Source organism: Curtobacterium sp. BNK-1, assembly GCF_048685235.1.
In the GTDB taxonomy this organism is placed as follows: Bacteria; Pseudomonadota; Gammaproteobacteria; order Enterobacterales; family Enterobacteriaceae; genus Pantoea; species Pantoea agglomerans.
Genome location: NZ_JBLQTJ010000001.1, coordinates 3950925 through 4051915, shown reverse-complemented (window position 1 = coordinate 4051915; position 100991 = coordinate 3950925). Strand labels below are relative to the sequence as shown.

Annotated in this window: 84 protein-coding genes, 10 tRNA genes, 3 rRNA genes, 1 other RNA gene and 1 riboswitch (1 of these 99 only partly in view); of the genes, 22 read left to right on the top strand and 76 right to left on the bottom strand. The window is 55.3% G+C overall.

What is annotated here, in order from left to right; all coding sequences use genetic code 11:
* Window positions 1–331 precede the first annotated feature (331 nt).
* The gene (purH, locus tag ACMGGP_RS19085; RefSeq protein ID WP_498798706.1) at window positions 332–1921 is read left to right on the top strand and encodes a bifunctional phosphoribosylaminoimidazolecarboxamide formyltransferase/IMP cyclohydrolase; all 1590 of its coding nucleotides are present in this window, start codon (window positions 332–334) and stop codon (window positions 1919–1921) included.
* Window positions 1922–1940: 19 nt separating this feature from the next.
* Window positions 1941–3221: a phosphoribosylamine--glycine ligase gene (purD, locus tag ACMGGP_RS19080; RefSeq protein WP_022624879.1), complete on the top strand. Its 1281-nt coding sequence runs from the start codon at window positions 1941–1943 to the stop codon at window positions 3219–3221.
* 32 nt (window positions 3222–3253) lie between these two features.
* Here the strand turns inward: purD and ACMGGP_RS19075 are convergent, their stop codons facing one another.
* The 6 genes from ACMGGP_RS19075 to nudC all read right to left on the bottom strand — a co-directional run bounded on the left by ACMGGP_RS19075 (window position 3254) and on the right by nudC (window position 7650).
* Window positions 3254–3916, bottom strand: a complete 663-nt coding sequence (locus ACMGGP_RS19075; protein ID WP_010261073.1) for a DUF1481 domain-containing protein — start codon at window positions 3914–3916, stop codon at window positions 3254–3256.
* A 69-nt stretch (window positions 3917–3985) separates the two neighbouring features.
* Complete coding sequence (gene hupA, locus ACMGGP_RS19070; RefSeq protein WP_003850136.1) at window positions 3986–4258, bottom strand: nucleoid-associated protein HU-alpha; 273 nt, start codon at window positions 4256–4258, stop codon at window positions 3986–3988.
* 188 nt (window positions 4259–4446) lie between these two features.
* Window positions 4447–5037 carry a YjaG family protein gene (locus ACMGGP_RS19065; protein WP_010261070.1) on the bottom strand — a complete coding sequence of 197 codons (591 nt, stop codon included), beginning with the start codon at window positions 5035–5037 and terminating at the stop codon, window positions 4447–4449.
* A gap of 63 nt (window positions 5038–5100) precedes the next feature.
* A complete protein-coding gene (nfi, locus tag ACMGGP_RS19060; protein ID WP_010261068.1) occupies window positions 5101–5769 on the bottom strand; it encodes a deoxyribonuclease V in 669 nt (222 codons plus the stop codon).
* Window positions 5770–5771: 2 nt separating this feature from the next.
* Window positions 5772–6839: a uroporphyrinogen decarboxylase gene (gene hemE, locus ACMGGP_RS19055; protein ID WP_010672222.1), complete on the bottom strand. Its 1068-nt coding sequence runs from the start codon at window positions 6837–6839 to the stop codon at window positions 5772–5774.
* 40 nt (window positions 6840–6879) lie between these two features.
* Complete coding sequence (nudC, locus tag ACMGGP_RS19050) at window positions 6880–7650, bottom strand: NAD(+) diphosphatase (protein ID WP_064691050.1); 771 nt, start codon at window positions 7648–7650, stop codon at window positions 6880–6882.
* An 89-nt stretch (window positions 7651–7739) separates the two neighbouring features.
* Between nudC and ACMGGP_RS19045 the strand changes: the two genes are divergently transcribed.
* From ACMGGP_RS19045 to thiE, 3 genes are all read left to right on the top strand, one after another.
* Window positions 7740–8246, top strand: a complete 507-nt coding sequence (locus ACMGGP_RS19045; RefSeq protein ID WP_010261059.1) for an Rsd/AlgQ family anti-sigma factor — start codon at window positions 7740–7742, stop codon at window positions 8244–8246.
* Window positions 8247–8398: 152 nt separating this feature from the next.
* Window positions 8399–8499, top strand: a riboswitch (TPP riboswitch).
* Window positions 8500–8586: 87 nt separating this feature from the next.
* Complete coding sequence (thiC, locus tag ACMGGP_RS19040) at window positions 8587–10509, top strand: phosphomethylpyrimidine synthase ThiC (protein ID WP_498798705.1); 1923 nt, start codon at window positions 8587–8589, stop codon at window positions 10507–10509.
* Between the two features lie 2 nt (window positions 10510–10511).
* The gene (gene thiE / locus ACMGGP_RS19035) at window positions 10512–11138 is read left to right on the top strand and encodes a thiamine phosphate synthase (RefSeq protein WP_045140883.1); all 627 of its coding nucleotides are present in this window, start codon (window positions 10512–10514) and stop codon (window positions 11136–11138) included.
* A 194-nt stretch (window positions 11139–11332) separates the two neighbouring features.
* On the opposite strand, the gene ACMGGP_RS19030 is transcribed toward thiE, so the two are convergent.
* On the bottom strand, window positions 11333–12787 hold the full coding sequence (locus ACMGGP_RS19030) for an aminotransferase-like domain-containing protein (protein WP_010672226.1): 1455 nt from the start codon (window positions 12785–12787) through the stop codon (window positions 11333–11335).
* Between the two features lie 174 nt (window positions 12788–12961).
* Here ACMGGP_RS19030 and ACMGGP_RS19025 point away from each other — a divergent pair, with 174 nt between their 5' ends.
* The gene (locus tag ACMGGP_RS19025) at window positions 12962–13144 is read left to right on the top strand and encodes a DUF1127 domain-containing protein (protein WP_010261051.1); all 183 of its coding nucleotides are present in this window, start codon (window positions 12962–12964) and stop codon (window positions 13142–13144) included.
* Between the two features lie 55 nt (window positions 13145–13199).
* Here the strand turns inward: ACMGGP_RS19025 and rpoC are convergent, their stop codons facing one another.
* The 13 genes from rpoC to ACMGGP_RS18960 form a co-directional block, all read right to left on the bottom strand.
* Complete coding sequence (gene rpoC, locus ACMGGP_RS19020) at window positions 13200–17339, bottom strand: DNA-directed RNA polymerase subunit beta' (protein ID WP_229518768.1); 4140 nt, start codon at window positions 17337–17339, stop codon at window positions 13200–13202.
* A gap of 213 nt (window positions 17340–17552) precedes the next feature.
* Window positions 17553–21581, bottom strand: coding sequence for a DNA-directed RNA polymerase subunit beta (rpoB, locus tag ACMGGP_RS19015; protein ID WP_010261046.1), 4029 nt, complete (start codon window positions 21579–21581; stop codon window positions 17553–17555).
* Between the two features lie 330 nt (window positions 21582–21911).
* Window positions 21912–22274, bottom strand: coding sequence for a 50S ribosomal protein L7/L12 (gene rplL / locus ACMGGP_RS19010; RefSeq protein WP_008927142.1), 363 nt, complete (start codon window positions 22272–22274; stop codon window positions 21912–21914).
* A gap of 65 nt (window positions 22275–22339) precedes the next feature.
* Window positions 22340–22837: a 50S ribosomal protein L10 gene (rplJ, locus tag ACMGGP_RS19005; RefSeq protein ID WP_003848098.1), complete on the bottom strand. Its 498-nt coding sequence runs from the start codon at window positions 22835–22837 to the stop codon at window positions 22340–22342.
* A gap of 365 nt (window positions 22838–23202) precedes the next feature.
* Entirely contained in the window at window positions 23203–23907 is a 705-nt protein-coding gene (rplA, locus tag ACMGGP_RS19000) for a 50S ribosomal protein L1 (protein ID WP_010261038.1), read from the bottom strand.
* A 3-nt stretch (window positions 23908–23910) separates the two neighbouring features.
* A complete protein-coding gene (gene rplK / locus ACMGGP_RS18995; RefSeq protein ID WP_006121495.1) occupies window positions 23911–24339 on the bottom strand; it encodes a 50S ribosomal protein L11 in 429 nt (142 codons plus the stop codon).
* Window positions 24340–24486: 147 nt separating this feature from the next.
* Complete coding sequence (gene nusG / locus ACMGGP_RS18990) at window positions 24487–25032, bottom strand: transcription termination/antitermination protein NusG (protein ID WP_003848088.1); 546 nt, start codon at window positions 25030–25032, stop codon at window positions 24487–24489.
* A gap of 1 nt (window position 25033) precedes the next feature.
* Window positions 25034–25417, bottom strand: coding sequence for a preprotein translocase subunit SecE (gene secE / locus ACMGGP_RS18985; RefSeq protein ID WP_008927141.1), 384 nt, complete (start codon window positions 25415–25417; stop codon window positions 25034–25036).
* Window positions 25418–25648: 231 nt separating this feature from the next.
* Window positions 25649–26833 (bottom strand): elongation factor Tu, encoded by a 1185-nt coding sequence (gene tuf / locus ACMGGP_RS18980; RefSeq protein ID WP_010261012.1) that lies wholly within the window; start codon window positions 26831–26833, stop codon window positions 25649–25651.
* A gap of 108 nt (window positions 26834–26941) precedes the next feature.
* Window positions 26942–27017, bottom strand: a tRNA-Thr gene (locus ACMGGP_RS18975).
* Between the two features lie 5 nt (window positions 27018–27022).
* Window positions 27023–27097: transfer RNA gene (locus ACMGGP_RS18970), tRNA-Gly, on the bottom strand.
* Between the two features lie 191 nt (window positions 27098–27288).
* Window positions 27289–27373: transfer RNA gene (locus ACMGGP_RS18965), tRNA-Tyr, on the bottom strand.
* Between the two features lie 7 nt (window positions 27374–27380).
* Window positions 27381–27456, bottom strand: a tRNA-Thr gene (locus ACMGGP_RS18960).
* A gap of 37 nt (window positions 27457–27493) precedes the next feature.
* On the opposite strand from ACMGGP_RS18960, the gene ACMGGP_RS18955 reads away from it, so the two are divergent.
* Window positions 27494–27985 carry a hypothetical protein gene (locus tag ACMGGP_RS18955; protein WP_498798704.1) on the top strand — a complete coding sequence of 164 codons (492 nt, stop codon included), beginning with the start codon at window positions 27494–27496 and terminating at the stop codon, window positions 27983–27985.
* A gap of 242 nt (window positions 27986–28227) precedes the next feature.
* Entirely contained in the window at window positions 28228–29181 is a 954-nt protein-coding gene (gene coaA / locus ACMGGP_RS18950) for a type I pantothenate kinase (RefSeq protein ID WP_069025620.1), read from the top strand.
* Between the two features lie 43 nt (window positions 29182–29224).
* On the opposite strand, the gene birA is transcribed toward coaA, so the two are convergent.
* The 11 genes from birA to pepQ all read right to left on the bottom strand — a co-directional run bounded on the left by birA (window position 29225) and on the right by pepQ (window position 41114).
* A complete protein-coding gene (birA, locus tag ACMGGP_RS18945; RefSeq protein ID WP_010261004.1) occupies window positions 29225–30184 on the bottom strand; it encodes a bifunctional biotin--[acetyl-CoA-carboxylase] ligase/biotin operon repressor BirA in 960 nt (319 codons plus the stop codon).
* Entirely contained in the window at window positions 30181–31218 is a 1038-nt protein-coding gene (murB, locus tag ACMGGP_RS18940) for a UDP-N-acetylmuramate dehydrogenase (protein WP_158132083.1), read from the bottom strand. Before murB ends, birA begins: the two co-directional genes overlap by 4 nt.
* A gap of 150 nt (window positions 31219–31368) precedes the next feature.
* A 5S ribosomal RNA gene (gene rrf / locus ACMGGP_RS18935) occupies window positions 31369–31484 on the bottom strand.
* 210 nt (window positions 31485–31694) lie between these two features.
* A 23S ribosomal RNA gene (locus tag ACMGGP_RS18930) occupies window positions 31695–34603 on the bottom strand.
* Window positions 34604–34812: 209 nt separating this feature from the next.
* Window positions 34813–34888, bottom strand: a tRNA-Ala gene (locus ACMGGP_RS18925).
* A 142-nt stretch (window positions 34889–35030) separates the two neighbouring features.
* Window positions 35031–35107, bottom strand: a tRNA-Ile gene (locus ACMGGP_RS18920).
* A gap of 73 nt (window positions 35108–35180) precedes the next feature.
* Window positions 35181–36722, bottom strand: a 16S ribosomal RNA gene (locus tag ACMGGP_RS18915).
* The 16S, 23S and 5S rRNA genes sit together here with 2 tRNA genes alongside, the layout of an rRNA operon.
* 408 nt (window positions 36723–37130) lie before the next feature.
* On the bottom strand, window positions 37131–37664 hold the full coding sequence (gene hemG, locus ACMGGP_RS18910) for a menaquinone-dependent protoporphyrinogen IX dehydrogenase (protein WP_163762586.1): 534 nt from the start codon (window positions 37662–37664) through the stop codon (window positions 37131–37133).
* A gap of 17 nt (window positions 37665–37681) precedes the next feature.
* Window positions 37682–39133 carry a Trk system potassium transporter TrkH gene (gene trkH / locus ACMGGP_RS18905; RefSeq protein WP_010257200.1) on the bottom strand — a complete coding sequence of 484 codons (1452 nt, stop codon included), beginning with the start codon at window positions 39131–39133 and terminating at the stop codon, window positions 37682–37684.
* Window positions 39134–39165: 32 nt separating this feature from the next.
* On the bottom strand, window positions 39166–39783 hold the full coding sequence (locus ACMGGP_RS18900) for an IMPACT family protein (RefSeq protein WP_010257205.1): 618 nt from the start codon (window positions 39781–39783) through the stop codon (window positions 39166–39168).
* Complete coding sequence (gene pepQ, locus ACMGGP_RS18895) at window positions 39783–41114, bottom strand: Xaa-Pro dipeptidase (protein ID WP_191921814.1); 1332 nt, start codon at window positions 41112–41114, stop codon at window positions 39783–39785. The genes ACMGGP_RS18900 and pepQ overlap by 1 nt, the downstream gene beginning before the upstream one ends.
* 186 nt (window positions 41115–41300) lie before the next feature.
* On the opposite strand from pepQ, the gene fadB reads away from it, so the two are divergent.
* Window positions 41301–43484 carry a fatty acid oxidation complex subunit alpha FadB gene (fadB, locus tag ACMGGP_RS18890; RefSeq protein WP_033767553.1) on the top strand — a complete coding sequence of 728 codons (2184 nt, stop codon included), beginning with the start codon at window positions 41301–41303 and terminating at the stop codon, window positions 43482–43484.
* A 10-nt stretch (window positions 43485–43494) separates the two neighbouring features.
* The gene (gene fadA / locus ACMGGP_RS18885) at window positions 43495–44658 is read left to right on the top strand and encodes an acetyl-CoA C-acyltransferase FadA (RefSeq protein WP_064690483.1); all 1164 of its coding nucleotides are present in this window, start codon (window positions 43495–43497) and stop codon (window positions 44656–44658) included.
* Window positions 44659–44738: 80 nt separating this feature from the next.
* Here fadA and fre read toward each other — a convergent pair whose 3' ends face one another.
* The 3 genes from fre to pepE form a co-directional block, all read right to left on the bottom strand.
* The gene (gene fre, locus ACMGGP_RS18880; protein ID WP_010257219.1) at window positions 44739–45440 is read right to left on the bottom strand and encodes an NAD(P)H-flavin reductase; all 702 of its coding nucleotides are present in this window, start codon (window positions 45438–45440) and stop codon (window positions 44739–44741) included.
* 41 nt (window positions 45441–45481) lie between these two features.
* Window positions 45482–46966, bottom strand: coding sequence for a 4-hydroxy-3-polyprenylbenzoate decarboxylase (gene ubiD, locus ACMGGP_RS18875; RefSeq protein WP_010257222.1), 1485 nt, complete (start codon window positions 46964–46966; stop codon window positions 45482–45484).
* 80 nt (window positions 46967–47046) lie between these two features.
* The gene (gene pepE, locus ACMGGP_RS18870; RefSeq protein WP_064690482.1) at window positions 47047–47772 is read right to left on the bottom strand and encodes a dipeptidase PepE; all 726 of its coding nucleotides are present in this window, start codon (window positions 47770–47772) and stop codon (window positions 47047–47049) included.
* A 206-nt stretch (window positions 47773–47978) separates the two neighbouring features.
* Here pepE and rfaH point away from each other — a divergent pair, with 206 nt between their 5' ends.
* Window positions 47979–48467 (top strand): transcription/translation regulatory transformer protein RfaH, encoded by a 489-nt coding sequence (gene rfaH, locus ACMGGP_RS18865; protein WP_010257230.1) that lies wholly within the window; start codon window positions 47979–47981, stop codon window positions 48465–48467.
* Here the strand turns inward: rfaH and tatD are convergent.
* From tatD to udp, 10 genes are all read right to left on the bottom strand, one after another.
* Window positions 48464–49246 (bottom strand): 3'-5' ssDNA/RNA exonuclease TatD, encoded by a 783-nt coding sequence (gene tatD / locus ACMGGP_RS18860; RefSeq protein ID WP_010257234.1) that lies wholly within the window; start codon window positions 49244–49246, stop codon window positions 48464–48466. The two genes, rfaH and tatD, sit on opposite strands and share 4 nt — an antisense overlap.
* Window positions 49247–49334: 88 nt before the next feature.
* Window positions 49335–50093, bottom strand: coding sequence for a Sec-independent protein translocase subunit TatC (gene tatC / locus ACMGGP_RS18855; protein WP_062759643.1), 759 nt, complete (start codon window positions 50091–50093; stop codon window positions 49335–49337).
* Window positions 50093–50758, bottom strand: a complete 666-nt coding sequence (tatB, locus tag ACMGGP_RS18850) for a Sec-independent protein translocase protein TatB (RefSeq protein ID WP_022624872.1) — start codon at window positions 50756–50758, stop codon at window positions 50093–50095. Before tatB ends, tatC begins: the two co-directional genes overlap by 1 nt.
* Before the next feature lie 3 nt (window positions 50759–50761).
* On the bottom strand, window positions 50762–51016 hold the full coding sequence (gene tatA, locus ACMGGP_RS18845; protein WP_010257244.1) for a Sec-independent protein translocase subunit TatA: 255 nt from the start codon (window positions 51014–51016) through the stop codon (window positions 50762–50764).
* 109 nt (window positions 51017–51125) lie between these two features.
* Complete coding sequence (gene ubiB, locus ACMGGP_RS18840) at window positions 51126–52763, bottom strand: ubiquinone biosynthesis regulatory protein kinase UbiB (RefSeq protein ID WP_010257248.1); 1638 nt, start codon at window positions 52761–52763, stop codon at window positions 51126–51128.
* On the bottom strand, window positions 52760–53365 hold the full coding sequence (gene ubiJ / locus ACMGGP_RS18835; RefSeq protein ID WP_425013914.1) for a ubiquinone biosynthesis protein UbiJ: 606 nt from the start codon (window positions 53363–53365) through the stop codon (window positions 52760–52762). Before ubiJ ends, ubiB begins: the two co-directional genes overlap by 4 nt.
* 11 nt (window positions 53366–53376) lie before the next feature.
* Complete coding sequence (gene ubiE, locus ACMGGP_RS18830) at window positions 53377–54135, bottom strand: bifunctional demethylmenaquinone methyltransferase/2-methoxy-6-polyprenyl-1,4-benzoquinol methylase UbiE (RefSeq protein ID WP_008926452.1); 759 nt, start codon at window positions 54133–54135, stop codon at window positions 53377–53379.
* Window positions 54136–54210: 75 nt separating this feature from the next.
* Entirely contained in the window at window positions 54211–55710 is a 1500-nt protein-coding gene (rmuC, locus tag ACMGGP_RS18825; RefSeq protein ID WP_010257260.1) for a DNA recombination protein RmuC, read from the bottom strand.
* 85 nt (window positions 55711–55795) lie between these two features.
* The gene (locus ACMGGP_RS18820) at window positions 55796–57064 is read right to left on the bottom strand and encodes a tetratricopeptide repeat protein (protein ID WP_157354025.1); all 1269 of its coding nucleotides are present in this window, start codon (window positions 57062–57064) and stop codon (window positions 55796–55798) included.
* Between the two features lie 92 nt (window positions 57065–57156).
* The gene (gene udp / locus ACMGGP_RS18815; protein ID WP_010257266.1) at window positions 57157–57918 is read right to left on the bottom strand and encodes a uridine phosphorylase; all 762 of its coding nucleotides are present in this window, start codon (window positions 57916–57918) and stop codon (window positions 57157–57159) included.
* 303 nt (window positions 57919–58221) lie between these two features.
* Between udp and ACMGGP_RS18810 the strand changes: the two genes are divergently transcribed.
* Window positions 58222–59055, top strand: coding sequence for a dienelactone hydrolase family protein (locus ACMGGP_RS18810; protein ID WP_010671680.1), 834 nt, complete (start codon window positions 58222–58224; stop codon window positions 59053–59055).
* A 56-nt stretch (window positions 59056–59111) separates the two neighbouring features.
* Here the strand turns inward: ACMGGP_RS18810 and metE are convergent, their stop codons facing one another.
* Window positions 59112–61382 carry a 5-methyltetrahydropteroyltriglutamate--homocysteine S-methyltransferase gene (gene metE, locus ACMGGP_RS18805; RefSeq protein ID WP_346437580.1) on the bottom strand — a complete coding sequence of 757 codons (2271 nt, stop codon included), beginning with the start codon at window positions 61380–61382 and terminating at the stop codon, window positions 59112–59114.
* A 144-nt stretch (window positions 61383–61526) separates the two neighbouring features.
* Here metE and metR point away from each other — a divergent pair, with 144 nt between their 5' ends.
* Together metR and ACMGGP_RS18795 are read left to right on the top strand one after the other, a co-directional pair.
* Window positions 61527–62453, top strand: coding sequence for an HTH-type transcriptional regulator MetR (metR, locus tag ACMGGP_RS18800; protein ID WP_003854400.1), 927 nt, complete (start codon window positions 61527–61529; stop codon window positions 62451–62453).
* A gap of 83 nt (window positions 62454–62536) precedes the next feature.
* Complete coding sequence (locus ACMGGP_RS18795) at window positions 62537–63016, top strand: YehS family protein (protein ID WP_010257278.1); 480 nt, start codon at window positions 62537–62539, stop codon at window positions 63014–63016.
* A 511-nt stretch (window positions 63017–63527) separates the two neighbouring features.
* Here the strand turns inward: ACMGGP_RS18795 and ACMGGP_RS18790 are convergent.
* On the bottom strand, window positions 63528–64391 hold the full coding sequence (locus ACMGGP_RS18790) for a carboxylate/amino acid/amine transporter (RefSeq protein ID WP_031292613.1): 864 nt from the start codon (window positions 64389–64391) through the stop codon (window positions 63528–63530).
* Between the two features lie 374 nt (window positions 64392–64765).
* Between ACMGGP_RS18790 and glpT the strand changes: the two genes are divergently transcribed.
* Window positions 64766–66106, top strand: coding sequence for a glycerol-3-phosphate transporter (gene glpT / locus ACMGGP_RS18785; protein WP_010257284.1), 1341 nt, complete (start codon window positions 64766–64768; stop codon window positions 66104–66106).
* A gap of 50 nt (window positions 66107–66156) precedes the next feature.
* On the opposite strand, the gene yigL is transcribed toward glpT, so the two are convergent.
* Window positions 66157–66957: a sugar/pyridoxal phosphate phosphatase YigL gene (gene yigL, locus ACMGGP_RS18780; protein ID WP_010257286.1), complete on the bottom strand. Its 801-nt coding sequence runs from the start codon at window positions 66955–66957 to the stop codon at window positions 66157–66159.
* A 52-nt stretch (window positions 66958–67009) separates the two neighbouring features.
* A complete protein-coding gene (pldB, locus tag ACMGGP_RS18775; protein ID WP_010257288.1) occupies window positions 67010–68002 on the bottom strand; it encodes a lysophospholipase L2 in 993 nt (330 codons plus the stop codon).
* A 112-nt stretch (window positions 68003–68114) separates the two neighbouring features.
* On the opposite strand from pldB, the gene rhtB reads away from it, so the two are divergent.
* The gene (gene rhtB / locus ACMGGP_RS18770; RefSeq protein WP_010257290.1) at window positions 68115–68738 is read left to right on the top strand and encodes a homoserine/homoserine lactone efflux protein; all 624 of its coding nucleotides are present in this window, start codon (window positions 68115–68117) and stop codon (window positions 68736–68738) included.
* Window positions 68739–68791: 53 nt separating this feature from the next.
* Here the strand turns inward: rhtB and ACMGGP_RS18765 are convergent, their stop codons facing one another.
* The 4 genes from ACMGGP_RS18765 to pldA form a co-directional block, all read right to left on the bottom strand.
* A complete protein-coding gene (locus ACMGGP_RS18765; RefSeq protein WP_498798703.1) occupies window positions 68792–69595 on the bottom strand; it encodes a DUF1460 domain-containing protein in 804 nt (267 codons plus the stop codon).
* A 229-nt stretch (window positions 69596–69824) separates the two neighbouring features.
* Window positions 69825–70448 carry a threonine export protein RhtC gene (rhtC, locus tag ACMGGP_RS18760; RefSeq protein WP_010257296.1) on the bottom strand — a complete coding sequence of 208 codons (624 nt, stop codon included), beginning with the start codon at window positions 70446–70448 and terminating at the stop codon, window positions 69825–69827.
* Between the two features lie 12 nt (window positions 70449–70460).
* A complete protein-coding gene (gene recQ, locus ACMGGP_RS18755) occupies window positions 70461–72290 on the bottom strand; it encodes an ATP-dependent DNA helicase RecQ (RefSeq protein ID WP_187505908.1) in 1830 nt (609 codons plus the stop codon).
* A 24-nt stretch (window positions 72291–72314) separates the two neighbouring features.
* Window positions 72315–73193 carry a phospholipase A gene (gene pldA, locus ACMGGP_RS18750; RefSeq protein ID WP_010257301.1) on the bottom strand — a complete coding sequence of 293 codons (879 nt, stop codon included), beginning with the start codon at window positions 73191–73193 and terminating at the stop codon, window positions 72315–72317.
* 194 nt (window positions 73194–73387) lie between these two features.
* Between pldA and ACMGGP_RS18745 the strand changes: the two genes are divergently transcribed.
* On the top strand, window positions 73388–73858 hold the full coding sequence (locus tag ACMGGP_RS18745; protein ID WP_010257304.1) for a thioesterase family protein: 471 nt from the start codon (window positions 73388–73390) through the stop codon (window positions 73856–73858).
* Window positions 73859–73881: 23 nt separating this feature from the next.
* Window positions 73882–74781: an EamA family transporter RarD gene (gene rarD, locus ACMGGP_RS18740; protein WP_033767569.1), complete on the top strand. Its 900-nt coding sequence runs from the start codon at window positions 73882–73884 to the stop codon at window positions 74779–74781.
* On the opposite strand, the gene ACMGGP_RS18735 is transcribed toward rarD, so the two are convergent.
* From ACMGGP_RS18735 to ACMGGP_RS18690, 10 genes are all read right to left on the bottom strand, one after another.
* The gene (locus ACMGGP_RS18735; protein ID WP_498798702.1) at window positions 74752–75804 is read right to left on the bottom strand and encodes an AbrB family transcriptional regulator; all 1053 of its coding nucleotides are present in this window, start codon (window positions 75802–75804) and stop codon (window positions 74752–74754) included. The genes rarD and ACMGGP_RS18735 overlap by 30 nt on opposite strands.
* Window positions 75805–75901: 97 nt before the next feature.
* Window positions 75902–76855, bottom strand: coding sequence for a magnesium/cobalt transporter CorA (gene corA / locus ACMGGP_RS18730; protein ID WP_003854370.1), 954 nt, complete (start codon window positions 76853–76855; stop codon window positions 75902–75904).
* A gap of 176 nt (window positions 76856–77031) precedes the next feature.
* Window positions 77032–77088 carry a YsgD/CorL family protein gene (ysgD, locus tag ACMGGP_RS18725; protein WP_353748370.1) on the bottom strand — a complete coding sequence of 19 codons (57 nt, stop codon included), beginning with the start codon at window positions 77086–77088 and terminating at the stop codon, window positions 77032–77034.
* Between the two features lie 67 nt (window positions 77089–77155).
* On the bottom strand, window positions 77156–79318 hold the full coding sequence (gene uvrD, locus ACMGGP_RS18720) for a DNA helicase II (protein ID WP_010257313.1): 2163 nt from the start codon (window positions 79316–79318) through the stop codon (window positions 77156–77158).
* 155 nt (window positions 79319–79473) lie between these two features.
* The gene (gene yigB, locus ACMGGP_RS18715; RefSeq protein WP_022624864.1) at window positions 79474–80190 is read right to left on the bottom strand and encodes a 5-amino-6-(5-phospho-D-ribitylamino)uracil phosphatase YigB; all 717 of its coding nucleotides are present in this window, start codon (window positions 80188–80190) and stop codon (window positions 79474–79476) included.
* Complete coding sequence (gene xerC / locus ACMGGP_RS18710) at window positions 80187–81092, bottom strand: tyrosine recombinase XerC (RefSeq protein ID WP_346461664.1); 906 nt, start codon at window positions 81090–81092, stop codon at window positions 80187–80189. Before xerC ends, yigB begins: the two co-directional genes overlap by 4 nt.
* Window positions 81089–81793 carry a DUF484 domain-containing protein gene (locus tag ACMGGP_RS18705; protein ID WP_010257324.1) on the bottom strand — a complete coding sequence of 235 codons (705 nt, stop codon included), beginning with the start codon at window positions 81791–81793 and terminating at the stop codon, window positions 81089–81091. Before ACMGGP_RS18705 ends, xerC begins: the two co-directional genes overlap by 4 nt.
* On the bottom strand, window positions 81790–82614 hold the full coding sequence (dapF, locus tag ACMGGP_RS18700) for a diaminopimelate epimerase (RefSeq protein WP_010257326.1): 825 nt from the start codon (window positions 82612–82614) through the stop codon (window positions 81790–81792). Before dapF ends, ACMGGP_RS18705 begins: the two co-directional genes overlap by 4 nt.
* 28 nt (window positions 82615–82642) lie before the next feature.
* A complete protein-coding gene (gene lptM / locus ACMGGP_RS18695) occupies window positions 82643–82843 on the bottom strand; it encodes an LPS translocon maturation chaperone LptM (protein WP_010257328.1) in 201 nt (66 codons plus the stop codon).
* Window positions 82844–82990: 147 nt separating this feature from the next.
* Complete coding sequence (locus ACMGGP_RS18690; RefSeq protein WP_010257330.1) at window positions 82991–85549, bottom strand: class I adenylate cyclase; 2559 nt, start codon at window positions 85547–85549, stop codon at window positions 82991–82993.
* A gap of 303 nt (window positions 85550–85852) precedes the next feature.
* Between ACMGGP_RS18690 and hemC the strand changes: the two genes are divergently transcribed.
* Genes hemC through hemY form a run of 4 tightly spaced genes read left to right on the top strand, consistent with a single transcriptional unit; the run spans window position 85853 to window position 89889 of the window.
* The gene (gene hemC / locus ACMGGP_RS18685; protein WP_498798701.1) at window positions 85853–86806 is read left to right on the top strand and encodes a hydroxymethylbilane synthase; all 954 of its coding nucleotides are present in this window, start codon (window positions 85853–85855) and stop codon (window positions 86804–86806) included.
* On the top strand, window positions 86803–87531 hold the full coding sequence (hemD, locus tag ACMGGP_RS18680) for a uroporphyrinogen-III synthase (protein ID WP_033767572.1): 729 nt from the start codon (window positions 86803–86805) through the stop codon (window positions 87529–87531). Before hemC ends, hemD begins: the two co-directional genes overlap by 4 nt.
* Window positions 87532–87556: 25 nt before the next feature.
* The gene (gene hemX, locus ACMGGP_RS18675) at window positions 87557–88690 is read left to right on the top strand and encodes a uroporphyrinogen-III C-methyltransferase (RefSeq protein ID WP_010257336.1); all 1134 of its coding nucleotides are present in this window, start codon (window positions 87557–87559) and stop codon (window positions 88688–88690) included.
* Window positions 88691–88692: 2 nt separating this feature from the next.
* On the top strand, window positions 88693–89889 hold the full coding sequence (hemY, locus tag ACMGGP_RS18670; protein ID WP_010257339.1) for a protoheme IX biogenesis protein HemY: 1197 nt from the start codon (window positions 88693–88695) through the stop codon (window positions 89887–89889).
* 1110 nt (window positions 89890–90999) lie between these two features.
* On the opposite strand, the gene ACMGGP_RS18665 is transcribed toward hemY, so the two are convergent.
* From ACMGGP_RS18665 to wecC, 14 genes are all read right to left on the bottom strand, one after another.
* A non-coding RNA gene (locus tag ACMGGP_RS18665) (RtT sRNA) lies at window positions 91000–91129 on the bottom strand.
* A gap of 31 nt (window positions 91130–91160) precedes the next feature.
* Window positions 91161–91237: transfer RNA gene (locus ACMGGP_RS18660), tRNA-Pro, on the bottom strand.
* A 20-nt stretch (window positions 91238–91257) separates the two neighbouring features.
* Window positions 91258–91344: transfer RNA gene (locus tag ACMGGP_RS18655), tRNA-Leu, on the bottom strand.
* Between the two features lie 16 nt (window positions 91345–91360).
* Window positions 91361–91436 (bottom strand) — tRNA-His (locus ACMGGP_RS18650).
* A gap of 98 nt (window positions 91437–91534) precedes the next feature.
* Window positions 91535–91611, bottom strand: a tRNA-Arg gene (locus ACMGGP_RS18645).
* A 158-nt stretch (window positions 91612–91769) separates the two neighbouring features.
* On the bottom strand, window positions 91770–92510 hold the full coding sequence (gene wecG, locus ACMGGP_RS18640; RefSeq protein WP_010671671.1) for a lipopolysaccharide N-acetylmannosaminouronosyltransferase: 741 nt from the start codon (window positions 92508–92510) through the stop codon (window positions 91770–91772).
* A 25-nt stretch (window positions 92511–92535) separates the two neighbouring features.
* Window positions 92536–93879: an ECA oligosaccharide polymerase gene (wzyE, locus tag ACMGGP_RS18635; protein ID WP_033767575.1), complete on the bottom strand. Its 1344-nt coding sequence runs from the start codon at window positions 93877–93879 to the stop codon at window positions 92536–92538.
* Window positions 93876–94943 (bottom strand): TDP-N-acetylfucosamine:lipid II N-acetylfucosaminyltransferase, encoded by a 1068-nt coding sequence (gene wecF, locus ACMGGP_RS18630; RefSeq protein ID WP_159227211.1) that lies wholly within the window; start codon window positions 94941–94943, stop codon window positions 93876–93878. Before wecF ends, wzyE begins: the two co-directional genes overlap by 4 nt.
* Window positions 94940–96190: a lipid III flippase WzxE gene (wzxE, locus tag ACMGGP_RS18625; protein ID WP_498798700.1), complete on the bottom strand. Its 1251-nt coding sequence runs from the start codon at window positions 96188–96190 to the stop codon at window positions 94940–94942. The genes wecF and wzxE overlap by 4 nt, the downstream gene beginning before the upstream one ends.
* Window positions 96190–97320 carry a dTDP-4-amino-4,6-dideoxygalactose transaminase gene (gene rffA / locus ACMGGP_RS18620; protein WP_010257349.1) on the bottom strand — a complete coding sequence of 377 codons (1131 nt, stop codon included), beginning with the start codon at window positions 97318–97320 and terminating at the stop codon, window positions 96190–96192. The genes wzxE and rffA overlap by 1 nt, the downstream gene beginning before the upstream one ends.
* A complete protein-coding gene (gene rffC / locus ACMGGP_RS18615; RefSeq protein ID WP_187512112.1) occupies window positions 97307–98014 on the bottom strand; it encodes a dTDP-4-amino-4,6-dideoxy-D-galactose acyltransferase in 708 nt (235 codons plus the stop codon). The genes rffA and rffC overlap by 14 nt, the downstream gene beginning before the upstream one ends.
* Entirely contained in the window at window positions 97992–98873 is an 882-nt protein-coding gene (rfbA, locus tag ACMGGP_RS18610) for a glucose-1-phosphate thymidylyltransferase RfbA (protein ID WP_132499519.1), read from the bottom strand. The genes rffC and rfbA overlap by 23 nt, the downstream gene beginning before the upstream one ends.
* A gap of 19 nt (window positions 98874–98892) precedes the next feature.
* The gene (rfbB, locus tag ACMGGP_RS18605; protein ID WP_498798699.1) at window positions 98893–99963 is read right to left on the bottom strand and encodes a dTDP-glucose 4,6-dehydratase; all 1071 of its coding nucleotides are present in this window, start codon (window positions 99961–99963) and stop codon (window positions 98893–98895) included.
* Window positions 99960–100991, bottom strand: the 3' portion of a protein-coding gene (wecC, locus tag ACMGGP_RS18600) for a UDP-N-acetyl-D-mannosamine dehydrogenase (RefSeq protein ID WP_010257361.1). Its footprint extends 228 nt past the window's final position; the window shows 1032 of its 1260 coding nt (coding positions 229–1260); its start codon lies off the right edge, out of view; its stop codon occupies window positions 99960–99962. Before wecC ends, rfbB begins: the two co-directional genes overlap by 4 nt.

The following is a 100991-nucleotide window of genomic DNA, read 5'->3' as shown; positions in this document are numbered from 1 at the left end:
GTGCCGTGTTGATGGATGCGCATTATAGGGAGTTGTCTGAGAGGCGCAACCCATAAATTGCATAAAAAAGAGCGTTCGCTGCATTCCACAGCAAAAGCGGCTGTTATACGCAGTTACACACAATGTTATCCACATTAGTCGGGCCAGATAAATTTAGGCGAGCATCACGCAAACGTTTTCGCTACAATGCCGGGCGAAGTTCCGGACACCCCTTTTCGGGGCGTTACCTGAGGTTTTTGATTTTTTCTTCCTGTATAGAGAAGAGAAAACCGCTGTAAAGCCTGATGTAACGCTCTTATATACGCGAAACAAAGCCAAGGGATAAACCACCATGCAACAAACTCGTCCTGTACGCCGCGCATTGCTCAGTGTCTCTGACAAAGCCGGTATCCTCGAATTTGCTCAGGCGCTCTCAAGTCGCGGTGTCGAACTGCTCTCCACAGGCGGAACAGCTCGCCTGCTGGCGGATGCGGGTCTGGCTGTCACAGAAGTCTCTGACTACACCGGTTTCCCGGAAATGATGGATGGACGCGTCAAAACCCTGCATCCGAAAGTGCATGGCGGCATTTTAGGTCGTCGCGGCCAGGATGATGCCATTATGGCGCAGCACGACATCAGCCCAATCGACATGGTGGTCGTTAACCTCTATCCCTTTGCACAGACCGTCGCCCGTGAAGGATGTTCACTGGAAGATGCAGTGGAAAATATCGACATCGGTGGCCCGACCATGGTGCGCTCTGCTGCCAAGAACCATAAAGATGTGGCAATCGTGGTCAGCAGCGGCGACTACGATGCGATCATTGCCGAAATGGATGCCCATGAAAATGGTCTGACGCTTGAGACCCGTTTCGATCTGGCGATCAAAGCGTTTGAACACACTGCCGCGTATGACAGCATGATCGCTAACTACTTTGGCAGCCTGGTGCCCGCCTATCACGGTGATCGTAATCAGCCCGCCGGCCGTTTCCCGCGTACCCTGAATCTGAACTTCATTAAGAAGCAGGATATGCGCTACGGTGAAAACAGCCATCAGGATGCTGCCTTCTATATAGAAGAGAATATCACTGAAGCTTCAGTGGCGACTGCCCGGCAGGTTCAGGGCAAAGCGCTCTCCTATAACAACATTGCTGACACGGATGCTGCACTGGAGTGCGTAAAAGAGTTCAGTGAACCCGCCTGCGTCATCGTCAAACATGCGAACCCTTGTGGCGTAGCGACCGGTGACTCTCTGCTGGCAGCCTATGAGCGTGCTTACCAGACCGATCCGACCTCCGCATTTGGCGGCATAATCGCCTTTAACCGCGAGCTGGATGAAGCAACTGCGCAGGCCATTATCAGCCGCCAGTTTGTTGAGGTGATTATCGCGCCAGCGGTTTCCGAGGCTGCGCTGAAAATTACCACCGCGAAGCAGAATGTCCGTGTCCTGATCTGCGGCCAATGGCAAAACCGTACTGCCGCACTGGATTTCAAACGTGTCAACGGGGGTCTGCTGGTACAGGATCGCGATCTCGGCATGGTCGATGCCAGCCAGCTGCGCGTCGTCAGTAAACGTCAGCCAACCGAACAGGAACTGCGTGATGCGCTGTTCTGCTGGAAAGTAGCGAAGTTCGTTAAGTCTAACGCCATTGTTTATGCACGCGACAACATGACCATCGGTATCGGTGCCGGACAGATGAGCCGTGTCTATTCCGCTAAGATTGCCGGCATTAAAGCAGCCGATGAAGGGCTGGAAGTAAAAGGATCAGCCATGGCGTCGGATGCCTTCTTCCCGTTCCGTGATGGTATTGATGCGGCAGCCGCGTCAGGCGTGAGCTGCGTCATCCAGCCTGGCGGCTCCATCCGCGATGAAGAGGTGATTGCGGCGGCTGATGAGCACGGCATTGCCATGATCTTCACCGACATGCGTCACTTCCGCCATTAATCGTTCTGGAGAGAAACAGATGAAAATTTTAGTAATCGGCAATGGCGGACGTGAACATGCTCTGGCCTGGAAAGCTGTCCAGTCGCCGCTGGCGGAAACCGTGTTTGTGGCACCGGGTAACGCGGGCACCGCATTAGAGCCTGCGCTGCAGAATGTCGCGATTAGTGCAACTGATGTCCCTGCCCTGCTTGAGTTTGCCCGGCGTGAAAAGATCGATCTGACGATTGTCGGCCCCGAAGCGCCGCTGGTGATTGGCATCGTGGATGCCTTCCGTGAGGCCGGGCTGGCTATCTTTGGTCCGACTCAGGCCGCTGCGCAGCTGGAAGGCTCTAAAGCTTTCACCAAGGATTTCCTGGCGCGTCATCAGATCCCGAGTGCGGAATACCAGAACTTCACCGAGGTTGAGCCCGCTCTCGCGTATCTGCGTGAGAAAGGCGCCCCTATCGTCATCAAAGCCGACGGCCTGGCCGCAGGTAAAGGCGTGATTGTGGCGATGACGCTGCAGGAAGCTGAGGATGCGGTTCAGGATATGCTGGCCGGAAACGCCTTTGGCGATGCCGGACACCGCATTGTGATTGAAGAGTTTCTGGATGGCGAAGAAGCCAGCTTCATCGTGATGGTGGACGGCGAGCATGTGCTGCCCATGGCCACCAGCCAGGATCACAAACGCGTGGGCGATGGCGATACCGGTCCGAACACCGGCGGAATGGGTGCCTACTCTCCGGCTCCGGTTGTCACCGATGAGATCCACCAGCGCGTTATGGATCAGGTTATCTGGCCGACCGTGCGCGGCATGGCGGCTGAAGGCAACGTCTATACCGGTTTTCTCTATGCCGGCCTGATGATAGATCACACCGGGCAGCCGAAAGTGATCGAATTCAACTGCCGCTTCGGCGATCCGGAGACTCAGCCGATCATGCTGCGTCTGCAGTCGGATCTGGTCGATCTTTGCCTGGCCGCCTGTGACGGTAAACTGGATCAGAAAACGTCACAATGGGATCCCCGCCCTGCGCTGGGTGTGGTGCTGGCGGCAGGCGGTTATCCGGGTGACTACACTCAGGGCGATCAGATTCACGGTCTGCCACTCGAAGAAGTGGCTGACGGCAAGGTATTCCACGCCGGAACACGGCTGGAAGAGGACCTGGTGCTGACAAACGGTGGCCGCGTGTTGTGCGTAACCGCGCTGGGCGACGATGTGGCCGCGGCACAAAAGCGGGCTTATGAGCTGACACAGCCAATCTCATGGCAGGGCAGCTTCTGTCGCCGCGATATCGGCTACCGCGCCATTAATCGCAAATAAGTTCAGGGGGCACCAGGTGCCCCCTTTTCAATTCACATATCTTCTTCTGTCGGCTGCTGTGAGCAGTCATCCTGCTGACTGACCCGCAATAGCTGTATTCCTTCCGGCGCTTCCAGCCATGACACCATCAGCGGTGCCGATGCGCGGCGTTGCTGCTGTGTCAGCATCTGCAGAGCGTCGGCGTCAAAAGCGGGTCTGACCTGCTGGCCTTCGCAACTCTCCAGCACATTGTTTCCCAGCCAGTGTCCCTGTCTGAGGAACACCTGACCACTTAATAGCGCATCGCTGAGGTTACGCATCCGCTCGGCATCAAACTTATAGAGCTCAACCGCATCCGGGCTGACCGCTTCACGCCGGCCTGAAAGCTGGCGCTGCATAAAGTTAAGACCGCCAGCCTGGTCAAAGCGCAGGGTCACATCATCAGGCTGGTTGCCCTTCACCTGACGCTGGATGCTGATCAACGACTCTTCCAGCCAGACATAATCCGTCACTTCACCCTCACCGCCACTGAACGGCGTATAGAAGGTGCGGATATGGACCGACTGGTGGTCGCTGTTTTTACGCCAGATACGAACAACACCACGATCGGCAAGATAGCCACTGGCAGAAAAGGGGGGAATATCCGGAGTAGAGCTGCAACCGAAAAGAAACAGGGAGAGAAACAGAACAGATAAACGCTGAAACAGCGGGGTCATGATGGCTGGCCTCTTAAACAAAAGGGGCGAAACGCCCCCTGTTTTAAAGCTTAACCGCAGTGCGACGTCTTACTTAACGGCGTCTTTCAGCGCTTTACCAGACACGAATGCCGGTACATTTGCTGCAGCGATTTTGATCTCTTTGCCAGTCTGCGGGTTACGACCGGTACGCTCAGCGCGGTGGTTCACTTTAAAAGTACCAAAACCAACCAGTTGTACAGCATCACCATCTTTCAGAGACTCAGTGATCGCAGCCAGAGTAGATTCCAGCGCTGCCTTTGCCTGGGTTTTAGACAGGTCAGCTTTTTCTGCGATCACATCAATCAGTTGAGTCTTGTTCATAAGTTATCCTTAAAGTGTATTTATCGCTTGCTAAGCAACGAGTGCGAGGGAAAAGCCATATTCTGGCACTCTTCTGCCTGCACGCACCGATAGCCACAATTTTCAGCCCCCCAAATGTAGACCAGACAGGGGGCCAATGTGAAGCCTCCAGGCGCGCTAATTCGGGCCTGAAGTCACGTTTTATCGCCTTACTGCTGGAAATTTATACCGATGTTGCTAATTCCCGCTTCACGCAGGTCAGATCGCAGACCTTTAATCAATTCAAGGTCGCGCTCTTCACACTCCGCCAGCAGGCGGAAAATCTCCCACTGAAGGTCCCACTCATCGATGATAGCCGGGTTTTCACGCAGCTCTTCGTCGGTCATTTCGCGTCCAGCCTGGGTCATTTCCAGCATGGCGATAGTGGTAATTGAGGTCTCGCTGACTTCAATTGCATGCTCAAGAGTTTCACCGCTCAGCTGCGCATGTACGACTTCGCTTAATGCCACACAGGCATCGATAGCCGGATAAACGCCGTAAACCTCAAACGCATCACCATCCGGAATGGCGGCTTCGAGCTTTTCCAGCTGGCTGTCGAAGTTAATCTTCGCATCTTTGACCGTCAGGTTTTCCCAGATCAGATCAAGAATACGGCGATAGAGTGCCGGATCGGCAAATTCAGTCTGCTCGCAGAACGCGCGATAGTTGGGATACATGCGCTCGCACAGGCAGGCCATAAAAGTAAGGTGCTGCCAGCTTTCCAGCTTCGCCAGACGCAGATGAACGGGATTTTGTAACATAAAGGTGGCTCTTATTCGTTTCGCTGGCCGCAGTGTAACTGCAAAACCGCAGCACAAACAGTGTTAAAGCGCGTTTTGCCAGCGCTGGAAAGCGGTTCGGTTCGAGGCAACCGCGTCGGCCCAGCGGGTCGGTTCCGGCAGCCGGTAACCACGCGTACAGTTTTCGACCCACTGCAGCGCGGTATCCAGGCTGACACGATGGCCGGTGGCGACAAACAGCGGATTACACCGCAGCTTGCTGCGCCATACCCAGCCTATCTGCTCGCCTTTGTCGATCAGTGGCTGACGACTGCCAGGCTGCGCATCCAGATCGGCAAAACGGCCACACAGGCGACTTTTCGCGACACCAATGGTGGGCACATCGACCAGCAGGCCAAAATGTGACGCGACGCCAAGTCGTCGTGGATGCGAAATACCGTGTCCATCCACAAACAGCAGGTCCGGCTTTTGCTCCAGCATCTGCCAGGCGGCCATCAGCGCTGGATATTCACGGAATGAGAGAAAGCCCGGAATATAAGGCATGGTGGTCTCAACGCGTGCGATGCGATGCTCCACCAGCTTTAAGGAGGGATACTCCAGTATCACCATCGCCGCCCGGGTGATAGTGCCTTCCTGCTCAAATCCAACGTCCGCCCCGCCGATAAAGCGGGGTGGCAGCACATCAAAATCATCTTCACGCACCACATCAGCGGCGCGTTGTAACTGCTCAGCGCGAAGTGCGGCAATATCCATGATTACTCCTGATGCCAGGGACGTGATAAACGGTGTACCGCCTCAACAAAGACGCCCGCATTTTCCGGTGGCACATCCAGATGAATACCATGACCCAGATTAAAGACATGCCCGGTGCCCGAGCCAAAGCGCTCCAGGATCCCAGCCACTTCCTGTTCGATGCGCTCAGGTGCCGCATAGAGCATAGAAGGATCCATGTTGCCCTGCAGGGCGACTTTGTCGCCCACGCGACGGCGTGCGTCATCAATATCGGTGGTCCAGTCGAGACCCAGCGCGTCACAACCGGTGGCGGCCATCGCTTCCAGCCACTGTCCGCCGCCTTTGGTGAAGAGCGTCACCGGCACGCGGCGGCCGTCGTTTTCACGCAGCAGACCATCGACAATTTTGTGCATGTAATGGAGTGAGAATTCGCGGTAATCACGACCGGTCAGCACGCCGCCCCAGGTATCAAATACCATAACGGACTGCGCACCGGCGCGGATCTGAGCATTGAGATAGAGGATGACGCTGTCGGCCAGCTTATCCAGCATCGCGTGGAGCGTAGCGGGATCGGCATACATCATCTTCTTAATTTTGGTAAACGCCTTGCTGCTCCCGCCTTCCACCATATAGGTGGCCAGCGTCCACGGACTGCCGGAGAAGCCAATCAGCGGCAGATCGCCGTTCAGGTTCTTACGGATGGTACGGACAGCATTCATCACATAGCCCAGCTCCATTTCGGGATCGGGCACCGGTAAACGCTCAACGTCAGCGCGACAGGTCACAGGGTTTGAGAAACGCGGGCCTTCGCCGGTTTCAAAGTAGAGACCCAGTCCCATCGCATCCGGAATGGTCAGGATGTCACTGAAGAGGATGGCGGCATCCAGCGGATAACGGCGCAGCGGCTGCAGGGTAACTTCACAGGCCAGCTCGGCGTTTTTACACAGCGACATAAAGTCACCCGCCTGGGCGCGTGTCGCTTTGTACTCCGGCAAATAGCGCCCGGCTTGTCGCATCATCCAGACCGGCGTGACATCAACCGGCTGACGTAACAGGGCACGCAAATAACGATCGTTCTTCAGTTCACTCATCTCAACACTCTCTCAATAACAGGCGTGTAGTGTAGCACTTTCACACTTCGGTGCGGCACAGAGCGACGGTATCTTCAATCAGGCGGCGTGCCACGGTGCCTGGCGGTGGCAGCAACGGCAGCTCATCAAAACGGAACCAGGCCGCATCCAGCAGCTCTTTACCGTCGTGCTGCAGATCGCCGCTGTCATACTCCGCCATAAAGGCTGTCATCAGCGATTGCGGGAAGGGCCACGGCTGGGAGGTAACGTAACGGACGTTTTTGACGCGGATATTGCTCTCTTCCATCACTTCGCGGGCAACGGCCTGCTCCAGCGTCTCGCCCACCTCCACAAAACCTGCCAGCACGGTGTAGACCTTGTTGCGATGGCGGGCATGATTCGCCAGCAGGATTTCATCACCGCGACGGATAGCCACAATGATGCAGGGTGCGATCTGCGGATAGTAACGCTCGCGGCAATGGCTGCAGAGACAGGCAAATTCATGTTTGCTTTGGTGCATTTCATGGCCGCAATAGCCGCACCAGCGATGAGAACGGTAGAATTCCGCCAGTTGCACACCGCGACCCACCAGCTGAAACAGCGCCACATCCTGATCGATCAGCTGTCGTACTGAGAACATATCGGCAGAACGCGGCTCACAAATCAGCCAGACTTTTTCGCCCTGCCACTCACCGATGGTCCGGGCTTTACTGCCGGTCAAACCAAATTTTTCGGCGTTTCCGTGGGGTAAATCACCTTGTGGTAACCAAAGTTTCTGTTCATGGCTGACAATCCACCATCCAGCGTCTACGCTTGAGATTTCGCATTGCATTTATTTCGTCATCCTTAGCGTCAACTCGCACGCTGAAGTCCTGATGTTAAGTGTGTAGATAAACAACTATAACTCACATGGAGTTAGATATGCTTAACCAGTTAGACGTCCTGGCTGAACGCGTAGGTGGCAGTAATGAACTGGTCGATTCGTGGCTTGAAGCCCGTCGTCAGCTACTGGTGACCTATTATCACCTGGTCGGACTTAAACCAAACAAAGAGGCGCTGACGCGTCTTGATGAGCAGGCTCTGGACAACTTCTGTCACGGTCTGGTCGATTATCTTTCTGCGGGTCACTTCAGTATCTATGAACGCGTGATCAGTGAAATGAGTGGCGACAGCCCGATGATTGCCGCCGCACAGATCTATCCACCGCTGGAAGCCAATACTGAGCGTCTGATGCAGCTGTATGACGGCCACCTGCAGCAGGCGATCGACGACGAAAACTGCATGACCTTCCAGCAGGCACTTTCCGAAGTGGGTGAAGTGCTGGAAGCACGCTTTACGCTGGAAGATAAGCTGATCCAGCTGGCATGGGATAACCAGCTTGTCCCCCCGCCGGTTGCCAATGACAGCCATATCGCGCGTCCGGCTTAATCATCATCTCCGGCAAAGGGGTTGAGATTATCCCGTAGCCCTTTTATGCTGAACAGGTTCTGAGGAGAGTGCTCCAAAGAACCTTTTTGATTTTTGCTTTGAAATATAAGGTTTTTACACCTGGCTCTGTTATCAGACACCCGCGTAAAAACCGCTTCTTGTCGGAGTGCCCAGTTGGGCTGAGACCGTTAATTCGGGATCCGCGGAACCTGATCAGGTTAGAACCTGCGAAGGGAACAAGAGTAAATATTCTCTGTATGCCAGCATGCTTATGCTGTCTATACGGTTACTCCTTCCGAACTCCGGACAAGCATCGTTCCCCCTTAACAGGAAGATTGCTATGTCTGACCAAAAAACAACCCGTCGTGAACAGCGTGCCCTGGCGCAGGAATTTATTGATTCCCTGCAAAGCGGCAGTGCATTTCCCCAGTCCCGCCGCATCTGGATTACCGGCAGCCGCGAGGATATTCGCGTTCCCATGCGTGAAATCGTGCTAAGCCCGACTCACATCGGCGGCAGCAAAGAACAGCCTCTCTATGAGCAGAACGAAGCGGTACCGGTCTATGACACGGCGGGTGCCTATGGCGATCCCGCGGCACAGATCGATGTTCATCGGGGCCTGGAAAAGCTGCGCGCCCGCTGGATTGCTGAACGCGACGACAGCGAACTTCTCGAACAGAACAGCTCAGGCTATACCCAGCAGCGGCTGGCTGACGAGGGGCTGGATCATCTGCGTTTCGATCAACTGCCGACACCGCGCCGTGCCCGCGCAGGCTGCTGCGTCACGCAATTGCACTATGCCCGCCAGGGGATCATCACCCCGGAGATGGAATTTATCGCACTGCGGGAAAACATGGGCCGTGAGCGAATCCGCAGTGAGGTATTGCTGCAACAGCATCCTGGCCACAGTTTTGGCGCGCATCTGCCAGCCAGTATCACGCCCGAGTTTGTGCGTCAGGAGGTCGCTGCCGGACGTGCCATCATCCCTGCCAATATCAATCACCCTGAATCGGAGCCGATGATCATTGGCCGCAACTTTCTGGTTAAGGTCAATGCCAACATCGGTAACTCGGCGGTGACCTCTTCTATTGAGGAAGAGGTGGAAAAACTGGTCTGGTCGACTCGCTGGGGTGCCGATACGGTGATGGATCTCTCTACCGGTCGTTATATTCATGAAACGCGCGAATGGATTTTGCGAAACAGCCCGGTGCCAATCGGTACAGTGCCGATTTATCAGGCGCTGGAAAAAGTGAATGGCGTGGCCGAGGCGCTGAACTGGGAAATATTCCGCGATACGCTGCTTGAGCAGGCGGAACAGGGTGTCGATTACTTCACTATCCACGCTGGCGTGCTGCTGCGTTATGTCCCGATGACGGCGAAACGTCTGACCGGAATTGTATCGCGGGGTGGATCTATCATGGCGAAATGGTGCCTGTCGCATCATCAGGAGAGCTTCCTGTATCAGCACTTCCGGGAGATTTGTGAAATCTGCGCCGCCTATGATGTCTCCCTGTCGCTGGGCGATGGCCTTCGTCCGGGTTCCATTCAGGATGCCAACGATGAGGCGCAGTTTGCCGAACTGCGTACCCTGGGCGAACTGACCCGTATTGCCTGGGAATATGACGTTCAGGTCATGATTGAAGGCCCGGGGCACGTCCCGATGCATATGATCCGCCGCAACATGACCGAACAGCTCGACCTGTGCGATGAAGCCCCCTTCTACACCCTTGGCCCGCTGACCACCGACATCGCGCCCGGCTATGACCATTTCACCTCCGGTATCGGTGCTGCCATGATTGGCTGGTTTGGTTGCGCAATGTTGTGTTACGTCACGCCCAAAGAGCATCTGGGTCTGCCGAACAAAGAGGATGTGAAGCAGGGGTTGATCACCTACAAAATCGCGGCGCATGCCGCCGATCTGGCGAAAGGCCATCCGGGTGCGCAGATCCGTGATAACGCCATGTCCAAAGCGCGCTTTGAGTTCCGCTGGGAAGATCAGTTTAATCTGGCGCTGGATCCCCATACGGCACGGGCAATGCATGATGAAACCCTGCCGCAAGAGTCGGGCAAAGTGGCCCATTTCTGCTCGATGTGTGGCCCTAAGTTCTGCTCGATGAAAATTTCCCAGGAGGTGCGCGAGTTCGCAGCACGTCAGGATACGCACGCCGAGCCCGTTGAAGTGGGCATGGCGCAAATGTCAGACCGTTTTCGTCGGCGCGGCGGTGAGCTTTATCATCCCGCCGATGCCATTAAGGAGGAGTAACGATGCCCGCATTTCCCGCTACCGCCCCGCGCCTGGGGCTTTATCCGGTGGTTGATAGCCCCGACTGGATTGAGCGCCTGCTGAAGATGGGCGTTCGTACACTGCAGCTGCGCATCAAAGATCAGCCCGATGAGGTCGCCGAGCCCGCCATCGCTCAGGCGATTGCAATGGGTAAACGCTATGACGCGCGCCTGTTTATCAATGACTACTGGCAGCTGGCGATAAAGCATCAGGCTTATGGCGTGCATCTGGGTCAGGAGGATCTCGATGTCGCCGATCTTGCCAGGATTCATCAGGCAGGATTGCGTCTGGGGCTCTCCACCCATGACGATGCTGAACTGGACCGCGCACTGGCAATCCAGCCCTCTTACATCGCGCTTGGACATATTTTCCCGACGCAGACCAAAGAGATGCCTTCTGCGCCGCAGGGCATTGAGCAGCTGAAGCGGCATCTGACGCGCCTGACGCATATCCCCACCGTGGCAATTGGCGGTATTTCGATTGCTCGGGCACCTGACGTGCTGGCAACCGGCGTAGGGAGTATTGCGGTGGTGAGTGCGATTACCCAGGCAGATGACTGGCGTGAAGCAACACGTACTTTGCTGGCGCTGGCAGAGCTTCACCAATAAGGATTTGTGGAAGCTGTCCCGCATAGCGGCTGCAAAACCAGTAACGCCAGCGTTTCTGCCGGGAAAGCGGTGCGCAAAAGCGTAAGTTGCCGCTGGCGTGCTCTGATCCAAAACCTTAACGTGGCCTCCGTCAGGTTAAGGTTATCTGACCAGGGCCGGTTCCCTCCTCTTGCCGGCCCTGCTTCTTCTTTTCGCTATGCGAGAGTTGAAGCTGAAATCTGCGTTTCATGCTGGCACGAGAGCATGGCGCGTTCGACGGCTGCACCCACCAGCGCCAGCGCCTTTTCAGTCTGCTCGTTGATCGGCAGCCCGTAGTTTAAGCGCAGACAGTTACGGTATTTACCCGAGGCCGAAAAGAGTGAGCCTACGGCTATCTGAATTTTTGACTCGCGCAATTCGCGGTTGAGCCGGACCGCATCAAACGCTTCGGGGAGCTCTATCCACATCAGAAAACCGCCCTGAGGACGGGAAACGCAGATGCCGCAGGGAAAGTAGTGGCGCACCCAGCAGCTAAAGGTTTCATAGTTACGATGATAGATTTGCCGCATCCGGCGCAGATGGGGCTGATAATGGCCCTGGCGGATAAACTCGGAGACCGCATGCTGAGGCTGTGTGGCGGTGGAACCTGTGACGATATATTTCATGTGCAGTACACGGTCGCGATAGCGGCCGGGTGCAACCCAGCCGACACGCAAACCTGGCGCCAGCGTTTTGGAAAAGGAGCTGCACAGCAGAACCCGGCCATCGAGATCCAGCGCTTTAATGGTCGCTGGGCGCGGATATTCCCAGGCTAACTCACCATAAACATCATCTTCAATGACCGCCGCGTCAAACCGCTGCGCCAGGGCAAGCAATGCCCGCTTACGCGGCTCAGGCATGATAAATCCCAGCGGATTATTACAGTTCGGTACAACAACGACTGCTTTAATCGGCCATTGATCAAACGCCAGTTCCAGCGCTTCCAGGCTGATGCCGGTTACCGCATCAGTCGGGATCTCAATGGCACGAATGCCAAAGCCGCGCAGGGTTTGCATGATCCCGTGAAACGAAGGCGACTCAACGGCAATGATATCGCCCGGCTCGCAGACCGCACGCACGGCTACCGATAAGGCTTCATGGCAGCCGGTGGTAATAACAATGTCATCGGCGGTGAGCTGGCAACCGCTATCTATCGCCAGTCGTGCAACCTGTTGCCGCAGTGCGAGAACACCATAGAGGTTGTCATAATTGAGCAGCGCGATGTCCTGCTTCTGAGCCTGTCGGCTGAAGGCTTTCCACAGCGGCTTAAGCGTCGGTTGGGTCAGATCGGGCATACCGCTTCCCAGCTGCAACACATCATCTTCCAGACGGCTGTTAATCAGCTCCAGCACCGCATCCCACTGCGTTACCTCAACCGGCCGCTGTGCGGGACGGGTCAGCGCAGGCATCGGGGGCGTCGCCTTACGCGAGGCCACAAAATAGCCAGAGCGCGACTGCGGCGTAATCATCTGCTTCTCTTCCAGCAGATGATAAGCCTGCTGCACGGTGCTGATACTGACGCCATGTTCGGCACTCAGACTGCGTACCGAGGGCAGGCGCTCACCACTGCGATATAAACCTTGTTCGATACGCTGAGCCAGCAGCGTGGCCAGATGTTCATATCGCGTCATTGTATTTCCTCTGACTCAGTAGCTGAGCATTAACCGGTACAGTTATGCCTCTTTTTTACCATTCAGATCGCCATTACCGCAATCTGTATGTTAAAGAAAGGTGATTTTTGCGTCTGTATCATACAGAGCGATCCGCTGAGAATAGTCCTCAGACAATTCACTGAGGGCACTATCATGGGATACGACGAGAATCGCGCAGCTAAACCGTTTACAGGCACGCCTTACCAGTTGGTTCGCTATCTTTGGCGCAGTTATAAACGCTGGCAGCTGAGGCGTGAGACGCGCGTCATCCTGTCGAAGCTGAGTGACAGTCAGCTGAAAGACATTGGCCTTGGCCGCAACGACTGGAATGTCTGAATCAGAGACAAAAAAAAACCCTGCCGAGGCAGGGTTTTTATCAGGCAAAGGACGATTAATCGTCTTTGTTGCCGCCGAGACCGGCGTTCAACAGTTCAGCCAGGCTGGCTGAGGCTTCATCCGCAGTAACCTGCGGTGCAACCGGAACTTCACCTGCCGCTTTGCGGCGCATACGATCCTGATGGTACGCATAACCGGTACCGGCCGGGATCAGACGACCCACGATTACGTTCTCTTTCAGGCCGCGCAGTTCATCGCGCTTACCTGCTACTGCTGCTTCGGTCAGGACACGCGTGGTTTCCTGGAACGATGCTGCAGAGATGAACGATTCGGTAGCCAGTGACGCTTTGGTAATACCCAGCAGGTCACGCATGAAGGTTGCGCCAACTTTTCCGTTCGCTTCCAGATCACGGTTAGAGATCTTGATGCGAGAGAATTCAGCCTGCTCACCTTCCAGGAAGTCTGCACTTCCTGCGCTCACGATGGTTGCTTTACGCAGCATCTGACGAACGATGACTTCGATGTGCTTATCGTTAATCTTAACGCCTTGCAGACGGTAAACTTCCTGCACTTCGTTAGTGATGTAACGGGTCACCGCATGCACGCCACGCAAGCGCAGGATGTCATGTGGAGACTCTGGGCCATCGGAAACCACGTCACCGCGCTCAACACGTTCACCTTCGAACACGTTCAGCTGACGCCATTTCGGAATCATCTCTTCGTACGGCTCACTGCCATCCAGCGGAGTGATGACCAGACGACGCTTACCTTTGGTCTCTTTACCGAAGGAGATGATGCCGCTGATCTCCGCCAGAATAGCTGGCTCTTTCGGACGACGCGCTTCGAACAGGTCAGCAACGCGTGGCAGACCACCGGTAATATCCTTGGTACCGCCAGATTCCTGCGGAACACGCGCCAGCGTGTCACCAGCACTGATCTTCACGCCATCTTCCAGCTGAACAATCGCTTTACCCGGCAGGAAGTACTGAGCCGGCATGTCGGTGCCCGGGATCAGAACGTCGTTGCCGTTGGCATCAACAATTTTCAGCGCAGGACGCAGATCTTTACCGCCCGCAGTACGTTCAGCACTGTCCAGAACCACCAGCGAAGAAAGACCGGTTAAGTCATCTGTCTGACGGGTAATGGTCTGGCCATCAACCATGTCCGTGAAGCGAATGAAACCGCCCACTTCGGTGATGACTGGCATGGTATGCGGATCCCAGTTTGCGACGGTTTCGCCCGCTGCAACCTGCTCACCATCACCTTTCGCCATGGTAGAACCATAAGGAACTTTATAGCTCTCTTTGGTACGACCAAATTCGTCGATCATTTTCAGTTCAACGTTACGCGAGGTGATCACCAGCTTGCCTGCCGAGTTCGTTACCGACTTAGCGTTGGTCAGCTTGATGGTACCTTTGTTCTTCACCTGAATGCTGGATTCAGCAGCCGCACGTGATGCCGCACCACCGATGTGGAACGTACGCATCGTCAGCTGTGTACCTGGCTCACCGATGGACTGTGCCGCGATAACACCGATCGCTTCACCTTTGTTGATGATGTGACCACGTGCCAGGTCGCGACCATAGCAATGCGCACACACACCAAAGTCGGTTTCACAACCTACTACTGAGCGGACTTTCAGGCTGTCGACTGAGTTCAGTTCCAGCACGTCACACCAGTGCTCATCGAGCAGCGTGTTGCGTGGAACCAGAATATCAGCAGTACCCGGCTTCAGAACGTCTTCAGCGGTCACACGACCCAGAACACGTTCACGCAGTGGCTCTTTAACGTCGCCACCTTCGATGACAGGTGTCATCATGATGCCTTCGTGTGTACCACAGTCATCTTCGGTAACAACCAGATCCTGTGCAACGTCAACCAGACGACGCGTCAGATAACCGGAGTTCGCCGTTTTCAGTGCGGTATCCGCCAGACCTTTACGAGCACCGTGGGTTGAGATGAAGTACTGGAGTACGTTCAACCCTTCACGGAAGTTCGCCGTGATTGGTGTTTCGATGATGGAGCCATCTGGCTTCGCCATCAGACCACGCATACCGGCCAGCTGACGAATCTGTGCAGCAGAACCACGCGCACCGGAGTCAGCCATCATAAAGATGCTGTTAAAGGAAACCTGTCGCTCTTCTACGCCGTCACGGTTAATAACGGTTTCGGTTGAGAGGTTTTCCATCATCGCCTTGGCAACACGTTCGTTGGCTGCTGCCCAGATATCGATGACTTTGTTGTAACGTTCGCCTGCGGTTACCAGACCAGACTGGAACTGCTCCTGGATCTCAGCCACTTCTGCTTCCGCTTCGGTGATGATTTCCACTTTCTTCTCTGGAATAACCATGTCGTCGATGCCGACAGACGCGCCTGAACGGGCTGCGTAAGCGAAACCGGTGTACATGGTCTGGTCAGCAAAGATAACGGTCGGCTTCAGGCCCAGAATGCGGTAACAGGTGTTCAGCATTTTGGAGATAGCTTTTTTGCCCAGCGCCTGGTTAACGATGGAGAAAGGCAGACCTTTTGGCACGATCATCCACAGGATGGCACGGCCAACAGTGGTGTCGATGATGCTGGTTTTAGCAACCCACTCATCCTGCTCATTTTTCTCGTGTTCGGTGATACGCACCTTAACGCGAGCATGCAGCGATGCAAGGCCAGCGCGATAAATACGCTCAGCTTCTTTCGGGCCAGTCAGCACCATGCCTTCGCCTTTGGCGTTAACACAGTCACGGGTCATGTAGTACAGACCCAGTACAACGTCCTGAGAAGGAACGATGATTGGCTCGCCGTTCGCAGGTGACAGGATGTTGTTGGTCGACATCATCAGCGCACGCGCTTCCAGCTGGGCTTCCAGCGTCAGCGGTACGTGAACAGCCATCTGGTCACCATCGAAGTCGGCGTTGTATGCCGCACAAACCAGCGGGTGCAGCTGGATCGCTTTACCTTCGATCAGAACCGGTTCAAAGGCCTGAATACCCAGACGGTGCAGCGTAGGCGCACGGTTCAGCAGAACCGGGTGCTCACGGATCACTTCGTCGAGGATATCCCAGACAACCGCTTCTTCGCGCTCAACCATTTTCTTCGCGGCTTTGATGGTGGTGGCCAGGCCACGCAGTTCCAGCTTGCCGTAAATGAACGGTTTGAACAGTTCGAGTGCCATTTTCTTCGGCAGACCGCACTGATGCAGGCGCAGGTATGGACCTACGGTGATAACCGAACGACCAGAATAGTCGACACGTTTACCCAGCAGGTTCTGACGGAAACGACCCTGCTTACCTTTGATCATGTCAGCCAGCGATTTCAGCGGACGCTTGTTGGAACCGGTGATCGCACGACCGCGACGACCGTTGTCCAGCAGTGCATCGACCGCTTCCTGCAACATACGCTTTTCGTTGCGCACGATGATATCTGGCGCAGCCAGATCCAGCAGGCGTTTCAGGCGGTTGTTACGGTTGATCACGCGACGATAAAGATCGTTCAGATCCGACGTTGCGAAACGGCCACCATCCAGCGGTACCAGCGGACGCAAATCCGGTGGCAGAACAGGCAGCACGGTCAGGATCATCCACTCTGGCTTGTTGCCAGACTGTACGAACGCTTCCAGCAGCTTGATGCGCTTGGTCAGTTTTTTACGTTTGGTTTCGGAGTTAGTTTCGTTCAGCTCTTCACGCAGCTGCTCGCACTCCTGCTCCAGATCCATGTTTTTCAACAGGGCCTGGATCGCTTCGGCGCCCATTTTGGCGTCGAACTCGTCACCGAACTCTTCCAGAGCGTCAAGGTACTGCTCTTCAGTCAGAATCTGACGCTTCTCGAGGTTGGTCATGCCACCTTCGATTACTACGTAAGATTCAAAATAGAGCACGCGCTCGATGTCACGCAGTGGCATATCCAGCAGTAAGCCGATACGCGATGGCAGTGACTTCAGGAACCAGATGTGCGCAGTCGGCGACGCCAGTTCGATGTGGCCCATACGCTCACGGCGTACTTTAGTCTGGGTCACTTCAACGCCGCACTTCTCACAAATCACACCACGGTGTTTCAGGCGCTTGTATTTGCCGCACAGGCACTCATAGTCTTTTACCGGCCCGAAGATACGGGCACAGAACAGACCATCGCGCTCTGGCTTAAAAGTACGGTAGTTAATGGTTTCTGGCTTTTTCACTTCACCAAAAGACCAGGAACGGATCATGTCTGGCGAAGCCAGCGCAATTTTGATCGCATCAAACTCTTCGGTCTTAGTTTGCGCTTTCAGAAACTTAAGTAAGTCTTTCACGGATTAGCTCCCGTCGGAGTGAGACTCAGAGGGCGTCCAACCGAAATTGAACGCCCCGTAACCAGTACAATTGCGAGCGCTTTAAACCCTGCGCTTTCAGGCGGCGGCGAACCGCAGCCTGAAAAGGGGTTACTCGTCTTCCAGCTCGATGTTGATACCCAGCGAGCGAATCTCTTTCAACAGTACATTGAAGGATTCCGGCATGCCCGGTTCCATCTGATGGTTACCGTCAACGATGTTTTTATACATCTTGGTACGGCCGTTGACGTCATCAGACTTAACGGTAAGCATTTCCTGCAGGGTATACGCGGCACCATATGCTTCTAGTGCCCATACTTCCATCTCACCAAAGCGCTGACCACCGAACTGTGCCTTACCACCCAGCGGCTGCTGAGTAACCAGGCTGTAGGAACCGGTTGAACGCGCATGCATCTTGTCATCAACCAGGTGGTTGAGTTTCAGCATGTACATGTAGCCAACGGTTACCTGACGTTCGAACTGCTCACCGGTACGGCCGTCAAACAGGGTAATCTGACCGGAAGAAGGCAAGCCGCCGAGCTGCAGCAGCTCTTTGATTTCGCTCTCTTTCGCGCCATCAAACACCGGAGTGGCGATTGGCATACCTTTCTTCAGGTTCTCAGCCAGACGCAATACTTCGTCGTCGGAGAAGGTGTTCAGGTCAACTTTCTGACGCAGATCGCTACCCAGGTCATAGGCGCGCTGGATGAATTCGCGCAGTTTCGCGACGTCTTCCTGCTTTTTGAGCATGGCGTTGATCTTCTCGCCGATGCCTTTCGCTGCCATACCCAGGTGGGTTTCCAGAATCTGACCGATGTTCATACGCGATGGTACGCCCAGCGGGTTCAGAACGATGTCAACCGGCGTGCCGTTTTCATCGTAAGGCATATCTTCGATCGGGTTGATCTTAGAGATAACACCTTTGTTACCGTGACGGCCTGCCATTTTGTCACCCGGCTGAATCTGACGCTTAACAGCCAGATAAACCTTAACGATTTTCAGCACGCCTGGTGCCAGATCATCGCCCTGGGTGATTTTACGACGCTTACCTTCAAGTTTTTTCTCAAACTCGTGCTTCAGCTCGTCGTACTGCTCTGCCAGCTGCTCCAGCTGGTTTTGCTTGGCTTCGTCAGTCAGACCCAGTTCCAGCCAGCGCTCGCGCGGCAGCTTGTCCAGTTTGTCTGCTTCAACGCCACCAGAAATCAATACGTTCTGGATACGGCTGAACAGGCCCGCTTCCAGAATCTGCAGTTCTTCAGACAGGTCTTTCTTGGCCTGCTTCAGCTGCATCTCTTCAATTTCCAGCGCACGTTTGTCTTTTTCCACGCCATCGCGGGTAAAGACCTGAACGTCGATCACGGTGCCTGACACGCCATTCGGTACGCGCAGTGACGAATCTTTCACGTCAGAGGCTTTTTCACCGAAGATAGCGCGCAGCAGTTTCTCTTCTGGCGTCAGCTGGGTTTCACCTTTCGGCGTAACCTTACCAACCAGAATGTCGCCACCGGTCACTTCAGCACCGATGTAGACGATGCCTGACTCATCCAGTTTAGAGAGTGCAGCTTCACCCACGTTCGGGATATCAGCGGTAATCTCTTCCGGCCCCAGTTTGGTGTCACGCGACACGCAAGCCAGTTCCTGAATGTGGATAGTCGTAAAGCGATCTTCCTGAACCACACGCTCGGAGACCAGGATGGAGTCTTCGAAGTTGTAACCGTTCCACGGCATGAACGCTACGCGCATGTTCTGGCCCAGCGCCAGTTCACCCAGATCGGTGGACGGGCCATCTGCCAGCACGTCGCCGCGCTCAACCGGCTCACCCAGAGAAACACATGGCATCTGGTTGATGCAGGTGTTCTGGTTAGAACGGGTATATTTGGTCAGGTTGTAGATGTCGATACCGGCTTCGCCAGCATGCATTTCGTCTTCGTTAACTTTGATAACGATACGTGATGCGTCGACGTACTGTACGGTACCGCCACGTTTGGCAACGGCAGTTACACCGGAGTCAACGGCAACAGCACGTTCCATACCCGTACCAACCAGCGGCTTATCAGCACGCAGAGTCGGAACGGCCTGACGTTGCATGTTCGCACCCATCAGGGCGCGGTTAGCATCATCGTGTTCCAGGAACGGGATCAGTGACGCACCGACAGAAACGATCTGTTGAGTCGAAACGTCCATGTAGTCAACCTGATCGCGGCTGAACAGACTTGATTCGCCTTTGCTACGGCAGGTGACCAGGTCATCAACAAACGCGCCGTTATCATCAAGAGGGGCGTTCGCCTGAGCGATAACGTAGTTACCCTCTTCGATAGCAGAGAGGTAGTGAATCTCGTCAGAAACCAGACCGTCGATAACACGGCGGTAAGGCGTCTCAAGGAAACCGTACTCGTTGGTCTGTGCATACACAGACAAGGAGTTGATCAGACCGATGTTCGGGCCTTCAGGGGTTTCGATTGGGCAGACACGACCGTAGTGCGTTGGGTGTACGTCACGCACTTCGAAGCCGGCACGCTCACGCGTCAAACCACCCGGGCCGAGAGCAGAGATACGACGTTTGTGCGTAATCTCTGACAGCGGGTTGTTCTGATCCATAAACTGAGAAAGCTGGCTGGAACCAAAGAACTCTTTCACCGCGGCCGAAATTGGCTTCGCGTTGATCATGTCCTGTGGCATCAGGGTATCAAGGTCGCCCAGTGACAGACGCTCTTTCACCGCACGCTCAACACGTACCAGACCGACACGGAACTGGTTCTCAGCCATTTCACCGACTGAACGAATACGACGGTTACCGAGGTGGTCGATATCGTCCACTTCGCCTTTACCGTTACGGATGTCGATCAGCTTCTTCATCACTTCGATGATGTCATCTTTGCTCAGGATGCCTGAACCTTCGATTTCATCACGCAGCAATGAACGGTTGAACTTCATACGACCCACAGCAGAAAGATCGTAACGATCTTCAGAGAAGAACAGGTTCTCAAACAGATTCTCTGCTGCTTCGCGTGTTGGCGGCTCACCAGGACGCATCATGCGGTAGATCTCAACCAGTGCGCTCAGACGATCGCTGGTTGGGTCGACACGCAGGGTCTCGGACATATATGGACCGTGGTCCAGATCGTTGGTGAACAGCGTTTCGATGCGCTTGTGACCGGACTGACTCAGTTTGGCCAGCAGATCCAGTGACAGTTCCATGTTCGCTGCAATGATCAGCTCACCGGTGCTCTCATCGATGTAGTCTTTAGCGACCACTTTGCCCGCGATATATTCAACCGGAACTTCGATGTGCTGAATGCCATCTTTTTCCAGCTGACGGATATGGCGCGCAGTAATACGGCGTGCTTTTTCGACGTAGACGGTGCCGTTCGCTTCGATATCGAAGGTCGCAGTTTCACCGCGCAGGCGCTCAGGCACCAGCTCCATCTGCAGCTTGTTGTCGCGAATTTCAAACACCACTTTCTCGAAGAAGATATCGAGGATCTGAGGTGTAGTGAACTGCAACGCACGCAGGATGATAGTGGCCGGCAGCTTACGACGACGGTCAATACGGACAAACAGGTTATCTTTCGGGTCAAACTCAAAGTCGAGCCATGAACCGCGGTAAGGGATGATACGTGCGTTGTAGAGCACTTTACCCGATGAGTGGGTTTTACCCTTATCGCTATCAAAGAACACGCCAGGACTACGGTGCAGCTGAGAAACGATAACGCGCTCGGTACCATTGATAACAAAGGTACCATTGTCGGTCATGAGCGGAATTTCGCCCATGTAGACTTCTTGTTCTTTAATGTCTTTTACGGTGCCTTCTGGCGCTTCGCGCTCATAGACCACCAGACGCAGTTTCACGCGCAGCGGTGCCGAATAGGTCACGCCACGGATCTGACACTCTTTCACGTCAAAGACAGGTTCACCCAGGCGATAGCTGACATACTGCAACTCAGAGTTGCCGCTGTAGCTCGCAATAGGGAATACAGAGCGGAATGCAGCTTCCAGTCCGTACTGACCTTCTGGATCTTGCTCGATAAACTTCTGGAACGAGTCGAGCTGGATGGAAAGGAGATAAGGTATGTCCAGTACTTGCGGACGTTTACCAAAATCCTTACGAATACGTTTTTTCTCGGTATAGGAGTAAACCATAGGGTTCCTCAGCTAGCTGACAAGTCGACCCACGCTGTCCGTCCTGACAGGACAGTTCATGCAACACGATTTTGTTTGATTCACTGGCTGCGCAGCAGCAGTGCAATACCTCTTTCTATCACGCTTAAATCATTTCATCGCTGTTGCGAGGGCAGGGAACCCGCACAGGTAGAGCGGTATATTAAGTCGTCGATAGAGAAAGATATTGAAGAGTAACAATGGACAAACAGTGTGAAACCCCATTGAGACCCTGTAGCGCAAAAAGGCTGGTGACCAAAAAGTCACCAGCCATCAGCCTGAAACTACTCAGACTGCAACCCGAAGGCTGTCTTACTTAACTTCAACTTCAGCGCCAGCTTCTTTCAGAGCAGCTTCAAGTGCAGCTGCGTCATCTTTGCTGATCGCTTCTTTGATTACGCCAGTTGCTTCAACCAGATCTTTGGCTTCTTTCAGGCCCAGACCAGTTGCAGTACGTACGGCTTTGATTACTGCAACCTTGTTCGGGCCAACAGCTTTCAGAACTACGTCGAATTCAGTTTTTTCTTCAACAGCTTCAGCCGGGCCCGCAGCAACAGCTACAGCAGCAGCAGCAGAAACGCCGAATTTTTCTTCCATAGCAGAAACCAGCTCAACTACTTCCATTACGGACATCGCTGCAACAGCTTCCAGAATTTGGTCTTTAGTAATAGACATGACAATTGTTCCTAAGAATCAGAAAAAGTTTATACGTAAGCAAGTACGAAGAAAAGAATATGACCTTAAGCCGCTTCTTTTGCATCGCGTACAGCAGCCAGAGTGCGGACCAGTTTGCCGGCAGCGGCTTCTTTCATGGTCGACATCAGACGTGCCAGTGCTTCTTCGTAGGTCGGCAGCGTTGCCAGACGGTCAATATTGGCCGCCGTGATCAGCTCACCTTCAAAGGCTGCAGCTTTGACCTCAAATTTTGCATTCGCTTTCGCGAAATCTTTGAACAGACGAGCAGCAGCGCCCGGGTGTTCCATAGAATATGCAATCAGGGTCGGACCAACAAACGTGTCTTTCAGGCACTCAAACTGAGTTCCTTCAACGACGCGGCGCAGCAGGGTGTTACGAACAACACGCATGTAAACGCCAGCTTCACGGCCTGCTTTACGCAGTTCGGTCATTTTATCAACGGTAACGCCACGGGAATCCGCAACAACCGCTGAAAGCGCACCTTTGGCTACTTCGCTGACTTCAGCAACAATCGCTTGTTTGTCTTGAAGATTTAATGCCATTAGCTTTTGCTCCTGGATTTGACCGGGAAAGGATTTCCCCGGAACTCACTTCACTTACTCACCCCAAGGGGAAATAAGCGCTCGAACACGGTGAGCAGAATCCAGCTAAGAAAAAATTCTTTTGGTTCTGTCACCGTCTACGCAGGGTATTAAGCGGAATATCCGGAGATAAGCAGCTCCTGCGGTCTTGGACGGAGGCCAGGATAAGGCCTGGCTCCAACCTAAATTCTGTGCGACGCAGCAGAGTCAGAGGGAAAGGCGATACACGCAACAATCAGTTCTGGCTCTCTGGTGTCCTGTTCCGTTAATAACAGAACAACGGGCGTAAGATTCTAGGTGAATTTTTCGCCCGTTTCAAGCAGCAATTAGTTTGCTGTTGCGTTCAGACCAGCCTGGTCAACGGCAACGCCGGCGCCCATGGTGGTTGAAAGGCTAACTTTCTTGATGTACACGCCTTTCGCCTGAGATGGTTTTGCTTTTTTCAGCGCAACCAGCAGAGACTCCAGGTTTTCTTTCAGTTTGTCAGCGTCAAAGTCCACTTTACCGATGGTAGTGTGGATGATGCCGTTTTTGTCGTTACGATAACGAACCTGACCCGCTTTAGCGTTCTTAACCGCTTCAGCAACGTTAGGCGTTACAGTACCGACTTTCGGGTTTGGCATCAGGCCACGTGGACCCAGAATCTGGCCCAGCTGGCCAACAACGCGCATTGCATCCGGAGAAGCAATAACAACGTCAAAATTCATTTCGCCTTTCTTGATCTGATCAGCCAGGTCTTCCATGCCTACCAGCTCAGCGCCTGCTGCTTTAGCAGCTTCAGCGTTGGCGCCCTGGGCGAAGACAGCAACACGTACTGAACGACCAGTACCGTGTGGCAGAACGGTCGCGCCGCGAACGTTCTGATCAGATTTACGTGCATCAATGCCGAGGTTGACAGCAACGTCAACGCTTTCAACGAACTTGGCAGTAGCCAGTTCTTTCAGCAGAGCAACAGCTTCAGCAATATCATACTGCTTGGTCGCGTCAACTTTGTCGCGAATTACGGTCATGCGCTTGGTCAGCTTAGCCATTTCTTAGTCCTCTACTACCAGGCCCATGGAACGAGCAGTACCTTCGATTGAGCGAGTCATCGCTTCAACGTCAGAACCAGTCATGTCCGCAGCTTTGGTTTCTGCGATTTCACGTACCTGAGCACGAGTCACTTTACCGACTTTATCTTTGTTCGGCTTACCAGAACCAGACTTGATGCCCGCTGCTTTTTTCAGCAGTACGGCAGCCGGAGGCGTTTTGGTAATGAAGGTAAAAGAACGGTCGCTGTATACGGTGATAACAACAGGAGTCGGCAGACCTTTTTCCAGAGATTCGGTCTTAGCGTTGAACGCTTTGCAGAATTCCATGATGTTAACACCCTGCTGACCCAGAGCTGGACCAACCGGTGGACTTGGGTTCGCCATACCAGCTGCAACCTGCAGCTTGACGTAGGCTTGGACTTTCTTAGCCATGATATTTCCTCAATTGGGTTATAGCGCCTGTAAAGGCTCCCCGTGATAACGATTTACACGCTGTTGCCAGCGCATAAAAACAAAAGGCGCGAAATTGTAGTTAAATTTCGCGCCTGCTGCAACAGCTAATTTGTGAGCGGAAAGAGGTTAACCTTTCTCCACCTGACCGAAGTCGAGCTCAACCGGCGTGGCACGTCCAAAGATGGAAACGGATACCGTCAGGCGGCTCTTCTCGTAATCCACATCTTCAACCACACCGTTAAAGTCAGCAAAAGGACCGTCATTAACGCGAACCATTTCACCTGGCTCAAACAGCGTTTTCGGACGAGGCTTGTCGCCGACCTGCTGCAGACGGTTCATGATCGCATCAACTTCTTTATCGCTGATAGGTGCCGGACGGTCAGATGTACCGCCGATGAAACCCATCACGCGTGGGACGCTGCGTACCAGGTGCCAGCTGGCGTCATTCATCACCATCTGAACCAGTACGTATCCCGGGAAAAACTTGCGCTCGCTCTTACGACGCTGGCCACCACGAATTTCAACGACTTCTTCAGTCGGAACCATGACGTCGCCAAACAGCTCTTCCATGTTGTGCAATTTGATATGCTCGCGCAGCGATTGTGCTACGCGGCCTTCAAAACCGGAAAACGCCTGTACGACGTACCAGCGTTTCTTTGGAGCTTCAGACATCTCAGAACCTCAGGCCAGTGATAAACGATACCAGACGGACCAGAATACCATCCAGCCCCCACAAAATCAGTGACATCACGGCAGTAACCGCGGCAACGATTAACGTGGTGTGCAGCGTTTCCTGGCGGGTTGGCCAGATAACCTTACGCATTTCTGTTCTTGCTTCACGAGCAAAAGCCACGGTCGCTTTGCCTTTGGTCGTTAAAAGCGCAATGCCGCCAGCCGCTGCAATCAGTACAACTACGGCTAAAGCACGCAGTGGCAGTGACACATCACGATAGAGGTAGTTACCTACAATCGCTGCAAGCAGCAGTAACACGACTACTACCCACTTTACCGCTTCCAGGCCACGCCCGCTCCCTTGAGCTTCGGTATTCGCACTCATAAACCAACCTGCCACAATAATTCAGAAACTATTCTGCCCCGCAGTGCGAGGCGTCCAAACCGAATGAGCTTTTGGGGCGTAACTCGGTATCCAACGCCGCATAACAGAGCCTGTCTCAGCAATGATTATGATTCAAAAAATCACTGATGAGCCAGGTTCTATGAAACAGCGTGCAAAAAGGGCATCAAATGATGCCCTTTCCGTGTGCATTGCGTCAAACGTTATCGGTAATTATGCGATAACTTTAGCAACAACACCCGCGCCAACGGTACGGCCACCTTCGCGGATTGCGAAGCGCAGACCTTCGTCCATTGCGATTGGGTGGATCAGGGTAACAACCATTTTGATGTTGTCGCCTGGCATGACCATCTCAACGCCTTCTGGCAGCTCTACTGAACCGGTTACGTCAGTTGTACGGAAGTAGAACTGTGGACGATAGCCTTTGAAGAACGGAGTATGGCGGCCACCTTCGTCTTTAGACAGAACGTAAACTTCTGACTCGAACTGGGTGTGCGGCTTGATTGAGCCTGGCTTAGCCAGAACCTGGCCACGCTGGATGTCTTCACGCTTGATACCGCGCAGCAGAACACCACAGTTTTCGCCTGCCTGACCCTGGTCCAGCAGCTTACGGAACATCTCAACACCAGTACAGGTTGATTTCGCAGTATCTTTGATACCCACGATTTCAACTTCGTCGCCGACTTTAACGATGCCGCGCTCAACACGACCGGTAACAACGGTACCACGGCCAGAGATTGAGAATACGTCTTCGATTGGCAGCAGGAACGGCATGTCAATCGCACGGACTGGATCCGGGATGTAGTTGTCCAGGTGTTCAGCCAGCTCAACGATTTTTGCTTCCCACTCAGGAACGCCTTCCAGCGCTTTCAGAGCAGAACCACGAACGATCGGAGTGTCATCGCCTGGGAAGTCGTACTGTGACAGCAGGTCACGTACTTCCATCTCTACCAGTTCCAGCAGCTCTTCATCATCAACCATGTCACACTTGTTCAGGAACACGATGATGTAAGGAACGCCAACCTGACGACCCAGCAGGATGTGCTCACGGGTCTGTGGCATTGGGCCATCAGTCGCAGCAACAACCAGGATCGCGCCGTCCATCTGCGCAGCACCGGTGATCATGTTTTTCACATAGTCGGCGTGGCCTGGGCAGTCAACGTGAGCGTAGTGACGTGCAGCAGTCTCATACTCAACGTGTGCGGTGTTGATGGTGATACCGCGGGCTTTTTCTTCAGGCGTGCTGTCGATCTGATCGAATGCACGAGCCTGGCCGCCGTTGGTTTTAGCCAGTACGGTAGTGATAGCTGCAGTCAGGGTGGTTTTACCGTGGTCAACGTGACCGATGGTGCCCACGTTTACGTGCAGTTTGTTACGTTGAAATTGCTCTTTAGCCATCGCTAGTCCCTCTAAGACACGGATATATCAATGATATCATCACATTAACCAGGCAATGCCTGACTGCAAGGAAGTTACAGAGAAAATCAGGAGGGAGATTAAAGGAAGTGGTGCTGATACCCAGAGTCGAACTGGGGACCTCACCCTTACCAAGGGTGCGCTCTACCAACTGAGCCATATCAGCACATCTGGAGCGGGCAGCGGGAATCGAACCCGCATCATCAGCTTGGAAGGCTGAGGTAATAGCCATTATACGATGCCCGCATCCTGGAACTCGGCTACCTGTTCTTTCTGTAGCTTGCAGATAACAGAGATGTTTCTCTGCTATCTACTGCCTGTCAGCGAAGCTGACCGACTTTGACTTCGCTAACGCTCAGTCTGAATTCAGGGTGATAAGTGACTCACCTGACAGATAAACAGGTTGTTTATCTGTGTACCCAACCGCGAGGTTGAGATGGTGGTGGGAGAAGGATTCGAACCTTCGAAGTCTGTGACGGCAGATTTACAGTCTGCTCCCTTTGGCCGCTCGGGAATCCCACCTACTTGATGGTGCCGGCTACCGGAATCGAACTGGTGACCTACTGATTACAAGTCAGTTGCTCTACCAACTGAGCTAAGCCGGCATCAAGTGGAGCGCATTCTAGGAAGGTCGGGCTCTGGATGCAACTAAAAAATCGCTTATTTTTTTCTATCGCTTACTATTTGTGCAAATCATCGCATTTTAGTGTTTTTTTGCAGAATATTTGTGCAATCTGGTCCTGTTTTCATAGGATCAGTCAGCCCGCGCTAATGCCTCACGCCTCTCCCTGGGTCGCTTTTCAGCAGGTAAATGATCTGCAGGCAGTATTTTTATTTCACACGCCTGTACCGAACGATGCTTTTTTGACCTCGCCTGCGCTTTTTTTTCATGTGCAGGCACTTTTCTGTAGAAAGCAGGCCTGTTTTGACATGCGTGTCCCTTATGTCGGTACGACGATGGCCAGGCGTGGAGCCTTTCAAAATGACTCTACGCCGTTTGTTCTTTTGCTGAAGTTCTTATGGGACATATTGAATTTGTACCGCATCAGCCTCTCTCTATGCCCTTATAGCGGCGTTTTGTCATTCAGACGTGTCAGATGTAAAAAGCAGATAAAAGCCGCACATGCGCTGTGATGACCTGCAATATCATAAACAACGATAAAGCAGTAAAAATTAAAGCCACCATGATGTTTTGTGGGTATGCCGACGAAAGCGAGATCACGTTTATCTTTTTACTTCTGTTAAAAGCCATACTGGTGATACCCTCCAGCCCATTGTTCTCACTGATAAACCAGCGATTCGTGATTCACTTCACCTGTGCTGTCCTGCTTATCGGATAACACGCGGTTGATAGCCATGAATTTGCGGTCAGATGCATGCTTATGGATAAAACGACCCCCCTGACAACGCCTTATTTAGAGTTCACTCGTGAGCAATGGGCTGCATTACGTGATTCCGTTCCTATGACGCTGTCAGAGGAAGAGATCGCGCAGCTGGAGGGCATCAACGAGGATCTCTCGCTGGAGGAAGTAGCGGAAATTTATCTGCCACTTTCGCGTCTGCTTAATTTTTATATAAGTTCTAACGTTCGCCGGCAGGCTGTACTGGAGCAATTTCTGGGCACCAATGGCCAGAAAATCCCCTATATCATCAGTATTGCGGGTAGCGTAGCGGTCGGTAAAAGCACGACTGCGCGTGTCTTGCAGGCTTTGCTCAGCCGCTGGCCTGAACATCGCAAAGTCGAATTGATCACTACTGATGGCTTCCTTCATCCTAATGCCGTGCTGAAAGAGCGTGGGTTAATGAAGAAAAAAGGATTCCCGCAATCCTACGATATGCACCGGTTGGTCAATTTCGTCTCCGATTTGAAGTCGGGAGCCAGTCAGGTGACTGCTCCGGTCTATTCACATCTGATTTATGATGTCATCCCTGATGGCGATAAAGTGATACAGCAGCCTGATATTCTGATTCTGGAAGGTCTGAATGTATTACAGAGTGGAATGGACTATCCCCACGATCCCCATCATGTCTTTGTTTCAGACTTCGTCGATTTTTCTATCTATGTTGATGCAGAGGAAGATCTCCTGCAAAGCTGGTATATCAATCGATTCCTGAAATTCCGCCAGGGCGCATTTACCAATCCGGACTCCTATTTCCATCATTACGCCCAGCTCTCAGAGGCAGAAGCAGTTGAAATTGCTGGCAATTTATGGAAAGAGATTAACTGGCTTAACCTGCAGGAAAATATCCTGCCGACGCGCGAGCGAGCCAGCCTGATCATGACCAAAAGTGGCGATCATGCGGTCGATAAGGTTCGCTTGCGTAAATAACTGCTGTCATAAAAAAGCCTGCGTTGCTGCAGGCTTTTTTTACTCAGACAGGACGCAGTGATATTTCTCCACCCACCCAGGCTTTTATTTCGCCATCCTGTTCCAGTAACAGGCCACCCTGGCTGTCTACGCCTCGCGCAATACCATGGACCTCACGTTCACCGATAAGCAGCTTAACCGGCCGGTTAATAAAGTTATCCAGCGCAGCCCAGCGTGCGACAAACGGGGTTAATCCCTCCTGCTCAAAGAGCGGCAGAGCTTCGCGCAGACTGTTGATCAGACGTGCCGCCAGCTCATTGCGGTTTACCGTTACCCCGGCCTCCTGCAGGTTAATCCAGCCCTGATTAATCTGTGATGCATCGGCTGTTCGCATCGCCAGGTTAATCCCCGCACCAATCACGATCTGCGCAGCATCGCCGGTTTTACCTGTCAGTTCGACCAGAATACCCGCCAGTTTACGATCGTTCAGGTAAATATCATTGGGCCATTTTACGCGGACATCATCGGCCCCTAATGAACGTAATGTCTCAGCCATGATAATGCCAATTACCAGGCTCAGACCCATCGCCGCTGCCGGCCCCTGCTCCAGACGCCAGTACATAGACATGTAGAGGTTTGCGCCAAAGGGCGAAAACCACTGACGGCCACGACGGCCACGACCCGCCTGCTGATATTCCGCAATGCAGGCAGCACCCGACTCCATTTCATGCATACGTTCCAGCAGATACTGATTTGTGGAATCAATCACCGGGATTACCGAGACGTTACCCTGCGTAACCTGTGAGAGTATCGCCTGCTCATCCAGCAGCTGTATCGGGGCAGAGAGACTGTAACCTTTGCCTGTCACGGTATAGACATCAAGACCCCAGCTTTTTAACGTCTGGATATGCTTATTTATGGCTGCGCGACTCATGCCCAGCGTTTCACCCAACTGCTCACCGGAATGGAACTCACCATCAGATAAGATATCAACCAGCTTTAGCGGAACATTATGGTCTTTCATGCGATCACCCCGACGGCATTACACTCACCCTGCGCCTGAATAAAGCGCACTTCGGGTTCAAGCCAGACATCGAATTTTTCACCAACCTGAGCGCGCACGGTTTTTGCCAGCGCAACGATATCGTCGGGAGTGGCATTTTCAGCGTTGATCAGCACCAGAGCCTGTTGCTGGTGAACTGCCGCGCCCCCGATGCGATAACCTTTCAGCTGGCACTGATCGATAAGCCATCCTGCTGCCAGTTTGATTTCACCATTTGGCATCAGATAGTGTGGCATAGCCGGAAAATGCGTCAGTAGTGAGCTGCACTGCACCTCGGTGACGACAGGATTTTTAAAAAAGCTGCCTACATTACCGGTGACTTTCGGATCGGGTAGTTTGCTCTGCCGCATCTGGCATACCGCGTGATAGACATCCCAGGCATTGGCCGTCACCGGATTGAGCGTTTTCAGATCGCCGTAGGTTAATACCGGTTGCCATTGCTTAGGCAATATTATCCCGACTGCGACGATGACATAGCCTGACTGGTAGTGATGTTTAAAAATGCTGTCACGATAGCCAAACTCACAGGCTTCACGATCGAGACGTTCTGTCTGACCACTGTGCAGATTAAGTACATCCACGTATTCGCAGACGTCTTTTAATTCCACGCCATAAGCACCTATGTTCTGAATCGGTGCCGAACCGGTCATACCAGGGATCAACGCCAGATTTTCCAGGCCTGTGATTCCTTTTTCCAGCGTGCTTTTAACCAGCTGATGCCAGTTCTCACCTGCCCCGACGTGTAATTTCCAGCACTCATATTCATCCTGAATTTTGATGCCTTTGATGCGGTTCAGCACCACTGTACCGGCAAAATCTTCCAGGAATAGGACATTGCTGCCTTCACCGAGCACAAGGAAAGGCGTTTGATCACTCTGGCTTGCCTGCCATGCTGCCAGAATGGCGGCTGGCGTCTCGGCGACGATGCGTTTCTGTGTATGTACTTCAAGCCCAAGCGTATTGTCGGCTTTTAAGGAGGGATGCTGGCTGGACATTTGACGGCCTTTACTGAGTTATCTGGCCGTAGTTTACCGTATCAGAGAGGGGTTCTCAGGCTGTTTTCGGGGGTTATGATGAGGTTTTTCACGATCTGCAGACGTAAAAAAGCCCCGCACTTCCGTGCGGGGCTTCTTCACTTATTTAATGCCTGGCAGTTCCCTACTCTCGCATGGGGAGACCCCACACTACCATCGGCGCTACGGCGTTTCACTTCTGAGTTCGGCATGGGGTCAGGTGGGACCACCGCGCTAAAGCCGCCAGGCAAATTCTTTGTGCTCTGTCCTGTGTCTTTTGTGCTGATGCTGCGTTGGCCGCCCTCGCGCTACTCCGTCACATACTTCAGTATGCTCCTTCGTATCGCCCGGTTGCCGCCTTGCCTCAGCGCAAAATCCTTCGGACTTCAGTCCGCAGGACACAACTGTATCCGGTAACAAGCTGAAAATCTGTCTCTCAAAAACGCCTCTGGCGTTGTAAGGTTAAGCCTCACGGGTCATTAGTACCGGTTAGCTCAACGCATCGCTGCGCTTACACACCCGGCCTATCAACGTCGTAGTCTTCAACGTCCCTTCAGGACTCTCAAGGAGTCAGGGAGAACTCATCTCGGGGCAAGTTTCGTGCTTAGATGCTTTCAGCACTTATCTTTTCCGCACTTAGCTACCGGGCAATGCCATTGGCATGACAACCCGAACACCAGTGGTGCGTTCACTCCGGTCCTCTCGTACTAGGAGCAACCCCCCTCAATTCTCCAGCGCCCACGGCAGATAGGGACCGAACTGTCTCACGACGTTCTAAACCCAGCTCGCGTACCACTTTAAACGGCGAACAGCCGTACCCTTGGGACCTACTTCAGCCCCAGGATGTGATGAGCCGACATCGAGGTGCCAAACACCGCCGTCGATATGAACTCTTGGGCGGTATCAGCCTGTTATCCCCGGAGTACCTTTTATCCGTTGAGCGATGGCCCTTCCATTCAGAACCACCGGATCACTATGACCTGCTTTCGCACCTGCTCGAGCCGTCACTCTCGCAGTCAAGCCAGCTTATGCCATTGCACTAACCTCACGATGTCCGACCGTGATTAGCTGACCTTCGTGCTCCTCCGTTACTCTTTAGGAGGAGACCGCCCCAGTCAAACTACCCACCAGACACTGTCCGCAGCCCGGATCACGGGCCTACGTTAGAACATCAAACATTAAAGGGTGGTATTTCAAGGTTGGCTCCACGCAGACTGGCGTCTGCGCTTCAAAGCCTCCCACCTATCCTACACATCAAGGCTCAATGTTCAGTGTCAAGCTGTAGTAAAGGTTCACGGGGTCTTTCCGTCTTGCCGCGGGTACACTGCATCTTCACAGCGAGTTCAATTTCACTGAGTCTCGGGTGGAGACAGCCTGGCCATCATTACGCCATTCGTGCAGGTCGGAACTTACCCGACAAGGAATTTCGCTACCTTAGGACCGTTATAGTTACGGCCGCCGTTTACCGGGGCTTCGATCAAGAGCTTCTCCTTACGGATAACCCCATCAATTAACCTTCCGGCACCGGGCAGGCGTCACACCGTATACGTCCACTTTCGTGTTTGCACAGTGCTGTGTTTTTAATAAACAGTTGCAGCCAGCTGGTATCTTCGACTGGCTTCGGCTCGGGGAGCAGGTCCCTCCACCTACGCGCCAGCGTGCCTTCTCCCGAAGTTACGGCACCATTTTGCCTAGTTCCTTCACCCGAGTTCTCTCAAGCGCCTTGGTATTCTCTACCTGACCACCTGTGTCGGTTTGGGGTACGATTCTGTGTTACCTGATGCTTAGAGGCTTTTCCTGGAAGCTGGGCATTTATCACTTCAGCACCGTAGTGCCTCGTCGTCACGCCTCAGCGTTAATAAGGGACCGGATTTACCTGGACCCTCCGCCTACACGCTTAAACCGGGACAACCGTCGCCCGGCCGATATAGCCTTCTCCGTCCCCCCTTCGCAGTAACACCGAGTACAGGAATATTAACCTGTTTCCCATCGACTACGCCTTTCGGCCTCGCCTTAGGGGTCGACTCACCCTGCTCCGATTAACGTTGAACAGGAACCCTTGGTCTTCCGGCGAGCGGGCTTTTCACCCGCTTTATCGTTACTTATGTCAGCATTCGCACTTCTGATACCTCCAGCATGCCTCACAGCACACCTTCGACGGCTTACAGAACGCTCCCCTACCCAACAACGCATAAGCGTCGCTGCCGCAGCTTCGGTGCATGGTTTAGCCCCGTTACATCTTCCGCGCAGGCCGACTCGACCAGTGAGCTATTACGCTTTCTTTAAATGATGGCTGCTTCTAAGCCAACATCCTGGCTGTCTGTGCCTTCCCACATCGTTTCCCACTTAACCATGACTTTGGGACCTTAGCTGGCGGTCTGGGTTGTTTCCCTCTTCACGACGGACGTTAGCACCCGCCGTGTGTCTCCCGTGATAACATTCTTCGGTATTCGCAGTTTGCATCGGGTTGGTAAGCCGGGATGGCCCCCTAGCCGAAACAGTGCTCTACCCCCGAAGATGAGTTCACGAGGCGCTACCTAAATAGCTTTCGGGGAGAACCAGCTATCTCCCGGTTTGATTGGCCTTTCACCCCCAGCCACAGGTCATCCGCTAATTTTTCAACATTAGTCGGTTCGGTCCTCCAGTTAGTGTTACCCAACCTTCAACCTGCCCATGGCTAGATCACCGGGTTTCGGGTCTATACCCTGCAACTTAACGCCCAGTTAAGACTCGGTTTCCCTGCGGCTCCCCTATACGGTTAACCTTGCTACAGAATATAAGTCGCTGACCCATTATACAAAAGGTACGCAGTCACCCCCATAAAGAAGGCTCCCACTGCTTGTACGTACACGGTTTCAGGTTCTGTTTCACTCCCCTCGCCGGGGTTCTTTTCGCCTTTCCCTCACGGTACTGGTTCACTATCGGTCAGTCAGGAGTATTTAGCCTTGGAGGATGGTCCCCCCATATTCAGACAGGATACCACGTGTCCCGCCTTACTCATCGAGCTCACAGCTTGTGTGCTTTTGTGTACGGGAGTATCACCCTGTACCCTGCGACTTTCCAGACGCTTCCACTAACACACAAACTGATTCAGGCTCTGGGCTGCTCCCCGTTCGCTCGCCGCTACTGGGGGAATCTCGGTTGATTTCTTTTCCTCGGGGTACTTAGATGTTTCAGTTCCCCCGGTTCGCCTTGCAGCACTATGTATTCATGCTGCAATGATGCACAGAGTGCACCGGGTTTCCCCATTCGGACATCGACGGCTGTAGCGGTTCATATCACCTTACCGTCGCTTTACGCAGATTAGCACGTCCTTCATCGCCTCTGACTGCCTGGGCATCCACCGTGTACGCTTAGTCGCTTAACCTCACAACCCACAGGCGTTTTACAACGCTGCGTGCTGCAAGCATTTGAGAGACTCGAACACATCGCCAAGTCATTCCTTATTACGGAGGAATGACGCGCTGCGTCGTTTCAATTTTCAGCTTGTTCCGGATTGTTAAAGAGCATAATACGTCGCAGCACACCGTCGCCGGTATGCTCTGAGGTATTTCAGAAAAAAACAGATAAACGGTATGGTGGAGCTAAGCGGGATCGAACCGCTGACCTCCTGCGTGCAAGGCAGGCGCTCTCCCAGCTGAGCTATAGCCCCATACAGTTACTGCAGAGACCACTACTACCACTCAACCGAGTACACTTCGTGAGAAATGTAATTCGTGCTCAGGCAAGGAATGTTTCCGCGAAGCATAGTGAACTATGCGAGCCGGAGACATAACGCAGCGTGAGTGCGAATTTGGTAGGCCTGAGTGGACTTGAACCACCGACCTCACCCTTATCAGGGGTGCGCTCTAACCACCTGAGCTACAAGCCTGTAGAGGTTTTTTCTGCTCGTTACTTTTTATCAGACAATCTGTGTGGACACTGCGCGGGAAGGTATCTTCAGGTAAGGAGGTGATCCAACCGCAGGTTCCCCTACGGTTACCTTGTTACGACTTCACCCCAGTCATGAATCACAAAGTGGTAAGCGCCCTCCCGAAGGTTAAGCTACCTACTTCTTTTGCAACCCACTCCCATGGTGTGACGGGCGGTGTGTACAAGGCCCGGGAACGTATTCACCGTGGCATTCTGATCCACGATTACTAGCGATTCCGACTTCACGGAGTCGAGTTGCAGACTCCGATCCGGACTACGACGCACTTTGTGAGGTCCGCTTGCTCTCGCGAGGTCGCTTCTCTTTGTATGCGCCATTGTAGCACGTGTGTAGCCCTACTCGTAAGGGCCATGATGACTTGACGTCATCCCCACCTTCCTCCGGTTTATCACCGGCAGTCTCCTTTGAGTTCCCGACCGAATCGCTGGCAACAAAGGATAAGGGTTGCGCTCGTTGCGGGACTTAACCCAACATTTCACAACACGAGCTGACGACAGCCATGCAGCACCTGTCTCAGCGTTCCCGAAGGCACCAAAGCATCTCTGCTAAGTTCGCTGGATGTCAAGAGTAGGTAAGGTTCTTCGCGTTGCATCGAATTAAACCACATGCTCCACCGCTTGTGCGGGCCCCCGTCAATTCATTTGAGTTTTAACCTTGCGGCCGTACTCCCCAGGCGGTCGACTTAACGCGTTAGCTCCGGAAGCCACTCCTCAAGGGAACAACCTCCAAGTCGACATCGTTTACGGCGTGGACTACCAGGGTATCTAATCCTGTTTGCTCCCCACGCTTTCGCACCTGAGCGTCAGTCTTTGTCCAGGGGGCCGCCTTCGCCACCGGTATTCCTCCAGATCTCTACGCATTTCACCGCTACACCTGGAATTCTACCCCCCTCTACAAGACTCAAGCCTGCCAGTTTCAAATGCAGTTCCCAGGTTAAGCCCGGGGATTTCACATCTGACTTAACAGACCGCCTGCGTGCGCTTTACGCCCAGTAATTCCGATTAACGCTTGCACCCTCCGTATTACCGCGGCTGCTGGCACGGAGTTAGCCGGTGCTTCTTCTGCGGGTAACGTCAATCGACAGGGTTATTAACCCCGTCGCCTTCCTCCCCGCTGAAAGTACTTTACAACCCGAAGGCCTTCTTCATACACGCGGCATGGCTGCATCAGGCTTGCGCCCATTGTGCAATATTCCCCACTGCTGCCTCCCGTAGGAGTCTGGACCGTGTCTCAGTTCCAGTGTGGCTGGTCATCCTCTCAGACCAGCTAGGGATCGTCGCCTAGGTGGGCCATTACCCCGCCTACTAGCTAATCCCATCTGGGTTCATCCGATAGTGAGAGGCCCGAAGGTCCCCCTCTTTGGTCTTGCGACGTTATGCGGTATTAGCCACCGTTTCCAGTGGTTATCCCCCTCTATCGGGCAGATCCCCAGACATTACTCACCCGTCCGCCACTCGTCACCCAAGGAGCAAGCTCCTCTGTGCTACCGTCCGACTTGCATGTGTTAGGCCTGCCGCCAGCGTTCAATCTGAGCCATGATCAAACTCTTCAATTTAAGTTTGATTTGCTTAAACAAGTTAAGCGGTGCTCATCTGTAAAACGTCATAATGAATTTCATTATGTGTTCACTCGTGAGGCTTGATATTTTTTACGTCCGGAGACGCTGATATCAATCCTGCGAGTGCCCACACAGATTGTCTGATAAATTGTTAAAGAGCAGTGCGAACAGTGCGTTAGCGTCCTGTCGCGAGGTGGCGTATATTACGCTTTCCTCCTGCAGAGTCAACCTCTTTCTCAGAAGTTTTTCTCCGGCGGCGCAGTCTCCTGTGCCTCCTGACCCGTTTTCCGTTTCCGGTTTGCCGTGTCAGTGGAGGCGCATTATAGGGAGTTCGCGCGGGCTGACAAGTGTTTATTACGAAAAGATTATCGTTCGCAGTAATTTTCATCAAATCGCGCTATTTCGCTACGATTTGCCTGGTAACTGTGCAAAATCATTGGCAAAAGTGCCTACCTGCTGCCAGTCCGTATACTCCACTTCTTTCGTCGAATCTGTCTCACCACCGGTCATGCGCATAATCAACTGGATCATGACGCGATCGAACCAGCGATAGCGCGGATAATAGAGCGCGCCTGCGAACACGGCACAGCAATCAGGCTGCCACGGCGAGTGTGCCAGGAACTTCTGCGTATAGGCATTGGTTTCAGGAGAGCGCTTCTCAGGTTTGCGCGCCGTCAGGTTCACCGAAAAGAAACCGCTGGTACGCTGCTGCAACTCATGAAGGTGTTGTTTAACGAACTTATCGACGACCGGCTGAAAATGGCCATAGCGGATAGATGCGCCAATTAACACACGATCATACTGTGCCCAGTCAGGCAGAGTGGCATCCTGAATGTTCAGTACATCACACTGCTGCTGCTGACGGATCACATCAGCAATAGAAGAGGCAATCTTCTTGGTTTGTCCGTCGCGAGTGGAATAGAGAATCAGCGCTTTCATGTCAGCATCCTTATTAATTATTCACGCCAGAAAGTAGGCGTGAACAGCACCAGCAAGGTGAATACCTCGAGACGCCCGAACAACATGGTGGAAATAAGAATCCATTTCGCCACGTCATTCATTGAAGTGAAGTTATCAGCTACGACCCCTAAGCCAGGGCCGAGGTTATTGAGCGTCGCGGCAACGGCAGCAAAAGCCGAGAAGTCATCAACACCGGTAGCGATGATCGCCAGCATGCTGATCAGGAACACCAGCGCATAAGCCGAGAAGAATCCCCATACAGCTTCAAGGATACGTTCCGGCAGCGCCCGGTTGCCCAGCTTAATGGTGTAGACCGCATTGGGGTGAACCAGACGCTTAAGCTCACGGTTACCCTGCTTGCATAACAGCAGTATGCGAATCACCTTCAGACCACCGCCGGTTGAACCGGCACAGCCGCCGATAAAGGCGGAGCACAACAGCAGTACCGGCAGGAACAATGGCCAGCGAGCGATGCTGTCGGTCGTGAATCCCGCCGTCGTCGCCATGGAAACCACCTGGAAAAAGGCCTGGTTCAGCGTCTGCCAGCCACTTTCATAGACATTATGGAACCAGAGCACCAGGGTACAGATCAACACCAGCGTCAGCTGAACGCCAATAAACATGCGGAACTCAGGGTCGCGCCAGTACACACGCAGATTGCGTCCGCTTAACATGGCAAAGTGCAGGCCGTAGTTACAGCCTGAGATCAGCAGAAACACCGCCACGATGGTATTGATGGTGCCACTGTTAAAATAGCCGATACTGGCATCATGGGTTGAGAAGCCGCCAATGGCGATAGTCGAGAAACTGTGGCCAATAGCATCAAACGCTGGCATTCCCGCCAGCCACAATGCCAGCGCACAGGCTATCGTCAGCAGGACGTAGATCAGCCAGAGTGTTTTAGCCGTCTCGGCGATACGCGGTCGCATTTTATTATCTTTCAGCGGCCCCGGCATTTCAGCGCGATAGAGCTGCATGCCCCCGACGCCCAGAATCGGCAGTATCGCCACGGCTAATACGATGATCCCCATACCGCCCAGCCACTGCAGCATCTGCCGATAGAAGAGAATCGCCTTAGGCAACGAGTCCAGCCCCACCAGCGTGGTGGCACCGGTGGTTGTCAGGCCAGAGAAAGATTCAAAGAACGCATCCGTCACCGAAAGATGCGGCTGTTCGGCAAAGATAAAGGGCATCGCCCCTACGCTGCCCAGCACCGTCCAGAACAGGACCACAATCAGAAACCCTTCCCGCGGTTTGAGTTCGGTTTTCTTTTTGCGATTCGGCCACCACAGCAGCGAGCCGATCACCAGCGCCATCATAAAGGTCTGGCTAAACGCCCGCCCTGCGCCATCGCGATAAATTAAGGCGACCAGGCCGGGCAAAATCATCGTCACTGAAAAGAGGATCACCAGCAGACCGACTATGCGGGTAATGGCGCGAAAGTGCATTCAGCCGTTCCTTTAAATAAAAGAGATGAACATCATGGTGTGAGCGGGATCAGCGATAACGCGCCCCGACTAAAGTCTGACAGATTTTTTTTGAACCCGTCGATCTGTCCGTAAGGTACAGCCAGCGTCAATGCAATACGATCCTGAAACTGGCTGTCGGTCACCTTACCTTCAAAACGCTGTACCAGCCGTTCAATATCACTGAGCTGTGCATAGTCACATTGCAAAGTGAACAGCTTCATCGGCACTTTGCGCTGCCGTGGCAGCTGCTTAAGCCCCTGCTGGACGCCACCACCATACGCTTTCACTAAGCCGCCGGTTCCCAGCATGATGCCACCGTAGTAACGCACCACCACAGCGGTAATCTCGCCAATATCCGCGCCCATCAGTTGCGCCAGCATCGGTTTCCCTGCCGTACCCGAAGGTTCACCATCATCAGAGAAACCGAGTTGCTGAGAATCATTCGGCGCGCCCGCTACCCAGGCCCAGCAGTGATGCCGGGCAGTGGGATGCTCGCTTTTAACCTGCTGGACAAACGCGCGCGCCGCCTCTGCACCCTCGGTGTGCGCCAGTAGCGTAATGAAGCGACTCTTTTTGATTGTCTCCTCACTGCTGCTTACTGGCACAGCGGGAATATCAAAGGCCTCCATCAGGCCAGATGCAGATCGCGGGTCATGTTCTCAACGCGATGCGCATGGATCACCACGTTATCCTCGATACGAATCCCGCCATAAGGCCGAAGCGCATCAATGGCCTGCCAGTTAAAGTGCTGACTGAAACGGCCTTCACGCAGCGGCTTGAGTAACGAATCAATAATATAGAAGCCCGGCTCAATGGTTAATACCATGCCCGGTTGCAGCACGCGGGTGCAGCGAAGATAAGGATATTGCGCTGGCGCGGCGAGATGGGTGCCCTGCTCATCCTGCATAAAACCGGCAACGTCATGGACCTGCAGACCCAGCGGATGCCCCAGGCCATGTGGCATAAACGGACCGGTCAGATCTTCAGCCACCAGCGCTTCTTCGCTGATTCCCTGAACCAGCTCAAACTTCAGCAACATCTTCGCAATACGCTGATGCATCTGAAGGTGGTAATCGGTGTAGCGTACGCCCGGTTTCAGCGTGGCTATCAGGGCCAGCTCTTCAGTGTTCATCGCCTCAACCATTCTGGCATAGAGCGAACTGCTCTGCGCCGCATAGCTGCGGGTCAAATCAGCGGCATAGCCAAGATACTCGGCACCCGCATCAATCAAAAAGCTATGGCGTTTCGCAGGTGGCTGATGATCCAGCCGGGTGTAGTGCAGCACCGCAGCGTGCTCATTCAGCGCAATGATATTGCCGTAAGGTACATCGGTGTCGCGATGACCGGTAGCGGTCAGATACGCCTGATTGATATCGAACTCGCTTAAGCCCGCCGAGAACGCCTCTTTCGCCGCGCGATGACCGGCAACCGCCAGCTTCTGCGCCTGGCGCAGACAGGCGAGTTCATAATCAGTTTTGATGCTGCGATGGAAGTGCAGGAAGTCGATGACCGCTTTAGGATTAATATTGCCAGAGGCAATACCGAGCTGAGATGCACGCGCGTTAACCGGGCCGATATAGGCGACGTTATCACGCTGTGCAGGCAGCAACTGCGCTATCTCATCCGCATTTTTCAGGCCGATAACGTCGATATCCCCGGTCCAGAAGCTATCCGGCAACGGTTCAACGTTATGCCAGTAATCCACCGGAGAGTAGAACCACAGTTTCGGTTTGTTCACCCCATCAATCCAGAGCCAGCAGTTGGGCACCTGCGTCACCGGCACCCAGGCCTTGAACTGCGGATTCACCTTAAACGGATAAGTGTGATCATCCAGAAACACCGTCAACAACTCACCGGAATGGATCAACATCGCATCCAGTTTATTGCGTGCCAGCACCTGCTGCGCCCGTTGTTGCAACGTGGCGATGTGCGCGTGATACAAGGTCTTCAGTGAATCCATTGACGTCTCTCCAGTGTCGCGAAATGGCCGCAGTTTAGCATACCCCTTGCGCAGATGCCGAAGTCGGCGCAGCTGTGATCTTGTTAGCAAATAAGCAAAGACCAGTTTGCAAAAAATTAACATCGCTCCCACACTCACGATCATCTGGTATGACCAGATCACCTTTCGCGGTTTCAGGAGACGCACATGCTCTACCAAGGCGCTAACCTTACTCTTCACTGGCTGGACGATGGCATCGCCGAGCTGGTTTTTGACGCTACGGGCTCGGTCAACAAGCTCGATACGCAAACTGTCGCCAGCCTGGGCGAGGCAATAGCTGTGCTGGAGCAGCAGCCAGAACTGCGCGGCCTGCTGCTGAGCTCCGCTAAACCTGCCTTTATTGTAGGGGCAGATATCACCGAGTTCCTTTCACTGTTTGATGCACCCACCGAAAAACTGAGCCAGTGGCTGAGTTACGCCAACAGCATCTTCAATCGTCTGGAAGATTTGCCGGTACCGACTCTGGCCGCCATTGACGGCTATGCACTGGGCGGCGGATGTGAATGCGTACTGGCAACCGATCTGCGTATCGCTACTGCGGACGCCCGTATTGGCCTGCCGGAAACCAAACTCGGCATCATGCCGGGATTTGGCGGCAGCGTGCGATTGCCGCGCCTGCTGGGCGCCGACAGTGCGCTGGAAATTATTGCGGCGGGAAAAGATGTCGATGGCAATGCCGCTCTTAAACTCGGTCTGGTCGATGCCGTGGTGTCTCGCGAGAAACTGCGTGAGGCGGGAATCACCATGCTTAAGGCCGCTGCCACTGATGGCAGCTGGCGCGCCCGCCGGGCCCCTAAGCTGGCTCCGCTGAAACTCAGCCCGATTGAAGCGGCCATGAGCTTCACTATCGCGAAAGCCATGGTGCTGCAAACCGCAGGCAAGCATTATCCCGCTCCGCTGATGGCGGTAAAAACCATTGAAGCTGCAGCCAGCCTTGGCCGCGATGACGCGCTGAAGCTTGAAACCGCAGCGTTTGTGCCGCTGGCACAGTCTGATGAAGCACGCGCGCTGGTCGGCATCTTCCTCAACGACCAGTATGTGAAAGGTCTGGCGAAAAAGCGCGGCAGCGAAAGCGGCGCACCCGCTCAGGCAGCGGTACTGGGCGCAGGCATCATGGGTGGCGGCATCAGCTACCAGTCTGCGTGGAAAGGCGTGCCGGTCAGAATGAAAGATATCAATCCACAGGCGTTAACGCTGGGGATGAACGAAGCCAGCAAGCTGCTCAATAAGCTGCTGGAACGCGGCAAAATCGACGGCAACAAACTCGCCAGTGTGATCGCCACTATCCAGCCCACGCTGGATTACGCCGGTTTTGAACAGGCTGATGTGGTGGTTGAAGCGGTGGTAGAGAACCCGCTGATCAAGGCAAAAGTGCTGGCGGAAACCGAACAGCATCTGCGTGAGGATGCGATTCTGGCCTCCAATACCTCGACCATTCCCATCAGCCAGCTGGCGCAGGCGCTTCAGCGTCCGGAAAACTTCTGCGGCATGCACTTCTTCAATCCGGTACCGCGTATGCCGCTGGTAGAGGTGGTTCGTGGCGAGAAAACCAGTGAAGCGACCCTGAGCAAAGTGGTGGCCTGGGCCAGCAAAATGGGCAAAACCCCGATCGTAGTGAATGACTGTCCGGGCTTCTTTGTTAACCGGGTGCTGTTCCCTTACTTCGCCGCTTTCAGCCTGCTGCTGCGCGACGGCGCCGATTTCCGTCAGATTGATAAAGTGATGGAAAAACAGTTTGGCTGGCCGATGGGCCCCTCATGGCTGCTGGATGTGGTCGGCATCGATACCGCGCACCACGCGCAAAGCGTCATGGCTGACGGTTTCCCGGATCGTATGAAGCATGACTATCGTGATGCGATCGATCTGCTGTTTGATGCCGGTCGTTTTGGCCAGAAAAATGGCAAAGGCTTCTGGCGCTGGGAAGAAGATAAAAAGGGCAAGCTGACAAAAGTGGCTGATACCGAAGTGGATACGCTGCTGGAGCAGGTCTGCCAGCCTAAGCGGGTCTTCAGCGACGAAGAGATCCTGAATCGCATGATGCTGCCAATGCTGAATGAAGTAGTGCGCTGCCTGGAAGAGAAGATTATTGCCTCGCCAGCGGAAGCGGATATGGCGCTGGTCTATGGTCTCGGCTTCCCGCCTTTCCGTGGCGGCGCTTTCCGCTATCTCGATACCCTGGGCAACAGCAATGTGGTGGATCAGGCCCGGCGTTATAGCGCGCTCGGTGGCTTATATGCCCTGCCTGCGCTGCTGGTGCAGAAAGCCCATCAGCATGAAAGCTGGTATCCCGCCGCCAAACCGATTGATGAAGCCGCGCTGAAAAGCGCCTGAGGGCAAAAAGATGGAAAATGTGGTGATTATTGATGCGGTGCGCACGCCAATGGGACGTTCAAAAGGCGGCGCCTTTCGTCACGTGCGCGCTGAAGATCTCTCTGCGCACCTGATGCGCGAACTCCTGAGCCGCAACCCGGCGGTGAACCCGACATCACTGGACGATATCGTCTGGGGCTGCGTACAGCAGACGCTGGAACAGGGATTTAATATCGCGCGTAACGCCGCGCTGCTGGCCGAAATCCCGCATTCAGTGCCGGCCACCACCGTCAACCGACTGTGTGGCTCTTCAATGCAGGCGCTGCATGATGCGGCCCGCGCCATTATGGTCGGTGATGCGCAATGCTGTCTGATCGGTGGCGTGGAGCATATGGGACATGTGCCGATGAATCACGGCGTCGACTTTCATCCCGGTCTGGGCCGAACCGTGGCAAAAGCAGCAGGCATGATGGGCTTAACGGCTGAAATGCTGGCGCGAATGCATCATATCAGCCGTGAGCAGCAGGATGCATTTGCCCTGCGTTCACACCAGCGGGCCTGGCAGGCCACCCAGCGTGGGGACTTTGCAACAGAGATTGTCGCCACCTATGGTCACGACAGCGACGGCATTCTTAAACGCTATGACTTCGATGAGGTGATTCGCGAGGAGACCAGCGCCGAAGGACTGGCGGCACTCAAACCCGCCTTCGATCCGGTTAACGGCACCGTCACGGCGGGTACATCGTCGGCGTTGTCAGATGGCGCGGCCGCCATGCTGGTCATGAGTGAATCACGCGCCCGTGAGCTGGGGCTGACACCGCGCGCGCGCATCCGCAGCATGGCGGTGGTGGGCTGTGATCCTTCGATAATGGGCTATGGACCGGTACCGGCCAGCAAACTGGCATTGAAACGGGCGGGACTGAGCGTCAGTGATATCGATGTGTTTGAGCTGAACGAAGCCTTTGCCGCGCAGACGCTGCCCTGCATCAAGGACTTAGGTTTGCTGGAACGGATAGATGATAAGGTCAATCTGAATGGCGGCGCGATTGCGTTAGGCCATCCGCTGGGCTGCTCCGGCGCACGCATCAGCACAACGTTGCTGAATATTATGGAGCGACGCGACGCCCGTTTTGGCCTCGCCACCATGTGTATCGGACTGGGTCAGGGCATTGCGACCGTATTCGAGCGTCTGTAATACGTTGAGTCTTACTTTGTCAGATTTACCCGCCGTAAACCGGCGGGTTTTTTCTGTCTGCTACAGGCTGCTACAGGGAATCAGATAAAGGCAAACGCATCGCCATACATCTGTGACTCCACCGCGCCACGCTCGGCACAGAAACGATCGCGGGCAATCTTCGCCATCTCAAAACGTCCGGCGATGTAGATCTCATGCTCGCTCAGCGTACTGAAGTCCTGCATTACTGCTGTCAGTACCGTACCTGAACGGCCCTGCCAGCCCGCTTCAGGTTGCTCGACAACCGGAATCACCTTCAGGTTCGGGTGCTTCACTGCCAGCGCATCCAGCTCTTCCAGATCGTACAAATGCTTGAGCTCACGTCCGCCCCAGTAAATGGCGATATCGCGCTCTGGCTGTTCCGCCAGTGCAGTGAGCAGAATCGAACGGGCATAGGAGAAACCGGTGCCGCCTGCAATCAGGATCAGCGGCTTGCTGCTCTCTTCACGCAGCCAGGCATCGCCGTGCGGCATATCAACCGTAATCTGGCGATCGTTACGGATGCGATCCATGACGGCCATGGCATAGAGGTTCAGATCGGACGCGCCGATATGCAACTCAATGATATCTTTTTCCATCGGCGTTGAGGCCAGTGAGAACGGACGCTTGTCACGCTCGTCCATCACTACCATCAGATACTGTCCCGCGCGAAAACTGAATTCCGCTTCAGGGATCAGGCGAACGCGATAGACCGTGTCGGTAATCGCCTCAACCGAAGTTACTTTACAGCTTAACGTTGTCATGCGTTCCCTCTGTCGGGTCGTCTTTATGGTTGTGCTCGCCATCAACGCTGTGGCGGCTGATCAAAAATACCTAGCTCATCCCAGATAGCATCAATGCGCGCGGTGACCGCAGGATCTTTGACGATAGGTGTACCCCATTCGCGCTGCGTTTCACCTGGCCACTTATTGGTCGCATCCATCCCCATCTTCGATCCCAGCCCGGAAACGGGCGAAGCGAAATCGAGATAATCGATTGGGGTATTTTCCACTAATACCGTATCGCGGGCCGGATCCATACGCGTGGTGATCGCCCAGATCACGTCGTTCCAGTCACGCGCATTAACGTCATCGTCACACACAATAACAAATTTGGTGTACATGAACTGCCGCAGAAACGACCAGACGCCAAACATGACACGTTTGGCATGCCCCGCGTACTGCTTTTTAATCGTCACGACCGCCAGCCGGTATGAACATCCTTCTGGCGGCAGATAGAAGTCCACGATCTCCGGGAACTGCTTCACCAGAATCGGCACCAGCACTTCATTCAGCGCCACACCCAGCACCGCAGGTTCATCTGGCGGACGGCCGGTATAGGTGGAGTGATAGATAGGCTTATGGCGCTGCGTAATATGCGTAACGGTAAACACCGGGAAGCTATCTACTTCATTGTAGTAGCCGGTGTGGTCGCCGTAAGGTCCTTCCGGCGCCATATCGCCCGCTTCGATATACCCTTCCAGCACGATTTCCGCACTGGCGGGAACTTCGAGATCGTTCGAGAGGCATTTCACTACTTCGGTTTTATTGCCGCGCAGTAAACCGGCAAACGCATATTCTGACAGCGTATCAGGCACCGGTGTTACGGCCCCAAGGATAGTGGCGGGATCGGCACCCAGCGCCACCGAGACCGGAAAGCGCTCACCCGGATGCGCTTTCGTCCACTCCAGATAATCGAGCGCACCGCCACGGTGCGACAGCCAGCGCATGATCAGACGATTTTTGCCGATCACCTGCTGCCGGTAGATCCCAAGATTCTGCCGCTCTTTGTGCGGGCCGCGCGTCACGGTCAGCCCCCAGGTAATCAGCGGTGCCGCATCGCCCGGCCAGCACTTCATCACCGGAATCCGCGTCAGATCGACTTCATCGCCGCTGAACACCTCTTCCTGACAGGGTGCATTGCGCAGGCGTTTGGTCGGCATGTTCAGGACCTGCTTAAACTGCGGCATCTTATCGAACAGATCGCGGAAGCCTTTTGGCGGCTCCGGCTCTTTCAGGAAGGCCAGCAGTTTACCCACTTCACGCAGTGCGCTGACCTCTTCCTGGCCCATGCCCATTGCCACACGCTTTGGTGTGCCGAACAGATTGCACAGCACCGGCATGTCGTACCCTTTCGGGTTTTCAAACAGCAGAGCCGGGCCACCGGCACGCAGAGTGCGGTCGGCGATTTCGGTCATTTCCAGTTCAGGATCGATCGACTGGGTAATGCGCTTTAGCTCACCGCGCTGTTCGAGCAGCGCGAGAAAGTCTCTTAAATCGTGATATTTCATGCGGCTTTAGCTTTCCGGCCAGAGTGAATCGGCCATTATAGGTCTGATTAAGCGGTTATGCTGAGGTTTATATGGCAGCGTCATACGCACTGAAAGGGAACCAGCGGTTGTAACGCGCGGGCATCGTGATACCCCTGAATCGGCTCGCCGTGGCGAAACAGTTTAAAATCTTCGTTTCGCACGCTGTGATAGCGCAGCTGATTGTCGTGAACGTGCAGAAAACTGCCTTCACGCAGTGCAATCACCGACTCAGTCGGATTAACTGCACAGAACTCTGCCAGCCGTTCGTCACGGGTTTCGCCCATATGACTGCTGACGCTGGCATCCAGATAGTGGGGATTAATCTGCACCGGAAAGAGTCCCAGCGCAGGCAGCACCACGCTGCTGCGCACCGGCATATCGTTCGTGGTACGGATTGAGGGCGTCGCCACGTTGCAGCCTGCGCTCCAGCCGACATAAGGTACCTGCCGCTCCCGCACCGCGCGCTGAATCGCTCCGATCAGACCCTGCTCATGCAGTATCTGATTCAGGAACCAGGTGTTGCCGCCGCTGACTAAAATCAGCTCTGCCTGCGCAATCGCTTCAGCCGGTGAGGCGAATGCCTGAACCCGCTCAACCTGAATGCCCAGAGAGGCACTGAGTTCGGCGGCGCGTTGCTGCTGATCGCCACGAATAATCGCGTAGGGGATCAGTACCGCCGAGCGGATAGCGCGTCGGGCGATCATGGCGTGCAGCTGCGGCTGCGCATAGCCCAGCAGCGGCGCATCATCCGCCAGCTTGCCGTTGCTCAACAGAAAGAGTTCCATCAGAGGATCCTTTTGCAGATGTGATGGACATTGAGTCTGATACAGAGCAATAGCAGACGTCAATTTTCAGTCACCTTTTCTGCTGCCATCGGGCATCTTAAGAAAAGTCTCAGTTTATTTTCTTTGCGGGACGCTTTACCCTGCCCCTGCGCTATAACTCTGGCAACAGGTTTGCTATTCTTAGCGTCCATTCAATGGGAGCAGTTATGGAATCCTGGTACTTACTCTATTGCAAACGTGGACAGCTACTGCGCGCGAAGGAGCATCTGGAGCGGCAGGAAGTGCATTGCCTCAGCCCGATGATCGCTCTGGAAAAGATCGTGCGCGGTAAACGCACCACCGTGAGTGAGCCACTGTTCCCGAATTATCTGTTTATCGAGTTTGATCCGGAAGCCATTCACACCACGACGATCAGCAGCACCCGTGGCGTCAGCCACTTCGTGCGCTTTGGCACGACGCCCGCGACCGTGCCTTCAGCCGTGATTGAAGCGCTGGAAACAGACGTCCCGCAAATCCTGCTTGACCCTGAAACGCCGCAAAGCGGTGATGAAGTGGTCATCACCGACGGGACGTTTGAAGGGCTGCGCGCCATCTTTGCCGAGCCGGATGGTGAAACGCGCTCAATTCTGTTGCTTAATTTGCTGAACAAGCAGGTAATGCGCAGCGTCGACAACAAGCAGTTTCGCAAGATTTAAGCCAGTCTGAATAACGTCCGCGCATTATGGTCGATGCGGGTCGCCAGTTCCTCAGCACTCTCACCACGCCATGTCGCCACCTGGTGCACAATATGCGGTAAAAAGCAGGGTTCATTACGGCGCGAAGTCGGGCGTGGACGCATGTCGCGCGGCAGCAGATATGGGGCATCCGTTTCCAGCAGCAGGCGATCGGCCGGAATCAGTGGCAGCAGCTCGCGCAACTCCAGACCACGGCGCTCATCGCATACCCAGCCCGTAATCCCTACCGATAACCCCATGCCCAGACAGGCTTCCAGTTCATCACGCGTGCCGGTAAAGCAGTGGATCACCGCGCCAGGCAGTTTTGGCAGCCAGGGCGCCAGCACTGCGGCGAAACGCGCATGGGCTTCGCGGCAGTGCAGAAAGACCGGCATATTGAGTTCCGCCGCCAGAGCCAGCTGCGCATCAAACGCATACTCCTGCTGCTCATGAGCCGACAGATTGCGATTGAAATCGAGTCCGCATTCACCGATGGCGACCACTTCCGGTTTTTCAGCCAGGCGACGCAGGGTGCTGGCAATTTCCGTTGACCATTCGCTGGCATGATGAGGATGGACGCCCGCGGTAGACCAACAGAAGCCCGCTTGATCTTCAGCCAGTCGCTGAGCCTGCTGGCTCTCCAGCGCGTTAGTGCCGGTAATAAGCATGCCGGTGACGCCCGCATCACGCGCGCGTTTAACCACCTTTTGCCGGTCGGAGGCGAATTGCGTGCTGGTCAGGTTTACACCGATATCAAACATAATTTTTCCCACAGTTTATAAACAAAAACCGCCCATCAGGGCGGTTTGGATTGATCGCTTCCCGCCAGTGCGGGTAAAGCTGTCCGCATCAGGAGTCGGTATTCTCTTCTTCATCCTGTAACCGGCGGCCTTTACCCACATAGTAACGGGAAAAGAATACGCCGACTTCAAACAGGCAGTACATCGGAATAGCGAGCAAAGTTTGGGAAAAAACATCCGGCGGTGTGAGCAACATCCCGACCACGAAGGCGCCCACCAGAATATAGGGACGTTTCTTCTTCAACTCTTCCGGGCTGGTGATACCGGTCCAGCACAGCAACACAATCGCCACCGGCACCTCAAACGCCACGCCAAATGCCATAAACAGCGTCATGACAAAGTCGAGGTATTTTGAGATATCCGTTGCTACGGTCACGCCGATCGGCGCTGTCTTGGTGAAAAAACCAAATGCCAGCGGGAAGACCACGAAATAGGCAAAGGCTACGCCGAAGTAGAACAGGAAGGTGCTGGAAAACAGCAGCGGCATAACCAGCCTGCGCTCATGCCGGTAAAGCGCCGGGGCAACAAATGCCCAGACCTGATAGAGGATCACCGGCACCGCAAGAAACACCGACACAATAATGGTCAGCTTAATCGGGGTGAAAAACGGTGAGGCCACATCGGTCGCGATCATGCTGGAGCCCACCGGCATCTGGCTGATTAACGGTGCCGCGACCAACTGGTAGATGTCGTTGGCGAAATAAACCAGCACCAGGAAAATCCCTAATACGGCGATGATGCAGTTCAGTAGTCGCTTACGCAGCTCAATCAGATGACTGATGAGCGGTTGGGTATCTTCAACGGCCATTATCGTTCATCACTTGCAGAAGAGGGGGTAGCGGATTGACGCGCAGGATCGGCCGGCCTGGCGACGTCGCCAGTGGGTGCCTGTGCCGGTGCGCTGGCCACAGCGGTTGGTGCGGCAGAGGATTGCGCCGCCGGACCTGATGAAACCGCTGAAGAAGCCGGTGCCGGAGCAGTGGCGACGGCTGAAGGTGCGGCAGAGGATTGCACCGCCGGACCTGAGTCTGAAACCGCAGACGGTGTCTGTGCCGGGGCACTGGCCTGGTGTTCTGCTGTAGCCGGTGTCGCCGAAGGCTCAGCCGGAGCAGGCGCGGGCCTGTGCTGAGCCGAATGGATGGTGTTTGCCTCGTCTTCCTCTTTTTCAATGTCGATGCTCTGACTGACCGAGCGTTTCATTGAATCCGCAGTTTTACGCAGCTCTTCCATCGACTCTTTCAGCTCTGGTGAGAGCGTGCCACGGCCCGCTTCTTCCACCTTTTTCAGGCTCTCCTGCAACTCCTGCAGCTTGAGCTCCTGCGCCAGTTCATGTTGTACATTGGCTGCCAGCGAACGAATCGCCCTGATCCAGCCGACCACGGTTTTCACCGCAACCGGTAAACGTTGCGGGCCGAGTACAATCAGCCCGATCACGAACACCAATACCAGTTCACTAAAACCAATATCAAACACGGTTTACACCTGCTTGTCGTTCTTGGCTTCTTCTTTGTTAGCCGAAGTTTGCTGTTTGTCCGCCAGCGTTTTGGCAGCGAAGTCAGCGTCCTGCTCTTTCGGTTGATCCTTTTTGTCGTCCTCGTCACCCATGGCTTTTTTGAAGCCACGAATCGAAGAACCCAAATCTGAACCCAGATTACGTAATTTGTTGGTACCGAACAGAAGTACAACAATCACGGCAATGATTAACAATTGCCAGATACTGATACCGCCCATGAGATAGCCTCTAATATTCTGTGAAAACGATGAGGTAATGCACCACAGAGTGCCCTTTTCAACCGGGCCTGAGCCAGCGACATTACCTTTTTTTAGACGGACGTGACAATCAGTTTGTCTTACGCCAGCCGATTAACCAGGAGACAATTCCTGCGGCCATCAAAACCGCCGGGAAAAAGTCCCAATCCGGTCGGGTGAGCAGCACAGCCGTTCCGCTTAACAGCAACGTTGCACCGACGCCGAACAGGTAACGCGCCTGATGGTGCCGGACGCGCTGCGCATTCATATCGCCCACTAATTTATCGACGCTGTGCCTTAAAAGTTTGTGCTGGCGCATGCTGTCGTAAAACAGCTCCGGCAGCTCAGGGAGCTTCTCAGCCCAGAATGGCGCTTTCTCTTTTACCGCACGGATAATAGCCGGTAATCCCACCTGATCTTTGATCCACTCTTCCAGGAAGGGCTTGGCTGTCTTCCACAGGTCGAGCTGCGGATAGAGCTGACGGCCGATGCCTTCAACATAGAGCAGCGTTTTTTGCAGCAGGACCAGCTGCGGCTGCACTTCCATATTAAAGCGGCGTGCGGTGTTGAACAGGTTCAGCAGCACATGCCCGAAGGAGATTTCAGCCAGCGGTTTTTCAAAAATCGGCTCGCAGACCGTGCGAATCGCAAACTCGAAATCTTCTACGTTGGTATCGGGCGGCACCCAGCCTGAGTCAACGTGCAACTCCGCGACCTTACGGTAGTCACGGTTGAAGAAGGCGATAAAGTTTTCAGCCAGATAGCGCTTATCTTCTTTGTTCAGTGAACCCACGATACCGCAATCGATGCCGATATATTGTGGATCTTCCGGATGTTCATAGCTGACAAAAATATTGCCAGGATGCATATCCGCATGGAAGAAGCTGTCGCGGAAGACCTGGGTGAAGAAGACCTGCACGCCACGTTCTGCCAGCAGCTTCATATTAACGCCATGACGCTCCAGCGTGGCAACATCTGAAATCGGAATGCCGTAGATGCGCTCCATCACCATCATGGTTTCGCTGCAGTAGTCGGAATAGACTTCCGGCACATAGAGCATGCGGCTATCTTCAAAATTCCGGCGCAGCTGAATGGCGTTGGCCGCTTCACGTAACAGATTCAGCTCATCAAGCAGGGTTTTCTCATAATCGCGCACCACCTCGACCGGACGCAGACGACGGCCATCCGGCAACAGGCGCGGGACCCAGCGGGCCAGGCGATAGATCAGCTTCATGTCCGCCCGAATCACCGGCAAAATATCGGGGCGAATCACTTTGATCACCACTTTCTTGCCAGTTGATTTCAGCGTGGCGGTGTGCACCTGCGCAATGGATGCCGAAGCCAGTGGCTTGATATCAAAATCATCAAACCAGGTTTCAATCGGCGCGCCCATTGAAGCTTCAATCTGCGCTTTGGCTTTGACGCCATCGAACGGCGCAACACGGTCCTGCAGGATCGCCAGTTGATCGGCAATCAGCGGCGGGAAGAGATCACGACGGGTCGACAGCATCTGGCCAAACTTGATCCAGACCGGACCCAGCTGCTCCATCGCCATGCGCATACGTGCGCCGATCGGTTCATGCTGATGCAGATTAGGGATCCAGAAAACAGAGCGACGCCACAGGCGAAACAGGAAAGTGAGGCGTGTCTGAGGAATCAGTTCATCAAGGCCATAGGTCAGAAACACCTTCATGATCAGATATAAGCGGCGGATCTCTCCAAAACTCATTTTGCCTCCAGCTGCGCCAGACGCGCATCAAGCGCCTCAAGCGAACGTTCCATCGCGTCGACCTCCTCAGAAAACCAGGCTAATTCCAGCGAGCCAGGCGCAACACGCCACTCTTCGGTTATGGCCTGTCCGAGATAATCCTGGCGACGCTGCACTTCACCTTTGAAAAAGCGTAATGCCTGTTGTGAGCGCTGGCTGATCCCCTGTGCGGCGATATCGCCGACCCAGGGAGCCAGATATTCTGCCGGATCCAGCTCAGCCAGATCCATCAGCGCAGAGAACTGCTGCACCACCTGCAGGTCACCTTCAACCTGCAGTTCACCGCTACGGAGCAGCGGCGTCAGCTGCTGGCGATCGCGCAGCTTCGGCAGGGTTTTCAGCGAGGTGATCACCGTGCAGTCACTGCGATCCTGCCAGTCAGCTAACACATCGACCTGCTGTTCACTGAAGACCAGCACCAGCGGATGAGAGAGCTCATTCAGGCGCAGCGTCAGCACTTTGCCATTCAGGCGTTGCCGCGCCGGTTTCAGGCCACGATCGCGATAGAGAATACGGTTCAGCGCCGTTTCCAGGCCCGCGGTAATCAAGGGCGTCAGGTTCATTACCATCTCACTCAGAACTTAAATCCACGATGCAGCGCCACAATGCCGCCGGTCATATTGGAGTAAGTGGTATTTTCAAAACCGACATCGTTCATCATCGCTTTCAGGGTCTCCTGATCGGGATGCATGCGGATCGATTCGGCCAGATAGCGATAGCTCTCTGCATCCTGCGCCACCAGCTGTCCGATACGCGGCAGAATATGGAACGAGTAGGCGTCATACGCTTTGCTCAGCGGATCCAGGACGGGTTTAGAGAACTCCAGCACCAGCAGGCGTCCGCCCGGCTTGAGTACCCGGAACATAGAGGCCAGCGCCTTCTCTTTTTCAGTAACGTTACGCAGGCCAAAAGAGATGGTAATGCAGTCGAAATAGTTATCGGGGAAAGGCAGGGCTTCGGCATTGGCCTGTACGTAACTCACGTTGCCGACCACGCCCTGATTGCGCAGCTTTTCGCGGCCCATCTTCAGCATGGAACTGTTGATATCGGCCAGTACAACCTGACCCGTTTCGCCCACCAGGCGAGAAAATTTAGCCGTCAGATCGCCGGTACCCCCCGCCAGATCCAACACGCGCTGACCGCGACGTACGCCGCTGCTGTCAATGGTAAAACGCTTCCAGATACGATGGACGCCAAACGACATCAAATCGTTCATCAGGTCATATTTTGCCGCTACGGAGTGAAACACGTCCGCGACTTTGTCAGCTTTTTCGCTTTTGGCGACCGTCTGAAAGCCAAAATGGGTAGTTTCCTGCTGTGATTCATCTGCCATCGGTTTTACCTGCTCCACAAACAATACTTCCCGAAGTGTATCAGAGTCACGGAAGTCAGGCACGCTGCGCCCATACTATTCGTGGAGGCGCCTCACATGCATCTCACTCTCATCCGCATCACTGTCATCATCTGCGTCATCAGCCGCCCGGTTTTCCGGCATGGCACGTTCGGCCAGCTGAGGATTAATTGGTCGTTTGATCTCCACGCCCAGCGCTCGAAATCCTTCAGTCTGCGCAATCAGATTGCCGCGCCCTTCTGACAGCTTTTTCATCGCCTCGCGATAGCTGTTTTGCGCCTTATCCAGGCTGTGACCAATGCCGCTCATGTCATCGACAAACAGCCGCATCTTGTCATAGAGCCGCGTTGCCCGATCGGCAATACGCTGTGCATTGCGGCTCTGATGCTCATAGCGCCACAGATTATTAATGGTACGTAACGCCACCAGCAGCGTGGTGGGGCTGACCAGCATGATGTTCTGCTGCAGCGCCTCGCCAATCAGCTCAGGCTGGCGGTCAATGGCCAGCAAAAAGGCGGGCTCCACCGGGATAAACATCAGCACATAATCCAGCGATCGTAAGCCGGGCAATTGTTGATAATCTTTTCGTCCCAGCAGGCGGATGTGCGCCCGCATGGCAGCGACATGTTCCTGAATAGCCTGCTCTCGCTCGATCTCATCATCCGCATTGAAGTAGCGCTCATAGGCCACCAGCGTCATTTTGGCGTCCACCACCACATCTTTGCCCTGCGGCAGGCGCACAATCACATCCGGCTGCATCCTGCCCTGCTGTTCTGACTGAATGCTCACCTGGGTTTCATATTCGTAGCCTTCACGCAGTCCGGAAGCTTCCAGTACCCGGCTCAGCACCACTTCACCCCAGTTACCCTGGATTTTATTATCGCCCTTCAGCGCTTTGGTCAGGTTAAGCGCCTCCTGCGCCATCTGCGCATTCAGCTGCTGTAACTGCCGGATTTCATGGGTCAGGGTATGCCGTTCACGCGCCTCTGCGCCAAAGCTTTCATGAACCTGACGACGGAAGCCATCAAGCTGTTCACGCAACGGACCAATCAGCCCGTCCAGACTTTGCCGGTTCTGTTCATCGACGCGACGGCCGCTGTTTTCGAAAATACGGTTGGCGAGGTTTTCAAACTGGGCGCTAAGGCGTTGTTCGCTGTTGGTCAGCAGGCGCTGTTTCTCTTCTGCGGCGAAACGGGTCTCTTCAAGGCGAATGGTCACCTCACGCAGCTCCGCTTCCTGTGCGCTGTTGACCTCCAGCTGATTGCGCAGTTCACGATTAAGCTGCTCACTTTCATTACGCCAGTAATCAAGCTGTTGCAGCCGCTCATTGGCGCCGCTCAGCGCGCCGTGCAGCTGACGAAGCTCCTGCTCACGCTGCTGCGTCTGCTGCTGAAGCTGTTCGATCTGCTGCTGCTGACGCTGTTGCGCCTCTTCCTGCAGACGGCGCTCGGTCTGGAAACTGGCGACCTGATGGCCGGCACGTAACTGTGCCAGCATCCAGCCAATCCCTAACCCGGCAAGCGCCAGACAGGCGCTGATAATGATGTGCTGATCCATGATTTCCCCCGCGACTCAGGCTGCTGAGGGAAAGGTAGAGTCGCACTGTATGAATGTCCAGATAATTTTAGCAGGATTCAGCGCCTTACAGCGCCGCCACCGTGAGCTTGCCAGCCTGCCACTCATCAATCAGGAAAAACGGCATGGGCAATAGCCATTCACCCTTTTTAACCTGCGCCAGATAGTGCCAGGTTGTCCCGCCCGAGGTGATCGCGACGCGCTGTCTGCTTCCCTCAGCGGCGCTGGATTTGCCGGTCATACTGGCAAAACCGGCATTGCTGCCCACATGGAAATGCGGCGTCTGCCAGCGCACGGGGGCATGGTCAGGCCACGGCTTGGCCTGATGAAAATGAAACAAATCATCGTGGCTCAGGAGGCTTTCACGCACCGTCGGCCACAACGCCACCTTGAGGAAATATTGATCGGTGAAGCGCTGGCTGCCCTGATACTGCGCAATGAAATCGCGCATCGCCTGTTCCACATCCCGGAAGACGCCGTGACAGCCGCCCCACATCCCTGCCAGCAGCAGCTCAGTATGGGAGAAGTAGTCACGCATATGGTGGAACCAGTAAGGCGACGCCAGCCAGGCGTTAACCGCTGCCGCTTCGCGCTCCGAGAGCAGCGAGTCGGCATCACGCACGATAAAACGCTTCACGCCCGGATCGTCCATTACCAGGAAACGCCACAGGGTCGGAAACAGCGTTTTCTCGTGAGACATATCGATCAGCTGGACGTGCGGCTGGTCAAGGCGCTGCCAGACATGCTGCGGCACGCTGTCATCGAGGTAGATGCGGCAGACCCAGCCGGGATAGAGCTCAGGCGCCACTTCAACGTTTTTGATTAAGGTTTCACAGTAGCGCGGCTGATCGCCATAGAGGCAGAAAGCGATGACATTCTGGTGCGGATGAGTGAGATCGACAGGCTCCGGTTGCGGAGCGGGAAATGTGGCGCGCTGCCCCTGACTGAAGCGCGCATCAGAGCGCATCAGCGAGGCCAGGCCATGACGCGCCACCTCATCCTTTTTATCCAGCCAGCCACACACTTCGGTCAGACCATCCAGCCAGGTTTCAGAGGCGGTAGCCTGTACAGCAGGCGGTGACTGATAAATTTTCTGGTAGATTTTGTACGATTTATTGTACTGACCCAGACGCAGCAGGCAGAGCGCGTAGTCGCTCAGCACCTGCATCTGATTGGGCATCGTGCGCAATACCTCTTCACAACATTGAGCGGCCAGCGCATAGTCGCCCTGTTGCATGGCGGCGCGAAAACGTTCGGCACTGCGTTCCAGCATGGCTTTGAGTGCGGCCGGATTAGCACCAGGGGCAGGACGTCGGACGGGAATCGTATTGCGCATAAAAACTCTCAGGTTTCACTGATATTACGCGCCGTTAACTACCGGCAGCAGATTTTGAGTCTGGACAAAAAACCTGCTGCCAGACGCGGTCGTTATAGTAAGCGACGCGCCGCTTCGACCACAATCTTCACTGCGTCACTTTCTGTCTGTTTCATGGTGACCGCATCCGGGATCTCTTTCTGAGTGCGGTTCACAATCACGCCCGCCACCATGCCGGCTCGCAGACCCTGGCTGGCGCACATGGTTAACAGTGTAGCGGATTCCATCTCATAGTTGAGAACGCCCATCTCCTGCCACTCTTTCATCGATCCCCTGAAGCGACTGACTACGCGGCCCGAGACGGTGTCGTAGCGCTCCTGACCCGGATAGAAGGTGTCAGAAGAGGCGGTGATGCCGATATGCGTTTTCGCGCCACAAGCTTCTGCGGCGGCAACCAGCGCGGTGGTGCAGGCGAAATCAGCCACTGCCGGGAACTCCATCGGCGCAAAATGCAGGCTGGCCCCGTCCAGGCGAACGGATGCGGTAGTCACCAGCACATCGCCGACATTGATATGCGGCTGGATAGCGCCCGTGGTACCGACACGCAGGAAGGTACGCACGCCAAGCTGCGCCAGCTCTTCGACCGCAATCGAGGTCGAAGGACCGCCAATGCCGGTTGAGCAGACCACGACCGGCTTACCATCAATTTTTGCCAGCCAGGAGGTAAATTCACGGTGTGAGGCGAGATGCGTGGCATCTTCCATCAGTCCGGCAATTTTCTTCACGCGCTCCGGATCGCCCGGCACAATCGCCAGGGTGGCGCCCTGCAGATCGGCTTTGGTCAGGCCAAGATGGAAAACGTCAGACTGTGTCATTTTCAGACTCCTGTTAAGGGAAGGTAGCGCGCCACTTTACGCCAGCACGCCCAATAAATATGTGACAACATTCACTTAAGAAAATGAAAGTTACATTTCCCGAAAGATAAATTGTGACGACAATCACACAATAGCATCTTCCTGGTGCGGATAGCTCGCGGTGGGGCTGTGTCAGGGTCTGCGCAATGTTAAAGAGAAGGATGATTTTATTCGCTGCTGATTCTGTGACCCGACACCTGGCGCATACGCTTTCCGGCCAGGCTATAGTTACGTGATTGCGCAAATGCTTGCACGGAGAGAATAATGAAACCCAGTGATAATATGGCACAAAAACCGGCGACGGGCGGCTTTGCCCCTGCCGTGCAGCCCACCGCCTCCACCACCATCATTACCGACAGCCCGGCGATTCACGCGGGTGAAACCTCAGTGCCCAGCCAGGGCGAAAATATGCCGGCATTCTTTGCAAAACCCCAGTCAGCGGAAGGCCCGTGGCCAGTCGTACTGGTCGTGCAGGAGATCTTTGGTGTGCATGAACACATCCGGGATATCTGCCGCCGCCTGGCGCTGGAAGGCTATCTGGCGATTGCGCCTGAGCTCTATTTCCGCGAGGGCGATCCCGCTGAGTATAATGATATCCCGACGCTGTTCAGCGAGCTGGTCAGCAAAGTGCCTGACAGCCAGGTGCTGGCCGATCTCGATCATGCCGCCAACTGGGCCGCACGCAACGGCGGCGATATTCGTCGCATGGGCATCACCGGTTTTTGCTGGGGTGGCCGAATCAGCTGGCTCTACGCCGCGCATAACCCGCAACTGCGCGCCGCCGTGGCGTGGTATGGACGACTGACCGGTGAGCGCACGCTGAAGCAGCAGAAGCATCCTATTGATATTGCGGTCGATCTGAATGCGCCAGTATTAGGTTTGTATGGTGGCCAGGATGAGGGTATCCCGCTGGAGAGCGTCGAGCAGATGCGTCAGGCACTGCATGCCGCCAATGCGACCGCAGAGATCATCGTCTATCCCGAAGCGGGTCATGCCTTTAATGCTGACTATCGTGCAAGCTACCATGCTGAATCTGCCAATGATGGCTGGCAGCGGATGCTGGCCTGGTTCAGGCAGTATGGTGTTGCATCGCAGTAAATGAAAAAGGGGCGCTTATGCGCCCTTGGTTTTTTCGCCCCACCAGACCCGATTCCCTACGCCGTTTCTCCACGCAATTTCTTCGCTGCCGTCACCATATTCGCCAGCGCCTGACGCGTTTCCGTCCAGCCACGTGTTTTCAAACCGCAGTCCGGGTTCACCCACAGACGCGCTTCCGGAATACGTTTCGCCGCCTTAAGCAACAGTGCTTCTATCCACTCCACGCTGGGGACGTTAGGCGAATGGATGTCGTAGACGCCGGGACCGATTTCATTCGGGTAGTCGAAGTTCTCAAACGCCTCCAGCAGGTCCATGTCAGATCGCGAGGTTTCGATGGTGATCACATCGGCATCCAGCGCCGCGATAGCGTCCATAATGTCGTTAAATTCGCAGTAACACATATGGGTGTGAATCTGGGTTTCATCCCGCGCCACCGCCGCATTCAGTCGGAAGGCCTCCACCGCCCAGTTCAGGTAGGCGGCCCACTCTGACTGATGCAGTGGCAGACCTTCACGCAGCGCAGGCTCATCAATCTGGATAATCCCGATGCCGGCATTCTCCAGGTCTTCGACTTCATCACGCAGCGCCAGCGCGATCTGTTTCGCGATGGTTTCACGTGACACATCTTCACGCGGGAATGACCAGCAGAGGATGGTTACCGGACCGGTCAGCATCCCTTTTACCGGCTTGTTGGTCAGCGACTGGGCATATCTGGCCCACTCAACGGTGATCGCCTCCGGACGACTGACATCGCCAATAATGACAGGCGGTTTCACACAGCGTGAACCGTAGCTCTGAACCCAGCCATTCTGTGTAAAGACAAACCCCTCCAGATGTTCGCCGAAGTACTCAACCATGTCGTTACGTTCCGCTTCACCGTGAACCAGCACATCCAGCCCCAGCCGCTCCTGTTCGAGAATCGCCTGCTTAATGTGCTCCGCGATGCCGGTGCGGTAATGGTTGCTGTCGAGCCGGCCCTGTTTAAAGTCGAGGCGCAGGCCGCGAATTTCAGTGGTCTGCGGAAAAGAGCCGATGGTGGTGGTAGGCCAGGCTGGCAGATTGAAACGCTGACGCTGCAGGACCGCCCGCACCGGATAAGCGCTCTGGCGTTCACTGTGCTGTGGGGTAATGGCCTTAATACGCTGGCCCACCGCCGCATTATGCACGCGGCGGGAGTGAGCGCGGGCGTGTACCGGTGCGCTCCAGGCTTCCAGCGCCGTCGCATCGTTGTTGTTGAGTGCCTGACTCAGCAGTGATAGCTCGGCACATTTCTGCAGCGCAAAGGCGAACCAGCTTTTGACTTCATCATCCAGACGGGTCTCGACGCTCAGGTCGATAGGGCTGTGCAGCAGCGAGCAGGAGGAGCCGATCCACACCTGTTCACGCGCTCTGGTCAGCGGTTGCAAGCGGCTGAACCAGCGGCTCAGATCGGCGCGCCAGACGTTGCGTCCGTTGATCACGCCGAGCGACAGCAGCCAGCTGGCGGGCAGTTGCTGATTCAGTTGCTGAATATCATCACGACCATGGACCAGATCGACATGCAGCCCCTGCACCGGCAGCGCACGAATCACATCAATGTTCTGGCCGATGCTGTCAAAATAGGTGGTCAGCAGCAGTTTGCTGTGACCCTGCAGTGCGTCATACGCCGGCTGGAAGGCTTCGCGCCACGTCTGCGGCAGCTCCAGTGCCAGAGCGGGTTCATCAATCTGTACCCATTCGATGCCGCGCTTAGCCAGTTCCGCCAGCACCTGCTGATAGACCGGCAGAATTCCCTCCAGCAGCGACAGACGTTCAAACGGCTCACCCTTCACTTTACCCAGCCACAGATACGTCACCGGCCCCAGCAGCACTGGCTTGATGTTGTGTCCCAGCGCCAGTGCCTCATCCACCTCGTCCAGCAGCTGGGTCCAGGTCAGTTTAAACGTCTGACCCTGGGTAAATTCTGGCACCATGTAGTGATAGTTGGTGTTAAACCATTTGGTCATTTCTGCCGCCGCCGCAGGCTCACCGGTCGGCGCACGACCGCGTCCCAGGCGGAACAGGGTGTCGAGGTCCACTGTGCCGGCTTTGTTCTGATGACGCGCGGGCACGTTACCCAGCATCAGGCTGGTGGTCAGCACATGGTCATACCAGGCGAAATCGCCGACCGGCAGCAGATCGACGCCCGCCTCTTTCTGTTGTTGCCAGTGTCGCGCACGCAGCTCACGGCCCGTCGCCAGTAACGCCTGCTGCGTGCTGTCGCCAGCCCAGTAACTCTCCAGCGCTTTTTTCAGTTCACGGCGCAGGCCAATACGGGGAAAGCCGAGGGTATGGTTCAGGATAGTCATGTGCTGTTCTCCAGATAATCTTTCACTTTGGCTGAAATGGGCAGCCAAAGATGTTTAGCCGTCCAGATGTTTACACTGCTATACTCTGCGGGTACTGTATATTGCTCAAGCGCAATATGTTCATTTTCGATGTGAAGGACTCTCATGATCGAACTCAAGCACCTGCGGACGCTTCAGGCTCTGCGCAATACGGGCTCGCTGGCGGCGGCGGCGGCCCAGCTTCATCAGACGCAATCGGCGTTGTCTCATCAGTTCAGCGATCTGGAGCAGCGGCTGGGATTCCGCCTGTTCGTGCGTAAAAGTCAGCCGCTGCGCTTTACGCCGCAGGGCGATATTCTGCTGCAGCTGGCAGAGCAGGTGCTGCCGCAGATTCAGCAGGCATTGCAGGCCTGCCATGAGCCACATCAGACCACGCTGCGGGTGGCGATAGAGTGTCATAGCTGCATCCAGTGGCTGACCCCCGCGCTGGATAAATTCCGTCAGAGCTGGCCGCAGGTGGTGATGGATTTCAAATCGGGCGTGACCTTTGATCCTCAACCCGCCCTGCAACAGGGTGAGCTGGATGTGGTGCTGACCTCCGATATCCTGGCGCGCTCGGGTCTGTTCTACTCCCCGATGTTTGATTATGAAGTGCGGCTGGTGCTGGCAACGGATCACCCGCTGGCGCAGGTTGAGCAGATTTCGCCGGAAGATCTAGCCGATGAGGTGTTGATGATCTATCCGGTGCAGCGTCAGCGTCTGGATATCTGGCGTCACTTCCTGCAACCTGCAGGCGTCAGTCCGGCACTGAAAAGTGTGGATAACACCCTGCTGATGATTCAGATGGTCTCGGCACGTATGGGGATTGCCGCGCTGCCGCACTGGGTGGTGGAGAGTTTTGAGAAGCAGGGTCTGGTGGTCACCCGCACGCTGGGCGATGGCCTGTGGAGCCGTCTTTATGCGGCCGTGCGCGAAGGGGAGCAACGTCAGCCGGTGCTGGAAGCGTTTATCCGCTTTGCCCGTCAGCACGCCTGTGAGCATCTGCCTTTTGTGCGCGACGCCGCGCTGCCCGGTGCGGTGTTGCAGCGATAATCTGGCGGGCACAAACCTGCGCGAAGGCGGGCAAAATCCCCTATAATGCGCAGCCTGTCGACTGACCACGAGAAGATTTCACCATGACTAACAATGATATTCTGCGCAGCGTGCGCTATATGCTCAACCTGAGCGATGCCAAAATGGTGGAGATTTTTGCGCTGGCGCAATGTGACGTGCCGCTGGCGGATATTCAGGCGTGGCTGAAAAAAGATGACGATGCTGCGTTCCGTCCCTGCCCCGATGTGCTGATGGGTTATTTCCTGAATGGCCTGATCTTCTACCGTCGCGGCAAAAGTGAAGATGCGCCCGCGCCGTCGATTGAGCGCAAGATGACCAATAACATCTTCATGAGAAAGCTGCGTATCGCTTTTGATCTGAAAACAACCGACATTCCTGATGTACTGAAGCGCGTGAATTTTACCGTTTCACAGGCTGAGATTGGTGCGATTTTCCGCAAACCTGATCATAAGAACTATCGCGAATGCGGCGATCAGATTCTGCGTAACTTCCTGAAAGGGCTGGCGATGATTCAGCGTCCTAAGAGTGAAAAGCCTGCTTAACGTCTGTGGCTGATCGCTTCGGGTACCTGCGTGGTCAGAAGTGGCACATCTGATCGCAAAGAAAGCCTGCATCCATGCAGCACGGCCTCGCCATCCCTGGCTCGGACGCTTTGCTCCTCAGTTGCGCCACCTCTTCCCTTAAGCTTCTTCATGGCTTTTTAATCAGCAACACCAGGCCAGCCCTGGGGAGTGAAAGCGGGTCATCGTTAGAGCCTTCGTCGCAGGGAAAAAAAGCGCCGGGAGCATTTCTGAACCATCCTGGAAGATTCCTTCGCGATCGCACACGCCAGCTCCATCGCGAATGCTCTACGTTTCAGCGCGCCATCCCCTCCTTCATATTCGCTCTGAGCCCCTGGTTCAACTGCGATGATGCTGTTAAGTCTCCAGGGCTGGCGCGTCTGAAGAGCGAAGCGTCCGGGCCAGGGATGGCCCGGCCGATCCACAGGGATGTGAGATTCCTTCGCGATCGGACGCGCCAGCCCGGGAGGCCGCACCCATGCAACAGCCCTGTTTATGATCGGTCACCGCGCCCCACCACCCAGCGCTTATGCACCCACAACGAGGCGAGGATCACCAGTGCGCCCGCAATAAAGCTTGGCCAGTGCGGTTTCTCCTGCCAGATAGCCAGATTCACCAGCAGCCCGGCAGGAACGTGCATGTTATTCATAATGCCCAGCGTGCCGGCATCGACCTGGGTCGCACCATAATTCCACATAAAATAGCCGAGACCGGAAGCCGCAATGCCCAGCCAGACCAGAATGCCCCACTGCAATGAGGTGGTCGGCAACTTCTGCGGATTACCCCAGGCACACCAGGCGATCACCGCAATCAACACCGCACCCAGATAGAACCAGGAGAAGGCCGTGTGCTGCGGCATCGGGCGGGTCTCCTGCAGACGCTTATAGCCCACCATTCCCGCCGCAAAGCAGATATTTGCCAGTTGCACTAACAGCAGACCAAACCAGAAATGATCGCTGACTTTGTCATAGCGAATAATGGCCGCACCTGCCACAGCCAGCAGTGCACTGAAGATATAACCCATGCGCAGTGGACGACGGCTGATCAGATCGTAAATCAGCGTCACATAAAGCGGCGTCATCACCGTAAACAGCAGGAATTCCGACACGCTAAGGTAGAGATAGGCTTCGAAACTCAGCAGATACATCACGCCCAACTGCAGCATCCCGACCAGCATGTAAAGCAACAGCGTTGAAGGGCGATGACCACGCCAGCGCAGGAAAGGTAAAAATACCAGCGCAGCCAGCGCCAGTCGCATCAGTACAGAGAACCAGCTGTCCACCTGCCCGGCAAGGTATTCGCCAATCAGACTGAACGAAAAGGCCCACAGAATGGTGGTAATAATCAATAAAAACACGGTGACGACCCCGAAATTAACAGGCCGTCAGTGTAAACAATGTGCTGCCATCAGGCTGTGAAATCTGGTTGACATCTGATTACAAACCAGGCGATCAGAATAGCCATCGGAAAAGGGCTTTCGCTTCCTGACATAACTGTCTGCATAAAGATCTTTCAGCCAGATAAAATGCGCGAAATGATCCATCGCATGATCACTTCCGCTCCAGAATGTAATAAAAGTGTAACAAATGTGTCATTCATCACAGTAACGTTGCGCAACTAACACTATTCTTTGCGCGAAATGGAACATTCTGCGTCCATTTTCTTCTGCTCTTTTCCTGCCCCAACCTGCTGGGAATTAAAAACCATAATGTGCCCTGGAGGGCCTCACTGATGCTGAGCATTTTTAAACCTGCACCACGTCAGCCGCAGGTGGCGGAGGATCACGTTGATCCGCTCTACCGTCGTCTGCGCTGGCAAATTTTCATCGGGATCTTCTTTGGTTACGCCGCCTACTATCTGGTCAGAAAAAACTTCGCACTCGCCATGCCCTACCTGGTAGAGCAGGGTTTTTCACGTGGCGATCTCGGTTTTGCCTTATCCGGCATATCCATCGCCTACGGCTTTTCAAAATTCATCATGGGATCGGTCTCTGACCGCTCAAACCCGCGCGTCTTCTTACCGGCAGGCCTGATTCTGGCTGCGACAGTGATGCTGATCATGGGATTCGTTCCCTGGGCCACCTCCAGCATTATGGTGATGTTCGTGCTGCTGTTTATCTGCGGCTGGTTCCAGGGCATGGGCTGGCCACCTTGTGGACGTACCATGGTTCACTGGTGGTCGCAGAAAGAGCGCGGCAGGATCGTTTCGGTCTGGAACTGCGCCCATAATGTCGGCGGCGGTATTCCGCCTCTGCTGTTCCTGCTCGGTATGGCGTGGTTCAACGACTGGAAAGCGGCACTCTATATGCCGGCGTTTGGCGCCATCGCCATTGCGATTCTGGCCTTTGCGCTGATGCGTGATACGCCGCAATCCTGTGGTCTGCCACCGATTGAAGAGTACAAAAACGACTATCCGCCCGACTACGATGCCAGCCATGAGGAGGAGCTGACGGCTAAACAGATCTTCATGAAATATGTGCTGCCGAACAAGCTGCTGTGGTACATCGCGCTGGCCAACGTGTTTGTTTATCTGCTGCGCTACGGCATTCTCGACTGGTCGCCGACCTATCTCAGAGAAGTAAAACACTTCACGCTGGATAAATCGTCGTGGGCTTACTTCCTGTATGAGTATGCGGGGATCCCCGGAACGCTGCTGTGCGGCTGGATGTCGGACAAAGTGTTCCGCGGTAATCGCGGTGCGACCGGGGTGTTCTTTATGACGCTGGTAACCATCGCGACCGTGATCTACTGGCTTAACCCGGCGGGCAATCCTGGCGTCGATATGGCCTGTATGATTGTGATTGGCTTCCTGATCTACGGTCCGGTGATGCTGATTGGTCTGCACGCGCTGGAGCTGGCCCCGAAAAAAGCGGCGGGGACGGCGGCGGGCTTCACCGGCCTGTTCGGCTATCTGGGTGGATCGGTGGCAGCCAGCGCCATTGTCGGTTACACCGTCGATTACTTCGGCTGGGACGGCGGCTTCATGGTGATGATTGCTGGCTGTGTGCTGGCGGTTATCCTGCTGTTACTGACCATGGTCAGCGAACACAAACACAAAAAGACCCCTGCCTGACGGCAATAAAAAAAGGGCCGGATATCCGGCCCTTTTTTTGCGCTGACGGCTTAAGCAAGATAGAGCGTGCGCAGCGTCTGCGGCACGGCATCATCGGCATTTGAACCGATCACATCCAGCTCCGGCAGCGTATCTTTCAACCGCTGATGGGCGTTCTGCATGATAAATCCCTTACCCGCCATGCTCAGCATCTCCACATCGTTCATGCCGTCGCCAAAGGCGATACAGCTTTCCAGTGAATGGCCCAGCGTTTTCGCGACCGCTTCCAGCGCATGCCCTTTCGACACGCCGCCCGCCATCACTTCCAGACAGGTAGGCAGTGAGAAACTGACGTTAACCCGATCGCCCCAGCGCGCTTCAATCGCCTGTTCCATCGGGATCAGATGCTCGGGATTTTCGCAGGTGAAAAAGACCTTGCTGATATTATCGGTTGGCAGCAGACCCGGCTCATAGACCTGATAGTTGAACACCGACTCGCGGAAATAGTCCTGCTCAGCCGGGCTTGAGCGGCTGACAAACCACTCATCGTCGCGGTAAACGTGGGTCAGAATATCGCTGTGATGATATTGCAGGCCAAACAGATCGCTGGCGATATCCTCATCCAGATTATGACTGAACACCAGTTCGCCCTCGGCGTTGTGCACGCGCGCGCCGTTTGAGGTGATCATATAGGCCGGAATCGCCAGGCTGTCGCGCATCTGTCCGACATCGATATGATGACGGCCGGTGGCGAATATAAAGTGAATATCTTTCGCGACCAGCTGCTGCAGCGTTTCACGCGCAAAAGGGGTCAGACGATGTTCGGGAGAAAGCAGCGTGCCATCCAGATCGGATGCAACGATGTGATACATGAAAACCTCGGGTATCTGGTTCTGCCGGCCTTAACCGGTCGTATAAATAACGTCAGTGGTGCGAGGAAAAGAAGTCGACCACTGCATTGAGTGCTTCGGCGCGCATCTCATCCTTTTCAAACAGGATCTCATGACGCGCACCGTCGATCACCCGTGGCTTATTGCCCTCACACGGATGACCCGCCGCCGCCATCGCAGCACAAAAAAGGTCCTGCGAACGATTGTCGACCACCCGATCATCGCTGGCCTGTAACAGTAGCAGTGGCGTGGTGATCTTATCGACCTGACTGATGATGTTGCGACCTGCATGGATGCCTTCACGTACCCAATGGTAGGTTGGCCCGCCAACGCGAATCGCCGGATCGTCCGCATAAAAGCGCAGATTTCGCCGGTAACGCTCGGTGCTGTGCGTCAGCCGGTTAATGCCAAACGGATGCGCACGCCAGCGGCCGGTGCCGAGCGCATAGCCATCGCGCATCGCCGGACGCTTCTCCGCCCAGTCCAGGATCCGATGGGCCAGAAAAGAGGGCAACGGTAAAGCAATGCCAAACATCGGCGCCACCAGCGCGACCGCATGAAACGCCTGCGGCTGACGCGCCAGAAACAGCGTTAAGATTGCGCCGCCCATGGAGTGAGCCAGCGCATAGCGCTGCTGGTAGTGACCGCTGATAATCTCTTTCAGATAGAGCGTTTCAAGGTCGTCGACATAATGGGTAAATTCCGCCACGTGACCGCGATGTGAATCTTCCAGCAGGCGATCGGAACGCCCCTGACCGCGATGGTCAAGGATCACCACATCAAATCCGCAGTGAAACAGATCGTACGCCAGCTCAGGATATTTTATGTAACTCTCGATGCGTCCCGGCACAATCAGGATCACACGCTTGTGTTGCGGTGATGTGAAGCGGACGTAGCGCAGCGTCAGATTACCCACGCCGGTAAACTCAAGCTCTTCGCGGCTGTGCCAGAAATCGAGCAGTGGCCCGGTAGCGAAGGCAGCAAAGGCTTTTTCTCGTCGCAGCCAGCTGGCTTTGTGTTGATTCATTCGCCCTCCTGATGACCGGATAAAGAGTCCTGAATGCCATGCGCAGGCCGTAGCGCCGCGCTTATTTCTGGCGTATTGTGTCACAATTCCGCTACTAAAGAGAGCCTGACCCATGACCATCGAATGGTGGCTGACCTATCTGCTTACCACTACAATTCTCAGCCTGTCGCCCGGTTCCGGCGCAATCAACACCATGAGTACCGGTATCAGCCACGGCTATCGCGGCACGGTGGCCTCTATCTCCGGTTTGCAGGTCGGCCTGGCGCTGCATATCGTGCTGGTCGGCATCGGTCTGGGCGCGCTGTTTTCTCAGTCGCTGCTGGCGTTTGAGATTCTGAAATGGGCCGGTGCGGCCTATCTGGTCTGGCTGGGTATTCAGCAGTGGCGCTCAGCGGGTGGCATTGATCTGGATGCGGTCGCCAGAGCGATGCCGCGTCGTCGCCTGTTCAAACGCGCCGTGCTGGTTAACCTGACCAACCCGAAAAGTATCGTCTTTCTCGCCGCCCTGTTCCCGCAATTTATTCAGCCGCATCAGCCGCTATTTATGCAGTATCTGGTGCTGGGCGTCACCACCGTTGTGGTCGATATCATCGTGATGATTGGCTACGCCACGCTGGCAACGCGGATTGCGGGCTGGATTAAGGGACCAAAACAGATGAAGTTAATGAACCGCATTTTTGGCGGGCTGTTTATGGCGGTAGGCGCACTGCTGGCCAGCGCCAGAAAAATCGCTTAACGTCTTTCGCGCCGAATTCGGCGCGGAAGATTATCCCTTATTCCCTGGCCCCGCTACGGCGCTGCCAGTGGAACCGCACGCAACACAATGATGCCCGGCTTCGAACGCATATATTCCCTGAACGGCGCATCGACAACTTTTCGATTAACGGCCAGCGAAGAGGCGTTCCTGAACCACAAGCGGCCATCATGCCGGACAGCAATCCCCACATGCGTAACATCCAGGCTCTGACTGGTGGCGTAAACCCCCACGTAATCGCCGGTCTGAATTTGCTTCAGCACCTGCGGTGTGATCGCCCGGGCCGGAATGTAAGTGACAGGACGTGCAATCACACCCAGACCGGGCACCTGTTCTGCTCCGCTGGCCTGACGATTCAGGTGCTTCACCACCGTCACCGTATCCGGGCTAAGAGTGCGGGTCACGTCATCGGCATTGCGCGGGCTATCGGCAAACCAGTCGGAAAAAAAGTGGCGACGATTCCGGTAGCTGACCTCACCGCCAGCGTAGCGGGTCCGAATCAGGTTAGCCTCAAAGCTGGCACGATCGTGGCTGCGGCTCAGCGCCTGCACGTAATCAAGCAGCGTGTAACAATCCACACCGTTGAAATTGATCACCAGCGCTTCCGGACGCGTGGGAGAACCGATCAGCGTATCCGCTTCATAGGGTGTTCCGAGAAACGTCGCAGAGATCCGGCTAATCCTTTCGCCCTGCGTCTGATCGACATCGGACAGCGTCTGCATCAGGATCGAGGTGACCTCATCGGTCTGGCCCGGCTCTGGCGCAGGGTTGCGGGCGGCATCAGGCGAGGCGCAGGCGCTGATACAGGCCGTCATCAACACCAGTAATATGAACTTCACTCTCATCATCCTCTCCATAAACGTTGCGCCTGCTTCCCGACTTTAATGGAGATATGGATATGAATGATTAATAAAGAGTGACGATTTATCTGCGGTTGCAACAGCAAAACTCCCTGAGCCCTGGAATGTGACATCCGTCACACAAGCGAACTCTCTGGAGGAAGCGACAGCAAGGGAGGTTTCTGCCGGAGGCGCAACGCGCACGCCGGCATAAGGGCTGAAACGGTGTTTAACGCGAAAGAATCAGGTGGATACCAAAACCGGCAAACAGTACGCCGGCCATGCCATCGACCCATTTCGCCAGTCGCTGATACTTAGCGCGGATCCACGGCAGCGCAAAAATCGCCGCCACCAGGGTAAACCAGGCAAAAGTTTCACCGACAATCAGCAGGAACAGACCCCAGCGCTCCGCCGAACCGACATCGTCGCCAACAAACAGCGAGAAGACGCTACCGAAGTAGATAATGGCTTTAGGATTCGACAGATTCGTCAGCAGGCCTTTGAGAAAGCTCATGCCGCGTTTCGGCAACGCAACCACCGGCTCATCCTGCTGCGGCTGTTTGTGACGCTGACGTGCCGAGCACATCAGCTGCCAGCCCATCCACAACAGATAAAGTCCACCGCCGACCATGATGATCTGATGCAGCCAGGCCATTTTTTCCAGAATCAGATGCAGCCCCATCAGCGCCACACCCGCCCAGACCACAATGCCCAGCGTAATGCCCAGTACACCCATCATCGCCTCTTTGCGCGAGCGACTGGCGGCAGTCTGTGACACGAAAAAGAAATCGGGGCCGGGGCTCATCAGCGCCACCAGATGCACCAGCGCCACAGTGGCGAATAACATCAGCATAATCAGTGTCCTTTACTCTTCATCATCAAGATGCTCTTTGATCATCACCAGGAAAGGTTTGCCAAAGCGCTCCAGTTTGCGGTGACCCACGCCGTTGACGCTGAGCATCTCGGACGCGCTGACCGGCATCTGTTCTGCCATCTCTATCAGTGTGGCGTCATTGAACACCACGTAAGGCGGAATATTCTCTTCATCGGCGATCGCTTTTCGCAGCTTACGCAGCTTGGCGAACAGTTTGCGATCGTAGTTGCCACCGTGAAACTTCGCCGGACTGCTGCTTTTTGTTTTTGCGGTGATTAAACGCGGCACCGCCAGCATCAGTGGCACTTCACCACGCAGCACCGGCCGCGCCGCTTCGGTGAGCTGCAGAGCCGAATGCATAGCGATGTTCTGCGTCACCAGCCCCAGATGGATTAGCTGACGTAACACGCTCACCCAATGTTCGTGGCTCTGATCTTTGCCCAGTCCATAGACCGGCAGTTTGTCATGACCCTGCTCACGGATACGCTGATTGTTGGACCCGCGCAGCACCTCAACGATATAGCCCATACCAAAACGCTGACCCACGCGGTAGATGCCGGAGAGGGCTTTTTGCGCTTCAACCAGGCCGTCATAACGTTTAGGTGGGTCAAGACAGATATCGCAGTTATCGCACGGCTGCTGGCGGCCCTCGCCAAAATAGTTCAGCAGCACCAGACGGCGGCAGGTCTGCGCTTCAGCAAACGCGCCCATGGCGTTGAGTTTGTGACGCTCAATATCCTGCAGCGGCCCGGGCACTTTCTCTTCCAGACATTTACGCAGCCAGGCCATATCGGCCGGGTCGTAAAGCATCATCGCTTCGGCAGGCAGACCATCACGTCCGGCTCGCCCGGTTTCCTGATAATAGGACTCGATGTTGCGCGGAATATCGAAGTGGACCACAAAACGGACGTTGGGCTTGTTGATGCCCATGCCAAAGGCCACCGTCGCCACCACGATTTGCAGATCGTCACGCTGAAACGCTTCCTGCACCCGGCCACGCTGCTCGCTGTCGATCCCGGCGTGGTATGCCCCGACGCTGAACCCCCGGCTTTGCAGTCGCGCGGCGGTGTCTTCCACCTTCGCCCGGCTGTTGCAGTAGATAATGCCGCACTTGCCGCGCTGATCCTGAACGTAACGCAGCAGCTGATCGGTGGGTTTAAATTTCTCCACCAGCGTGTAGCGAATATTGGGGCGGTCAAAGCTGCTGATCTGGATCAGCGGATCCTGCATATGCAGCAGGTTAACGATGTCGTTGCGGGTGGTTTCATCCGCGGTCGCGGTCAGCGCCATTACCGGTAATTCCGGGAAGCGCTGACGCATCTTGCCGAGTGCGCCATATTCCGGACGGAAATCGTGGCCCCACTGGGAAATACAGTGCGCTTCATCCACCGCCAGCATCGCCGGTTGCCAGTACGCCAGACTGTCCAGGAAGTTATCCATCATCAGGCGTTCCGGGGCGATGTAGAGCAGCTTAACCCGACCGGTTCGGCAGTCGGCCATCACCGTCTGCTGCTGATCGCGCGTCATGGTGGAGTTGAGATACGCCGCCGCCACGCCGTTCGCCAACAGCTGATCGACCTGATCTTTCATCAGCGAGATCAGCGGCGACACCACCAGCGTCAGCCCCTCGCGCACCAGCGCAGGGATCTGATAACAGAGCGATTTACCACCGCCGGTGGGCATCACCACCAGACAATCGCGCCCGCTCAGCGCCTCATTGATGATCGTCTGCTGACCGGGACGAAAATGCTGGTAGCCGAAGGTATCCTGCAATACCTGCTGCGCCAGCGCTTCCTGATTAAGAACTGCCGAGGTTGCCACGCGATTCCTGTCTTACGTTATGGATTAGAACAAGTCGTTAAGTGTTACACCCACACCCAGACGCGTCTGGCGATGGTTGTAATCGATCAGTGATTCACCGTAACCGCTAAACACCTGAGTATAGAAGCGAACGTGCTCAGTGATAGGGTAGCTCCAGCCCAGGGTCGCGCCGCCATAACCGCTGTTCCAGTTATAGTTACCCTCTACGCTGAAGATATTGTCGCCGAGCTTATAGCCCAGACGGGTGCGGTAGTAACCCATATATTTGGTGATATCGGGATTATCATCGCTGTTCGCCCCTTCAGGGATACGATACCAGGGTTTGATTTCCGCCAGGAAGTTACCATTCTCTGCCATCAGACGCGCATAGACGCGGTTCCAGCTGCGCGAGGTGGGATCGCTTCGTCCGTTGGATTGGTGATTCAGACCCACTTCGACATCACGCAGTGTCCAGCCCGCCAGCGAATAGTCGGTCGCCCAGCCCAGGAAAATCTGCGGCTCATAGTTGGTCTCACGGAATGGCGATGACTCAGCGCTATTCGACAGCTGCCACCAGGAACGCTGGGTGTAAGAGGCTGCCAGCACCGAGTTGTCGCCCAGAATACCGCGCCACAGCGGAAACGCCAGGCTGAGCTGGAATTTCACTTCATCTTTGCGGGCATTCTCTCCCCAGTTATAGGAGGAGATCGCCTCTTTATTGAGGTCGCTGGTATAGGTATAAAGCAGATAGTTGTTCTCGTAAGGATAGAGAACAAACGGGTTATCATGCTTCTCCAGCAGGTTAGCAATAATGCTGCCCTGAACCTGTGGCGCGTCATGAACCTCTTTAATATGGGCTTCATCCGCCTGCGCCAGCGCAGGAAATATCAACATTGCCGCCAGCAAGGCGCGATGCTTACGCATAAAATTCTCCGGTGAGCAGCTGCGTATCAAAGTAACTGAAAGGGTGTCGTAAAAAGCAGGCCATTCTACACGCAAATGGCAGTGAGCATGAGTGCTGATTTTTTAAACTGGAAACACCCTCGCAGGCGGCATAGAATACACAACTCATTCATATTCCGCGCCCCTCTGGCCCGATTTTTTCAGGACACATCATCATGTCATCACCCGTGCTGACACAGCAGGACGCTCGCCAGCTGGTCGGCGAAATTTTCGTTTATCACATGCCGTTTAATCAGGCGCTGGGCCTGGAACTGATGCGCCTTGACGCAGACTACGCAGAGATCAGCTTCAATAACAAAACCATGCTGGTGGGCAACCAGGCGCAGCAGATTCTGCACGGCGGCGTTATCGCGTCGGTACTGGATGTGGCGGCGGGCATGGTCTGCGTCAGTAATGCGTTAACCCGTCAGGAAAGCATCAGCGAAGCGGATCTGCGCCAGCGTCTGTCACGCATGGGTACCATTGATATGCGCGTCGACTATCTGCGTCCCGGACGCGGCGAACGCTTCACCGCCACCAGCAGCCTGCTGCGCGCCGGTAACAAAGTCGCCGTGGCGCGCGTGGAACTGCACAATCAACAGGGCGATTATATCGCCACGGCTACCGCCACCTATCTTATCGGCTAACCACGCCATTGAATGGATCGCATATGGATACGCAACAAACCCGCCAGGGCGTTGGCTTTGCACTGGGCGCTTACTTTATCTGGGGCATTGCGCCCGCTTATTTCAAACTGGTAAAGCAGGTTCCCGCCACGGAAATCATGACGCACCGGGTGATCTGGTCTGCACTGTTTATGCTGTTACTGATTACCCTGAGCCGCAGCTGGCCCGGCGTTCGCAGCGTGTTGCGCCAGCCTAAAAAAGTGCTGCTGCTGGCGCTGACGGCCGTGACTATCGGCGGCAACTGGCTGCTGTTTATCTGGGCAGTCAACAATCAGCATATGCTGGAAGCCAGCCTGGGCTACTTTATTAACCCGCTGATCAACGTGGTGTTCGGCATGCTGTTTTTGCGCGAACGGTTTCGCCGCTTGCAGTGGCTCGCCGTGCTGCTGGCCACCGTCGGTGTGCTGGTGCAGCTGTGGCAGTTTGGCTCGTTACCGATCATCGCGCTGGGCCTGGCGCTGAGTTTTGCCCTGTATGGCCTGGTGCGTAAAAAGATTCAGGTCGATGCGCAGAGCGGCATGCTGATTGAAACCCTGTGGCTGTTTCCGCTGGCGGCGATTTACCTGTTTGGCTTTGCCGACAGCGCCACCAGCCACTTATCCGCCAACCCACTGAGTCTCAACCTGAAGCTGATAGCGGCGGGCATTGTGACCACCATTCCGCTGATGCTGTTTGCGGCAGCCTGCAGCCGTCTGCGACTTTCCACCGTAGGCTTCTTTCAGTATCTCGGCCCAACGCTGATGTTTGTGCTGGCGGTCGCGTTTTACGGTGAGACCATCACGCCAGACAAGATGGTGACCTTTGGCTTCATCTGGCTGGCGCTGCTGGTATTTGTATGCGATGCGGTGGCGTTTTCATTCCGTTCCCGTTCGCGCATAACGTGAAATAAAGCGCGCTAAAGCCGGGCCGGTCAGCAGGATGGTAAAGAGACGCAACGTCTGCAACGCCATCACAAACGCCATGTTGACCTGGGTTCCCGCCGCAATGATCGCCACCGTGTCCAGCCCGCCTGGACTGGTGGCGAGATAGGCCGTCATCAGATCGATATCCAGCATTTGCGTCAGCATCCACGCCAGCCCGCCACACAACAGCATCAGCCCGAAGATCGAGGCCAGCATCTGCGGCAGCGTGCGCAGTGCCAGCAGAAAAATCGGGCGGGTGAAACGTAATCCCACGCTCCAGCCAATCAGTGCATAGGCCACGGCCAGCAGCCATTCCGGCACCTGTAACACCGCGATGTCGCTACTGTGCAGTGCCGCACCCGCCAGCGCAGGCAGCAGCAGCGCGCCAGAAGGAATGCGCAGTCGTGTGCCCAGCCACGCGCCTGTCAGCATCACCACCAGGGTGACAACAAAGCCATGATTCAGCGGTGGAAACCAGAGCAGCGAGACGCTGTGCGCCTCATCGCCCAGTCCGATGCGCGCCACCAGCGCGGCCGCCGAGGCGACAAACAGCACCCGCAGATACTGCATGAATGCGACCAGCCGTACGTCAGCGCCAAAGTCACCCGCCATCGCCACCATGGCAGTTGCACCGCCCGGCGACGATCCCCATGCGCCGGTCGGGCCAGGCAGATGACTGAAGCGCACCAGCAGAAAACCTGACAGGCCGCTGGCCGCCAGCGTCAGCAGCAGCACCGCCAGCACGATCGGCCAGTCCTGGATCAGCGGGGCCAGAATCGAAGGCGACAGACTCTGCGCAATCATGCAGCCCAGTACGGCCTGAGCGAGCAGGAACAGCCGTTTATCAATTCGCAGCGTGGCACCCGACAGCCCCATCACTACACCCACAATCATCGGTCCCAGTAACAGCGCAGCGGGCACATGAAAATAGTGCAGCACCGCGCCCAGCAATACTGAGATCAGCAGCAGCAGCGTCCACTGCGCGCGCAACGAAAAAGCGTCCATAAGAAGTTAATAATTTGTAAAAACAGGAGGGTAAGATTACGCAGAAATGGGGACAGGAGCCAGCAGAACGGGCCATCTCAGATGGCCCGTTCTTATTTTAAAGCCAGTTTTTACGTTTGAAATAGAGATAAGGCGCCAGTCCGGCCAGAATCATCAGGCCGATCGCCGCCGGATAACCGAAGCTCCACTTCAGTTCCGGCATAAACTCAAAGTTCATCCCGTAGCTGGAGGCCACCAGCGTCGGCGGCAGAAACACCACGGAGACCACCGAGAAGATCTTGATGATGCGGTTCTGCTCGATGTTGATGAAACCCATCGCCGCCTGCATCAGGAAGTTGACCTTCTGAAACAGTGATTCGTTATGCGGCAGCAGCGATTCGATATCGCGCAGAATTTCACGCGCCTGCTCCAGCTGATTGCCCGGCAAACGTGCTTTGCGTACCAGGAAGTTCAGAGCGCGCTGGGTATCCATCAGACAGAGGCGCACCTTCCAGCCGATATCTTCCAGTTCCGCTAATCGCGACAGCGCCTGATCGTACTCTTCGCCCTGCTGACCTTCCATGATCACCCGGCTGAGTTTCTCCAGTGCGCTGTAGATGTTCTCGATTTCGTCCGCCAGCTGCTCGATTTTGGTTTCAAACAGGTCGAGCAGCAGCTCAAAGGCATTGCCGTCGATCAGGGTCTGATTACGGGCGCGCATGCGATAGAGACGGAACGCAGGCAGCTCACGTTCGCGCAGCGTGTAGAGACGGCCTTCACGGATGGTGAACGCCACGGTGGAGTTACCGGCGTGATCGTCAGCGTCTTCATAGAAGAAGAAGGAGTGGATATGCAGACCATCTTCATCTTCGAAGAAGCGTGCCGAGGCCTCGATATCTTCCAGCTCAGGCCGTGTTGCCAGACTCTGGCCTAGCTCAGATTGCACGCGATCACGTTCGCCCTCTTCCGGCTCGATCAGATCGACCCAGACAGAGGTCGTCAGTTTGTCGTTTTCGTCTTCCAGCTCCAGTCGCGTCAGGCGGCTGTGATCCAGTTTAAATGCGCTCAGCATAGCAATACTCCCCATTGCAGACTAAATGGGACAAGGCAGTCCGCCGTTCCTCAACATGGAACGGGCAGCCTGAACACGGAAACAGAGTTTCAGAGATAAATCAGTGCTGACTCGCGACGGAATCAAAAAGGGAGGTCGCTGATAACCGCTAAGGCTACCCGCGTAAAGAGGTAGCCTTAGATGTTATTCCTGGAATCCAGGTCATTGAGCCAGCATCGACTGGGCGTGTCCAAGGCATTGTCCTCTCATGATAATAGTGGGCGCATGTTACGCTGAGACGAAAAAGCCGTCAACCGCACGCTAAAGCGTTTCAAGCTTCGCGTAAGCCGCCACCAGCCACTTGATTCCCTGCCCCTGAAACGCCACCTGAAGACGGCTATGCTCGCCGCTGCCTTCCAGATTAATGATGGTGCCTTCGCCAAATTTTGCGTGATGAACACGCTGACCCAGCGCGAATCCACTGTCATTTTTGGTCACCGGGGCACCCATCCGCTGATGGTTTACCGGACGGCTGACGCTGGCGCGCAGACGCACTTCTTCTATGCACGCTTCGGGCAGTTCGCCGATAAAACGGGACGGCCGGTGATACACTTCCTTACCATAGAGTCGGCGGGTTTCGGCGTAGGTCAGCGTCAGCTTGAGCATCGCACGGGTCACGCCGACATAAGCCAGACGACGTTCCTCCTCCAGCCGGCCACCTTCATCCAGTGACATCTGGCTCGGGAACATGCCCTCTTCCATGCCGACGATAAACACCTGGCTGAACTCCAGCCCTTTTGCCGAGTGGAGCGTCATCAGCTGAACCGCATCCTGCCATTTGTCTGCCTGGCCTTCGCCCGCTTCCAGCGCGGCGTGGGATAAAAAAGCCTGCAGTGGCATCAGATCTTCATCTTCATCCTGATAGCTGAACTGCCGCGTAGCGGTCACCAGCTCCTCAAGGTTTTCGATACGCGCCTGGCCCTTCTCACCTTTTTCCTGCTCATACATCAGCCACAGGCCAGAGTCTTTGATGACCCGGTCGGTCTGAACATGCAGCGGTAACTCGGCGGTTTCGGTTGCCAGTGAATCAACCAGTTCACAGAAGCGTTGCAGCGCAGACGCGGCCCGGCCAGCCAGCGCACGGCTTTGCAGCAGTTCACGCGTTGCCTGCCACAGCGTCATCTGACGTTCACGGGCCGTCTGACGCACCACGTCGAGCGTGCGATCGCCCACGCCGCGCGTCGGGGTATTCACCACGCGTTCAAATGCCGCGTCGTCATTGCGGTTCGCCATCAGACGCAGATAGGAGAGCGCATCTTTGATCTCCTGACGTTCGAAGAAGCGCATGCCGCCATAAATACGGTACGGCATGCTGCTTTGCAGCAGCGCCTCTTCCAGCACACGCGACTGGGCGTTGCTGCGATAGAGAATGGCGCAGTCGTTGAGCGCGCCGCCGTTCTCCATCCAGACCTTAATGCGGTTGACCACGAAGCGTGCTTCATCCAGCTCATTAAAGGCGCAGTAGATCGAAATCGGTTCGCCATCGCTGCCTTCGGTCCAGAGCTCTTTCCCCAGGCGACCATTGTTGTTAGCGATCAGGGCGTTGGCGGCTTTCAGGATGTTATTGGTTGAGCGGTAGTTCTGCTCCAGACGGATCGTTTCCGCGCCGGGGAAATCCTGCAGAAAGCGCTGAATATTCTCGACCTGTGCGCCGCGCCAGCCGTAGATCGACTGGTCATCATCGCCCACGATGATCACCCGGCCGCTGTCGCCCGCCAGCATCCGAATCCAGGCATATTGAATGTTGTTGGTATCCTGGAACTCATCCACCAGCACGTTGGTAAAGCGTTCGCGGTAGTGATTAAGAATGTGTGGCTTGTTGAGCCATAATTCATGGGCGCGCAGCAACAGCTCGGCAAAGTCGACTAAACCGGCGCGATCACAGGCTTCCTGATAGGCCTGATAGATGCGCAGCCAGGTCTGCTCAATCGGATTGCCGTAGCTTTCGATATGCTTTGGCCGCAGGCCTTCATCTTTTTTGCCATTGATGTACCACATGCCCTGACGCGCAGGCCACTGTTTGTCATCAAGGTTCATTGATTTGATCAGGCGCTTGAGCAGACGTAGCTGGTCTTCGCTGTCGAGGATCTGAAAATCCTGTGGCAGACCGGCGTCAAGATGGTGGGCGCGCAGTAAGCGGTGCGCCAGACCGTGGAAGGTTCCGATCCACATTCCGCCCTGACTGGTGCCGATCAGATGCTCGATACGGTGACGCATCTCCGCTGCCGCTTTGTTGGTAAAGGTCACCGCCATAATCGAATAGGGCGAGCAGTTCTCCACCGACATCAGCCAGGCAATGCGATGCACCAGCACCCGCGTTTTACCACTGCCCGCGCCTGCCAGCACCAGCAGGTTACTGCGCGGTGCCGCAACGGCAGCGCGCTGATTGTCATTCAAACCATCGAGCAGTTCAGAAACGTCCATAAGCACCGATTACCAAAGAAAAAAACGCTGTCGTCACACTGATTATTTCGCCTGCCGCAAGGCATTATCGCTGCCAGTCAGGCGGCGCCACAGACGCCGGATAAGGGACGGCGGCAAAACAGAAAAGAGGAGACGACTGGATAAATTTACAGCCATTATAGCAGTGAGGTGAGTGATGCCAACCGCGAAATTTCGACATGCGGCAACAGGCGCGCATCCGGGATATGCATCAGGTTACCCTGCCGCAGGTTAATCCAGCAGGCCTGCAGCCCGCAGCGCAGTGAGCCCGCCACGTCGGTGGTCAGGTCATCACCCACGTGCAGAATATGGTGTGGCGCGATATCAAGGCGTTGCGCGGCAAGCTGATACATATCCTGCCACGGCTTGGCGCGCCCGTCTGGCCCGGCCCGCAGCGTGAAGCGGAAGTATTCTGCAATGCCCATTTTTTCCGGGCAGGCGTTGCCGTTGGTGACCGCCACCAGCGGGATTTTCTCCGCCAGGGCTTTCAGCGTCTGGTGCGTCTCATCCGGCATCTCGACCTGACTCCGCCACTGATGGAAGACCGCCATCACTTCTGCCGCACCCGCGGTAGCTTCAGCGGCAGAGAGGCCGATATTCAGCATCGCCAGCTCAACCGAACGGCGTCGCCACTCCGAAACATCATGATAGATATCAGGTTCGCGCTGCAGCAGCTCATCGCGCAACTGCTGATAATCCTGCGGCGTGAAGTCACGCAGCGCCGGATGAAAAGCCTGTAACGCGGCATGGGACTCCAGGGTGGTACGACGGATGACCGGGTAGTTATCGTAGAGTGTGTCATCAAGGTCGAAGGTCATGGCTTTTATGGCCGACAGCGGACGATAAAACTTCATTCGTTCTTTCCTCGTTTGGCGCGGGGATGCGCAGCGTCATACACCGAAGCCAGATGCTGGAAGTCAAGATGGGTGTAGATCTGGGTCGTCGACAGGTTTGCATGACCCAGCAACTCCTGCACGGCGCGCAGGTCACCGCTGGATTCCAGCAGATGCGTGGCAAATGAGTGTCGTAGCTTATGCGGATGGATATGGCTGGCCACGCCCTGTCGGATGCCCCATTCGGCAAAGCGTTTCTGCACGTTGCGTGGCGAGATGCGGTTGCCGCGCGTGGAAAGAAACAGCGCATCATCCTGGCCGCCAAAGGTTTCACGCAGCGGCAGCCAGTGCTGGATCCAGGCGACCGCCTTGCGACCAATCGGTATCCGGCGCTCTTTGCTGCCCTTACCGACTACCCACACTTCGCCTGAATCGAGATCGACGTGGCGACAATCCATATTCACCAGTTCAGAGAGACGCAAACCGCCGCCATACATCACTTCAAGCATCGCCCGGTCGCGCACCGCCAGCGGATCGTTAAGGTCGATCTCCAGCAGCTGGTTTACTTCATCTACATCAATGTTTTTAGGCAGATGGCGCGCTTTACGCGGCGTCATCACCCCTTTGGCCGGGTTGGCAGAAAGCAAACCCTGGCTCACCTGCCAGTCGAGAAAACTGCGCAGGGCGGAGAGCCGCAACGCGAGGCTGCTGGCGGCCAGTCCGGCGCGACGGCTACGCGCCGCCATGCTGCGCACCTGCGCCGGTTCCAGCTGCGCCCAGCTGCTCAGCTTCATCTCATCAGCAATCGCCACCAGCGCGGCAAGCTGGCGCGCATAGCTGCTCTGGGTTAACGGACTGAGCTGGCGCTCCACTTTCAGGTAGCGCAGAAATCCGTCGACGGCCTCCTGCAGCGCGCTGCTCATGCGCGTTCAACCCAGCGGGAGAGCAGATCAGGCATCATCTGCGACAGATGCTGCAACAGCAGTGTCCCCATGCCCGATTGATAGTGCTGGCTGTCACGACTGCTGAACACCAGCACGCCGAGATCGCCCTCCTCACCCATTAGCGACATGGCAACCGACCCGATCGCTTTGGCCTGCGGCAACAGCAGCAGCAGTTCCGGCCCATTAATGTTGCCAAGATAGTGATGCTGGTTACCGAAGCGCTGAATACGCAGCGGTTCAAACGCCTGACGCGAGAGGCTCAGCTGAAAGAAATCGGAGGGCGCGCCCAGCAGCCATTTATCACTGAACAGCCGCACATTGGCACCCGCCAGGCCCAGCTCACGCGCCCAGCGATGCAGACGGTTGAGCATATCCTGCAGCGAGTCAGCCGCGGCCAGATGGCTCTCCAGCGACAGCAGACGGTCAAACAGTTCGTGGTTAGCGCTGGCCTGCTCCATCAGCAGTGTGATCTCTTCTTCCAGCCGCTGAATATGGTTGCGTTGCCGCGCCATATGCCATTCGACCAGAGAGACGCTGCCACGCACCGGATGCGGCACGGCCATCTGTTCAACTGCACGGGCATTGCGGATAAAGAAATCGGGATTCTGCCGCAGATAATCACTGACGGCCTGATCGTCCAGCAGAACCGAACTGTCAGCCTGCTCTTCGATATTTTTCATAGATGAATAAACCCATCGTAGACGTGTGTCGCAGGCCCGGTCATATAGAGCGGCTGACCGGCGCCTTTCCAGGTGATGTGCAGCGTTCCGCCAGGCAGGTCGACACGCACTTTGGGTGCCAGAATGCCCTGCTGAATGCCACATGCAACGGCAGCACAGGCGCCGCTGCCGCACGCCTGCGTTTCACCCGCTCCGCGTTCGTAGACGCGCAGGCGGATATGTTCGGGATTGATGATCTCCATAAAACCGACATTGACGCGATCCGGGAAGCGTTCATGACTCTCCAGAATCGGGCCCAGCAGTTCAACCTGCGCGGTTTTGACACTTTCAACCTGGATAACGCAGTGCGGATTGCCCATCGACACCGCACCCAGCATCACCGTCTGTTCGGCCACGCGCAGCAGATAGAGATTTTCGGCTTTGTTGGCGCGGAACGGCACCTGCTGAGGCTCAAAGTTTGGCTCGCCCATGTTCACGCGCACCTGGTCGTCAGGTGTGACGGTCAACACCATGCGGCCATTCTGCGTACTGACCCGGATGTCACTTTTGTTGGTCAGCCCTTTCAACTGAACAAAGCGGGCAAAGCAGCGCGCACCGTTGCCGCACTGTGCAACTTCACTGCCGTCGGCGTTGAAAATGCGATAGTGGAAATCGAGATCGGGATCGTAAGGCGGTTCAACAATCAGCAGTTGATCAAAACCGATCCCCAGATGACGATCGGCCAGCCGGCGGATCAATTCCGGCGAAAAGAAGACGTTTTGTGTCACCGCATCCACAACCATAAAATCGTTGCCGAGACCGTGCATTTTGGAGAACTGCATTTTTTGCTCCGCCGGATAAGCCATCAGATTAGTTCGCTTTTACGCCTGAATTGCCGGTAACCAGCCCGCCGACATCGGCTTTAGAGGCATCCGCTTTCTGGCGGTCGGTTGGGGCTTGTTGTTTCTTCGGCTGATCCTTCGGCGGGAAGTAGAGCGGTCCTTTCAGACCACAACCTGCAAGGCTGATTACTGCCAGTGTCATGGCCAACAGGCTTATTACTTTCTTCATTCTTTATGCTCTTCATGTCCTTTACCTGGATGCTTATCATCGCAGTTGAAGGTGGAAAAGCAACAGGAAATGCCCGCAAATAGCGTGAAGCGGGTGACAAGCCGGGAAGATAGCGGCCACCTGCAGAGCGCAGGCAGCCCGTCAGCATCAGTGCACCTGATAGCGTGGCTGATAGTCGCTGTTGTCGTTGTCAGGCTGCGAGGTACACAGCTGCGTCAGCGTCTGGCTACGGAACGGAATCACCTGGAATCGCTCACCGGTGTTCACAATCTGGTAGAACTGCGGCAGGTTGAAGTTGATAAAGCTCGAACCATAGGTAAAGCGATCGTGCGATGAGGAGTAGAACCGGCTGACATCGCGCACCAGCTCCTCTTTACTGCCTTCACAGTGATGATAGACCTCAACCCGATTGGTCTCATCGAGGATGTAGATATTGAAGCCGCGCTCATCAGTGGTGTTTTCAAAGAAGAACTGAATAATGCCTTCGCTGGCATAACCGTTGACCACGGGTGGCAGCGGCGTCTGATTCGTTTCGACTTTGATCGACAGTCCGTGCAGCTTGTTGTTGGAGATCGCGCCATAAAACTCAACCGCGTTTTCCAGCTTCTGCACTGAAACGCTCATGCGTTCAAAGAACAGGCCCCAGGTCTCGCCTGCCATGCGCAGCGCTTTAAAGCGACCCGGCTCCTGACGTGTGCTGGAGAGGCGAAGCTCAATGCATTCTGAGACCAGTTGCTGTACCCGCGTCCGAATCAGACCGCGCAGATGCTGGCTGTAGCAGAACACTTCCACCGTATCGGGCGGTGCAGCATCCTGATGCATCTTGCCGAGAATGGTTTTCAGCCCTTCGATCATCGCCTGTTCGCCGCTGAAGTGCAGCGTACGCACCTCATTCCAGGAGTTGCGATAGAGCAGATCGATGCTGCCAATCAGGCACTGCTGCTGCTGACCAAAACTAAAGACATCCAGCTTACGGAAGTCGAAGTGCACCACCTGATTGCGGAAGGCCGCCGTCGGATCGTGTTCAAGGTTAACAATAATCGCAAGGTGCCGGATTTCGCACGGACTGTAGAGCGCTTTTGGCGTCGGCGAGGGCAGACGCAGCGGGAAGTGGCTGGAAACATCGTTAACCAGCTCCTGCAGACGCGCCAGATCGCAAACCTCATTGCCTTTAATATGCAGCCGGGTTTTACGGGTCAGCAGTCCATTGAACCACGCCCACGCCACCAGCTTGTTCAGGTAGCGGTTATATTCCAGCGGCTGATGGCTGATAATCGAATCCATGTCCGGCGCCTGGTTATAGAGATACCAGCCGGAACGGTTGGCACGGCCAGGCGGCACATGAATAAAGGTCAGATTGGGTTCGGAGAGATCGGGCGAAATCTGCGGATTCACCAGCGTCACTTTGCCCGGCAGCGCTTCAAACGCAGCATACAATTTACGGGTCAACACACCGATATCCTGCGGGCTGGCGCTGACGCTTAAGTTATTGCGGCGGGCAAAGCGGATCAGGTTGCGATAACTCTGCATCATCGCATCCAGCAATTCATTATGGGCTTCGCGCACCCGCTCGATTTTCCACTCAGCGCGGTTATCCAGAATGGCAATCTTCTCTTCGTTCCAGCCCCACTCTTTGACCAGCTGCGATAAAATTTCGCGACGCCAGCCGGTGCGATGCTGATGATCTTCGGTGCTGAGCTTTTCACACACTTTGAGGTAGAAGCAGCGACGCACCAGGTCAAGACGCGGCTGATCGTCAACGCTGGTCAGATAGTGCGTAACGCGCTCCAGCATCATGCAGTAAGGATCAAGCCCGAAGCAGATGATTTCACCGTCATGCAGGCGCTGTTTAATATCCATCGCCAGCAGTTGCGTGTTCGGGTATTCCCAGCTGTAGGCTTCCAGCAGCAGCGTTTTCAGTACGGCTTTATACGGGGAGTCGATGCTTTTATAGAGCTGCCACAGGCTGGCGCCAAAATACTCTTCCGCCGACAGCGTGCCCAGGCCGCCAAGATCGAGCCACTCATTAGGGGTCAGCACGCCTTTGGCGTAGAGCGACATTACGTAGTCGTCGTAATTGTGCTCTTCTTCGCCCGGCACCATATTCCACAGGATGCGTTTACCCGCCATACGAACTGCCGTACGGTAGAACTCATCCAGCAGTAAAATGTGTTGTGTTGAACCGCAATCTTCACCGCCCAGACTGCCGCTTTCGTTGTGGCGGAAGCGGTTCTCATCAATCAGAAAGAAACTCACCTCTACGCCCATCGAAACGCACCACTTCTGCAGCAGCGTACATTTGCGCTGCAGATTCAGACGCTCTTCATTATCGAGCCAGGATTGATGGCAGACCCAGATATCGAGATCCGAGACGCTGTTCTGGCCAACAGATGAGGTGCTGCCCATAGAATAGATAGCCGTGATCGGCATTTCGCCTTTCGGCGCATCGGCATGACGCAGATCGCTGTCGCCGGTGAGATCGGCCAGCAGCTGACGCTGATTTTCATCAGGCGTGAAGAAGCTGATGCCATGTGGAACGCTACCTTCAAGGTAACCCGGCATCTGCGGATGTTGATAATGTAATAAGGTTGGCAGCAGACTGTAGACGCGCTGAAAAGCGGGTCCCATAGCAGCCAGCGCACGATCAACGCGCAGCTGGTTGATTGCATCCAGTCTCTGTTTCAGTGTCTCAATGTAGAGGTACAAGACGTTTCGCCTGATTGTCCCAGTGTTTAAGCACCCTGTTTCCACACTCTGCCGCTTATAAAGTAAAAAAGTAGGCAGATAATTGCTGGAAACGTGATCAATCTAACACCCTGCAGATTGACCGTAAAGAAAGTTGCGCTACCTGACAGTTTAGCACGTTCTTACCAGCTTCCCGCATTTTCAGCTCTGGTTCCCACGTTATGGCTTAATAAACCGGCCTGAAACCGCACGCAGGCCGTTTTCAATCCGTTGAAACTGACAGTCTTCACCCAGAGATGATAGGATATTCAGTGAACGATAAAAATGGTTAACAGCATGTTAGACAAAATTTTCAGAATTGCTACAAGACAAAGCCCGCTCGCATTATGGCAGGCACATTATGTACAGCAACGACTCATGAGTGCCCATCCGGGACTGCGCGTTGAGCTGGTGCCTATGGTCACGAAAGGTGACATCATCCTTGATACGCCGCTGGCAAAAGTGGGTGGCAAAGGGCTGTTTGTCAAAGAGCTTGAGCTGGCGATGCAGGATGGCCGTGCCGATATGGCGGTGCACTCAATGAAGGATGTGCCGGTCAATTTCCCGGAAGGTCTGGGCCTGGTAACCATCTGCGAGCGCGACGATCCGCGCGATGCGTTCGTTTCTCATCATTATGACTCCATCGACGCGCTGCCACAGGGTGCCATTGTCGGCACGTCCAGCCTGCGCCGTCAGTGCCAGATTAGTGCGCGCCGTCCGGATCTGGTGATCCGCTCGCTGCGTGGCAATGTCGGCACCCGCCTCGGCAAGCTTGATGCCGGAGAGTATGACGCGATTATTCTTGCTGTCGCCGGGCTGAAACGCCTGGGACTGGAAGATCGCATTCGTCAGGCGATGCCTGCCGAAGTTTCCCTGCCCGCCGTGGGTCAGGGTGCGGTCGGCATTGAATGCCGTCTGGACGACACCACCTTAATCAGCCTGTTGCAGGCGCTGAATCACGATGACACCGAAGTCTGTGTCCGAGCGGAGCGCGCCATGAATACCCGTTTAGAGGGTGGCTGCCAGGTGCCAATCGGCAGTTTCGCGGTGCTGGAAGGCGATGACCTCTGGCTGCGCGGCATGGTCGGCGCACCGGATGGCCGGGTCATGGTCAGCGGCGAACGCCGGGGTCCCCGCGCTCAGGCTGAACAGATGGGTATTTCACTGGCAGATGAACTGCTGAATGGCGGCGCGCGTGAAATCCTGCAGGAAGTTTACCAGGGGCAGCCGCCGGCATGACCATTCTGGTGACGCGCCCGGAACCCGCAGCGGCAGAGCTGGTGTCACGCCTGCATGCCCTTGGCAAACAGGCGTGGAGCCTGCCGCTGATCGAATTTGCGCCGGGCGCTGATCTCACCTCTCTGCCACAAAAGCTCGCCGCACTTCGCCCTGGCGACCTGGTTTTTATCCTTTCTCAGCAGGTTATACATTACGCACAACACACCGTCACAGCATGGCCCGCTGAGCTGGACTATTATGCAATTGGTCGCAGCACCGCACTGGCGTTTCATACCGCCAGCGGACAGCAGGTGACCTGGCCTCATGCGCATGAAACCAGTGAAGAATTGATCCGGCTGAATACCCTTCAGCAGGTTGCGGGTAAACGTGCGCTGATCCTGCGTGGCGATCCCGGACGCGAGTTGCTGGCTCAGACGCTAACCCGGCGAGGTGCTGAGGTGTCGTTTGCAGCCTGTTATCAGCGCTGCCAGAAGTATTATGATGGACCCGTTGAAGGACGCCGCTGGCGCGATCGCGGTGTCTCCGTGCTGGTGGTGACCAGCGGTGAAATGTTACAACAGCTTTTTTCGCTGTTCCCCGCAGTTGATCGCGAGGAATGGCTGCTCAACTGCCGACTGGTTGTCGTCAGTGAACGTTTGGCTACCCTGGCCGCAGGATTGGGTTGGCAGGATATTCAGGTAGCCGATGGTGCCGATAACGATGCGCTGCTGCGCGCGTTACGCTGAACTTTAACAATGGGATGTGCCACATATGACGGAACAAAAAGACTCCTCCGCCATGGTTGAAGAAACCACCCCAGCGGTCGACCGCTCTCCTTCCAGCAACAGCACACCACCGCGTAATGCGAAAAATGGTGGCATGGTGCTGGGTGCAGTTGCGATTGTCATTGCGCTGGCGATTGGTGCGGGTTTATACCTTAACGGGAAACATCAGGCTGATTTACAGGCACAAACCAATCAGAAGCTGAGCGAACAATTAAGCGCGTTGCAACAGCAGGCCAGCAGCGACAAACAGCAGCTGACTCAGCAACTGAGCGGCGCCGAAACCGCGTTGCAGACAGCCCAGACACAGCAGAACGCGTCAGCAAAAGAGCTGGAAACCCTGCGTGAAAAAGTGGCCGTAATTTCTGGTAACGACGTGCGCAGCTGGTTGCTGGCACAGGCGGACTATCTGGTGAAACTGGCTGGTCGCAAACTCTGGAGCGACCAGGATGTCACCACCGCCGCTGCACTGCTGAAAAGCGCCGATGCCAGCCTGGCCGACATGAACGATCCCAGCGTCATGAATGTGCGTCGTGCGCTGACCCAGGATATCAGTAACCTCTCTTCTGTTACGCAGGTCGATTATGACGGCGTGATCCTCAAACTGAACCAGCTGTCGAACAACGTTGATAATCTGCGTCTGGCCGATAACGACAGCGATGATGCGCCGATGGACAGCGATGGCGGTGAACTGTCAGGTTCCGTGCGCGAATGGCGTCAGAATCTGGTGAAAAGCTGGCATAACTTTATGGATGATTTTATTACCATCCGCCGCCGCGACAACACCGCCCAGCCGCTGCTGGCACCTAATCAGGATGTTTACCTGCGTGAGAATATCCGCTCGCGTTTGCTGATTGCTGCTCAGGCGGTACCGCGTCATCAGGATGAGATTTATAAACAATCTATCGACACCGTGTCCGCATGGGTTCGCGCCTGGTACGACACCAATGATGCCGCTACCAAAGCCTTCCTTGCCCAGCTGGATGAGCTGAGCCAGCAGAACATCAATATGGATCTGCCGGATAACCTGGAAAGTCAGCCGTTGCTGGAACAGCTGATGCAGACCCGCGTCCGGAACCTGTTAGCGCAACCTTCTGCCGCTGCTAATCAGCAGGGAGGCTAAGCATGCTTAAGGTATTTATCCTCTTTATCCTGCTGATTGCTGGCGTGGTGCTGGGACCGATGATTGCCGGTCATCAGGGCTACGTGCTGATTCAGACCGATAACTGGAACATCGAAACCAGCGTCACCGGCCTGGTCATTATCCTCATCCTCAGCCTGCTGGTGATTCTGGCCGTGGAATGGCTGCTGCGCCGCGTGCTGCACACCGGCGCGCGTACCCGTGGCTGGTTTACCGGACGTAAACGCCGTCGCGCCCAGCGTCATACTCAGTCGGCGCTGATGAAGCTGGCAGAAGGCGATCATCGTCAGGTGGAAAAACTGCTTTCTAAAGATGCCGATCACGCTGATGTGCCGGTGGCGAACTACCTGCTGGCAGCAGAAGCTGCGCAACAGCGTGGTGATGAAATCCGTGCCAATCAGCATCTTGAACGTGCTGCAGAGCTGTCAGAGAGCAACACCATTCCGGTAGAAATTGCCCGCGCACGTATTCAGCTGGCACGTAACGAAGATCATGCTGCGCGTCATAGCATTGACCGTCTGCTGGAAGTGGCACCGCGTCATCCTGAAGTGCTGCGCCTGGCCGAACAGGCGTATGTCCGTACTGGTGCCTGGAGTGCATTGCTGGATATTCTGCCCGCCATGCAGAAGGCGCAGGTCGGCGATGAGCTGCATCGTGATGCATTACAGCAGCAGGCCTGGCTGGGTCTGATGAATCAGGCGATGGCCGACCAGGGCAGCGATGGGCTGAAGCGCTGGTGGAACGATCTGAGCCGCAAAACCCGTCAGGAAACGACGCTGCAGGTGGCCATGGCGGATCATCTGATTGAATGCAACGATCACGACACCGCGCAATCGATCGTGCTGGAGGGCCTCAAGCGTCATTATGACGATCGTCTGGTACTGCTGATGCCTCGTATCAAAAGCGGTAATCCGGAAGCGCTGGAGAAAGTATTGCGCCAGCAAATCAAACAGCACGGCGCAACACCGCTGCTGCACAGTACGCTGGGGCAGTTGCTGATGCGTCATGGGGAATGGCAGCAGGCTGCTGAGGCACTGCAGCAGGCGCTGGCACAGCGTCCTGACGCGTTTGATTATGCATGGCTGGCGGATGTTTATGATCGTCTGCGTCGCCCGGAAGAAGCGGCGAAGATGCGTCGTGAAGGGTTGTTGCTCACACTGAAGAACAATCCCAACGCCTGATCCTCTTTTCATACCTGATAAAGCCGGGCTTGCCCGGCTTTTTTGTGCCCGCAATCTGCCAGCACGCTTTCGCAGGCAAAAAAAACACCTGCCAGTGGCAGGTGTAAGATCAGGTCGGTAAGACAACCGGGAGGTACCTGACTCAACGTGGTGTCTGTTAACCCTGTAAGGCTTTCGCGATACAGGCAGGCAGACAACAGGTACCTAAAATTGGCTCTGCATCATTCCCAGGTTTATGTAGCATCAGCAGACATAAGAGGTGGAATGAGCATCTACAGCAGAAGTATTGCACAAGCCATGCCAGGTTTATGATTATTTTTAAAATCACAATAAATCAGCATGTTAAAGAATTAGCTCAAAGCTTCATTCAACAGGCCTGTCGGGAAATGTCGGTATCCAGCGACAGCTGGCATTTTCTCTGTCTCTGAATGGAGACAGCAAGGCAAATCTCTCTGTGAAATCAACAATAACAATGACTTATTTGTCGGCAATTCACGACGCTGTTGCTCCTGTTTAAGCAACTTTATCTGACAACTGGCGAAATCAAGGGTGAGCTGGCATCAAAGGATTAGCTAACAAGCAGCCCGCTCTCACTGCTGTGCGGGCTTCAGGGAGGCATACGCCTTACGCAAAGACGTCAAAAGACGCCATCCTCAGCGCGGGCGATTACGCACCTCATCCCTGAGGTGCGCCCGTAGTCGGGCCAACGCTTTGCGTTGTTCAAAAACGCTCCCGGCGTTTTTATCCGGGCGGCGCGATGCTTTGCTACAGGCGTATGCTCCCTTCGCTTCACGTATGGCAGACGCATCTGATACTTACAAGGACGCTTCAGACAAATGACAGATCCAATCCCGGATGCATCTGACCACAGCGCATAAGCTCAACGCGCAGGGAGCATGGTCAGAAGAGGAAAGCGTCCCACGCCAGGGACGGCGTGGGCCGAGCGGCCATGGATGGCTTAAGCGACTTTCCGATCTGACCATGTTCCCTTCGCAGGCTCGGATTTACAGCAAACTTATTTAGCTGTACCCACCTAAACCTCCTTCGGAGGTCCTCATCCTCTTTTCTGCAGACGAAAAAAAACCTGTCTTTTCAGACAGGTTTCTAAAATGGTCGGCGAGAGAGGATTACTCTGCTCTGCGAGCAGCGCCCTTCGGGCCGTTGCTGAAGCAACGTTGTCTCGCTACGCTCGGCTCAAACCTCCTTCGGAGGTCCTCATCCTCTTTTCTGCAGACGAAAAAAAACCTGTCTTTTCAGACAGGTTTCTAAAATGGTCGGCGAGAGAGGATTCGAACCTCCGACCCACTGGTCCCAAACCAGTTGCGCTACCAAGCTGCGCTACTCGCCGATTTTTTTAACTGTTTTGCCTGGTGCGAAGAGAGGGACTTGAACCCTCACGTCCGTTAAGACACTAACACCTGAAGCTAGCGCGTCTACCAATTCCGCCACCTTCGCGTTTCCCAGCAAAATCTGGGGTGGCTAATGGGACTCGAACCCACGACAACTGGAATCACAATCCAGGGCTCTACCAACTGAGCTATAGCCACCACAATACTTAATGTCACAAGTTAAAAACCTGCAGCATTTAAATCTCTACTGCCAACCGCGGTAAATCAACCACCGAAGCTCATGCGCACAAACGATATGGCGCGCCCGACAGGATTCGAACCTGAGACCTCTGCCTCCGGAGGGCAGCGCTCTATCCAGCTGAGCTACGGGCGCGTAGCGCCGTTGCGGATGTGCATACTAGAGATAAGCGCCCATCGTGTCTAGTGCTTTTTAAATAAAAAGACGCGTTTGATTACGCTTTGTGCATTTTGTCGACAAATAGTGCATTTCCACTCTCACAACGCGTAAAAATGCGGCATTTATCAGCAATATCAGAGATCGCCACGCCAGTGATAGCGCAAATATTTAAGCAGTTTTAATTGCCGGCGCAGGCGGCCAGGCTGCCGAATCAGACGATAGAGCCACTCCAGACCCAGCCGCTGCCAGATCTCAGGCGCTCGCTTCACATGGCCGGTGAAAACATCGTACGTTCCACCCACGCCCATATAGAGCGCATCAGGCCAGTGCGCACGGCACGCCAGCATCAATAGCTCCTGACGGGGCGACCCCAGCGCTACAGTCACCAGCTTCGCGCCGCTGGCCGCAATCCGGGCAAACAGCGCATCCTGATCGGCTGGCGCAAAATAGCCGTCCTGCGCCCCGACAATATTCACATTCCACTGACGACGTAGCTTATCGCAGGTTTCATCCAGCACCTGCTGACGACCGCCGATAAGAAATACAGGCGTCCCTTCCCGCCCGGCGCGTTCCATCAGCGCTTCCCATAAATCAGCACCCGCAATGCGCTGCACCGACGCGTGTGGATACTTTTTACGAATCGAGCGCACAATGCTGATGCCATCGGCGTACGCATACTCCGCCTGCGCTAACAGCGTGCGTAATCCCTCATCCCGCTCAGCGGTCAGGATCTTCTCCGCATTAATCGCCACTAAAATACCGCTGCGTACGCTGTGCGGCGGCATCAGAAAATTCACCGCCGAGGGCATGTTTTCGAAGCCATACAACTCAACGCCGCGAATCCGGTACTGCGGCGTCTCAGTTAACTTTGTCATATCTTCCGTCAATCCCAGAGGCTACTCAGAGCGGGCTGTGCAACACCCGCCTGCTGCGATCGCGAATCAAACCTGCGCGATCCAGTAACCAGAAAAGTAATTTAGCCATGCCCAGACAGGCAGCAAAAATGATGCAGAAAAACACCACGCGTGAACCGAACGCATCAAGGCCTTCGCGTGCCAGCACGATCATGTTAAAGACCGCGCCAAAACAGAAGCTTTGCAGGATGGCGCCGGTGTAACGGTTGGTCTCAAGGCAGCCACGCTGATAGATTGCATCAAAGGCTTTTATAATCATCCCTACCGCGACCGCACCGATCGGAATCGCCCAGACGCCGCCCATCACCACCAGCGACCCTATCAGCGTGGGTGAAATCGCCAGGCCAGAATGGTTGTTCAGCACTTCCCAGGTGAAGTAGTTAGCACTGTTTAACACTGCCAGCGGCCGATCCGGCCAGAGCCAGGTCGGAATGAAAACGTAGAAATCACGCCACAGCGGTGCCAGCCCCTGAAACTCAATTCTGGCGTAGTTATCCAGCAGCAAGGCGAGATTCTCCCACGGCGAGAAGGTATCACGCGTCAGATAGAGGAAAGTATAAAACGCTTCATCGCCCATAACGTCGAGGTTATAGCGGCGCAGTGCCAGCCAGAACATTCCTGCAATCGCCAGCACGCCCGCCGTTGCCAGCATCCACAAAGTGATCCAGCCACGGGTAATCCCGATAAACAGGAACAGGGCAAACGCAATAATGATATTGGCGCGGGTACCACCCACCAGCGCGTAGGTCAGTAAACCAAAGGCAACGGTCACCACCAGGAACAGCAGCCAGTTGCGGCGCGTCGGGCTCAAAAAGTAGGGGATCAGCATCGCCGGAATAAAGAAATAGAAGAAGCGCTTAAGCGCTACACCCGACACTTCACTGGAGAAAATCTGGTTATAGGCGGTCAGGCGGAACAGCAGAAAACCGTTATGAATGAAGAACACCGTCACGGTACCCAGCGCCACCAGCGCCAGTATCACGCAGGTCAGATGGGTTTCGACGCGATTCATCTGCAGCCAGGGCTTCGCCGGAGACGCGCTGGCGGGTTTCAGCCGCACTTTATAGCTGACGTAATAAATGGCGTAAAACGCCGTGGCCGACAGCAGCGCCTCCAGCAGGTTCTCAACCGGCACCACTTCAACATTAAAGCGAAACACCAGCACGGAGGTCAGCGGGAAGCCGAAGTAAAAGGTCAGTAAGAACAGCAGCGTGAAGAACAGATGAAAGTTAAAACGGACGCGCTTAAACTCCCGCCAGGTCAGGGTCAGAATAAAAACCAGCGACAGCAGATAGACCACCAGCAGGCCGCCAAACTGCATAAGACTCATGACAACTCCCCTTCGCTGAGCTGTAACGCGGCTCGCCAGCCCGCCAGATAACCCGGCGCAAAAAAGGCGATAGCCTGTTTATCACAGCTCATCAGCTGACGACGTGCCTCGGCGATCACCGCAGGCGACAGCGTATCTTCGCTGAACAATACCGGAAGCTGCTGCTCTGCCACATCACGCCAGAATGGATTTTTGCGGGTCAGGACAAACGGCACGTTGGCCTGGATCAGCAGGCAGAGTGTTCCCACCCCTTGCTGACGTTCAAACATAAAATAGCCGACATGGCAGCGCACCAGCAGGGCTAAGTAATCATCAAACGCCAGGTTTTCACGCATCAGATTCACCTGCCCGTTCGGGAACAGCGCATCGGCAGTGGCCTGAATGAGGCTGATATAAGCCTCATTACCTGGCGGATAGCCCAAAGGGACCTCGATACGCACCTGCTCGCCAAACTGCGCGTGAATCGCTTTTAAGCCTTCGATATGCCGGTTACTCGGATCGCCCGAGTTTCCCAGCAACAGCGTAAAAGGCTCCGACGGGACAGATTCAACGGCTGCAGCGGGCATTCTGGTGGGAAAATAGAGCAGTGAACCGGGTACGCGCCGATGGCGCTGCTGGTAGTGATGCAGGTCGCCACGGGTCGCAAAAACTTGTGCAACCCGTCCCTGCGCTATCCGGCGGACCAGATAGAACAGGCGGAACTTCAGGCTGCGCGAATCTTCATAAAGATCGGCACCCCAGACGTGCCAGAAGAGCTGTGAACGACGCAGCTTACCGCTGAGTAACGCCAGCCAGATCCACGGGTTAAACTGTCCGTGGCAGAAAAAACGCTGCTGACGATTTCTGGCCCGCTGCAGTACCGCCTGCGCCAGCGCTTTCTTGCTGGTAAAGCACTCGATCTGCAACGCACTGAACGGCGCCAGGCTCTCAGGCTGTTGCGTCACCACCATAAAATGGCGTGGCGCAGCCGCAGGCTGCTCAACGCTGAGTACGTCGTTGAAAAAGCGCAGCACCGTAAGATTGTGGTGGGGAATGTCCGATCCCAAAACGTGAATTAAAGTCATTTTTTCCGGCAGTAAACAATAAAAGCGCCACAACACAGGGCAAAGTAAGCCATATAGGTAAACATATAGGCCTGCGCCGCACCCGTCGCGCCATGTAACGGGATCAACCAGCGTGAAAACAGGGTCAGCAACAGGAACTGGCTGATCTCAGTCAGAACATAAAAGCGCAGCGAGGCTTTGGCGATAACCAGATATCCGAAAACATAGGCGCCGACCTTAAAAACATCGCCGCACAGCTGCCAGACAAAGAGATCGCGCATCCCGCGAAAAGCTTCAGAGAACAGCAGGCTGATGGCGAAATCGCGCAGTACCCAGACACCCAGGCTGGCAACCGCTACGGCGGGCAGGACAAAGCGCAGTGCACGGCCAATCTCGCGCGCGATGTCGCGTTTGTTATCCAGCCGCGCCAGCGTCGGCAGCAGCCAGACGCTAAACGTCGCGGTAATAAATTGCAGATAGGCATCGGAAATGCTGGTGACGCCCTGCCATAATCCGACCTGTGCCCAGCCCTGCTGCGCCGCCAGCAGATTACGCATCAGCACCCAGGCGACCGGCAGGGTCACGGCGGTGATCAGCGCCATCAGCGTATATTTTGCCAGATTACGGGCCAGCTCAGGATGCCATTGCGGTCGCAGCCAGCTAAGCGGCAGCGGCGCACGGCGTTTCAGCATCAGGAGTGCAGGCAGCAGCAGCAAAGCCGGCACCAGCGCCAGACCCGTCAGCGCGCCCTGATAGCCGCCCAGCCACCAGCAGAGCAGATAGCCTGCCACGCCAATCAGGCTGCCGAGAATCAGCGCCAGCGCATTACCGCGCGCGTCGCGATAGCCCTTCAGCAGCGCCAGGGTAAAGTTGGCCCAGGCGATGCCGAGCTGAAGAAAGGCCACCACGCGGATGACGCCCTGATAGCGGTCGTGACCAAACAGCGCGATACTGATGGGTGCCGCCGCCAGCAGAAACAGCAGCGCCAGCACACAGGAAAAGCCCAGCACCATGGTTGATGCCGTGCCCACCATCGCCCGCAACTGTTCGGGCTGCTGCTGATACTGCGCCACATAGGTGGTAACGCCATTAAAGATGCCTGCGCCCGCCAGCACGCCCAGCACGGTGATCAACTGACGGAAGTTCCCCGCCTGGCCGACACCCTCGGGTCCGAAGCTGACCGCCAGCAGTTTGACGACCAGCAGGCCGGCCACAATTTTTACCAGCGTGGACGATGCGGTCCACACTGAGGCTCTGGCTAATGACATCAGGAAAAGAAGCTCAGCAGTGAGCTGATAACCGTGCTCTGATTGTTATCCGACAGGTTATAAAACAGCGGCAGACGCAGCAGGCGTTCACTTTCCCGCGTGGTAAAGCGATCGTCGCCGACAAACTGCGAGAACCGCTCACCGGCGGGCGAACTGTGCAGCGGAATATAGTGAAACACCGTCAGTATCTCGGCTTCTTTCATCCAGTTTATCAGCGCCTGACGATCGTCCTGATCGCGCAGTTTGATGTAGAACATGTGCGCATTGTGTTCACAGCTGGCGGGGATCACCGGCAGACTGATGCGTCCCTGAGCCGCCAGCGGCTGCAGCGCATCGTAATAACGCTGCCAGATGCGTAACCGCTGCTGGTTGATACCTTCAGCGGCTTCCAGCTGCGCCCAGAGATAGGCTGCCTGCAGATCGGCCATCAGATAGCTCGATCCCATATCGCGCCACGTGTATTTATCGACCTGACCCCGGAAGAACTGGCTGCGATTGGTGCCTTTTTCCCGCACGATCTCGGCGCGCTCGACCAGGCTGGCGTCGTTAATGAGCGTCGCGCCACCTTCGCCGCCGGCGGTGTAGTTCTTGGTTTCGTGGAAACTGAAGCAGCCAATATGACCGATGGTGCCGAGCGCACGACCTTTGTAGCGTGACATCACGCCCTGCGCCGCATCTTCAATCACAAACAGCTTATGCTTTGCCGCCAGCGCCATAATGGTGTCCATTTCACAGGCCACGCCTGCGTAATGGACCGGCACAATGGCGCGGGTTTTTTCAGTGATGGCCGCTTCGATCAGCGTTTCATCAATGTTCATGGTGTCCGGGCGCACATCGACAAACACAATGCGGGCGCCGCGCAGCACAAAGGCGTTGGCGGTAGAGACAAAGGTGTAGCTCGGCATAATCACTTCATCGCCGGGCTGCAGATCGATTAACAGCGCCGCCATCTCCAGCGAAGCGGTACAGGAGGGGGTCAGCAGCACTTTTTTGCTGCCAAACCGCTGCTCCATCCACTGCTGACAGCGACGGGTAAATCCACCATCGCCGCACAGCTTGCCGCTGTTCATCGCCGACTGCATATACTCAATTTCTGTGCCCACAATCGGGGGCGCATTAAATGGAATCATGACCTTTCCTGTAAAACCAGTACGCGGTGCTGTCGAGCCGGGCACCGCTGCGTAAATAGAGGCGCATCGCCGTGAGATTGCTGAGCTGGGTAGCAACCCGAAGCTGAGCCAGCTGTCGTACCCGCGCCCAGTCTGCTGCTGCCAGCATCAGTCGCTGACCCAGCCCCTGGCCCTGCGCGTCGGGCAGTACGCCCAGCAGGCCAATGCGGGCATCGCCATCCACCGCGCGCAGCGAAACAAATCCCTGCAGCTGACCCGCGGCATCGCTTGCCACCAGACACTGATCGTCAAACGCCCCGCGTACCGCATTTTCAATCCACTGCGCATAGAAGCGTCCGCTGGCGTCCGGCGCATACCAGGGCGCGCGAAAACGACTCTGGCTGAAGAGCTGTGAGGCAGCATCGCGCAGTAGCGGGATCTGGGCTTCGCGCGCAATGCGAATTCCCGCCTGCCGTTCCGTCTGTTTCACCGCCAGCGTCAGATCTGCCTCGCCTTCTGCCAGCCGGAACTGGTGCTGCTGCAGCGTATCAATCAGCGCCGTCTCGCTGGCAGCGACTTTCATCTGCATCAGCGCACAGGGATGACGCAGCGCCTGTTCCAGCGGGATGTCACCTTGCGGCTCCAGCCGCACGGTATCAACACCGAAGAATGCGCTCTCCCAGCTAAGGGGATTAATATTGACGTGGACGGGCATGCAATAAATCCAGCAGGTATTGGCCGTAGCCGGTTTTTGTCAGCGCTTCACCCGCGGCCCGCAGCTGGTCATCACTCATCCAGCTGTTACGCCAGGCAATCTCTTCCAGGCAGGCAATTTTGAAGCCCTGACGTTTTTCCACCGTCTGCACAAACATGCTGGCTTCCACCAGGCTGTCGTGTGTGCCGGTATCCAGCCAGGCAAAACCTCGTCCCAGCAGTTCGACCGTCAGCTCACCACGCTCCAGATACATCTGGTTAATGGCCGTGATTTCCAGCTCGCCCCGCGCTGAGGGTTTCACCTGTTTCGCGAATTCAATAACCTGATTGTCATAAAAATAGAGCCCGGTTACTGCCCAGCGCGATTTCGGCTGCTGTGGTTTCTCTTCAATCGAGATCGCCTTGAAGTTATCGTCAAACTCCACCACGCCGAAACGTTCCGGGTCCATGACCTGATAGCCGAACACCGTTGCGCCACGATTCTGTTCAACAACTTTCCGGAGCTTGGGGCTGAAGCCCTGGCCAAAATAGAGGTTATCACCCAGAACCAGGCAGCAATTATCCTCGCCGATAAAGGATTCGCCGATGATAAAGGCCTGCGCCAGCCCATCGGGACTTGGCTGCACCGCATAGCTGAGGCGTATCCCAAATTCACTGCCATCGCCCAGCAGACGTTCAAACTGCGCCCGGTCTTCCGGCGTGGTAATTAACAGGATGTCGCGAATACCCGCCAGCATCAGCACGGAGAGCGGATAGTAGATCATCGGTTTGTCGTAAACCGGCAGAAGTTGCTTTGATACTGCACGGGTTATCGGGTGTAACCGCGTGCCCGACCCTCCCGCTAAAATGATGCCTTTCATCGCTGCTCCTTACGCGGGTTTATTGCGATAAGCCAAGGCGTTCGCCCTGATAGCGGCCATCCAGAATAGCCTGCCACCAGGTGGGATTGGCCAGATACCATGCCACGGTTTTACGCATGCCGCTTTCAAAGGTTTCCTGCGGTACCCAGCCAAGTTCATGCGCGATTTTACTGGCATCAATGGCATAGCGCTGATCGTGACCGGGGCGGTCAGTGACATAGGTAATCAGGTCGCGGTAATGCGCCAGCCCGGCAGGTTTCTGCTCAGCGGCCAGCTCTTCAAGCAGGCTGCAGATAGTTTCAACCACCTCAATATTGCGTCGCTCGTTATGGCCGCCGATATTATAAGTTTCGCCTGGCTTGCCATGGCTGACCACCTGATAGAGTGCGCGGGCGTGATCTTCGACGTAGAGCCAGTCACGAATCTGCTGTCCGTTGCCGTAAACCGGCAAGGCTTTTCCGGCCAGCGCATTGATGATGGTCAGCGGGATCAGCTTCTCCGGGAAATGGCAGGGGCCGTAGTTATTTGAACAGTTGGTGACCAGCGTGGGCAGACCGTAAGTGCGCAGCCAGGCCCGCACTAAATGGTCGCTGCTGGCCTTGCTGGCGGCGTAAGGACTGCTTGGCGCATAGGGTGTGGTTTCGGTGAAGTAAGCCTGGCTGTCATGCAGATCGCCAAAGACTTCATCGGTCGAGATATGGTGGAACAGAAAGGCGGTTTTACGCGCGTCATCCAGGTTTTGCCAGTAAAAACGCGCGGCTTCCAGCAACTGATAAGTCCCGACAATATTGGTCTCGATAAAGGCTACCGGCCCGTCAATCGAACGATCCACATGGCTTTCAGCCGCAAGATGCATCACACAGCCTGGCTGATGACGGGCAAACACCTGATCAAGTGCCGGGCGATCGCAGATATCGACCTGCTCAAAATGAAAGCGGGGCGAGTCGGCAACGCTGGCGAGTGACGCCAGATTTCCGGCGTAGCTGAGTTTATCGACCACCACCACCTGATGTTCGGTTTCTGCGATCAGAAAGCGCACCAGTGCAGAACCGATAAACCCGGCACCGCCCGTGATCAGAAAACGCCTCATCGCCACACACCTTTGGTGTCGACAATCCAGTTCTGCTGAACGCTGGCGCCATCAATGGCGCGGAAGGCGCGGTGATCGACCAGCATCACCAGAATATCGGCCTGTTCCAGCGCCTGCCCGGCAGAGACCAGCACGGCTTTGTCGGCCAGTGCGTCAGCAAGCTGCTCAATATGGGGTTCAACCACCCAGGTGGTGCCGCTGTGCCACTCTGCAATTTTCTGTGCCACGCCCACCGCCGGGCTTTCGCGCAGGTCGTCAATATTGGGTTTAAAGGCCAGGCCAAAGCAGGCGATGGTGATATCGCTGGCGCGCTTGCCGGTCTGTGTCAGGCAGTCCGCCAGCGCGGTTTTCACCTGGTCCAGCACCCACTGAGGCTTGGCGTCATTGACCTCGCGCGCGGTGCGGATCAGGCGGGCTAATTCAGGATTCTGCGCCACGATGAACCAGGGATCGACGGCGATACAGTGACCGCCGACGCCTGGGCCCGGCTGCAGAATGTTGACGCGCGGATGGCGATTCGCCAGCGCAATCAGCTCCCAGACGTTAATCCCCTGATCGGCACAAATCAGCGACAGCTCATTGGCAAAGGCGATATTCACGTCACGGAAGCTGTTTTCTGTCAGCTTACACATCTCGGCGGTTCGGGCGTTGGTTTCAACGCATTCGCCTTTTAAAAACAGCCGATAAAGCTCGCTGGCGCGGGCGGAACAGGCTGGCGTCATGCCGCCAATCACCCGGTCGTTGTTAATCAGCTCAACCATCACCTGACCAGGCAGCACGCGCTCCGGACAGTAGGCCACAAAAATATCGGGCGTATCACCGTGCTGAGGAAAGCGCAGGTCGGGACGCGCCGCCGCCAGCCAGTCGGCCATCTGTTCGGTGCTGCCCACCGGTGAGGTCGACTCCAGAATCACCAGGTCGCCCTTTTTCAGTACCGGCGCAATCGACTCCGCCGCGGCTTTCACAAAGCGCAGATCGGGCTGATGCTCATCTTTAAAAGGGGTCGGTACGGCGATAAGAAAAGCGTC

Bases quoted from the DNA above. Each gene is read 5' to 3' on its own strand.
- fadB (WP_033767553.1), top strand. From the start codon at position 41,301: ATGCTCTACCAAGGCGCTAACCTTACTCTTCACTGGCTGGACGATGGC.
- yigB (WP_022624864.1), bottom strand. From the start codon at position 80,190: ATGAAGTTTTATCGTCCGCTGTCGGCCATAAAAGCCATGACCTTCGAC.
- hemD (WP_033767572.1), top strand. From the start codon at position 86,803: ATGACCATTCTGGTGACGCGCCCGGAACCCGCAGCGGCAGAGCTGGTG.
- corA (WP_003854370.1), bottom strand. From the start codon at position 76,855: ATGCTGAGCGCATTTAAACTGGATCACAGCCGCCTGACGCGACTGGAG.
- ubiJ (WP_425013914.1), bottom strand. From the start codon at position 53,365: ATGAACCTGACGCCCTTGATTACCGCGGGCCTGGAAACGGCGCTGAAC.
- rhtC (WP_010257296.1), bottom strand. From the start codon at position 70,448: ATGCTGATGTTATTCGCCACTGTGGCGCTGGTGCATCTGGTGGCGCTG.
- rpoC (WP_229518768.1), bottom strand. From the start codon at position 17,339: ATGATCCGTTCCTGGTCTTTTGGTGAAGTGAAAAAGCCAGAAACCATT.
- rplJ (WP_003848098.1), bottom strand. From the start codon at position 22,837: ATGGCATTAAATCTTCAAGACAAACAAGCGATTGTTGCTGAAGTCAGC.
- birA (WP_010261004.1), bottom strand. From the start codon at position 30,184: ATGAAAGACCATAATGTTCCGCTAAAGCTGGTTGATATCTTATCTGAT.
- ACMGGP_RS18745 (WP_010257304.1), top strand. From the start codon at position 73,388: ATGTCATCACCCGTGCTGACACAGCAGGACGCTCGCCAGCTGGTCGGC.
- wzxE (WP_498798700.1), bottom strand. From the start codon at position 96,190: ATGTCATTAGCCAGAGCCTCAGTGTGGACCGCATCGTCCACGCTGGTA.
- xerC (WP_346461664.1), bottom strand. From the start codon at position 81,092: ATGAGCAGCGCGCTGCAGGAGGCCGTCGACGGATTTCTGCGCTACCTG.
- rmuC (WP_010257260.1), bottom strand. From the start codon at position 55,710: ATGGATCAGCACATCATTATCAGCGCCTGTCTGGCGCTTGCCGGGTTA.
- fadA (WP_064690483.1), top strand. From the start codon at position 43,495: ATGGAAAATGTGGTGATTATTGATGCGGTGCGCACGCCAATGGGACGT.
- coaA (WP_069025620.1), top strand. From the start codon at position 28,228: ATGCTTATGGATAAAACGACCCCCCTGACAACGCCTTATTTAGAGTTC.
- hemC (WP_498798701.1), top strand. From the start codon at position 85,853: ATGGTTAACAGCATGTTAGACAAAATTTTCAGAATTGCTACAAGACAA.
- rarD (WP_033767569.1), top strand. From the start codon at position 73,882: ATGGATACGCAACAAACCCGCCAGGGCGTTGGCTTTGCACTGGGCGCT.
- rpoB (WP_010261046.1), bottom strand. From the start codon at position 21,581: ATGGTTTACTCCTATACCGAGAAAAAACGTATTCGTAAGGATTTTGGT.
- secE (WP_008927141.1), bottom strand. From the start codon at position 25,417: ATGAGTGCGAATACCGAAGCTCAAGGGAGCGGGCGTGGCCTGGAAGCG.
- rhtB (WP_010257290.1), top strand. From the start codon at position 68,115: ATGACCATCGAATGGTGGCTGACCTATCTGCTTACCACTACAATTCTC.
- dapF (WP_010257326.1), bottom strand. From the start codon at position 82,614: ATGCAGTTCTCCAAAATGCACGGTCTCGGCAACGATTTTATGGTTGTG.
- ACMGGP_RS18795 (WP_010257278.1), top strand. From the start codon at position 62,537: ATGACTAACAATGATATTCTGCGCAGCGTGCGCTATATGCTCAACCTG.
- ACMGGP_RS18900 (WP_010257205.1), bottom strand. From the start codon at position 39,783: ATGGAGGCCTTTGATATTCCCGCTGTGCCAGTAAGCAGCAGTGAGGAG.
- wecG (WP_010671671.1), bottom strand. From the start codon at position 92,510: ATGACAAAGTTAACTGAGACGCCGCAGTACCGGATTCGCGGCGTTGAG.
- pepE (WP_064690482.1), bottom strand. From the start codon at position 47,772: ATGGAACTCTTTCTGTTGAGCAACGGCAAGCTGGCGGATGATGCGCCG.
- nusG (WP_003848088.1), bottom strand. From the start codon at position 25,032: ATGTCTGAAGCTCCAAAGAAACGCTGGTACGTCGTACAGGCGTTTTCC.
- ACMGGP_RS19030 (WP_010672226.1), bottom strand. From the start codon at position 12,787: ATGACGCGATATGAACATCTGGCCACGCTGCTGGCTCAGCGTATCGAA.
- rfbA (WP_132499519.1), bottom strand. From the start codon at position 98,873: ATGAAAGGCATCATTTTAGCGGGAGGGTCGGGCACGCGGTTACACCCG.
- trkH (WP_010257200.1), bottom strand. From the start codon at position 39,133: ATGCACTTTCGCGCCATTACCCGCATAGTCGGTCTGCTGGTGATCCTC.
- rplL (WP_008927142.1), bottom strand. From the start codon at position 22,274: ATGTCTATTACTAAAGACCAAATTCTGGAAGCTGTTGCAGCGATGTCC.
- purD (WP_022624879.1), top strand. From the start codon at position 1,941: ATGAAAATTTTAGTAATCGGCAATGGCGGACGTGAACATGCTCTGGCC.
- ACMGGP_RS18955 (WP_498798704.1), top strand. From the start codon at position 27,494: ATGCAACTAAAAAATCGCTTATTTTTTTCTATCGCTTACTATTTGTGC.
- wzyE (WP_033767575.1), bottom strand. From the start codon at position 93,879: ATGAGTCTTATGCAGTTTGGCGGCCTGCTGGTGGTCTATCTGCTGTCG.
- ACMGGP_RS18810 (WP_010671680.1), top strand. From the start codon at position 58,222: ATGAAACCCAGTGATAATATGGCACAAAAACCGGCGACGGGCGGCTTT.
- hupA (WP_003850136.1), bottom strand. From the start codon at position 4,258: ATGAACAAGACTCAACTGATTGATGTGATCGCAGAAAAAGCTGACCTG.
- ubiB (WP_010257248.1), bottom strand. From the start codon at position 52,763: ATGAGTTTTGGAGAGATCCGCCGCTTATATCTGATCATGAAGGTGTTT.
- metR (WP_003854400.1), top strand. From the start codon at position 61,527: ATGATCGAACTCAAGCACCTGCGGACGCTTCAGGCTCTGCGCAATACG.
- metE (WP_346437580.1), bottom strand. From the start codon at position 61,382: ATGACTATCCTGAACCATACCCTCGGCTTTCCCCGTATTGGCCTGCGC.
- hemG (WP_163762586.1), bottom strand. From the start codon at position 37,664: ATGAAAGCGCTGATTCTCTATTCCACTCGCGACGGACAAACCAAGAAG.
- glpT (WP_010257284.1), top strand. From the start codon at position 64,766: ATGCTGAGCATTTTTAAACCTGCACCACGTCAGCCGCAGGTGGCGGAG.
- ACMGGP_RS18705 (WP_010257324.1), bottom strand. From the start codon at position 81,793: ATGAAAAATATCGAAGAGCAGGCTGACAGTTCGGTTCTGCTGGACGAT.
- rplK (WP_006121495.1), bottom strand. From the start codon at position 24,339: ATGGCTAAGAAAGTCCAAGCCTACGTCAAGCTGCAGGTTGCAGCTGGT.
- tatA (WP_010257244.1), bottom strand. From the start codon at position 51,016: ATGGGCGGTATCAGTATCTGGCAATTGTTAATCATTGCCGTGATTGTT.
- nudC (WP_064691050.1), bottom strand. From the start codon at position 7,650: ATGCAATGCGAAATCTCAAGCGTAGACGCTGGATGGTGGATTGTCAGC.
- thiC (WP_498798705.1), top strand. From the start codon at position 8,587: ATGTCTGACCAAAAAACAACCCGTCGTGAACAGCGTGCCCTGGCGCAG.
- purH (WP_498798706.1), top strand. From the start codon at position 332: ATGCAACAAACTCGTCCTGTACGCCGCGCATTGCTCAGTGTCTCTGAC.
- uvrD (WP_010257313.1), bottom strand. From the start codon at position 79,318: ATGGACGTTTCTGAACTGCTCGATGGTTTGAATGACAATCAGCGCGCT.
- rffA (WP_010257349.1), bottom strand. From the start codon at position 97,320: ATGATTCCATTTAATGCGCCCCCGATTGTGGGCACAGAAATTGAGTAT.
- rffC (WP_187512112.1), bottom strand. From the start codon at position 98,014: ATGCCCGTCCACGTCAATATTAATCCCCTTAGCTGGGAGAGCGCATTC.
- ACMGGP_RS19075 (WP_010261073.1), bottom strand. From the start codon at position 3,916: ATGACCCCGCTGTTTCAGCGTTTATCTGTTCTGTTTCTCTCCCTGTTT.
- ACMGGP_RS19065 (WP_010261070.1), bottom strand. From the start codon at position 5,037: ATGTTACAAAATCCCGTTCATCTGCGTCTGGCGAAGCTGGAAAGCTGG.
- ubiE (WP_008926452.1), bottom strand. From the start codon at position 54,135: ATGGCAGATGAATCACAGCAGGAAACTACCCATTTTGGCTTTCAGACG.
- rfbB (WP_498798699.1), bottom strand. From the start codon at position 99,963: ATGAGGCGTTTTCTGATCACGGGCGGTGCCGGGTTTATCGGTTCTGCA.
- hemX (WP_010257336.1), top strand. From the start codon at position 87,557: ATGACGGAACAAAAAGACTCCTCCGCCATGGTTGAAGAAACCACCCCA.
- ACMGGP_RS18820 (WP_157354025.1), bottom strand. From the start codon at position 57,064: ATGCGCAATACGATTCCCGTCCGACGTCCTGCCCCTGGTGCTAATCCG.
- tatD (WP_010257234.1), bottom strand. From the start codon at position 49,246: ATGTTTGATATCGGTGTAAACCTGACCAGCACGCAATTCGCCTCCGAC.
- pldB (WP_010257288.1), bottom strand. From the start codon at position 68,002: ATGAATCAACACAAAGCCAGCTGGCTGCGACGAGAAAAAGCCTTTGCT.
- ubiD (WP_010257222.1), bottom strand. From the start codon at position 46,966: ATGAAATATCACGATTTAAGAGACTTTCTCGCGCTGCTCGAACAGCGC.
- udp (WP_010257266.1), bottom strand. From the start codon at position 57,918: ATGACACAGTCTGACGTTTTCCATCTTGGCCTGACCAAAGCCGATCTG.
- thiE (WP_045140883.1), top strand. From the start codon at position 10,512: ATGCCCGCATTTCCCGCTACCGCCCCGCGCCTGGGGCTTTATCCGGTG.
- ACMGGP_RS19045 (WP_010261059.1), top strand. From the start codon at position 7,740: ATGCTTAACCAGTTAGACGTCCTGGCTGAACGCGTAGGTGGCAGTAAT.
- ACMGGP_RS18735 (WP_498798702.1), bottom strand. From the start codon at position 75,804: ATGGACGCTTTTTCGTTGCGCGCGCAGTGGACGCTGCTGCTGCTGATC.
- ACMGGP_RS19025 (WP_010261051.1), top strand. From the start codon at position 12,962: ATGGGATACGACGAGAATCGCGCAGCTAAACCGTTTACAGGCACGCCT.
- hemE (WP_010672222.1), bottom strand. From the start codon at position 6,839: ATGAGTGAACTGAAGAACGATCGTTATTTGCGTGCCCTGTTACGTCAG.
- pepQ (WP_191921814.1), bottom strand. From the start codon at position 41,114: ATGGATTCACTGAAGACCTTGTATCACGCGCACATCGCCACGTTGCAA.
- tatC (WP_062759643.1), bottom strand. From the start codon at position 50,093: ATGGCCGTTGAAGATACCCAACCGCTCATCAGTCATCTGATTGAGCTG.
- fre (WP_010257219.1), bottom strand. From the start codon at position 45,440: ATGACAACGTTAAGCTGTAAAGTAACTTCGGTTGAGGCGATTACCGAC.
- murB (WP_158132083.1), bottom strand. From the start codon at position 31,218: ATGTCCAGCCAGCATCCCTCCTTAAAAGCCGACAATACGCTTGGGCTT.
- yigL (WP_010257286.1), bottom strand. From the start codon at position 66,957: ATGTATCACATCGTTGCATCCGATCTGGATGGCACGCTGCTTTCTCCC.
- rplA (WP_010261038.1), bottom strand. From the start codon at position 23,907: ATGGCTAAGCTGACCAAGCGCATGACCGTAATTCGCGACAAAGTTGAC.
- hemY (WP_010257339.1), top strand. From the start codon at position 88,693: ATGCTTAAGGTATTTATCCTCTTTATCCTGCTGATTGCTGGCGTGGTG.
- wecF (WP_159227211.1), bottom strand. From the start codon at position 94,943: ATGACTTTAATTCACGTTTTGGGATCGGACATTCCCCACCACAATCTT.
- nfi (WP_010261068.1), bottom strand. From the start codon at position 5,769: ATGGATATTGCCGCACTTCGCGCTGAGCAGTTACAACGCGCCGCTGAT.
- tuf (WP_010261012.1), bottom strand. From the start codon at position 26,833: ATGGCTAAAGAGCAATTTCAACGTAACAAACTGCACGTAAACGTGGGC.
- lptM (WP_010257328.1), bottom strand. From the start codon at position 82,843: ATGAAGAAAGTAATAAGCCTGTTGGCCATGACACTGGCAGTAATCAGC.
- rfaH (WP_010257230.1), top strand. From the start codon at position 47,979: ATGGAATCCTGGTACTTACTCTATTGCAAACGTGGACAGCTACTGCGC.
- pldA (WP_010257301.1), bottom strand. From the start codon at position 73,193: ATGCGTAAGCATCGCGCCTTGCTGGCGGCAATGTTGATATTTCCTGCG.